Annotated in this window: 97 protein-coding genes and 2 tRNA genes (2 of these 99 cut by a window edge); 63 read left to right on the forward strand and 36 right to left on the reverse strand. The window is 44.1% G+C overall.

Annotation, left to right across the window (positions count from 1 at the left end):
* Positions 1–191, forward strand: the end of a protein-coding gene (locus E0D71_RS11170) for an aldo/keto reductase (protein WP_133003395.1). 856 nt of this gene lie to the left of the window's left edge; 191 of the gene's 1047 nt are visible here — the last part of the coding sequence; the start codon falls outside the window, past its left edge; it ends in the stop codon at positions 189–191.
* A 349-nt stretch (positions 192–540) separates the two neighbouring features.
* Here the strand turns inward: E0D71_RS11170 and E0D71_RS11175 are convergent, their stop codons facing one another.
* The 7 genes from E0D71_RS11175 to E0D71_RS11205 form a co-directional block, all read right to left on the reverse strand.
* Positions 541–1251: an HAD family phosphatase gene (locus tag E0D71_RS11175; protein ID WP_165942988.1), complete on the reverse strand. Its 711-nt coding sequence runs from the start codon at positions 1249–1251 to the stop codon at positions 541–543.
* A gap of 2 nt (positions 1252–1253) precedes the next feature.
* Complete coding sequence (locus tag E0D71_RS11180) at positions 1254–2894, reverse strand: FGGY-family carbohydrate kinase (protein WP_207923379.1); 1641 nt, start codon at positions 2892–2894, stop codon at positions 1254–1256.
* Between the two features lie 11 nt (positions 2895–2905).
* A complete protein-coding gene (locus E0D71_RS11185; protein WP_133003397.1) occupies positions 2906–3637 on the reverse strand; it encodes an SDR family oxidoreductase in 732 nt (243 codons plus the stop codon).
* Positions 3638–3659: 22 nt separating this feature from the next.
* A complete protein-coding gene (locus E0D71_RS11190) occupies positions 3660–4919 on the reverse strand; it encodes a sugar ABC transporter permease (RefSeq protein WP_165942989.1) in 1260 nt (419 codons plus the stop codon).
* The gene (locus E0D71_RS11195; RefSeq protein ID WP_133003398.1) at positions 4916–5734 is read right to left on the reverse strand and encodes an ATP-binding cassette domain-containing protein; all 819 of its coding nucleotides are present in this window, start codon (positions 5732–5734) and stop codon (positions 4916–4918) included. The genes E0D71_RS11190 and E0D71_RS11195 overlap by 4 nt, the downstream gene beginning before the upstream one ends.
* Before the next feature lie 82 nt (positions 5735–5816).
* Entirely contained in the window at positions 5817–6872 is a 1056-nt protein-coding gene (locus E0D71_RS11200; protein ID WP_133003399.1) for a sugar ABC transporter substrate-binding protein, read from the reverse strand.
* 326 nt (positions 6873–7198) lie between these two features.
* Complete coding sequence (locus tag E0D71_RS11205) at positions 7199–8206, reverse strand: LacI family DNA-binding transcriptional regulator (protein WP_133003400.1); 1008 nt, start codon at positions 8204–8206, stop codon at positions 7199–7201.
* A gap of 1615 nt (positions 8207–9821) precedes the next feature.
* Here E0D71_RS11205 and E0D71_RS11210 point away from each other — a divergent pair.
* Positions 9822–9898, forward strand: a tRNA-Asp gene (locus E0D71_RS11210).
* Between the two features lie 269 nt (positions 9899–10167).
* A tRNA-Val gene (locus E0D71_RS11215) sits at positions 10168–10243 on the forward strand.
* Positions 10244–10797: 554 nt separating this feature from the next.
* Here the strand turns inward: E0D71_RS11215 and E0D71_RS11220 are convergent.
* Positions 10798–12855, reverse strand: a complete 2058-nt coding sequence (locus E0D71_RS11220; RefSeq protein WP_133003401.1) for a TonB-dependent receptor — start codon at positions 12853–12855, stop codon at positions 10798–10800.
* Between the two features lie 124 nt (positions 12856–12979).
* On the opposite strand from E0D71_RS11220, the gene fes reads away from it, so the two are divergent.
* Positions 12980–14269, forward strand: a complete 1290-nt coding sequence (gene fes / locus E0D71_RS11225; RefSeq protein ID WP_243712032.1) for an enterochelin esterase — start codon at positions 12980–12982, stop codon at positions 14267–14269.
* Positions 14270–14955: 686 nt separating this feature from the next.
* On the opposite strand, the gene cfa is transcribed toward fes, so the two are convergent.
* The 5 genes from cfa to E0D71_RS11255 all read right to left on the reverse strand — a co-directional run bounded on the left by cfa (position 14956) and on the right by E0D71_RS11255 (position 20459).
* The gene (gene cfa / locus E0D71_RS11235; protein ID WP_133003403.1) at positions 14956–16110 is read right to left on the reverse strand and encodes a cyclopropane fatty acyl phospholipid synthase; all 1155 of its coding nucleotides are present in this window, start codon (positions 16108–16110) and stop codon (positions 14956–14958) included.
* A gap of 266 nt (positions 16111–16376) precedes the next feature.
* Positions 16377–17528, reverse strand: a complete 1152-nt coding sequence (gene metK / locus E0D71_RS11240) for a methionine adenosyltransferase (RefSeq protein WP_133003404.1) — start codon at positions 17526–17528, stop codon at positions 16377–16379.
* A 68-nt stretch (positions 17529–17596) separates the two neighbouring features.
* On the reverse strand, positions 17597–17884 hold the full coding sequence (locus E0D71_RS11245) for a putative quinol monooxygenase (RefSeq protein WP_133003405.1): 288 nt from the start codon (positions 17882–17884) through the stop codon (positions 17597–17599).
* A gap of 148 nt (positions 17885–18032) precedes the next feature.
* Positions 18033–18725 (reverse strand): SDR family oxidoreductase, encoded by a 693-nt coding sequence (locus tag E0D71_RS11250; RefSeq protein ID WP_133003406.1) that lies wholly within the window; start codon positions 18723–18725, stop codon positions 18033–18035.
* Positions 18726–19274: 549 nt separating this feature from the next.
* Positions 19275–20459, reverse strand: a complete 1185-nt coding sequence (locus tag E0D71_RS11255) for an MFS transporter (RefSeq protein WP_133003407.1) — start codon at positions 20457–20459, stop codon at positions 19275–19277.
* A gap of 153 nt (positions 20460–20612) precedes the next feature.
* On the opposite strand from E0D71_RS11255, the gene E0D71_RS11260 reads away from it, so the two are divergent.
* Entirely contained in the window at positions 20613–21497 is an 885-nt protein-coding gene (locus E0D71_RS11260; RefSeq protein WP_133003408.1) for a LysR family transcriptional regulator, read from the forward strand.
* Between the two features lie 285 nt (positions 21498–21782).
* Here E0D71_RS11260 and E0D71_RS11265 read toward each other — a convergent pair whose 3' ends face one another.
* Together E0D71_RS11265 and E0D71_RS11270 are read right to left on the reverse strand one after the other, a co-directional pair.
* Positions 21783–22688, reverse strand: coding sequence for a TIGR03571 family LLM class oxidoreductase (locus tag E0D71_RS11265; protein WP_133003409.1), 906 nt, complete (start codon positions 22686–22688; stop codon positions 21783–21785).
* Between the two features lie 133 nt (positions 22689–22821).
* On the reverse strand, positions 22822–23817 hold the full coding sequence (locus tag E0D71_RS11270; protein ID WP_207923380.1) for a LysR family transcriptional regulator: 996 nt from the start codon (positions 23815–23817) through the stop codon (positions 22822–22824).
* Positions 23818–23845: 28 nt separating this feature from the next.
* On the opposite strand from E0D71_RS11270, the gene dkgB reads away from it, so the two are divergent.
* On the forward strand, positions 23846–24646 hold the full coding sequence (gene dkgB / locus E0D71_RS11275; protein WP_133003410.1) for a 2,5-didehydrogluconate reductase DkgB: 801 nt from the start codon (positions 23846–23848) through the stop codon (positions 24644–24646).
* Between the two features lie 548 nt (positions 24647–25194).
* On the forward strand, positions 25195–26136 hold the full coding sequence (locus tag E0D71_RS11280) for a zinc-binding dehydrogenase (RefSeq protein ID WP_133003411.1): 942 nt from the start codon (positions 25195–25197) through the stop codon (positions 26134–26136).
* A gap of 190 nt (positions 26137–26326) precedes the next feature.
* Here E0D71_RS11280 and E0D71_RS11285 read toward each other — a convergent pair whose 3' ends face one another.
* The 6 genes from E0D71_RS11285 to E0D71_RS11310 all read right to left on the reverse strand — a co-directional run bounded on the left by E0D71_RS11285 (position 26327) and on the right by E0D71_RS11310 (position 33777).
* Entirely contained in the window at positions 26327–27298 is a 972-nt protein-coding gene (locus E0D71_RS11285; RefSeq protein ID WP_207923381.1) for a substrate-binding domain-containing protein, read from the reverse strand.
* A gap of 104 nt (positions 27299–27402) precedes the next feature.
* Complete coding sequence (locus tag E0D71_RS11290) at positions 27403–28377, reverse strand: ABC transporter permease (protein WP_133003412.1); 975 nt, start codon at positions 28375–28377, stop codon at positions 27403–27405.
* A gap of 71 nt (positions 28378–28448) precedes the next feature.
* A complete protein-coding gene (locus E0D71_RS11295; RefSeq protein WP_133003413.1) occupies positions 28449–29951 on the reverse strand; it encodes a sugar ABC transporter ATP-binding protein in 1503 nt (500 codons plus the stop codon).
* A gap of 3 nt (positions 29952–29954) precedes the next feature.
* Positions 29955–31139 (reverse strand): Gfo/Idh/MocA family oxidoreductase, encoded by a 1185-nt coding sequence (locus E0D71_RS11300; protein WP_133003414.1) that lies wholly within the window; start codon positions 31137–31139, stop codon positions 29955–29957.
* Positions 31140–31151: 12 nt separating this feature from the next.
* Positions 31152–32207 (reverse strand): sugar phosphate isomerase/epimerase, encoded by a 1056-nt coding sequence (locus E0D71_RS11305; protein ID WP_133003415.1) that lies wholly within the window; start codon positions 32205–32207, stop codon positions 31152–31154.
* Between the two features lie 547 nt (positions 32208–32754).
* A complete protein-coding gene (locus E0D71_RS11310) occupies positions 32755–33777 on the reverse strand; it encodes an ester cyclase (RefSeq protein ID WP_133003416.1) in 1023 nt (340 codons plus the stop codon).
* A 200-nt stretch (positions 33778–33977) separates the two neighbouring features.
* Here E0D71_RS11310 and ugpC point away from each other — a divergent pair, with 200 nt between their 5' ends.
* From ugpC to E0D71_RS11375, 13 genes are all read left to right on the forward strand, one after another.
* Positions 33978–35036, forward strand: coding sequence for a sn-glycerol-3-phosphate ABC transporter ATP-binding protein UgpC (gene ugpC / locus E0D71_RS11315; RefSeq protein WP_133003417.1), 1059 nt, complete (start codon positions 33978–33980; stop codon positions 35034–35036).
* Positions 35037–35083: 47 nt separating this feature from the next.
* Positions 35084–36292: an extracellular solute-binding protein gene (locus E0D71_RS11320; RefSeq protein WP_133003418.1), complete on the forward strand. Its 1209-nt coding sequence runs from the start codon at positions 35084–35086 to the stop codon at positions 36290–36292.
* A gap of 67 nt (positions 36293–36359) precedes the next feature.
* Complete coding sequence (locus E0D71_RS11325; protein ID WP_133003419.1) at positions 36360–37382, forward strand: sugar ABC transporter permease; 1023 nt, start codon at positions 36360–36362, stop codon at positions 37380–37382.
* A 4-nt stretch (positions 37383–37386) separates the two neighbouring features.
* On the forward strand, positions 37387–38604 hold the full coding sequence (locus E0D71_RS11330; RefSeq protein WP_133003420.1) for a carbohydrate ABC transporter permease: 1218 nt from the start codon (positions 37387–37389) through the stop codon (positions 38602–38604).
* 54 nt (positions 38605–38658) lie between these two features.
* Positions 38659–39192 (forward strand): ester cyclase, encoded by a 534-nt coding sequence (locus tag E0D71_RS11335; protein ID WP_133003421.1) that lies wholly within the window; start codon positions 38659–38661, stop codon positions 39190–39192.
* Positions 39193–39298: 106 nt separating this feature from the next.
* Positions 39299–40267 (forward strand): nuclear transport factor 2 family protein, encoded by a 969-nt coding sequence (locus E0D71_RS11340; RefSeq protein ID WP_133003422.1) that lies wholly within the window; start codon positions 39299–39301, stop codon positions 40265–40267.
* Between the two features lie 63 nt (positions 40268–40330).
* Positions 40331–41347, forward strand: a complete 1017-nt coding sequence (locus tag E0D71_RS11345; RefSeq protein WP_133003423.1) for a nuclear transport factor 2 family protein — start codon at positions 40331–40333, stop codon at positions 41345–41347.
* An 89-nt stretch (positions 41348–41436) separates the two neighbouring features.
* Entirely contained in the window at positions 41437–42471 is a 1035-nt protein-coding gene (locus E0D71_RS11350; RefSeq protein WP_133003424.1) for a LacI family DNA-binding transcriptional regulator, read from the forward strand.
* Positions 42472–42660: 189 nt separating this feature from the next.
* Complete coding sequence (gene hisD, locus E0D71_RS11355; protein ID WP_133003425.1) at positions 42661–43974, forward strand: histidinol dehydrogenase; 1314 nt, start codon at positions 42661–42663, stop codon at positions 43972–43974.
* Positions 43975–43976: 2 nt separating this feature from the next.
* Positions 43977–44744 carry an SDR family oxidoreductase gene (locus tag E0D71_RS11360; protein WP_133003426.1) on the forward strand — a complete coding sequence of 256 codons (768 nt, stop codon included), beginning with the start codon at positions 43977–43979 and terminating at the stop codon, positions 44742–44744.
* Between the two features lie 21 nt (positions 44745–44765).
* Positions 44766–45734 carry a cupin domain-containing protein gene (locus E0D71_RS11365; protein ID WP_207923382.1) on the forward strand — a complete coding sequence of 323 codons (969 nt, stop codon included), beginning with the start codon at positions 44766–44768 and terminating at the stop codon, positions 45732–45734.
* Positions 45727–46440, forward strand: a complete 714-nt coding sequence (locus E0D71_RS11370) for an alpha/beta hydrolase (RefSeq protein WP_207923383.1) — start codon at positions 45727–45729, stop codon at positions 46438–46440. The genes E0D71_RS11365 and E0D71_RS11370 overlap by 8 nt, the downstream gene beginning before the upstream one ends.
* Complete coding sequence (locus E0D71_RS11375; protein ID WP_133003428.1) at positions 46437–47141, forward strand: RraA family protein; 705 nt, start codon at positions 46437–46439, stop codon at positions 47139–47141. Before E0D71_RS11370 ends, E0D71_RS11375 begins: the two co-directional genes overlap by 4 nt.
* A gap of 101 nt (positions 47142–47242) precedes the next feature.
* Here E0D71_RS11375 and E0D71_RS11380 read toward each other — a convergent pair whose 3' ends face one another.
* Entirely contained in the window at positions 47243–48103 is an 861-nt protein-coding gene (locus tag E0D71_RS11380; RefSeq protein ID WP_133003429.1) for an NAD(P)-dependent oxidoreductase, read from the reverse strand.
* A gap of 90 nt (positions 48104–48193) precedes the next feature.
* Between E0D71_RS11380 and E0D71_RS17405 the strand changes: the two genes are divergently transcribed.
* The 19 genes from E0D71_RS17405 to E0D71_RS11470 all read left to right on the forward strand — a co-directional run bounded on the left by E0D71_RS17405 (position 48194) and on the right by E0D71_RS11470 (position 69761).
* A complete protein-coding gene (locus E0D71_RS17405; RefSeq protein ID WP_165942990.1) occupies positions 48194–48340 on the forward strand; it encodes a hypothetical protein in 147 nt (48 codons plus the stop codon).
* 220 nt (positions 48341–48560) lie between these two features.
* Positions 48561–50942, forward strand: a complete 2382-nt coding sequence (locus E0D71_RS11385; protein ID WP_133003430.1) for a phosphoketolase family protein — start codon at positions 48561–48563, stop codon at positions 50940–50942.
* A 147-nt stretch (positions 50943–51089) separates the two neighbouring features.
* Positions 51090–52532, forward strand: coding sequence for a F0F1 ATP synthase subunit beta (atpD, locus tag E0D71_RS11390; RefSeq protein ID WP_133003431.1), 1443 nt, complete (start codon positions 51090–51092; stop codon positions 52530–52532).
* On the forward strand, positions 52507–52923 hold the full coding sequence (locus E0D71_RS11395) for a F0F1 ATP synthase subunit epsilon (RefSeq protein ID WP_133003432.1): 417 nt from the start codon (positions 52507–52509) through the stop codon (positions 52921–52923). The genes atpD and E0D71_RS11395 overlap by 26 nt, the downstream gene beginning before the upstream one ends.
* Positions 52920–53321, forward strand: coding sequence for an AtpZ/AtpI family protein (locus tag E0D71_RS11400; protein ID WP_133003433.1), 402 nt, complete (start codon positions 52920–52922; stop codon positions 53319–53321). Before E0D71_RS11395 ends, E0D71_RS11400 begins: the two co-directional genes overlap by 4 nt.
* Entirely contained in the window at positions 53314–53664 is a 351-nt protein-coding gene (locus tag E0D71_RS11405; protein WP_133003434.1) for an ATP synthase subunit I, read from the forward strand. Before E0D71_RS11400 ends, E0D71_RS11405 begins: the two co-directional genes overlap by 8 nt.
* Positions 53664–54359 (forward strand): F0F1 ATP synthase subunit A, encoded by a 696-nt coding sequence (locus E0D71_RS11410; RefSeq protein ID WP_133003435.1) that lies wholly within the window; start codon positions 53664–53666, stop codon positions 54357–54359. The genes E0D71_RS11405 and E0D71_RS11410 overlap by 1 nt, the downstream gene beginning before the upstream one ends.
* Before the next feature lie 37 nt (positions 54360–54396).
* Positions 54397–54678, forward strand: a complete 282-nt coding sequence (locus tag E0D71_RS11415) for a F0F1 ATP synthase subunit C (RefSeq protein ID WP_133003436.1) — start codon at positions 54397–54399, stop codon at positions 54676–54678.
* 3 nt (positions 54679–54681) lie between these two features.
* Positions 54682–55482 carry a F0F1 ATP synthase subunit delta gene (locus E0D71_RS11420; RefSeq protein WP_133003437.1) on the forward strand — a complete coding sequence of 267 codons (801 nt, stop codon included), beginning with the start codon at positions 54682–54684 and terminating at the stop codon, positions 55480–55482.
* Positions 55466–57028, forward strand: coding sequence for an alternate F1F0 ATPase, F1 subunit alpha (locus E0D71_RS11425; RefSeq protein WP_133003438.1), 1563 nt, complete (start codon positions 55466–55468; stop codon positions 57026–57028). The genes E0D71_RS11420 and E0D71_RS11425 overlap by 17 nt, the downstream gene beginning before the upstream one ends.
* Positions 57025–57942 (forward strand): F0F1 ATP synthase subunit gamma, encoded by a 918-nt coding sequence (locus tag E0D71_RS11430; RefSeq protein ID WP_133003439.1) that lies wholly within the window; start codon positions 57025–57027, stop codon positions 57940–57942. Before E0D71_RS11425 ends, E0D71_RS11430 begins: the two co-directional genes overlap by 4 nt.
* A 631-nt stretch (positions 57943–58573) precedes the next feature.
* Positions 58574–59329, forward strand: coding sequence for a Crp/Fnr family transcriptional regulator (locus tag E0D71_RS11435; protein ID WP_133003440.1), 756 nt, complete (start codon positions 58574–58576; stop codon positions 59327–59329).
* Positions 59330–59958: 629 nt separating this feature from the next.
* Complete coding sequence (locus E0D71_RS11440) at positions 59959–61365, forward strand: YfcC family protein (RefSeq protein WP_133003441.1); 1407 nt, start codon at positions 59959–59961, stop codon at positions 61363–61365.
* Positions 61366–61458: 93 nt separating this feature from the next.
* Entirely contained in the window at positions 61459–62700 is a 1242-nt protein-coding gene (locus tag E0D71_RS11445; protein ID WP_133003442.1) for an arginine deiminase, read from the forward strand.
* 173 nt (positions 62701–62873) lie between these two features.
* Positions 62874–63875 (forward strand): ornithine carbamoyltransferase, encoded by a 1002-nt coding sequence (gene argF, locus E0D71_RS11450; protein WP_133003443.1) that lies wholly within the window; start codon positions 62874–62876, stop codon positions 63873–63875.
* A gap of 10 nt (positions 63876–63885) precedes the next feature.
* Positions 63886–64815 (forward strand): carbamate kinase, encoded by a 930-nt coding sequence (gene arcC / locus E0D71_RS11455; RefSeq protein ID WP_133003444.1) that lies wholly within the window; start codon positions 63886–63888, stop codon positions 64813–64815.
* A 97-nt stretch (positions 64816–64912) separates the two neighbouring features.
* On the forward strand, positions 64913–65905 hold the full coding sequence (locus E0D71_RS11460; RefSeq protein WP_133003445.1) for an HlyD family efflux transporter periplasmic adaptor subunit: 993 nt from the start codon (positions 64913–64915) through the stop codon (positions 65903–65905).
* On the forward strand, positions 65905–68634 hold the full coding sequence (rbbA, locus tag E0D71_RS11465) for a ribosome-associated ATPase/putative transporter RbbA (protein ID WP_133003446.1): 2730 nt from the start codon (positions 65905–65907) through the stop codon (positions 68632–68634). Before E0D71_RS11460 ends, rbbA begins: the two co-directional genes overlap by 1 nt.
* Positions 68631–69761, forward strand: a complete 1131-nt coding sequence (locus E0D71_RS11470; RefSeq protein WP_133003447.1) for an ABC transporter permease — start codon at positions 68631–68633, stop codon at positions 69759–69761. Before rbbA ends, E0D71_RS11470 begins: the two co-directional genes overlap by 4 nt.
* A gap of 74 nt (positions 69762–69835) precedes the next feature.
* On the opposite strand, the gene E0D71_RS11475 is transcribed toward E0D71_RS11470, so the two are convergent.
* From E0D71_RS11475 to E0D71_RS11505, 7 genes are all read right to left on the reverse strand, one after another.
* Positions 69836–71281, reverse strand: a complete 1446-nt coding sequence (locus E0D71_RS11475; protein WP_133003448.1) for an aldehyde dehydrogenase — start codon at positions 71279–71281, stop codon at positions 69836–69838.
* A gap of 87 nt (positions 71282–71368) precedes the next feature.
* Positions 71369–72382: a branched-chain amino acid ABC transporter permease gene (locus E0D71_RS11480; RefSeq protein WP_133003449.1), complete on the reverse strand. Its 1014-nt coding sequence runs from the start codon at positions 72380–72382 to the stop codon at positions 71369–71371.
* Complete coding sequence (locus E0D71_RS11485) at positions 72379–73275, reverse strand: branched-chain amino acid ABC transporter permease (RefSeq protein ID WP_133003450.1); 897 nt, start codon at positions 73273–73275, stop codon at positions 72379–72381. Before E0D71_RS11485 ends, E0D71_RS11480 begins: the two co-directional genes overlap by 4 nt.
* Before the next feature lie 2 nt (positions 73276–73277).
* Complete coding sequence (locus E0D71_RS11490) at positions 73278–74003, reverse strand: ABC transporter ATP-binding protein (RefSeq protein ID WP_133003451.1); 726 nt, start codon at positions 74001–74003, stop codon at positions 73278–73280.
* Entirely contained in the window at positions 74000–74740 is a 741-nt protein-coding gene (locus E0D71_RS11495) for an ABC transporter ATP-binding protein (protein WP_133003452.1), read from the reverse strand. Before E0D71_RS11495 ends, E0D71_RS11490 begins: the two co-directional genes overlap by 4 nt.
* Before the next feature lie 15 nt (positions 74741–74755).
* Positions 74756–76054 carry an ABC transporter substrate-binding protein gene (locus E0D71_RS11500; RefSeq protein ID WP_133003453.1) on the reverse strand — a complete coding sequence of 433 codons (1299 nt, stop codon included), beginning with the start codon at positions 76052–76054 and terminating at the stop codon, positions 74756–74758.
* Between the two features lie 78 nt (positions 76055–76132).
* Positions 76133–77554, reverse strand: a complete 1422-nt coding sequence (locus E0D71_RS11505; RefSeq protein ID WP_133003454.1) for an aldehyde dehydrogenase — start codon at positions 77552–77554, stop codon at positions 76133–76135.
* A 206-nt stretch (positions 77555–77760) separates the two neighbouring features.
* Here E0D71_RS11505 and E0D71_RS11510 point away from each other — a divergent pair, with 206 nt between their 5' ends.
* Complete coding sequence (locus E0D71_RS11510) at positions 77761–78663, forward strand: AraC family transcriptional regulator (protein WP_133003455.1); 903 nt, start codon at positions 77761–77763, stop codon at positions 78661–78663.
* A 424-nt stretch (positions 78664–79087) separates the two neighbouring features.
* A complete protein-coding gene (locus tag E0D71_RS11515) occupies positions 79088–80401 on the forward strand; it encodes an outer membrane protein transport protein (protein ID WP_243712026.1) in 1314 nt (437 codons plus the stop codon).
* Positions 80402–80789: 388 nt separating this feature from the next.
* On the opposite strand, the gene E0D71_RS11520 is transcribed toward E0D71_RS11515, so the two are convergent.
* Complete coding sequence (locus E0D71_RS11520) at positions 80790–83075, reverse strand: bifunctional diguanylate cyclase/phosphodiesterase (protein ID WP_133003457.1); 2286 nt, start codon at positions 83073–83075, stop codon at positions 80790–80792.
* A gap of 272 nt (positions 83076–83347) precedes the next feature.
* On the reverse strand, positions 83348–83938 hold the full coding sequence (locus tag E0D71_RS11525; protein WP_133003458.1) for a hypothetical protein: 591 nt from the start codon (positions 83936–83938) through the stop codon (positions 83348–83350).
* Positions 83939–84282: 344 nt separating this feature from the next.
* On the opposite strand from E0D71_RS11525, the gene E0D71_RS11530 reads away from it, so the two are divergent.
* Positions 84283–85461: an NAD(P)/FAD-dependent oxidoreductase gene (locus E0D71_RS11530; protein ID WP_133003459.1), complete on the forward strand. Its 1179-nt coding sequence runs from the start codon at positions 84283–84285 to the stop codon at positions 85459–85461.
* 121 nt (positions 85462–85582) lie between these two features.
* Here E0D71_RS11530 and E0D71_RS11535 read toward each other — a convergent pair whose 3' ends face one another.
* Positions 85583–86776, reverse strand: coding sequence for a MalY/PatB family protein (locus E0D71_RS11535; protein WP_133003460.1), 1194 nt, complete (start codon positions 86774–86776; stop codon positions 85583–85585).
* 524 nt (positions 86777–87300) lie between these two features.
* Between E0D71_RS11535 and E0D71_RS11540 the strand changes: the two genes are divergently transcribed.
* From E0D71_RS11540 to E0D71_RS11580, 9 genes are all read left to right on the forward strand, one after another.
* Positions 87301–88320, forward strand: coding sequence for an ABC transporter substrate-binding protein (locus E0D71_RS11540; RefSeq protein ID WP_133003461.1), 1020 nt, complete (start codon positions 87301–87303; stop codon positions 88318–88320).
* A gap of 9 nt (positions 88321–88329) precedes the next feature.
* Positions 88330–89112 (forward strand): ABC transporter permease, encoded by a 783-nt coding sequence (locus E0D71_RS11545; protein ID WP_207923384.1) that lies wholly within the window; start codon positions 88330–88332, stop codon positions 89110–89112.
* Positions 89097–89828, forward strand: a complete 732-nt coding sequence (locus tag E0D71_RS11550) for an ABC transporter ATP-binding protein (RefSeq protein ID WP_133003462.1) — start codon at positions 89097–89099, stop codon at positions 89826–89828. Before E0D71_RS11545 ends, E0D71_RS11550 begins: the two co-directional genes overlap by 16 nt.
* Before the next feature lie 19 nt (positions 89829–89847).
* Entirely contained in the window at positions 89848–90150 is a 303-nt protein-coding gene (locus E0D71_RS11555; RefSeq protein ID WP_133003463.1) for a hypothetical protein, read from the forward strand.
* 372 nt (positions 90151–90522) lie between these two features.
* Complete coding sequence (locus E0D71_RS11560; RefSeq protein ID WP_133003464.1) at positions 90523–91437, forward strand: LysR family transcriptional regulator; 915 nt, start codon at positions 90523–90525, stop codon at positions 91435–91437.
* Between the two features lie 228 nt (positions 91438–91665).
* Entirely contained in the window at positions 91666–92700 is a 1035-nt protein-coding gene (dctP, locus tag E0D71_RS11565; protein ID WP_133003465.1) for a TRAP transporter substrate-binding protein DctP, read from the forward strand.
* A 43-nt stretch (positions 92701–92743) separates the two neighbouring features.
* Positions 92744–93232 (forward strand): TRAP transporter small permease, encoded by a 489-nt coding sequence (locus tag E0D71_RS11570; RefSeq protein WP_133003466.1) that lies wholly within the window; start codon positions 92744–92746, stop codon positions 93230–93232.
* On the forward strand, positions 93226–94503 hold the full coding sequence (locus E0D71_RS11575; RefSeq protein WP_133003467.1) for a TRAP transporter large permease: 1278 nt from the start codon (positions 93226–93228) through the stop codon (positions 94501–94503). The genes E0D71_RS11570 and E0D71_RS11575 overlap by 7 nt, the downstream gene beginning before the upstream one ends.
* A 1-nt stretch (position 94504) precedes the next feature.
* Positions 94505–95257 carry a M15 family metallopeptidase gene (locus tag E0D71_RS11580; RefSeq protein WP_133003468.1) on the forward strand — a complete coding sequence of 251 codons (753 nt, stop codon included), beginning with the start codon at positions 94505–94507 and terminating at the stop codon, positions 95255–95257.
* 76 nt (positions 95258–95333) lie between these two features.
* Here the strand turns inward: E0D71_RS11580 and E0D71_RS11585 are convergent, their stop codons facing one another.
* Entirely contained in the window at positions 95334–95936 is a 603-nt protein-coding gene (locus tag E0D71_RS11585) for a nitroreductase family protein (protein ID WP_133003469.1), read from the reverse strand.
* Positions 95937–96132: 196 nt separating this feature from the next.
* On the opposite strand from E0D71_RS11585, the gene E0D71_RS11590 reads away from it, so the two are divergent.
* The 6 genes from E0D71_RS11590 (at position 96133) to E0D71_RS11615 (ending at position 102345) form a co-directional block, all read left to right on the forward strand.
* A complete protein-coding gene (locus E0D71_RS11590; RefSeq protein WP_133003470.1) occupies positions 96133–97041 on the forward strand; it encodes a LysR family transcriptional regulator in 909 nt (302 codons plus the stop codon).
* Between the two features lie 204 nt (positions 97042–97245).
* On the forward strand, positions 97246–97545 hold the full coding sequence (locus E0D71_RS11595) for a DUF2607 family protein (protein WP_133003471.1): 300 nt from the start codon (positions 97246–97248) through the stop codon (positions 97543–97545).
* Positions 97546–97637: 92 nt separating this feature from the next.
* Entirely contained in the window at positions 97638–99239 is a 1602-nt protein-coding gene (locus E0D71_RS11600) for an ABC transporter substrate-binding protein (protein WP_133003472.1), read from the forward strand.
* A complete protein-coding gene (locus E0D71_RS11605) occupies positions 99223–100155 on the forward strand; it encodes an ABC transporter permease (RefSeq protein ID WP_133003473.1) in 933 nt (310 codons plus the stop codon). The genes E0D71_RS11600 and E0D71_RS11605 overlap by 17 nt, the downstream gene beginning before the upstream one ends.
* Positions 100152–100952 (forward strand): ABC transporter permease, encoded by an 801-nt coding sequence (locus tag E0D71_RS11610; RefSeq protein ID WP_133003474.1) that lies wholly within the window; start codon positions 100152–100154, stop codon positions 100950–100952. The genes E0D71_RS11605 and E0D71_RS11610 overlap by 4 nt, the downstream gene beginning before the upstream one ends.
* Positions 100936–102345: an ATP-binding cassette domain-containing protein gene (locus E0D71_RS11615; protein ID WP_133003475.1), complete on the forward strand. Its 1410-nt coding sequence runs from the start codon at positions 100936–100938 to the stop codon at positions 102343–102345. Before E0D71_RS11610 ends, E0D71_RS11615 begins: the two co-directional genes overlap by 17 nt.
* Before the next feature lie 201 nt (positions 102346–102546).
* Here the strand turns inward: E0D71_RS11615 and E0D71_RS11620 are convergent, their stop codons facing one another.
* Complete coding sequence (locus E0D71_RS11620; RefSeq protein WP_133003476.1) at positions 102547–102795, reverse strand: hypothetical protein; 249 nt, start codon at positions 102793–102795, stop codon at positions 102547–102549.
* A 223-nt stretch (positions 102796–103018) separates the two neighbouring features.
* Between E0D71_RS11620 and E0D71_RS11625 the strand changes: the two genes are divergently transcribed.
* From E0D71_RS11625 to E0D71_RS11650, 6 genes are all read left to right on the forward strand, one after another.
* Complete coding sequence (locus E0D71_RS11625) at positions 103019–103846, forward strand: polyphosphate kinase (protein WP_133003477.1); 828 nt, start codon at positions 103019–103021, stop codon at positions 103844–103846.
* 254 nt (positions 103847–104100) lie between these two features.
* Positions 104101–104703 (forward strand): class I SAM-dependent methyltransferase, encoded by a 603-nt coding sequence (locus tag E0D71_RS11630; protein ID WP_207923385.1) that lies wholly within the window; start codon positions 104101–104103, stop codon positions 104701–104703.
* An 8-nt stretch (positions 104704–104711) separates the two neighbouring features.
* A complete protein-coding gene (locus E0D71_RS11635) occupies positions 104712–105821 on the forward strand; it encodes an HNH endonuclease (protein WP_207923386.1) in 1110 nt (369 codons plus the stop codon).
* A gap of 530 nt (positions 105822–106351) precedes the next feature.
* Positions 106352–107464, forward strand: coding sequence for a hypothetical protein (locus tag E0D71_RS11640; protein WP_133003478.1), 1113 nt, complete (start codon positions 106352–106354; stop codon positions 107462–107464).
* Positions 107461–107937: a three component ABC system middle component gene (locus E0D71_RS11645; RefSeq protein ID WP_133003479.1), complete on the forward strand. Its 477-nt coding sequence runs from the start codon at positions 107461–107463 to the stop codon at positions 107935–107937. Before E0D71_RS11640 ends, E0D71_RS11645 begins: the two co-directional genes overlap by 4 nt.
* Positions 107934–109886, forward strand: coding sequence for a DUF3732 domain-containing protein (locus E0D71_RS11650; RefSeq protein WP_133003480.1), 1953 nt, complete (start codon positions 107934–107936; stop codon positions 109884–109886). Before E0D71_RS11645 ends, E0D71_RS11650 begins: the two co-directional genes overlap by 4 nt.
* 483 nt (positions 109887–110369) lie before the next feature.
* Here E0D71_RS11650 and E0D71_RS11655 read toward each other — a convergent pair whose 3' ends face one another.
* Both E0D71_RS11655 and E0D71_RS11660 read right to left on the reverse strand, forming a co-directional pair.
* Positions 110370–113537 (reverse strand): DEAD/DEAH box helicase, encoded by a 3168-nt coding sequence (locus tag E0D71_RS11655; RefSeq protein WP_133003481.1) that lies wholly within the window; start codon positions 113535–113537, stop codon positions 110370–110372.
* A 267-nt stretch (positions 113538–113804) separates the two neighbouring features.
* Positions 113805–115343: the 3' portion of a TrkA C-terminal domain-containing protein gene (locus E0D71_RS11660; RefSeq protein WP_243712027.1), read on the reverse strand. The gene runs 219 nt beyond the window's last position; 1539 of the gene's 1758 nt are visible here — the last part of the coding sequence; the start codon falls outside the window, past its right edge — the gene reads right to left on this strand; its stop codon occupies positions 113805–113807.

The following is a 115343-nucleotide window of genomic DNA, read 5'->3' on the forward strand; positions in this document are numbered from 1 at the left end:
TTGTTGGTGGTACTTCGGTGAAGCAATTCGAGAACAATTTTCGAGCTTTAGATTTACATTTAAGTACGGAAGACTTAATGCGTCTTGATGAAGTTAGTCGCCCACCACAAATTTATCCACTTTGGCATCAATCGCAATTCGCGACTTCGCGATTTGGAATGCCTGACCTCGCAGGAGCAGGAGCTTTCTGATTATCCTATCTGTGAGTATGACAGACACTCTGGCGTATTTTCTAATGAGGAGAGTTTCGTTAAGTAATTTGAGAACAAGTTAAACTATTCGGTTTAAAAAACTGAATAGTTTATTTTCAATAAACAACTTGATCGATTTGAATGAGATTGGACTACTTGATATTGTCTTTAGCTAAACTTTTATAGATTGTCTTCCAGCCACTCAAGTGACTTTTAACAGATACTCTTCTTTTTTCAGATACTCACTTTTGATTGGATCGATTTATCAAGAGTGAGTTGAAAAAGATGGACTAATCTTAACCCATTTCTCAGTCTCGCCTATTAATAATAGAATTCATATATTAGTGTCCTAATAGCTTGCCATTTCATTTATGAACTTCAAGACTCCTTCATAGCTATCGACTACACAGTCTGCTCCGGCATCGATCAGTTTCTGTTTGTGACTAGGGTGTTGGGCGTGGGCTCCTGCGATAAGGCCAATACTTAGCATGCCAGCCCGTTTTGCAGCTTGAATACCCGCTGGACTATCTTCAATTACAAGGGTTGTATTGGCTGGAACCCCCATTTTCTGTGCAGCTAGCAAGAATAGATCTGGAGCTGGTTTGCCATTTTTTACCATGGTTGATGAAAATACCTTACCAGAAAAATAGGTGTTCAAACGAGTGGCTGTAAGGCTAACATTGATTCGCTCTGGATGAGAAGAAGATGCTACACAGTAGGGCAAGGAGAGGTGTTCGATAAAATCTTCAATACCTGGGATGGGCTGAAGTTCTTGATAAAATTGAGCGAATAAGTCTTTGTTCATTGCGTTTAGTGCTGCTGGGGTCAACTCCACACCCTGCGAGGCAAACAATTCCTCTCTAGCTGACTTCATGCTTCGTCCCTGAAACTGAACAATCACTTCGTCTTTAGTAAGCTTGCCTCCTTCGGAGAGGATTAAGCGATGCAAGGCATCAATGGATAGCACTTCGCTATCCACTAATACTCCATCACAATCAAAAATAATCAATTCTAAAGCGGTTTGTTGCTTAGATACTGGATGCCCTGCTTGTTCCAACACACTTATAACTCCCTTGCCATAGTTTGTAATTTGGTAAAGGCAAGAAATCGGGATTCATGCCGTTGTACAATGTTTGCTGAAGTCGCGGGTAAATAGCTACCTCCAAACGATGACATTGACTGCATTGCGAGGTTTAAATCTGCATATGCCCCTGCGGCAACGGCCGCCAGCATAGCTGTGCCTAATAGGACAGGTTCATCAGTATGGGGTGCAATTACTTCTTTGCCAGTGGCATCAGCTATAAGTTGTCTTATCAAGGGGTCTTGGCCGGCCCCACCACTAATAACTATTCGATGAATATTCAGACCTTCTGCGGCTTGTACTTCTATGATCTGTCGTAATCCATAGGCGATACCGCAAATGCCTGCAATATAAAAGGTGATCAAACTGTCGATGGATTTCTCCATACTTAAGCCCGCAATAATAGCTCGGGCATTGGGATCAGCAAATGGTGCACGGTTCCCTAGAAATTCAGGTACTACATGGACGTTTTGGGCCAAATTGACCGCATCGCTAAGATTGGTAATTTGGCTTTTAGTCTGTTTGGATAGCCAGGCAGTTAATGGTGTAGCAGCATCTTTTGCCAATAGGGTCGCTTCTGCAGACGCTGGATGCATTAACACTAAATGGTCTATGGCAGCTCCTGCCGCGGACTGTCCAGCTTCGTTAAGCCACATGCCGGGTATCATAGCGGAAAAATACGGCCCCCAAACACCGGGAACGGTCACCGCATTGCTAGAAGTTGTTAATGTACAAGCGGAGGTGCCAAAAACGTAAGCCAAACAATCTTCCGGGGTTGATGTGCCTGTTTTAGTCAAAGCACCCACAGACCCTACGCCACCAGCATGCGCATCAATTAAACCAGCAGCGACAGCAATACCTGTGTTTAAGCCAAGTTCTTTGGCCGCAGAAGCAGTTAGGCCTTGGCCTAAGGCGGTACCTGGGGCGACGACTTTTTTGCCAATTTTGGCAAATTGATCTGCTGCTAATTCCCCTAAACCAATTGCTTCAAAGTAAGAGTTATCCCAGCGTTTTTCATGTGCTAGATAAGTCCATTTGCACACTAGGGTGCAAATGGATCTAGCCTGAGAGCCAGAAGCACGAAACGTAAGGTAATCTGTCAAATCAAAAAAATGGTGGGCGTTATGATAAGTTTCAGGTAAATGCGCTTTTAACCAGAGTAATTTTGGTGTTTCCATTTCTGGTGAAATGCGGTTACCTACATAATTTAGAACTGTATGTCCTAGCTCATTGATAGCTTGCGCTTGCTCTATTGCTCTTTGATCCATCCAAACAATCACATTACGATCGGCAATGCCATGCTCACCCACAGACAAAGGCTGATGGTTTTCTCCTAGAACTACTAAGGAGCAGGTCGCATCGAAAGATAACCCGATGATGGATTCCAAGGGCAAGCCTGACATCGAGACGACGTTTTGCACACATGTACAAACTGCTTGCCATATGTTGTCTGAAGACTGTTCATATCGAGCATCCCTGTCTTGGTAGGTCACAATATTTTGTTTTGAAGTATGTAGCAAGGTTCCTTGCAAATCAAACAAGCCAGCACGAACGCTGCCCGTACCAACGTCAACGCCAACTAAATAACAGGAAGCTGTGTTATGAATTTGTTTACTCATCATTTTATCTTCCCTTATAAATCAACACTGTTAGGTAAAATAACTAGATCGCGAATGGTGACATTAGCAGGTCGTGTCAGCATGAAAACAACAGAATCCGCAACTACTTCTGGCTGCATTAGGCTACCATTTTCCAATGCTTCCTCCATTTTTTCGGCAGGCCAATCGTCTAATAAAGAAGTAACAACTGGGCCAGGCGCTACTGCGCCAACTCGAATAGAATGAACACTTAGCTGACGGCGTAAAGTATGAACAAATGCTTGGATCGCATGTTTTGATGCCGTATAAATTGGCTCCCATACAACAGGCACTAAGCCCGCAATAGAGCTGGTAACGATGATGTCACCGCCTTTTTGAGCAATCATATGTGGTAGTACGGAGTGTATAGATCGAAACACCGAATTGATGTTTAGGTTCAGCATACGATCCCATTCATTTGGATTGCCATCGACGAAAACACCGCCGACATAACTGCCAGCATTGGCATGAAAGACGTGTAAACGTCCTTCGGTTAATGCCAAAATTCGTTCTAATAGAAAGTCCACTTCATCTGTTTCCATTAAGTCAATGACCAAGGGAATGGCTTTGCTGCCTAATTCCGTACAAACACTTTCCAATGCACTTGCTGAGCGGTCAATCAATACAACGTTGGCACCTTCGGCAATAAAAGCCTTCGCGCAGGATAAACCAATGCCTGATGCTGCCCCTGTTATTGCGATGAATTTGCCCTGTAAATTGCTATTCATATAATACTCCTTAACGATAATGTTATGCTTTACCGTGAGAAACACGGCTTTGACGGGCTAAGCTGTCAACAATGACGGCAATGGCTAGCACTGCACCTGTGATCATGTAGCGGTGAGAGGATGATAAATTTAGCAAGGTTAAGCCGTTGGCAATTGATTGAATAACAATAATCCCTAGTAAGGCAGACCATGCAGAGCCTCGACCGCCGAACAAGCTAGTGCCACCGATGACTGCGGCAGCAATGGCGTTCAAATTAACATCTCCAGTTCCTGCTTGTTGGCTTGCTGAGGCTAAACGTGATGCTGCCAAAACGCCTCCCAGAGCGGCTAAAGATGAGCATAAAACAAATGCACTAATGTAAATCGCTTTAACATTAATGCCTGCGCGGCGGGCTGCTTCAGCGTTGCCGCCAACTGCAAACATATACCGCCCCCATTTCGTTCGTGTAAGGGCATAATTCATCAGAATAACCAAAAGAATAAATAGGCCAAACATCCAAGGCACACCACGGGATTGATTTAAGTAGAATGCTACCGCTTGTAGTGCGAAAGTAACCAATAAGGCTTTGACAATTATGCTAGTGAGGCTTTTAGCTGAAAGGTTAGCTGATTGACGCTTGTCACGAATTCGCGCACCCATGACTACGATCACGACACCTGGGATTAACGCAAAGAAATGAGCTGCCCAAGCTGGCATGATCATCAATTGACCAAAATCTACCATGGATGAGCCGTATGGTAAGTTTATAGAGCCGGTAGAACCTAGAAGAAAAAGTTGAAAACCAAGTAGTGCTAATAAGCCTGCTAAGGTAGATACAAAGCTAGGCATACCAAATTTGGTACGCAAAAAAGCATAAGCGAAGCCCATCATAGCACCAACACACAAACTTGCCCCAATGGCTAAGGCCAGTGGCCATCCTTGATTAACCCACAGAACGCCCAGTAAGGCTGACCCCACACCACTCATAGAGCCAACGGAAAGGTCTATTTCCCCTAACATTAAGACACATACAATACCTAGTGCGATAATGCCAACGGTTGAACAGTCAAACAATAGGTTCACAAGATTATTTGGGGACAAGAATATTGGATTAATTACGGTAAAAATCCCCCAAATTAACACTAGGCCAATTATCACGGGCAAGGACCCAAGGTCACCTGATTTAACCCTGTTGATCGACGCTTTTAGGCTGTCTGCAATACTGTTAGAGTGGGTGACGCGTATATCACTGCGATCTAGTAGTGCATTGCTATCATTGGGTTTATGCATTGAATCACTCATGCTTGTTCCTCGGTTTTAGTCTCTGCTTCTGCTAAGCGTTTTGCTCTTCTTGATACCGCATTGTCTGTAGCGCCTGTAATGGCGCCGATTAAGGCTTCGTTTGATGCACTTACATCAAATACTCCATTGTTCTTTCCTAGGCGTAAGACCACAATACGATCAGCTATCGCTCGAACGTCTTGCATGTTATGAGAAATCATAATGACGCCTAGGCCTTTCGCTTTTACTCGCTCCACTAAATTCAGAACCTCAGCTGTTTGAGCGACACCCAATGCCGCAGTGGGCTCATCCAGCATTATTATTTTAGGGTTTGATAGCAGTGATCGTGCAATTGCAACGGTTTGTCGCTGTCCCCCCGACAGTGATGCCACCACATCGCGTACACTAGGAATACGAGCGGCTAACTCGTTTAGTAATGTCCACGAGGTGACTTCCATGGTGGTTTCATCTAAGTGCAATGCGCTCTTTTCTTGACCCAAAAAGATATTGGCTACTACATCTAAGTTTTCACAGAGGGCAAGGTCTTGGAAAACGGTTGCAATTCCCAGGTCTAGTGCGTCGCTTGGTCCATTCATAGAGACTTCTTTTCCTTCAAAAAGGATCGACCCAGAGGTGGGTGAGTGGGCACCAGCTAAGGTTTTAATAAGGGTTGATTTGCCAGCGCCGTTATCTCCAACTAGGGCTACCACTTCACCTGGAAAAACATCCAAATCTATGTCGGTGAGGGCTGCAACTGCTCCAAAGTTTTTAGACACTTTACGCAGACTCAAGATAGGCTGAGGCCCTTCTGAGCGTGCAGAAGTATTGGAAGACATGATCTTCTCCACTAAATATTAGTTAGGAAAGATGCCACTCACAGAATGGTGAGTGGCAGGTTATTAAAATAATCAGTGCGACTTAGCGCAAGATACCAAGTTCTTTACAGCCGGCGATATAGCGCCCAGTGCACACATCGTCTGCGGAAGTGACACCACTATCAAAGATAATTTCTTTGATATTTTCACGAGTCACTACTTCAGGAACAAATAATTCAGAAGGTGTGTTGTACAGCGTTGTTTTGGCTACAGGTTTAACACCATTTAACATCTGTACTACCACATTAGCTGCAGCGGCAGCGACGATTTCAGAGGGCTTAGAAATGGTATTGTATTGATCGCCAGCAATAATCAATTGCAGTGCAGCTATAGTGGCATCATTCCCAGTAACTGGAGGAAGTGGGTCAACACCAGCTGCTTTTAGGGCGGCGATCGCGCCACCAGCCGTGCCATCATTAGCAGCAACAATACCTATAATATCAGAGCCGAAACGCGCAATTTGACCATTCGCCCAGGTTTGTGCTTTTGGTGGCGCCCAGTCTGGAGTGTCATATTCTGCGATGGTGGAATAGCCACTGTTATCTAAGCCATCATCTATTCCATCACGGATTAATCCTGCAGCTGCATCAGTAGGAGAGCCATTAATTTGTAGAACCCCACCTTTATCTTTTGGAATCCCTTCTTTTTCCAGGTGTTGAATTAAACTCTCGGCAATGGCCTTACCAATTCCTTTGTTATCAAAAGAAACATAAAAATCAGCGGCTTTATCTGGAATAGGGCGATCATAGGCAATAACTTTTACACCCTGGCTTTGAGCCAGGTTTACCAAGGAGGCTGCAGCACTGGAATCAACAGGATCCAGCACAATAACCTTGGCTCCTTGTGTGATTACTGAGTTGAATTGCTGTTGCTGTAACGATACATCACCATTAGCATTTTGATATATTAGTGTACAGTCTGTACAAAGTTTGTTCATAGTGGTTTTGAAACCGGGGAAATCATGTTCTTCATATCGAGTTGACGCCTGGTCAGGCATCAAAAAGGCGACAGTTGAGTTAGCTTGAGTTTGTGCTGCAAACAGCCCAGCTGTGGCGACAAGCGTAGTAAAACCGATTGTTTTTATAGCTATAGATTTCATTACTGACACTCCGATTTAAAAATTAGGGTAAAATTACCCTTTACAATCCATAATAGATTGATGCTTTCTGGCCTCACCTTGGGGTTATTGGTTATAAAGCTTGGATGTAATACACTAGTGTTGTCTCTATTGTTGCTGTAACAGCAATAAAGGCGGTTAGACATCTTAATTGAGCTTTAACCTATGCTAAGGTGTTGGGTTAATATATTGGTATAACTTATTTTTATAATTCTCTATTAACTCTACATCTTGGCCTCCTAATTTAATGGCACGTTGTCAAAAATAGGATTTCCTTTGAAAATCCTGCTTACGAGCGTGTTTGTATATCAAATACTTTTCACTGAATGACGTTGAACTAAGCAGGTATTCAGTACCGTAGCTTGTGGGTCGGCGTTTTGACGCTCAGACTCGATACGCTCTAATAGTTTTGACCAAGCGCTGGCAGCCACTAACTCTACTGGCTGACGAATAGCGGTTAAACTGGTGCTGCGCGCGGACATCCAAGCGTAATCATCGAATGCCACTAATGAAATATCTTCCCCAACTTTGATATTGAGTTCTGCAAGTGCAGTGAGAGTGCTAAGTGTCGTGACGTTGGTTAAAGCAAAAATGGCTGTTGGCTTGGGGTGAGTAATTAGCCACTGAGTTATTTTTGACGAACCGAGCCCTAGTTCTGAACCTAGTTCAATTACATGAGGGTGTCCTAACTGAGATTGTTTTAGAACGTTATAGGTACCTTCAACACGCTCACGAATAGGGGGGAAAGATAAATTAGATGCTGCAATAAGAATGTTTTTATGGCCTGCATCTACAAGATGTTGACAGGCTAGTTCACCTGCGGCGTGGTTGTCGATGGTGACAGTATCAAAAGGTGTTGAATGAATAGATACACGGTCAATTAGCACAGTAGGGCAGCGATTCTTTAGTGTTAGAAGAGCTTCGGATAATTGGCCTGCGCATGGAATGGCGATCATGCCAGCAGGGCGCCAACTCATTAAAGCTTTGATGCGTGAAGACTCTACATCTTCACGGTCATGGGAACTGGCTACAATCACATCATATCCATGTTCAAAAGCAAGGTTTTCAAGATGGGAAACAATGGTGGCAAAGAATGTATCGGTAATATTAGGCACCAATACAGTAATCACCTTATTACGTTGAGAGCGTAGTTGAGAGGCAGCACGGTCCATTTGATAACCGAGTTGGTCTGCTGCAAATTGAACTCGTGTCTTAAGTGCATCATTAACTGGTTTCTTACCTGAAAAGACATTTGAAACAGTCGCGGTGGAAACTTCAGCCAACTTAGCTACGTCACGAATAGACGGCTTTCTCATTGTTAACGTACCTTTTATATTTATAGTTAAACGTTTAACTTGAGATTAGGCTAACAGATCATATAGCGTCCATTCAAGTCTTTGTTAAACGTTTAACAGTAGATATTTGAGAGAGCTGATTTTTACAAAACATTTCAATTACCTTTACGGATCGCTTTTACCTTTGTTTTAAAAGGTCTTTAGGTGAGGTGATCTATAAAAAAGTAGTAGTCTTTTGTGTACAGATTTTTTATCCAGATCATAAAGAAAAATACATATAGGACTTAAGGGCACATGTTTTAGGCGTTGATTTCTTCAATCTTTTTAATAAGAGTTTCTGTAAACGACAGACTGAAATTGAAGAGTTGACTGAAAGGGGTCATCAATTAGGAAGTGTTTGGTGTTAATGGAAAATGGAAGTCCTGGATCATAAAAACTGCACTGGTTTTAGACGGTTAATCACCAGAATCAATTATGCATACTAAGGAAAGGATAAAGAGAGTAGTTGATTTTTTGTGGTAAACAATCACGTTTTGTATTCTAAATAAGCCTATTTGTTATCTGTTATCTGTTAGGTGGGGTTGGTGCTCTCTCGCAATTTTATTCGGATGAGAAGCTCTGCTCACTGTGTGAATTTATAATAAAAGTTTCTCTAACTAGAAGTGATTGCTTAGCATCACATATGGACGAGTTACACCTCCTTTAAACTTTCGTTCTTAATACTCAATTTTAAACGAGCACACACTAAGAGTGTCACCATCATAAGTGTAGCCATGAGCTGCAAGAGTTAGCAGAACGTACATTGTCTATAGGTCAGTCTTTTATATTCTATCGGCGTCAATGGGTTTGAAATTCGCTAGTGGTCCAGACCTTTTTTCTATAAGAGTGATCATATTCACTATGCCACTACATATAGATGTTCTGTAATAGCTCTGTCAAACGAGGGGGGGTAAGGTCATACAGTAAGTCTTTAGCTTAAAATCCTTTCAAGGGAATGATTTTTCCATAAATCGTTTCATTTAAATAGTTTATTTGTTGTTTTCTACTGTGGGCCTAATTTTCTTTTCTAGCAACATAGCAACATAGCAACATAGCAACATAGCAACATAGCAACATAGCAACATAGCAACATAGCAACATAGCAACATAGCAACATAGCAACATAGCAACATAGCAACATAGCAACATAGCAAGATGTTGCTAGTTGAACAGTCTATAGACTATCTGACATGGGGTTGAATGTAGGGTGTAATTTAGACAGATTATTTTTTTCAAAAAAGATTAGACAATACTTTCTGTTGATGTATTATACGCACCGTCTTGAAGCGAAGGTCATCCAGCGATTTTTTTGATGGGTAGATTTAGTAGAAAGTATGTGACCAATTTTTTATGATTTTTTCAGGTTTTTACCTTATCCATTCTAGATTAACGTAATGAAATGAAGAAAAATAAAAAATTATTGTTGATTTATAAGGGTTTTATTGTATATCATCACTTAAGGTCATTTGGTGTTGGATGAAATATCTTAACTTTTTCGCCCTTACAAGGCGAATGTCGGGAGTTCGAACCTCTCCACACCCACCACTTACTAAACAGTGGGCTTATTGAAAGATAAGCAAGAGTTTTAGATTGTGTTGGAGTGGTAGTTCAGTTGGTTAGAATACCTGCCTGTCACGCAGGGGGTCGCGGGTTCGAGTCCCGTCCATTCCGCCAATTACTTTTGATAGGGTAAGTTGGTAAAGAAATACCATCATTATGATGGGTGTGTAGCTCAGTTGGGAGATTCGTTTCCTAGCAAGGCGCAAGACACCGGGAGTTCAAAACTCCACATCTACGACGATGTAAAACTACTTTGCTTTTTAAGTAAAGCGGGTGTGTAGCTCAGTTGGGAGATTCGTTTCCTAGCAAGGCGCAAAACACCGGGAGTTCAAAACTCCACATCTACGACGATGTAAAACTACTTTGCTTTTTTTAAGTAAAGCGGGTGTGTAGCTCAGTTGGGAGAGCGTCGCCCTTACAAGGCGAATGTCGGGAGTTCGAACCTCTCCACACCCACCATTTATTCTTCGTTCCGTCTTTCAATCTCCTTGTTTATATAGCTTCTCGTAATTTCTATTTTTATAACTTTATAAATCTTATCTTTCCTGATATTCCATAAATACTCACTAATATTTTAAAAAAAATTTCCATATGGCTAATTATTAACCACATCTGTAGCCAATCTATCTTCATGTATCTAAATTGTATTTTTCTTTATCTGCATAACTTCAAGCTTATTTGGATGAGTTGATGCTTAGTCGTGCCTTGTTCTTATTGTCGTTACATCAACACCTAACGCCTAGCTAATGTCACGGTAAGAGCACGGTTTACGCATTGAAAAGCACAATGACTTCCTTTGCTCACCTTTTCTGGCACAGGCAAGACAAAGTGCTCGAGAGGTGGTGGCGGGTGACTAGTAGAGCCCTGGTCGTTTAGATACTTCGTTTTAAGTTGTTAAAAAACACTCTTTAATCGTGTAATCCCAGCTGGATAATAAAAAACTGTGGCCATTTTGAATGGCTCACAGTTTTCTATCTTTATCACACTTCTAATGCTTTATGAGGTGTTGTTGCTTACATCCTGTAAGTGGCGCTTATTCCAATAGTTCTAGATTGTCCAATCGAAGAAGTTGTGCTTCTGCTCAGGTACACAATGTCCTCATTGGTAATGTTTTTGATATAAGCATCTATAGTGAGATTATCTAGTTCATATTTTATGCGGGTATTGGTAACAATATAGTCGCCAGCGGTATACTCTTCGTCATTATCAAGATCGGAGTAATACTCGCTCACGTAGGTTGCGTCTGCTCCAAATGACCAATGCTCACCCACAAACTGGGTAAAGCCTAAGCCAAGGTTTAGATCTGGTGCGTAAGTTACTTCATTACCATCCCAGTCAGATGTATCGCTGCTGGTTTCGTTAATTTTCGTTTTTAGCGTGCCTATAGAGCCATTTATCTCAAGGTCTGGATTGATTTGCGCAACGACTTCTAATTCTGCGCCATAGGTATATACACCTTCCAGGTTGTAAATATGACCATTTTCAGCCGCTTGATAACCTGAATAATCGTTATAAAAAACACTGGCGTTTACAGATATGTTATTGAACCTGCTTTTGCTGCTAAGTTCGTAAGCCGTTACTTCTTCTTTATCGTATGTGAAATAATTATTGCTGAAGTCGAGTCCCGTGCCACCTGAATTGTATCCGCGACGGACGGAAGCCCCTAAGGTCGTTGTTTTCGATATATCGTAAGTGGTGCTCAAGCTTGGAAGAAATTCCGTTTCCGTCGTATCTTGGTCTAGGTCCGTCTCAACGCCGATGCCATTAGTTTTTACCAATGCTCTATCTTGCGTTTCATTATGAATACGACCACCAGCGGTGACGGTGAGTTTATCACTGATGTCGTAAGAGGTTTCTCCAAAAAGAGCGACTGTCTTAGTGGTTCCATCACCAAGGTATGCATGCGTTGCCCAGCTTGTTTCTACATCCAAAGTGGTATCAGTTTGCGCGGCATAGAAGCCGAGTAAACTTGTTATTTTAGAATTTGAGGGAGTGAACAGAACTCTGTTTTCCAGCGCCATGGTTTCTTCGGTTCTTTTTACATTTGTGACGCTTGAATATTGTTCAAAATAGGAATCTTGCTTGCTATAACTGACTTGTAAAATGTTTTTCACGGTATCCGAGATTTGATAGTCAATATCAAAAGAGACCGTATCAACCGTGGAGTCTTGTATGCGTGTGTTATCGCCGTCTAGATCCAGTGTTTGGGTTGAGGTGTCGCTCGCCCAAGAGAGGTATTCGCCTTCATTTTCTCTATGGCTGATATTTAATTTTGCAGTCAAACCCTTTATGTTTGAAGGGGTCCAAAGTAATTTACCTTGAAAGCTAGTTGATTCTGAATCATTTAAATCTGGTGCATCAGTAACTGATGAAGTGTCGTAATTCATCCAGCCTTCACCTTTTGTACCGCTAAAAGTTATCCGGTACGCAAGCTCATCATCAATTAGTGCCCCAGAATTCATGCCGGCCAGGTTGTATTTTAGGTTATCGTTATCGTATTGCTCTAGACCTAGACGTACGGCGCTTTCTGGCGTGAAGCTTGGGTCATTAGTTTTAATGACAACGGCACCACCAATCGCATTGGTTCCTTGAGAGGTTGATTGTGGGCCGCGAAGCACTTCAACAGATTGCACGTCCCAAAGTCCTGCTGGAGTATAATTGTATCCCCCCCAAGCTTCTGTTACGCCATCAACAGTCGTTGCTATGCGTGGTTTGCTTCCTGTGGCGTATGCTTCAGCTCCAGTCGCGGCACCAGCACCATTAATGCCTCGGATGTTGATGGTGCCGAACCCGGCAGAGGTGACATTGGGGGCTTGTACTGCAATCTCATTTACTTCTTTCACCTCACCACTTTCATAGTTTTCTTCGCTAAAAACGGTGACGGCTGTTGTAGTGTCCTTGATATCTTTATCAACCTTTTCACCGCTTACAATTAAGTTTGGTAAAGTCTTTGAGTCTTCAGCTAACAGGTTTGGCGAAATAATCGCTGCATTGACACTGATCACAGCAATAGCGATGCGACTTAAGTCACTTGGAAGGGCTTTTGAAAATGACTTTTTTGAGTGGTGCATATGGATCCTTTATTTGTGAATTGCTTTACAGTTATAGTAATAATGGCAATAATAAGAATCATTATCAATAAAGATTGTTGTTTTAATGCAATTTCTTTAAGAATAGGGTCAAATATTGAAAATAATGACATTATTGCGCCAGCTTAATGGCGAGGAGCGCTTGATTGGAAGCCCGCTTTGGTGGGAGAAGATTGCCTCACAACATCTACCCTTGATCACTTATGTGAATGATCAATTCTGTTCGGTAATTTTTCTTTGGCAAGACCCTGAGGGGGATGAGAACCACTCTAATACAGCAAATGTTTTGTTGAATGTTAACTCTGTGACAAACCACCATAGCTGGGAGCCTAAGTGTCTAGAAAGGATAGCGGGAACCGACGTGTGGGTGGGGCAATTAGAGATTAACGCCACATGGCGAGGTGGCTATTCTTTTATCCCTCTTGCGATTGATCAGCTTCCTGAGGGAGTCAAGGCCGCTGGGAATGGCTCAAGGGAGTCGCAGCGTAACTGGTGGATTGATGTTGTTCAAGGTCAAGTTCACGATCCACTGAATCTTTTGCCAGTACAGTTTAGCGGTTGGGGGATGAGTTCGTCTCTTCACTTACCAAATGCGCCTATTGAGTTAGGTTGGTCAGAGTGGGAGAAAGGGCAACTAAGGTCAATTGAGCAGAGTCAAATTACTTTGATCGATTGGCAGTCACAGGCACTGTCTAACCAAAGGCCGTGTGGTGTTTTTTCAACATCTTCAGCAAAGGCGCCATTGGTTGTTCTATTGGATGGCCAAAAGTGGGGGGCAAAAAGCGGAACGTTATCTGTGCTTCAATATTTAACGGATACGAAGATGATTGCTCCGGCGCATTATCTTTTGGTCCCCTCTGTGGATAGCCAAACACGCTGGAAAGAGCTGAGCTGTCATCGGCCTTTTTGGCAAGCTTTAATTAATGAGCTTCTTCCTAGTGTGAAAAAAAGTTTGCAAGCAGTTGATCGAGGAGTGACAGAATATGTTGTTGCGGGCCAAAGCTTAGGAGGGCTCTCTGCACTCTATGCAGGTCTCTACTTTGCTGATTATTTCTCCAAAGTCATCAGTCTTTCAGGTTCTTTTTGGTGGCCAGAGCAGAACAGAATACGTATACCGAAAGAAAGCTCTGGAGAGTGTGAAGTGCTTAACCAGCCACCAGTAAATAGTTTGGCCGATTTGATTTTAAAGGGTCATCTTGATGTTACTAACTTGCAGTTGTTTCAAACCGTTGGTTTAGGAGAAAAAGACATGTGTTTGTACAATGACCAAACTTTTCAAGCAATAAAAGATAAGGGAGGCCGGGTGTCTTATGAAAAAGTATCTGGTGGCCATGATTGGCTGTCTTGGCGATCTGGGCTGATGAATGGGCTTATATATTTGATTCCTAGTGAGTAAAAAGAAGGGTGAAACCAAAAACATAAAAAGAGGCAAATTAATAGCCAGGAATAGCGCTTATTGTTGTTGCTCATGCTACTTTGCAATGGCTGACCATTGGCGCATAAAACCCTGCTCTGAAGCGATGCTTGTGTTTGGCATAGTGGCACCAGGAACCACTAAAGGGGCATTGATCGCCAGCAGTGTGTCAGAAAGAATCGGCTAAATGGCCAGATAAAGGGAGCAGTGAGCAAAAAAACGGTGATGGTCTACGAGACCTTTTGCTTGGAAAAAGATTTGAGCCGATTATTCAGTATTTTTTATTTCATAATCCCCTTACTTTCTTTGTTGTTTTTTATTCGGTCTTTCTGTTTTAATTTCTCTAAATTAACTAAAGAGATCACAAGCTATGATTAACACTTGGTTAGAAAGAAAACTTGAAGAAAGCTTCCTTTGTTTACTGTTATTGTCTCTTCCTGCTGCTTTCGCGGTTGGCTACTTTCTTTTCTAAGAAATCATGTATTGGCTTCCGTGATCTCTGTGTCCCAGTACTTCGTCTTTAGCTTTACGCTACCAAATAAGCCCTAAATTATAAAATTTGAGCATAAGAAAGTTTATGGCTAATAAATTTAGTTCATAATAAAATCTGACAGATACTAAGTGCAAAGGCAGTAACTGTCAGATTAACTTTGTATTAGTGCTGATTATCAGACGGCACGTACATATTCTGGTTTTTGGGTTCCAACTTTAGTCAAACTGAATTGCCAAAGATTTAAGTTTCTGCTCCGGAATGCAGCTGCGCAGCTCAATAGGTAGTAGCGCCACATACGATAAAATCTCTCATCGTATGTTGAATTCAAAAACTCCCAATTCTTTTCAAAGTTCTCATGCCAAGAGCATAAGGTTTTATCGTAGTCTGGCCCAATGTTGTGTAAATCTTCTATATTGTATAATCCATTGATACCATTACCAATTTGAGAAATAGAAGGGATAACCCCATTTGGGAAGATATATTTATCAATCCAAGGGTCTGTCTTGTTTGATGAAGTTGGACTACCTATAGTGTGAACTAAGAATACGCCGTTATCGGCAAGCATATCGTATGATTTTTCAAAATATTCTCTGTAATTATCTGGGCCTACATGCTCTAACATTCCAACTGATACAATGCGGTCATATTTTAATTCTGGGACATACTCTCTATAGTCCTCTAAAATAAAGTTAATAGGGAGTTCTTGATTCTTAATTAATTCTTTTCCATAATTTGCCTGTTCCTGGGACAAAGTCAAACCATCGCAAATAACACCATAGTTCTGTGCAGCGTAGACCATAAAGCTCCCCCATCCACAGCCTATATCCAAGACTCTCATGCCTTTTTTTAGACCAAGTTTGCGGCATAATAGGTCAAGTTTGGCTTCTTGCGCGTCATCAAGGTTATCACTGTCTTTCCAATATGCACATGTATATGTCATGCGTTTATCTAACATATAAGAATACAACTCGTTACCAATGTCGTAATGATAGCTTACGTCTCTTTTTGCTCTCTCAATGCTCTGTAAATTAAATGCTTTCTTTAGCTTTCCTGCTCCAACTTTCAGCCCTAAAGAAATCTTTTGTAAAGAACCTAACATTGATTCCACGTCAGATGAAAGTAAACGAGAAATCATTTCGGCGATGTCTTCGCATTCCCATAAACCATCCATGTAGGCTTCACCAAAAGCAAGTGATCCGCCTGTTAATATTTTTTCGTAAATAGATTCATCATTAATAATTAAATCCCAACTTCTATTGCCATTGAGCTTTATGTCTGCTGAAGAAAGAATACTTTCGAATAAGCTGTGGTTACTCATAACTTTTGACATTACTACATTCCTTTAACTAATATAATTAGTTAGATTGATTTTTAAACTAATTGATCAGGGTGGTGCATTGTTTAATAAATACACATGCGTAGATTAAAAGATGTGTTTTATGGTTAAATCACCTGATTTTAAAGTGTTTTTAAATAAAATTATTTGAAATGTTCCAATCTAAATTTTTGGGTTTATTGGAAGTTATATTCATAAGAGTGTAATATTGTTTTCTTTTTATTTTTTTGATAATGTGTACCAGTGTGTTTTTATACACACTATAATTTAGCAAACTCTCTAATTAAGGAGGCTTTGTCTGTTTTCTCCCATGAAAAATCTTCTCGACCAAAATGACCATATACAGCAGTCTTTTTGTAGATAGGTTTTAATAAGCCCAACATCACTTGAATTCCAAATGGTCGTAAATCGAAGAATTGACGAATAGCGCCGATGATGACCTTATGCGGTACTTTTTCTGTACCAAAAGTTTCAACCATAATGGATGTTGGCTCAGAAACGCCAATAGCATATGAAAGCTGTACTTCACAGCGTTCGGCTAGGCCTGCAGCGACGATATTTTTAGCGACATATCGGGCAGCATAAGCTGCCGAGCGATCGACTTTTGAAGGGTCTTTGCCAGAAAAAGCGCCCCCGCCATGGCGTGCGGAACCACCATATGTGTCAACAATGATCTTTCGTCCGGTCAAGCCACAATCTCCCATAGGCCCTCCTATAACGAATCGACCAGTAGGATTTATAAAAAATTTAGTTTCATTATTCATCCACATACTAGGTAAAACGGGGGTGATTATTTCATCCATAACGGCTTCACGTAGAGATTCCGTTGATATTTCATTACTATGTTGAGTGGATATTACTACAGTATCAATACCGATGATCTTTCCATGTTCATACTGAAAAGTAACTTGAGATTTAGCATCAGGGCGTAACCATGGTAATGAACCATTCTTTCTAACTTCAGCCTGACGCTCCATCAATTTATGCGCATATGTTATTGGGGCGGGCATCATTACATCGGTCTCATTAGTAGCATAACCAAACATTATGCCTTGATCCCCAGCCCCTTGCTCTTGTTGGTATTCTTTGTCAACTCCTTGATTAATGTCTGGAGATTGTTGACCAATCGTGTTTAATACCGCACAGGTATTTGCATCAAACCCCATCTCTGAATGTACATAACCTATATTTCTAATTGTTTCGCGAGTGATGCTTTCGATATCAACCCATGCGGAGGTGGAGATTTCCCCTCCAACCATTACCATGCCCGTTTTAATGTAAGTCTCACAAGCTACACGAGCCTTTAGATCTTGTTTTAGAATAGCGTCTAATATCGCATCCGATATTTGATCTGCAATTTTATCAGGATGACCTTCTGAAACAGATTCAGAAGTGAAGAGGTGTTTGGTCATATTTTTTCTCATATTGATTATAAGATGGAAATAATTAAAATAAATTGATCTTGTGTATTTATGTTGAGTTATCTGTATGTGTTTATTTTAACTGACTCTACAATGTTTTTAATTTTCTCTTGTAATACAGTAAAGTGTTTACTTTTATTGTGTAAATCTAAGGCGTTTTGATCTAACCATTTTTCTACAATCATAATTGTCAATGGTTTAAGGTTGTTTAAAAGGATATCGTACCTTAAACAACCTTGTTCTATTTTGCTGTGTTCTTCGCATTCACGAAGTGCAGAAAGCACAAGGTCAAATGAATTGTCCTTGCAGTTTATATCAACTAAAAGAAGTATATTTTCTGTCACCATGGTATCCCGAATTTCAAGTTAATGAGTTATAGTTCGTTTTTATCATCATCGTCCCATTCCCAGCTTATATTTAAGTCGCCAATATCTATAAAAATAGAACGTATGTAGAAGAATATAATAATGATGAAGACAACACCTAATATATAAATTACCAAGGTAACCTCGTACCGTCATATAGCAAGAAGGAACCGGAATCAGCGTCCGTACAATTATTTATCAGTGCTATCATTGACTTAACACTTTCTTCAGGAGTGATTTTGGCATTTATTCCTCCCATATCTGTTTGAACCCAGCCTGGATGAATGGCTAATGCTTTAATTTTTTCCTCTGATAAGTCGACGGACAGAGTTCTAATAACTTGATTCAGTGCTGCTTTGGATGCTCGGTAACTATATCTACCTCCGGACTGGTTATCATCAATACTTGCCATGATCGAAGTCATACCTACAATAGTTTTATGCTTGCCAATTTTCAGGTTATCAATTAAAGCTTGGGTGACAAGCAAAGGTGAAATAGTATTAGTGACCATTACATCAACCCAATCTGACATATCCATTGTTCCAAAATCTTCACACTTATTGCCATCAATTCCAGCATTATGAATTAGAACATCAAATTTTTCTTCGAAAAAATAATCAGATAATTTATTAATTTCTTTTTCGTTTGTTATATCAAGTTTATACGGGGTTAAATTGTTAGTTTCTTCGGAAATACGAATTAAATCTGTTGAATTTTCTTGATTTCTGTAACATGCAATCACCTTCCAGCCTAAAGTTGAATACTGCTTTGAAAATTCTAATCCCAGTCCTCTATTGGCACCGGTAATAAATACTGTAGGCATAAAAATATCCTGTTGTTTAATAATTTAAGTAGAGTTATAGCTCCTTTTAACTCGACGACTGTTTAGGGATTTCGTGAGTTATGTTCTGCGTGATACTTCAATGTGTTTTTATGGTTTTTATTTTATCTATGTTGAAGTGTTAGTAAAATAGTGTTTATGACAAAAGTAATTATCGATACTGGCAATAATATATATTGAAAGTTTATTTTTATTGTGGGGGTGTGGTGGTTTTTGATATAGGTTTTTGTAGGAGGGAGAGGTGCTTTTAATTATTTTTGTTTCTGTTTTTTTTATGAGGTGAATTGGATTTTGGTTTTAAAAAAGATTTGCTATGATTGTTTCAACTCATAGAATAATTTTAATTCTAGTAATAGTTTTTATCTTGTTTCTGGAGGATGTTTTGTTTTTGATGTTTTGTAAGATAATTTGTTTATCTATAGTTAGATGGATTTTTTATTAAAATTGAGGGGTGACTTTTTCAGTTAGTAATGAAAAACCCAGTCTTTGACTGGGTTTTAAAGGACGAGCTCTATGTATTTTGCTAGATTGTTATTTGTAAGCCGCTGCGTATTTTTCGCTATTTTTATCCAAACTTCCACTGAATCGCGTAAGTAATAGGGCAACGAATACAACCACAGCTCCAATCCATGGTGTGTGCATTAGTCCAGCATTGGAAACTACCAGACCGCCGCCCCATGACCCAAGTGCGATACCCACGTTGAATGCAGCTATATTTAGACCTGAAGCAACATCAACTGCATCGGGAGTGTATTTTTCGGCCAGTTTAACTACGTACACTTGAAGACCAGGAACATTCCCGAAAGCAAACGCACCCCATACTAGAATGGTAATAACAGCTGCAGTTTGGTTTGTTGCTGCGACATTAAATACAAGAAGAACAACGATCAAACCAATGAAAATTGCAGTTAATGCTTTGATTGGCCCCATCTTGTCGGCCATTTTCCCGCCCCAAATATTACCGATTGCTACAGATATACCATAAACCAGCATAATTAGACTGATTGCATTCGATCCAAAACCTGATACCTCTTGAAGGATTGGGGCTAAGAACGTAAATGCTGTGAAAGTGCCACCATAACCTAATGCAGTAATCGCATAAACCAATAACAGTCTAGGTTGAGTCAATACTTTCAGTTGTGATGACAGTTTAGCTGCTGCTGGTTGCTTAAGATTACTAGGTACCAAAATGGCGCTGCCAATCAGAGCAATTAGACCGAGAATCGCAACAATTAAGAATGTTGATTGCCAGCCAAATGTTTGACCGATCCAGGTACCAAGTGGAACGCCAGTAACTAATGCAACGGTAAGACCTGTGAACATAATAGCAATGGCACTAGCTGCCTTTTCTTTAGCAACCAAACCAGTTGCAATTGTGGAACCAATTGAAAAGAACACGCCGTGCGCTAAGCCCGTTAAAATTCGAGCTGTGATCAGCGTGTTATACCCCGGTGCTTTCCAAGCTAATAGGTTGCCAAGTACGAACAGGGTCATTACAGCCATCAATACATATTTTCGTTTCCAGTTACCTGTCAGTGCAGTTAATACGGGAGCACCGATCGCAACGCCAAGTGCATATAGGCTAACTAAAAGACCCGCTGAAGGTAACGATACGTTTAAGTCTGTTGCCATCGTGGGGATCAGCCCGACAATAACAAACTCTGTGGTTCCAATAGCAAAGGCGCTAAGCGTCAATGCTAATAATGCTAAAGGCATAATAATTCTCTCTTAATCAGTGGACGTTAATATCCGAAACAGCTTCAGCGTTTCAGTGGCGGCAATTATTGACTGGATTCCAATTGTAAAAAATAGTGTTTATTGCAAAATACTTTTGCTACATTTGATGTAAATGATTAAAAAGGATAAAGCATGTTAACTAGATCAGATGAGCTTGAGATTCTTATCACTGTTGTTGATAGTGGAGGGTTTTCTTCTGCAGCAAACTCACTCGGAATTCAGGTGGCAAGGGTTTCTCGGGCTGTCAGCAAAATAGAATCTCAACTAGGTGTCACGCTTCTAAATAGGACAACCCGAAGGGTGGAAGTAACAGAGGAAGGCCTGCAGTTTGTCGAGTCTGTTCGTATAGGTTTACGCCAAATTCAAGAAGCTGAGGAAGATATAATCACAAGGGGCGAGCTGCCTAAAGGACGCCTCAGAGTCGATGCGGCTAGTCCGTTTGTTTTACATCAATTGGTCCCATTGATTCAGTCATTTAAAAAGGTATATCCAGATATACAACTAGATTTAACCTCTAATGAGGGGTTTGTTGACTTGCTGGAAATGAGAACTGACGTTGCCATTCGGATTGGGAAGTTAGCGGATTCCACATTGCATGCAAAACCGCTTGGTACTAGCCCATTATTTATTGTTGCGTCGCCAGACTATTTGGCAAAGAAAGGCTTTCCAAAATCAGCGAATGACTTGAAACAGCATAGTTTGATTGGCTTTTCAGGGCCTAAGGTTTTAAACGAATGGCCTCTTCGGGGATTTGATATTGGAACTCCAGATCTAATTTCTAGTAGTGGTGAAACCATAAGAAAACTAGTGCTTGAAGGGAATGGGATTGCTTGTCTCTCAGGATTTATGGTGAAGCAAGACTTAGATTCGGGTCAACTTGTAGCATTACTTGAGTCAGAAAAAACGGTCAACACAGGGAGAGAGCAGGTAAACGCGGTATACTACAAATCATCTTCTTTATCTAAGCGAATCACTGCATTTATAGATTTTATTCAGCCTAGACTTACATTGCGCTAAGTCTATTTTTGTTAAAATGACAAAACAGTTTTTCTTTTGTTGATTTTTATTTGATGTGTATTGTGTTTAATAGGAGTGAAAATTAACAGACTACTTTCTCATTTGATTGGTTAAATCAATCTTTATTCCGAAGCCTAATAAGGTTTTTAAGGTGGGTGGAAAAAGCGCTTCAAGTACTGAATTTAGTGGTATCAAAGGAGTGTTTGTCAATTTGATATTTGAAGTCTCTTTATGGTTAAAACAATGTGCCGTAGCTACTTTAGTCGGCACATTGTATCAATTCGTTTATTGGAAGTGCGGGAGGACTTCGTTAGCAATTGTTTTTAGAGCATTTTCAATAGGCTGCTGGTTCCTTCGGAACTGTAAACCTATGTGGTTTACTCCCACGTTTTTCATAGATTCTAGTTCGGTGATTAACCCTTTGACACCGGTTTGTACGCCAAAATGATGTCTAATAATGGGAGCATCAGGATCATCAACTAAGTCTAGGTGAATGAAACTGACATAAGGTTTATCTCCAGCAACCTGACGCCAAAGCTTAACTCGATATTCATGGTTTTGCGGTGTACCTGGGTATGCAAGCCAACCATCTAAATTTTCGCCTATCCATTCTGGACTTTGTTGAGCTAATCCTGCGGCATAGATAGGAATATCCTTAAACTCAGGGATCAATTGAAGTCCGTTTTTGAGCTTAGCGTTGTTTGTGTCTCTTAGTATGTCCAGGCTGTTACGAAATACTTCACTACGGTTGTTAAAGTCAACATCAAATACTGGATACTCGCTCGGGCGATCTCCACTCGCAACACCAAGAATCAAACGATTGTTGCTTAATTCATTAATGGTTGCAGCGGCTTTTTTAACAAGCCAAGGCTCTCGCAACGGTAGAACAATAGCAGCGGTAGCTAATAAGATGTTATTAGTACATGCTGATAGATAACCTAGATAACTGAACGCTTCAAAAACTTGGGCTGCATCACCAAAATTTGGATCATAAAGTGGGACATCTCTAATCCAAGCGGCTTTGAAGCCAAGTTCATCTGCCAACATGATCCGTTCTTTATGTTCGGTCATATCAGGAACGCCAAGGGGTTTATTTTGAAGTAAACGTTTTGTTTGACCTTCTCGGGTCCAATCGTTATCTAAGGGTAGCTCGACTCCAATAGAAAAAGATGTGTTTAGATTTTTATGCACAATAATGCCTACCTAACAATGTTAATGTCGCTTAATGATGGAATTTTGATCTTATTCAATGAAATTATTTCATCTTCAAAGTAAAAAAAAAGAGCTGAAACGACAAAACAGTTTTGTATAAATAGGTTACACACTAAAGAAAATTAAAATTTTCGACCAATAGCTCTCCCTTTATAAAGTTAATAAACGAACTTATTCTTCTCGAGGTTCCTGCATTTTTGTAATAAACGGCGTGAATCGGTTGTTTTACCTCATGCGAGTACTCGCTTAGTACCTCAACTAAGTTGCCACATTTTCTATCGGAATGTGTCATGAAGTCTGATAAGCATCCGATGCCAGCCCCTTGAAGCACGAGGCATCGAATGGTCTCACCATTGTCAGACCTAAGGCTGCTGTTAATTCGCAGCAATTTGTTGTTCTTATCCATCATTGGCCATTCCTTTAATGATTCGGGTTGGCTAAATCCAATCAGTTTATGATTCAGTAATTGTTCTACTGAAGTTGGCGTTCCATAGTTACTGAGGTACTCAGGACTAGCGACCATTCTAATTCGACTATTTCCTAGGAATGTCGCTCGCAAGGTCGAATCTTGTAATTCACCTATACGAAATGCTACGTCAGTTTTTGTGCCCAAAAGGTCGATATTGCTTTCATTGGAATTTAGTTCAAGGTCTACATCAGGGTACAGAGATTGATACTTTGCAATATGTGGAGTCAGTACATGTAACAAAAATGGAGTGGCGGCATTTATTCTTAGTAAACCAGAAGGGTTAGATTTTTGATTTTGAAGTTGAGCTTCAGCACGTTCCACTGCATCTACGATCTCTCTTACTTTATCAAGATAGATTGCTCCTTCATTCGTCACATCTAGCTTACGAGTAGTCCTATTTAGTAATGTTGTTTCCAGCTTATTTTCGAGTCTTGATACCGTGCGACTGACAGCCGAAACGGTCATTGACATTAGCTTAGCTGCTGCACTCACTGAACCGGTATCAACCACGGTTATAAAGGTTTTCATTTCATCTAAAGTTGCTTTCATTGTTGATATTTTTTCAATATAGATTTGATTATTATTAACTTTACGGAAATGTTGCAAACCCGTAAAGTCAATTTGATATATAACGTTCAAATTTTATCAATGACTTTAGGAGAGTTGTATGAAAGTACCATCATTTGGGGTAGGAACATTTCGTCTAGAAGGGGACGTGGTAAAAGATTCTATTAAGAATGCATTAGAAGTTGGCTATCGAGTAATTGATACTGCTCAGATTTACAACAATGAGAAAGAAGTGGGAGAAGTGATCACGCAATCTAATTTAGAGCGGGATGAATTATTCATCACAACTAAGATTTGGGTTGATAATATGAACTCTGAACGACTTATCTCTAGTTTGAAGGAAAGCTTAGAGAAGCTTAACACGGATTATGTGGATTTAACTTTGATTCATTGGCCGGGTAGCAATAATGATATAAAAGAATATATGACGTCATTGCTTGAAGCAAAAAAAATGGGGTTGACCCGCGAAATAGGTGTATCAAACTTCAACATAGACTTGTTACAGCAAGCTATGGATGTTGTTGGTAAAGAAAATATTGTTACAAACCAGATCGAACTTAGCCCATATTTACAAAACCATAAATTAGTTAAATTTATGCGTGATAATAATATACAAGTCACTTCTTACATGACACTGGCTTACGGTAAAGTTTTAGGAGATCCGGTTATTGGCGAAATTGCAGAAGAGGTTTCGGCTACACCCGCTCAGGTGGTTCTCGCATGGGCGCTATCTAAAGGCTACGCCGTCATTCCTTCCTCAACTAAGCGCCATAATTTGGCCAGCAATCTTGAAGCATTAAAAATTAAACTTAGCGATGAAGCAATATCCAAAATTGACTCACTGGAAAGAAATGGGCGTGAAGTAAACCCTGAAGGACTGGCACCGGTATGGAATGACTAAGGTAAAGAATATAGGTAAAAATCCTAAATTCTTAGGTCGATCTTATCTTGTCGGGTATGAAGGATTACCTGTGATTAACACCTATAACTCTAACGCTTTTGCTGTTAAGTATAAAATCATCAATGATGTACTTAAATGGACGAGTGGGCAGTAGCCTATCAATGGAATGACCTAGAAAAAGGCTTTTATTCGGTGTTATGACAGGAAGAGAATAGCGCGAAAGTTGTTTGCCTAGACAATTTAACTAGCGATCAGACTTTATCTTTTTTATATCTAGTTATCTTGGGGTTTATCAATCAGAAGATTTATTAAGTAAAAAAGCGAGATTTTAACTGTATTAATAATATAAGCTCGCTTACTTTTAGTATTGCGAGCTTTTCTAATTTTAGGCTGTCTAAAATTGCCAGAGTTTGATGGTAATGCAAGGTTAACCTTATACAGTAGTGAGGAAGAGGCTACATCGATTAAAAAACTTATCAGACCTAATATACTCGGCATCAATACTAATTCCTTGATACCTTATTTTTTATTAAGCGAACGGAAATAAGATGGAACAATATAAAGTTTGGCAATATCAAATGAAGACACAGAGTCTTATTCTAGCTATGACAGAAAGACCGTCATTAGCTGACAATGAAATTTTAGTGCAAAACAAAGCCATTGGCATTAACCCTGTAGATTGGAAGTTTATCAAAACAAACCCTTTGGGTTGGCCAAATGGTCATGTCCCAGGTGTTGATGGTGCAGGTGTTATTGTGCAAGTCGGTGCAAAGGTTGATACGAGAATAATAGGCCGTCGAGTGGCATATCATAGCTCACTAAAACAACATGGCAGCTTTGCTGAGTATACGGCTTTGAATGTTGAACGAGTGATGATGTTGCCCGAGAACCTCTCATTTAAACTTGCAGCGGCGCTACCTTGCCCGATGCTTACTGCTTGGCAAGCATTTGAAAAAATTCCGTTAACCCGACAAAGAGAAGTGCTTATCGTTGGTTTTGGGGCGGTTAATAATTTGCTATCTCAGATCCTTGTTAATGCAGGTTATGTCGTTGATGTTGTTTCAGCTAGTCTGAGCGAAAAGCGTGCAATAAAGCTAGGTATTCGCCGAGTTTATAGAGAGCAACCTCAAGTTGACATGAAATACTTCGCTGTTTTCGATGCGGTCAGTGGGGAAAATGCCGCCGATTTAGTGCCACTGTTAAGAGCTAATGGGCATATTGTCTGCATTCAAGACCGTATACCTGAACCGATTGATCCTCCATTTACCCGCACTATTTCCTACCACGAAATAGCACTTGGAGCGTTACATGATTTTGGCGATGTAAATGATTGGAATGCGCTGATGCAAAATGGAGAAGCGCTACTTGAACGAATTGACAAAGGTAATTTTAAAGTTAATGCTCCAATCACTTTTGACTTTGAGCAAATGTCTGAAGCCTTGGAGCATAGCGAATTAACAAAATTAAAAACGGTTATTACATTGATCTAAATTGGACTATTCATTCTTTTTTGATAATTCTATAACTAGGCTCCCTATAAACTTGCATGGATAGCTGATCATATAACTGATGATGGGCCCCTTTGATAGGGGCTGGGTTAAGGAAGTCAGCTTGGCTAGTTAGAAGAGCTGTCGGTATCTGCTTCAGTAATTACTGAAGCAGATACCGTTGCTGTGGGATTTAGTAAGGGGAGTTTTCGAAATAAAACTCAGCGGCGTTTTCGTCGGTGACCAATTGCGCGCCTAAAATAATGCGCGATGGTTCATTATAGAGATCACCCAGTTTTTCATGTTTGACGCCATGAACGGCCAATGCAATGCCTGACGCTATCATGGAAGGTGGGTAGGTCACCGTAGCGCGAACCATTTTATTGCTGTCCGACTTGATCATTTTAATGATGTCTTTGGAGCCAGCGCCGCCCAATACGGTTTTAATGTCAGTACGACCTGATTCTTCAATGGCTTTTAATACCCCTTTTAGCATGTCATCGTCTTGGCACCATACCGCATCAATTTTAGGGTACTTCTGTAGGAAGTTTTCCATCACAGCTAAGGCTTTTTGCGTAGACCAATCACCGGGTTGAGAGTCGAGGATTTTGATGTTTGGGTAATCGGCCATTACTTCGTTGAACGCATCCACACGTTGCTTGTTGATTGGAATTTGCAGACCTTCAATGGAGACAATGTTGCCTTTGCCAGACATTTCTTTGGCGAGCCATTGAGCGCCAACACGACCGAGTCCTGAATTATCTCCGGCAATGAAAATATTCTGTGCGGGATGAGCCAGTTCGCGGTCAACAACCACAGTATAGATGCCCTCGCCATAGGCTTCTTCGATCACTTTTTGTAGCGTGGCCGGGTTACTCGGCAAGATAACCAGCGCATCGATGCCTTTGACCATGAGATCCTCCACGTCGCCAACTTGCTTTGAGCCAGAGCTGGACGCTACCACGTAGAAGTCGATGTCTTTTTCTTTCATTTTGAAGTCGGCGGCGGCTTTATTGGCCCACCAAAGTAACCCTGCTGTCCAACCATGATCGGCGGATGGCACGCTGACTCCTATTTTATATTTTGCCGCATAGCTTGTACCAACAAAGGTGAAAATCAGCATAAACGCGACGACCGTTCTCATGATGTTATTTTTATATTTCATGAATACTCTCTCCAGTGATATTAATGTTTAACGAGTAGAACGAAAGGTTTTACTCGCATCATTTCCTTCTTTTTATGGCGAATACTCGTTGCGGTAATCGCACTTTAGCGATCGCCTTTAAACTGCACTAAGACCGCTATCAAGATGACGAGCCCCTTCACCATGCCTTGTAAGTAAGGCGAAATCCCCATTAAATTCAGCATGTTATTAATGATGCCTAAAATGATAATCCCGATGACGGTTCCCCAAATGGTGCCTTTTCCCCCGGACAAAGCCGTGCCGCCAATGACGACCGCAGCAATCGCATCCAATTCATAAAAAATGCCCGCATCACTTGGGCTGATGGAATTTAGCCGAGAGGCCAATAAAACAGCAGAAATACCCACAGACGCGCCAGCAATAACAAAAGTCATAAAATAGACCCAGCGAACTTTGATGGCCGAATAAGACGCGACTTTTGCATTGGAGCCGACGGCACAAACATGGCGTCCAAAGGCGCTGTGCTTGAGCAGAACATGGAAAATAATGGCCAGCAGCAAAAATACCCAAACAGGATAGGGGATGCCCCATAAATAGCCGCCGCCAATGTCTGAAAAATGACTGTTTTCAGACACCATTTCGCCAGCGTCACTGGTGTATAAGGCCATGGATCGAAAGATCGACATGGTGGCGAGGGTGGCAATAAAAGAGGCGACCTTACCACGGGTAACAATAAGCCCATTCAAAGCACCAAAAACGCCACCCAAAGCAATCGCCGAAGAGATCGCCATGGCCACCGCCCACCAACCATCGCCAGCCCCATTGATGATCATAATAGTCAGCACACCCACCACGGCCACCATGGAGCCTACAGACAGATCAATACCGCCAGCTATGATCACAAAAGTCATGCCCAGAGCAATGATGCCAGTGTAGGAAACTTGTCTTAGTACGTTGGTAATATTACGCGGCATTAAAAAACTTTCGCTCGCAATAGACGAAAAAAGAATCAACAAAAGTAACGCGATAAAGGGCGCGTAAGCCGCCATATTGAGTTGTTTTAGGCGGGTGATCATGGGAGCGGGTTCGAACATGGCCATAATGAATCCTTGTTTATTTTTATTGTTATCTGCGGTACGAGTGATCAGGGCGAACGGTTTGATTGCTAGGGTTATGCCTCCTGCTTCATGGTTTTTAATCCTGCTGCGTAATACATAATTTCCTTCTCATTGATGGCGTCGCCTGAGAGTTCGCCCATGATTTCTCCAGAGCGCATCACAATGACCCGATGGGATAAGCCAATGACTTCTTCTAGTTCAGACGAAATCATAATGATGGAGACACCTTGCTCGGTTAGTGAGCGGATAAAGTGATAGATTTCTTTTTTGGTATTAACGTCTATACCACGGGTCGGTTCATCGAGAATGAGAATATTTGGGTGTGTGTCCATCCATTTGGATAAATAGACTTTCTGCTGGTTTCCGCCGCTTAAGTTAATCAGGTTTGAGTTCAGAGACGCGGCTTTTATATCAAATCGTTTGACGTATTCTTGGGCAACGGCGCGCTCTTTTTTGTGCTGAATAAGCCCTCTAACATAAGCGGCCAACGAAATGAGCGTGATGTTTTTGGGAATATCAAAGTTCATTATTAAGCCTTTGCCTTGCCGATCTTCTGACAAGTAGGCTAAGTGGTGAGAAACCGCGTCTGCGATGGTGTGGATGGTGACTGCTTGGCCATTGATCTCGATGTCTCCAGTGTCCTTTTTACGCAGCCCCATCACCGCTTCTGCGGTTTCGGTGCGGCCAGCTCCAATTAAGCCTGCAAAACCAAGAACTTCTCCTTTTTTTAACGCGAAGTTGATGTCCTTTAATACTCCCTTGATAGACAAATGATGCACCTTAAGAACCGTCTCATCGCTAGGTTCATTGCGATGCGGATAAATTTGATTCAATTCACGGCCCACCATTTTTCTGGCCATGTCTTTTTCATTTATCTGCGATACATCGTCTAGGCTAACTAAGTGTCCATCGCGCAGAATGGCTAAGCGATCACACAGTAATTTTACTTCTTTGAGTTTGTGGGAAATAAAAATAATGGTGACGCCGCGCTGTTTGAGAGTGTCGACCAGCGTAAAAAAGATTTCTACCTCATGGTCGGTTAACACCGTGGTTGGCTCATCCATAATCAGAATGCGTGAGTCATTAACCAGCGCTTTGGCGATCTCCACCATTTGCTTTTCGGCCACACTGAGCGTTTCTACTAAAGCGTCTGGGCTTAAGTCGGTCGCTAATTCCGTCAAGAGCGTATGGGCTTTATGGCGCATCATGGGTTTATTAAGCAAGATGCCTTTTTTTATTTCATTACCAAGAAAAATATTCTCAAACACATTAAGGCTGCTGATCAGATTAAACTCTTGGGGGATCATCGCAATCCCTAACCGTTTTGCATCCGATGTGGAGCGGATAGAAACCTGGTTGCCATCTAGCGTAATGTGGCCTGAAGTTTGGGTGTAAATACCACTGATGATTTTCAGTAAGGTCGATTTTCCTGCGCCATTTTCCCCTAAGACGCCTAGTACTTCGCCAGGCAAAATGTCCAAGCTGACATTGTGCAATACACGCACGCCAGCGAACTCTTTGACGATGTCGTAAATCTGCATAATGGGTTGCGTCATGAGCTAGTCCTCGCGTGACGAATCAGTAGAAACGCTGGCTGCAAGAGGGCGCCATGCACTGTTATGAGCCGAGGAGGCAAGTACAGCGCTGATGAATTTCATGCCTTCCACACCATCATTAATGCTTGGAATAAAACCTTGAACGGATTGCACATCCGCGCCTGCGTCAATAGCGTGAATCGCAGCAGCGATGTCTACATATAGGTTTGCAAACCCTTCCAAATAGCCTTCAGGGTGCCCAGCCGGTATACGAGAAAGACGATTGGCTTCTGCCCCCGCACCAGGACCTGCACGGGTAATTCTTTGGCTGGGTTCGCCGAGTACAGAAAGCCACAACTCGTTCGGCGATTCCTGCGCCCACTCAAGCCCCGCCTTGTCTCCATAAAGGCGAATTCTCAGGCCATTTTCGTTGCCTGGCGCTACTTGGCTGGACCACAGCATGCCTTTGGCGCCACCATCAAAACGCAGCATAGTATGCACGTTATCGTCCACTCGACGACCACTGACAAAGGCGGTTAAATCCGCAGAGACTTGTTTTACTTTTTGTCCAGAAATGAAACAAGCCAAATTGAACGCGTGTGTTCCTATGTCTCCTAAACAGCCTGCTAAGCCGGATTTCTCCGGATCTGTACGCCATTTTGCCTGTTTGTTGTCGGTGTTTTCGGCGTTTTCTGTTAGCCAGTCTTGGGCGTATTCCACTTGAATAACACGCAAATCACCTAATACACCGGTATCTACCAAGTGTTTGGCGTGTCTCACCAAGGGGTAGCCTGTGTAATTATGAGTCAGAGCAAAAAATGCTCCAGACTGCATAACAAGTGCTTTTAACGCTAAGGCTTCGTCTAAGTCTTTTGTCACCGGTTTGTCACAGATAACATGAATACCTTGCTCTAAAAATGCCTTGGCGACTGGATAGTGCATGTGATTTGGCGTGACAATAATGACGGCTTGAATGCCATCTTCTCGCTGTTTTTCTTGCTCCGCCATGGTCGTAAATGAAGAATAAGAGCGCGCTTGACTGATGCCAATACGAAGCGCGGAAGCCAAGGCTCTGTCTGGGTCAGAGGAGAGGGCGCCAGCCACCAGTTCAAACCCATCGTCTAAGCGGGTCGCAATACGGTGAACCGCGCCAATGAAAGCCCCATCACCACCGCCAACCATACCGATGCGAATACGTTTATGTTCCATTTTATCTGCCTCCTACTTCAAGCCAAGAATACGACGGTTAGCAGCGTCGTCTATGCCGCTGCTGGCAAAGTCATCAAAGGCCCGCTCGGTCACTTGAATTAAGTGATCGTTGACAAATTTCACGCCTTCTTGCGCACCCGCTTCAGGGTGTTTCATGCAGCATTCCCATTCAATGACAGCCCAGCCACCAAAATCGTATTGGGTGAGTTTGGAAAAGATGCTTTTAAAGTCGACTTGACCATCGCCCAGCGAGCGAAAACGCCCCGCACGATCAATCCAATTTTGATAGCCACCATAAACACCTTGTCGCCCTGTTGGGTTAAATTCGGCGTCTTTGACGTGAAACATCTTGATGCGCTCATGGTAAATATCGATGAACTGCAAATAATCGAGCTGCTGCAAAACAAAGTGAGATGGGTCGAACAAAATATTGGCTCGTGGATGCTGGTTCGTCGCTGCTAGAAACATGTCAAAGGTCACGCCATCGTGTAAATCTTCACCTGGGTGAATCTCATAGCAGACGTTTACCCCACAGCGGTCGAACTCATCAAGGATGGGCAACCAGCGGTTGGCCAACTCTGTAAAGCCTGCTTCGACTAACCCAGCGGGTCGTTGCGGCCAAGGGTAAAGGTAAGGCCATAATAGGGCACCGGAGAAAGTAACATGATTGCTCAGACCGAGGTTTTTAGACGCGTGTGCGGATTTAAGCAGTTGCTCGACGGCCCATTTTTGGCGTGCATCAGGGTTGCCTTTTAGATGGTCTGGCGCAAAGCCATCAAAGACCTCATCGTAAGCGGAATGCACCGCGACCAATTGACCTTGCAAATGCGTGGACAGCTCAGTGACTTCCATACCATGTTGAGCGAGTGTTTGCTGAATGTACTGACAATAGTCTAGATCCGTCGCGGCGCGATCCAAATCAAATATCCGCGCGTCCCAGGTGGGAATTTGCACGCCTTTAAAGCCGAGGCTGGCCGCCCATGCCACAATGTTCTCAAAAGTGTTAAAGGGTGCTTCATCGCTAACAAACTGCGCAAGAAAGAGAGCTGGACCTTTTAAAGCTTGCATAATAGTCACCTCCATTTTTATTTTTATTGGTTTGTGTCTTCTACAATGCTTTACATTTAATAGCATAAAGAAGGTTTTTCCAATGTTTCCCCGAGGCGCTTAATGCCTTATCGGCCGCGCGAAGTCCTGCTGAAAAATACGATTTTTTAAGACAGAGTGATAGCGAGATAAAATGAACAAATGAACGAAGGGATGGGCTTTATTAAAAGCATTATAAAATTGATTTTTTAATTTTCTATATAAAACAATGGATTATGTTTTTATTGAAGAGGGTTTCTGTGTTTTTTAATTTGTTTTTCCTTGAAGCTTCTTATGCTTTTCAGCATTTAAATAGAATTAACGGATGATGTTTTAACGCTATATAAAGGCGAGATTGAGGGCGGTTTTCTATGAAAAAACGCTATCTAAAAACAAAAAAAGATAATGAGTTGATAGCGTTGTGTTATGTGGGGTAAGGAGGGCATTATAAGAGGGCGTCGATAGAAAACCTAAGAGACAGTACTGATAAATTAAATCTTCCCTTATTTATCAGTACTAGAGAAGACTGTCAGTCTTCGAATATCCCTAGTCGAGCTTTATTAAGTTCTCTCATTCGTCCTAGCACATCAACACCTATTTGGTTGTAGACATCTAATAAGTCGATCAAAACCCAATTCTCTCTAATTAAGCCATTCTCGATACGCCAAAAGTCTAGGCTCCTCATGGTGATTTCTTGATTAGAAGGAGCAATGCCTAGCCATCCGTCTTGGCTTATTGCCATTGACATACCGGGCCAAGCAGTAAAACCTACGTAGTCAGCTTCTGCAAACAGGTAGCCTTTGTTTGTATCTCCTATGCGATTCGGTAGGGCCTTCAAAAAAGGAATCTGATGCCAATTTCTGAATCCTTTGATGCCTCTTGCCGTGCCAATTCCAGATGGGCCGTACCAGCTACAGTTAGGGTGCCAGTATTTTTCTAATTCCATAGCCTCAACACCACCATGCGCAAAGTTCCCTAACGATCTGCACATATCTGAGACTATATCTAAGCTTTTCTTAGTTATTACGTCATTGTGCTCAGATGTTAGGATGCCATCTTGAGTGGCAGGCCCTGGAACATGCCATTCTCGCCCTAAGCTAGGAGATAACGGCCAAGCACCAGCTTGCATCATGACTTCTGGAATATCCCAAACGGCTTGTATTTCAACAATTAGCCCGTCTTCAATACGAAAGAATTCATGAAAGCGCATACTTACTTGATGGCCTGTGGGTAGAATATCCAACCATGGCTTTTCGAAAGACCCCGTATAATATCCACAGCAGCCTACCCACTGGCTATTGTTATTTGAATTGCCTGACATGACGATAGTATCTCGACGCTCTAATCCAACGAATGCCTTAGCAAGTGGATTAAAAATACGACTAAGTAATTCTTGTTTTGACTCTAATGTCTCAAAGGGGAAAGAAAATTGTAATATGGCGTTATTAGCAATAACGCATTCTATTGTTTTCGCCAAATCTACTTCAGAATAGTCGTATAAACATTTTCTAAGCTTATTCACTATCTCTTTGTTTCTGTTATGAATCACCATGATTTCCACCTTTTTTTAAAAATGCTTTTGTATTTTTCTAATGTTTTCTTTACTTGGTAATTTCTTCATTTCGCTTCTTGCTTAAAGCTCTAAGGTTTTGTCTGTTTACGACAAAAAATGAAAAAAATATTGCAAGAAATGATGGAGTATGATTATTTATTGCATACGTATTCAAAAAAATCAACTAGATGAGTAAGAGTATGGCTAAGATACAACTGAAAAATATTTGTAAGCGTTGGGGCTCTACAGTTGGGGTTAGGGACTTCAGTTTAGATATTGAAGATAAAGAGTTTATTGTATTTTTAGGCCCATCTGGTTGTGGGAAAACGACGACAATGCGAATGATCGCAGGCCTTGAAGACCCAACGGAAGGTGAAATATTTATCGGGGATCGTTGTGTTAATGGCCTAGATCCTAAAGACAGAGACATTGCTATGGTGTTTCAAAGCTATGGTCTTTATCCAAATCTAACGGTATACGAAAACATTCGTTTCCCATTAAAAATACGCAAAGTGGACCCTGCAACGCATGATGCTAGGGTCAACAAAGCGTCCGATATGGTGGAGTTAGGTAATCTACTAGAAAGGTATCCTCGAGAGCTTTCTGGCGGACAGCGTCAAAGGGTTGCCTTGGGTAGGGCGATCGTTCGTGAACCGAATGTATTTTTGATGGATGAGCCTTTATCCAACTTAGATGCAAAGCTCAGAGTCTCTACTCGAGCTCAGATAAAGCATCTACAGCACACCTTACAAACAACCACTATTTATGTAACGCATGATCAAATTGAAGCGATGACGCTTGCGGATCGTGTTGTGGTTATGAGCATGGGGGAGTTGCAGCAACTGGGCACTCCGACAGAGATTTATGATAAACCAGCCAATACGTTTGTTGCTAGTTTCATTGGATCACCGGCGATGAATCTATTACCGGGCAGCGCCAGTGATGGGGAATTTATGGCTGATCATACTCGCATGAAAGAGGTTCCTTCAGTGCTCGCAGGTGAAGTCATCATTGGGTTCAGAGCAGAAGATATTTCTGTGACAACTGAGTCAGAAGGGGATATTACGGCGCCCGTTTATAGTGTGGAATTACTTGGAGATTCAACACTGATTTCCATAAAAATTGGAGATAACTTATTGATTGCGAAAGCAGATAAGACATTTAGAGTGAACATAGGCCAGACGGTAAGCTTCATTATTCCTCCAGAATCAAGGCATTGGTTTAATAAAGAAAACGGTGCTCGTATCGATTTTTCATAAGAAAAAACCATAATTAAAAAACACAAAAGTCTCAAAGGAACCTAATAATGAAGAAATCAACGCTATCAACTCTTATTGTTTTAAGTACATTAAGCTCTCTTTCCTATGCCAGTTGTGATTTTAAGAACACTCAAGAGGTTAAGACTATTTCCGCAAGCTTTGCTGCGTGGAAAGCCGTCACCAACGCTATGGCCGAGTGTGGTCATGTTAGCTCGACTCTTGATTCAGAGTTCAAAACTAAAATTGGTTCTGCACTCGCCGCGAACCCCTCATTATATGAGGTGGCAGGTGTTGCAAATGGGACATTCGTACCGTTATTAAACGGTGGTCTTATTCGCCCTCTAGACAGCCTGGTTAAAAAATATGGTCAAAATTTAAACCCAAATCAACTTATTAAAGTGGATGGGAAAATCATGGCCATTGCCATGATGGTTAATACTCAAAACTTCATGTATCGAAAAGACATTTTTGAAAAATTAAATTTAAAAGTACCCACCACCTGGGATGAGGTTCTTGTTGATGCAGAAAAAATAAAAAAGGCCAACCTTGTTGAATATCCACTAGGTGGGGCGTATGAATCTGGTTGGAATCTCGGTCTCGAATTCATCAATATATACTTAAGTTATAACGCTAATCTTTTTGATGGAAACCAACCCAGTATTAATAATGCTGCAGGCATTAAAACATTAGAGATGATGAAAAAGTTATCCGCTTACATGGATCCAGAGTATTTGATTGCTGATCCCACCTTCGTTCAAAAGCAGCTTCAGCACGGTAAAATTGCAATGGCCAACCTTTGGGCGAGTCGTGCTACTGCATTTGACAATAAAGAAGAATCTCAAGTAGTGGGTAAGGTTTATATGTCCGCCACGCCTAAATCAATTGCCGATGGTCATCCGGCAAGTACTATGTGGTGGGATGGTATTACTATTGCGAAAAACATTACAGATGAGCAGGCTGATAATGCTTTTAGAGTCGCTATGCAAGGCTTAAACCAAGATATGGTTAAGAAGAACATGGATGATGCAATCTGGTTAGTCAAAGGCTATAAACCTTCTCGTTTGAGCGATGGTGCTATTCAAAATGCAATTAATAGAACGCCAAGCTATCCTCTCAATTCAAAAATCGGTCTTATGCACTCAGCATTAGGAAAAGATGTATCTGATTACCTAACGGGTCAGAAAACAGCCGAAGAAACATTGAAAGAGGTTGAATATAACTATATTACAGCAGCAAAAGAGTCGGGTCTGTTGTAACTGGTTTTTTCATAGTGATCCAATATATTGTTGGCTTCATTTTTGCTAATTGAATTCGGTGATTAGAATGAAAAACAAAACTTTCTTTGCCTTTGTTTCTCCTTCGGTCATTATAATGATTTTGTTTATAGCCATTCCTTTGGTTACGGTTTTTTTGCAAAGTTTTTATGTGACTCAAACTGTTTATCAGACAGTTAAGGTAGAAACATGTACGCCAAGTTTTCCTACTTCTATTTGTACGACCACGGAAAAATCCGTTCCAGTGTTAGATGAGAATAATCATCCGGTCACGGAGACAGTATATGTTGGGTTAGACACCTATAAATCTGTTTTAGAAACAGATAAAGTTTCTAAATTAATTGACTCTGGCCGTTTTTTTGATGTTTTTACTAATATAGATTTTTATAAGGCTTTGTCGTTTACCTTGCTTTTTACGTTGATTACGCTTCCTTTGGTATTGGGTGTAGGTCTGGCTATTGCGTTGGCGGTAAATAATGTATCAAAACGAATGAAAGGCCCGGTTATTTTTGTTTCGTTACTGCCTTTTATTATAACGCCGATTATCGGTGCCCTTTCTATTAAATGGTTATTTGTGAGTAACGGTCTACTTACAAGAGTGTTAGAAAAAATCACAGGGCATGAAATATCGGTGTTTGCTAATAGCTGGTCGATCGAGCTACTAATGGTTTTCTACCGTGTTTGGCATGTTGCCCCTTTTGCCTTTGTGCTTTTCTATGCGGGTTTGCAGTCAGTAAATAAGGACACATTGGAGTCTGCCATTATTGATGGAGCTTCTAGGTTTGAGCGTATTAGATATGTTGTCATCCCTCATTTAATGCCATTAATTTACTTTGTTACATTGATCCATCTGATGGATACCTATCGTGTATTTGAAGAAATTATAGGCTTTGCAAGCCAAGCACATGTTATTTCTCTGCAGTGGCTAACCTATGACTTCTTAGAGCCCGATGACACAGGAAACCGTGCGATATCAAGTGCTTCAGCGTCATCCATGTTGACCATGGTTGGTATTATTATTTTGCTCGCCCCAGTGCTAAAACGCACGCTTCGAGATCAGAAAAAAGGATAATAGGATGGAAGACGATACTCCTAAAGCATTAAGACAAACGCCGTTACTTAAGATCGGTAGTTATGGTTTTTTGGCCTTATGGGCACTGATTGCAGCCTTCCCGTTGGCTTGGATCTTTGTTATGAGCTTTAAACTACCTATTGATGCCTTTGCGCAGAATCCGCTAGAGGTCATATTTGGGCCAAATACCGCTCAAAAAGACAGTGCCTTCAGTATTATTGATATTCTATTAGGCGGTGCTTTTGCCTATTACGCATATCAAATACCCATGCGCTTTTATCGAACAACGTTAGATTATTTTGTGCCTGTTCAAAATAAGAGTATGGGGGCTTTCGCACTTGGTTTATCATATATATTTATTTTGGTAGGCTTTGCGTTTTATGTTTTACCCGTTGTGAGTCATGTGTTGAACGGAATATTTCATTCTATTTCAGCGTTGTCCTTACTGGCTAAACCTTTAATTGGCTATACGTTACAGCACTATTATTCTGTATGGGTTGAAAATCAATTTTACATTCAGTTTAAAAACTCTCTTATTATTACTTTTGGTGTGGTTACTATTTCCCTTACCGTAGGGACATTAGCAGCCTATGCGCTTTCAAGAACAGCTTCTAATCTTGCGATCTGGTTGCTTATTATTGCTCTTGTTTTTAGAGCGCTTCCTCATTCCGTATTGGTAACAGGGTATTTGCCTTTCTTTATTAACTCTAAAGAGATATTAGAGCCTCTATGGAGCATGCCTGTTATTGGTTGGCTTCTTAGCTTGTTTTCTGAAACGCCACCAACCTTATACGGACAGCCGCTTGCCGTTATTGCGGTGTTAGTCGCAATAAACCAACCCTTTACGATATGGATGTTACGATCATTTTTTATGAATATACCTAAAGAGTTGGATGAAGCGGCAAGGGTAGATGGCTGCACTCACTTTCAAGCCTTTAGAAAAGTAATTTTACCCGTTATGTGGCCTGGGCTGATTACGACAGGGTTGTTTTCTTTCTTGCTGGCTTACAACGATTACTTAGTTACTTCACTGTTATTGGATAATCAGAACCAAACTATGGTTCCTGCCATATCTGCGTATTTTAATCGAGAAACGACAGCAACCGATCAAGTAAATGCTATTGCCGCTGCTGCCTCGATCACGGCCCCATTGTTTATTCTTGTGGTTTTCTTCCAGAAACAAATTGTTTCAGGTTTGACTGCAGGGGCGGTGAAAGGCTAATCAGCGATCACTGATAAAACATAATCAACAACAATTCTATTTTGGAGTTTTGAAATGAATAAATCTGAGGTTAAACAAGCCCCTTTTACATTAGACAATGATTTAACTAAAACGGAAGCAACAAGAGCGGTTGTTGATGCGATGGTTAATGGTCTTAACGATCATGATATAGAAGGTATGGGGCGCTTCTTTGATGAGCGTTTTCGCTGGATAGGTAATACCGGCTGTGGCTTTAAAGATGGTCTACAAGAGTTTCAGGAAAACTGGCAACGACCATTTCAAGCAGCGTTTAGTGAAAAGGTGTGTACGGATGAAGTGCGCATTGCTGAGGGTGAATGGATGGCTGCTTTTGGTCGTCAGAATGCAAAGCATACTGGAGAATTCATGGGGATCGCACCCACAGGGAAAGATGTTGAAATTCGTTATATGGATTTTTGGAAAGTAGTGGACGGTAAAATTGTAGATAATTGGGTAATGGTTGATTTCCCCTATGTTTTAAAACAATTAGGACGTGATGTTTTTGATGGAGAAGGCTGGGAGAAAAACGATTCAAAAGAGGTTCAGCACCCAGTAACACCTTTGAAATAAGTTGACGAATGCAAAATGCAATACAAATGATTTTTAATTTGTATTGCATGAGTATTTATTATGCTCGTTTTCAACATGATTCATTTTCTATTTTGAGTATTTTATAATGAAAAATTTCGATCCTGATTTTCTCGATTTGCCTGATTATATTATTAAAATTACCAAAGAAATTTGGGAGGATCGTGGCCTTAGCACACTTCATAAATATTATGGTAAGGACATAGTGGTACGGGTTCCTGCTGGAATTACCGTAGGCAATGCCAATGTTATTTCGGCAACCATGGCAACCTTAAGTGAGTTCCCAGACAGGACCTTATTAGGTGAAGATGTTATTTGGTCAGGAAATGATGAGGCAGGATATCTTTCTTCACACCGGATTTATTCTCAAGCAACACATCTCAAAGACGGTGTTTTTGGTAAGGCGACAGGTAAAAAATTAGGCTTTCGGATTATCGCTGACTGTTATTGTATTGATAATCAAATTACTGATGAATGGATGATTCGAGACCAGGGCGCTGTGGTGACTCAATTAGGGCTGGATCCTAAAACCTACGCTTATAACCAAATTCAAGAAGAGGGTGGTATTGATAAAGCGACTAAGCCATTTAATCCATCCATGGATATTGTTGGGCCATACACAGGGAAAGGCAATGATCACCCTATGGGTCAAGCTTATGCAGAAACTCTGCAACGCCTGATGAATGCTGATTTTAATGCTGTCTTTGCGCTTTTTGATCGAGCTGTGCAAACAGAATACCCTAATGGTGTTTCAGATCATGGGTATAGTAGTGTGGATTCATTTTGGTTGGGGCTAAGGTCTTCTTTTCCAAATGCGACCTTTACTATTCATCATGTTATTGGACGTGATGATAAAGGCATGGCAGACAGAGCGGCTATTCGCTGGTCTCTTCATGGTAAGCATGAAGGCTGGGGGCGTTATGGGCAGCCAACCAATGCGGATGTTTATGTGATGGGGATTAGCCATGTAGAATTTGGCCCTCGGGGTATTGTTCGAGAATACGTCGCCATTGACGATACGGCTATTTGGAAGCAAATCTTATTGCATACAGGTTGAGTCGTTGATTAATTTGGCCAACAGTTTTTGACGAAAATCATACTTTATTTTGAGAGCCTGAAGATGAGTAAATTTCAAGAAAGTAAATGCTTGGTACGAGCCTATTTTGATGCTTTAGAAGAAGCGACAATAGATACTATTGATGATGTAGTATCTCCTTATATTGCTTCTGAGTATTCATGGCGAGGAGTATACCCTTGGAGAGAAATAGATAGTCTGAAAGACGTTGTCGGAAAATTCTGGAAGCCTTTGTTAACGTCTATTAAGCATATGCAGCGCCGTCAAGATATTTTTATTGCTGGTCAGAATGAGTTCGATCAAGAGCAATGGGTTATGAGTATGGGTAATTTTACGGGCTTGTTTGATGAGGATTTTTTAGGCATTAAAGCAACTCGTAGAATTGTTAATATCCGTTATGCAGAATTTAATTGTGTTAATAATGGAAAAATCACGAAAACGGGTTTATTTATTGACCTGATAGGATTGATGGATCAAGCCGGAGCGTATCCTTTACCGCCTTCTACGGGGGTATATTATAACTACCCTGGTCCTAGGCATCATAATGGATTGCAGTTTCAAGCTGTGTCAGAAGAAGAGGGAAAAAAGACGCTTGATTTAGTGCATGAAATGGTAAATGAGCTAGATGCGCTTAATAAAAGTGGCTCTATGACATGCACCCCTGAATTGTTAGAAAAAACCTGGTCTTCCAAAATGACATGGTATGGCCCGGCAGGAATTGGTGCTTCTTATACTATTCCTCGTTATCAAGAGCAGCATCAGCTTCCTTTTAGAGCAGGCCTTGCTGATAAGAAGTTTTGTGGACATGTTTGTCGGTTTGCAGAAGGTAACTTTGCTTGTTTTTTCGGATGGCCTAATTTATCAAATACGCCAATAGGCGGATGGCTTGGTTTGCCGGGAGGAAATATCAATGCCGAGATGCAAGTTGTTGATATTTATTGCCGTGAAGGGGATAAACTTAGTGAAAACTGGGTGCTTATCGATATCCCTTACTGGCTTAAACAACAGGGGCTGGATATTTTAAAGCGTACGCAAGATGTGTTGAATCCGATAATCGATTAAAAATCGACCAGGTTTTTTATTGATTACAAAGTCTTACAATATTAGTGGTTGATACTACAGCTATTTTTATATAATTCCCTGATTAAACTATGGCAAATGATATAAATATGAAAATAAAACCTAGCTCTGTTGACGTTGCTAAAGCGGCTGGTGTTAGCCAATCTATGGTGAGTAGGGCCTTTACTCCTGGCTCTTCGATTAATCCAGATAAAAGAGCTTTCATTATTGCGAAAGCGAAGGAGCTTGGTTATCGGCCTAATATCATGGCACGTTCCATGATCACTAAAAAAAGTAAGATCATAGGTTTTGTGTTTGGTTATTTAGAAAACCATTATTACCCTCTTGCACTGGAGCAGTTATCTCGCGAATTTCAGGCTAAGGGTTATCATAGTTTGATGTTTTTCTCGGATAACCAAAGCTCCGCTGATGACATAGTTCAAGAATTTCTCCAATATCAGATTGATGCTGTGGTTTTGGCATCCGTTTCTTTGTCTCCTGATTGGATTGAGGCTTGTAATTCACTGTCGGTCCCAGTAGTGCTATTTAACCGTGCGATTAAAACAGATGATGTTACGTCAGTGACGTCTGCCAACTATGAAGGCGGGAAAACGGTAGCCCGTTATTTAGTGGAAACAGGGCATAAAAGAATAAGTTATATTTCAGGTTTTGTAGAATCTTCAACGAACAAAGATAGGGAACGTGGTTTGAATGACGGTCTAGAGGATCACGGGATGACCTTATTCTCTGTTGAAAGTGGTAATTATGATCAAGAGCAAGCAAGACTCGCGACATTAAATATGTTTTCTGTGGATAAAGCAGAGACCCCAGATGCACTTTTTGTTGCAAGTGATCACATGGCATTTTCCGTTCTTGAAACCTTAAGATATGAACTTGGCTTAAGGGTTCCTGAAGATGTTTCTGTCATAGGGTACGATAACGTTCCTCTAGGTGCTGCGCCTTCTTATAATCTAACCACTATGAGTCAGCCTGTTGATGACATGGTTTCTCATACTGTTAACGCTGTTATGAGTCGTATAGGGCAACCTAACCTTAAGCCAGAAAGAATAGAAATTCCTAGTCATTTAATTCTACGTAAAACAGTCAAAAACCGTCTTATTTCTTAATTAAATAAAATATGTTTTTTTATGGCTGTTTTTTTAAAATCGATTTGCATACGTATTCAAATTAATTCAGTATATAAAAGTTAATCTTATATCTGAAAATAAAAAGGTGTTGATTAGGATGTTTGGATCACGCTTCTTAATTAACTAGGTAATGTCAATCATATAACAATTAAAACTAATGAGGTCATCATGGCTATTTATTTAAAAACAGGTAAAGAAGAAAGCGTTGTTGCTGAAATGAACGCTAAAGTTCGAGCGATTGTGGAAGCATCTATTCTTGATGTAGAAGCTCGTGGAGATCAGGCAATTCGAGAAATGTCGAATAAATTCGATAATTGGGACCGAGAAAGTTACCAATTAACGCAACAAGAGATTCAAGCCTGCTTAGACAGCTTAAGTGACCAAGAACTGAAAGACATCGAGTTTGCTCAAACGCAAGTGCGTCGTTTCGCAGAGCACCAGAAAGCGGCACTTCGCGATGTAGAAGTTGAGACGCTACCAGGTGTGATCTTGGGACATAAAAATATCCCAATGAACTCTGTGGGTTGTTATGTGCCTGGTGGTAAATACCCAATGGTCGCCTCTGCTCACATGTCTGTTTTAACGGCCAATGTGGCTGGTGTGAAACGCATTGTCTCTTGTGCTCCACCATACAAGGGTAAACCCGCAGCGGCCATTGTTGCTGCGCAACATCTTGCAGGCGCCAATGAAATTTACGCTTTAGGTGGTATTCAAGCGGTCGCCGCGATGGCCATTGGTACTCAAACGATAAAACCTGTTGATATGCTAGTCGGCCCAGGTAATGCCTTTGTGGCTGAAGCGAAACGCCAGTTATTTGGTCGTGTCGGGATTGATCTTTTTGCTGGACCAACGGAAACCCTAGTTATTGCGGATGAGACGGTAGACGGTGAATTATGTGCTGTCGATTTATTGGGCCAAGCTGAGCATGGTGTTAACTCTCCCGCTGTTTTGTTGACCAATTCTGAAAAATTGGCAAGAGACACCATGGCGGAAGTAGAGCGTCAATTAACCGTTCTGCCAACGGCCGATGCCGCTCGTCAAAGCTGGCAAGAGTACGGACAAGTGATTGTGGCAGAGAGCTACGATGAAATGTTGGCCATTGCGGATGACCTCGCCTTTGAGCACGTGCAAATAATGACAGATCGTGATGACTGGTTTAAAGACAACTTAACCAATTATGGTGCGCTTTTCTTAGGTCCTCGTACGAACGTCGCCTACGGCGACAAATGCATCGGGACTAACCACACACTGCCGACGAAAAAAGCAGGTCGTTTCACCGGAGGTTTATGGGTCGGTAAATTCATTAAAACCTGTACATATCAAAAAGTGCTAACAGATGAAGCGTCTGCTTTTGTCGGTGAACATTGTTCACGCCTTTGTGCTTTGGAAGGTTTTGCTGGCCATGGTGAGCAAGCGAATATTCGTGTTCGTCGTTACGGTAAGCGTATCGTAGAGCCATACAGCGCAGTCCAACCTGAGTAATTATGATGAATTTACCTAAAACACCGTCTTTTAATCTCCAGGGCAAGCGTGCCTTGGTAACCGGTGCGGGCAGAGGCATTGGTTTGGCATCAGCGGTCGCATTAGCGGAAGCTGGTGCAAATGTCACCCTTACTGCACGTAGTCAACATGAAATAGAGAAGGCCGCTTTGGCGATTAGAGAGAAAGGTTGGCTGGCAGAATTTAAAACACTGGATGTGACTGATTTTAAGGCTGTTGCCGCCTTTGTTCAGCAATCCGATCCCTTTGATATTTTAGTCTCAAGTGCCGGTGGGGCAAGGCATAAGCCTGCTTTGGATGTGACAGAAGAAGATTTTGATTTCACCTTATCTTTGAATACAAAATCTGCATTTTTTGTTGCTCAGAGTGTTGCTAAAAAACTGGTAGAGCACAACTTACCTGGGAGCTTAATTACGATATCCAGTCAAATGGGGCATGTTGGTGGTCCTGATAGAGCAACGTATTGCGCCAGCAAACATGCCATTGAAGGATTCACGAAGTCGATGTCGAAAGAGTTAGGCGCTCATAATATTCGTATTAATACGCTCTGTCCTACGTTTATAAGAACGCCGTTAACAGAACCTGCCCTACAAGATGCCAATTTTAAAGCCTACGTGGAAAATATGATTGCTTTACAACGCGTGGGTGAGATTGAAGACATTATGGGGCCTATTGTTTTCTTAGCTTCTGATGCCAGCGCACTGATTACAGGCAGTGCCTTAATGGTTGATGGTGGTTGGACAGCGTATTAACAAATATTTATGGTGAGCAAATTGACAAAACAAACTTTAGAAAGTCGTGTTGTACGTTATGGTGAGTTAGTACCTTGCAAAACTGCATTTATTGATACTCATACACCAGGATCGGATCAAAAAGAAAATTTTACCATTATTGGGGCTGGTGTCTCAGAAAGCCCAGATCAGCATGTCCATATCCGCGACACACCGGGATTTAATATTGGGGCTGCTGGCCAGCCACCAAAGTGTACTAATTCGCTACACACACACCGAACTGCCGAAGTGTTTTTTGTCCAGAAAGGAACATGGCGTTTTTTTTGGGGAATAGATGGCACAGATGGTGAGTTTATTGCCAAAGAGGGAGACTTATTCAATATTCCCACTGGCATTTTTCGCGGCTTTGAAAACGTCGGAGAAGAATACGGCATGATCATGGCTGTATTAGGTGGGAATGATGCGGGAGGCGGTGTGATTTGGGCTCCTCAGGTCATCCAAACGGCTAAACAGCACGGTTTGATTCTTGCTGAAACAGGCCGTCTATATGACACTAAAAAAGGCGAGTCCTTGCCTGTTGGTGTGAACCCAATGCCGATATTAACAAACGAGGAGCTCGCCGCGTTTCCGGTTGTGAATGAGCGAGATGTGATTCCTCATTATGTTGCCCGTTATCTAGACATAAAAGCCATGGGCAATAAAGAAACGGTTCAAGTACTTGGCGCACACGGCATTCTTAAGGATCGTCCCGGCTTTGAAATTGACTTTCTTCAAGCAGGGCAAAAAGGTCTAGGTGAACGTTATCGCAGTGACCAGCACGAGGTGTTTATGGTGCATGAAGGTCATTGGAAAATATGGGTGGATGATGAGTCTGCTATTTTAGCGCCGGGGGATACATGCGCCGTACCGCCAAACGTAGAGCGTAGTATTCAACCTAATGTCAGTGGCAGCACAGGACTCTTTTTGATACGCAGTACGAATGATGAAGCAGGCTACACCCAAAGTGTCTAATTCTACACTTCCTTTAGTGCTGGTCCCCGGCATGATGTGTGATCATCGCTTATACACCCATCAAGCTGTTGCATTAGGGAAAAAGAGACAGGTTCTTGTTGTGCATGTTGAGCATGGGCGCTCTATGGAAGCCATAGCCTGTGATGTTTTCTCGCAGATTCCTTGGTCACGGTTTGCACTTGGCGGACTTTCTATGGGGGGCATTATTGCAATGGAAATGGTGCGTCAGAAACCGGAACGGATTGCGGGTCTGGCGTTAATGGATACCAATCCATGGGCAGAGAGTCCTGACGTTAAAGCGCTACGGCAGCCACAAATTGACATGGCGAAGCAGGGGCGCTTTCTTGATGTTATTGAGCAGCAAATGGCGCCAAAGTATGGCGGATCTGCCGCAGAGCAAGAGAGTCAACTAGCGATAGTTTTGGACATGGCAAAGTCGCTTGGGAAAGAAGCCTTCATTAACCAATCAATCGCTCTGCGAGATAGGCCAGACCAAACAGACACCCTGAGAAACTTTGTCGGACCTAGTATTGCATTATGTGGTGAGCATGATCAGTTGTGTCCATTAGATCGTCATCAGGCTATTTGTCAACTTATGCCAAATTGTCAGCTTCATATTGTCCCTAATTCGGGGCATTTAATCACCTTACAAATGCCATTAGCAACGAATTCACACCTTGCTGATTGGTTGGAGACACTTATATGATATTTGATAAAGCGTATTTTGATGCCTTACGTTCTGTTGATACACCGACCATAGCAAATGCTATTGAAGTCGTATTAGGAAAACGCCAAGGCGATGGTTTTACACGCAGAACAGTCCTAGCCGCGGACCAATCGTTGCCTCCGATCTGTGGTTATGCTCGCACCGCTAAAATCAAAGCGGCAGTGCCCACAACGGAAGAGCCAGACGTCATTGCAGCACGAAGAATGGCTTATTATGAATACATGGCTGAGTCACCGGAGCACAGCATCGCCGTACTAGAAGACCTAGATTACCCTGATTGCGTTGGCGCCTATTGGGGTGAAATTAACACAAGTGTGCATAAGGGGTTTGGGTTAGGAGGAACATTAACCAATGGCGTTATGCGTGACCTAGATGCCATGGCAGAAGGTTATCAAGTCATAGCCGGCTCAATTGGGCCTTCACACGCGTATGTTCGTATTAAAGAAATTGATACGGCGGTCACCTTGTTTGATTTGACGATTCAGCCTGGAGATATGATTCACGCAGACAAACATGGTGCGGTTGTTATTCCTAAAGCCGCGCAAGCGGGTATGGTTGATGCCATTAAGAAGATGATTGAGCGAGAAAAAATCGTCCTAGATGCGGCCAATAAACCTGGTTTTAATTTTGCTGCTTTTAAGCAAGCTTGGACAGAATTTGAAGCAAAAAGAGAAAAGTAGTAGATAGGCTATGCCGTTTAAAAAGCCTTATTCATCAGACTATGAATAAGGCTTTTTATTGGCCAAAAACAGCCAGTATAACAGCGATTATTACCGCTAATTTACTGAACGGTTTTATACACGGCAGCAATGTCTTCGTCGCTAAAGCCAGCTTTTTTAGCCTGTTTGAACGCTTCGTTAGCGGTAGCGGCCGTTGGTAGAGACAGGTTTAGCTTATCGCCGAGTGCAACGGCGAGGCGCATGTCTTTTTGCATGTGTTTAAGCGGAAAGCTTACGGTGTAGTCTTCAGCCAGTAGCATGGCCCCTTTGCCTTTAAACATTGGGTTGGCGATGGCGCCAGCGGCAATAACTTCCAGAATTTTCTCACCGTCTAGCCCGGCTTTTTGACCAAGTGACATACCCTCACTAAAGATGCTTAACATGCCCCCCATCATCATATTGACGACCAGCTTCATGCTCGCACCTTGACCAACTTCGCCTAAAAAGGGCGACATTTTCCCCATGACATCAAACGCAGGAAGCGCCTCGTCATAAAGGGTTTTATCGCCAGCCGCTAAGATGATTAAAGTGCCGTCTTCGGCGGGTTTTTTGGTACCAGAAACCGGCGCTTCTAAAAAGCGGCCACCCGCGTTGGTAATGGCATCGGCAATCATTTGAGATGTGCTGTCGTCCACCGTCGACATATCAATGTAACCGCGGCCTTCACCTATGCCGGCCGCGACACCTTCAGGGCCTTGGCAAATCGCCAACGCCGCCGCAGGGTCGGAAACCATAGCAAAGGTAATATCACAGTGTGCGGCAACGCTTTTTGGGCTTGTGCCTTGTTTGGCGCCTAAGACAACGAGCTCGGTTGTCTTTTCGGCATTACGGTTCCAAACGGTGACATCGAAGCCTGCTTTAATGAGATTTTCTGCCATGGCTTTGCCCATGATGCCTAGTCCTAAAAAACCTACGCGAGTCATAATTTTCTCTCTATGTATCTAATGAGTTACGGATGACGACACTTTATCATGGCGACGTCTTTTGGGTCGATCTGAGCGCTAGCAAGCAATGTGACAATTTACGTCGCTGTTGTCAGCCATTGTTGTCAGCCATTAGCCAATGCCGTTTGGCGTGGTATTGAGGTCGCCTTGACGCGTGCCCAGACGCCTGATACGAAAGCGCCGGATGAAAGGGAGTGCGCACAAGATAAGGCCTAACTGCGAGTGCACTGATCTATGCCAAGGTTCTGTTGGAAGAAGTGTGTGCTAGCGCACAGAGTGGGTGTGCTCTTTGGCGATACAGTGCTAGGTGTCTTTTATATTCAGTACTGATCCACCCATTCAGTCTACGGATGCCATCAGTAAGGCGAAGATCAAGCTATCAAGCTGCGTGAATATTCATAATCCATCATGAACAACAAGCTGGGAGTAATAGGTTATGCAAATGGTACCGTTAGCATCACACCAACTGGCGTTAATGGATAAATATTGGCGAGCCAGTAATTATTTATCAGTTGGTCAGATTTACCTGCATAACAACCCTCTGTTAACTCGTCCTTTAGCCCTCGATGACGTTAAGCGTATCTTGCTGGGCCATTGGGGCACCACGCCCGGCCAAAATTTCATATACGTGCACCTTAATCGAATTATTAAGCAATACGACCTCAGTATGATTTTTATCTCAGGCCCCGGACATGGCGGTCCTGCGGTGGTGTCTCAAACGTATTTGGAAGGAAGTTACCGCGAAATTTACCCAGAGATCAGCCAAGACGCGGCAGGGTTACAAAAGCTGTTTAAGCAATTTTCCTTCCCTGGAGGGATTCCCAGCCATGCTTCGCCAGAGTGCCCAGGGTCGATTCACGAAGGGGGCGAACTGGGGTATTCACTGAGTCACGCATTTGGGGCTGTGTTCGACAATCCAGAACTTATTGCAGCGTGTGTAATAGGAGACGGTGAAGCGGAAACAGGCCCTTTAGCCACGGCGTGGCATTCGAATAAGTTTCTGAACCCAGTGAGTGATGGTGTGGTGTTGCCGATTCTTCATTTAAATGGTTACAAAATCGCCAATCCGACCATTCTGGCTCGCATTGGTGGTGAGGAGTTAGAGCAATTGCTGCGAGGCTATGGTTGGCAGCCGATTTTTGTGGCAGGCAGTGACCCAAAAAGTATGCATGAAGCCATGGCGCTGGCGCTGGATCAGGCGGTTCATGAGATCAAAGACATTAAGGCGAAGGCCGCTCAACAAGGGGCGTTTGAACGACCACGTTGGCCAATGATAGTGCTGAAATCTCCCAAAGGCTGGACAGGGCCAAAAACCGTGGATGGTGTGCCAATTGAAGGGACCTTTCATTCTCATCAAGTGCCCATTTCGAGCCCTGCTGCACGCCCAGAGCATTTGCCATTGCTTGAGGAATGGCTGCGTAGTTATCGGCCTGAAGAATTGTTTGATGAAAATGGGCGTTTATTAGACGCGTTGGCTGAGTTAGCGCCAAAGGGTAACCGTCGGATGGGGGCCAACCCTCATGCTAACGGTGGACTCTTGCTCAAGCCATTGGCGATGCCAGATTTCAAAGAGTTTGCCTGTGATGTACCAAATCATGGGGTGATGGGCATAGGCGATACCCATGTTCTAGGGCCTTTTCTACGGGATGTGGTAGCGCTTAACCCTGATAATTTTCGAGTCTTTGGCCCAGATGAAACCATTTCTAATGGCTTGGTGGCGTTATTCGACACCACTCAACGTCAATGGATGGGAGCAAATGACAGCAATGATGAACACCTAGGGCCACGCGGCCGAGTGATGGAAATGCTCAGTGAGCACCAGTGTCAGGGGTGGTTAGAAGGCTATTTATTAACTGGTCGACATGGTTTGTTCAATTGTTATGAGGCCTTTATACACATTATTGATTCGATGTTTAACCAGCACGCAAAATGGCTAAAAGTCGCTGGGCAGTTACCATGGCGCCCCAAAATTGCGTCGTTAAATTATCTCTTAGCGTCCCATGTATGGCGCCAAGATCACAATGGATTTTCCCATCAAGACCCAGGCTTTATTGATCATGTGGTGAATAAAAAATCGTCCATTGCCCGAGTCTATTTACCACCCGATGCCAATTGCTTGTTGTCGGTGATGGATCACTGTTTGCGCAGTCGACATTACGTCAATGTGGTGATAGCAGGCAAACACGCGGCGCCACAATGGTTAGACAAAGAGGCCGCCGCCGAACACTGTGCAGCGGGTATTGGTATCTGGTCATGGGCCAGTAACCTAGACCAAGCGCAAGGCGCAGATGTGGTAATGGCGTGTTGTGGTGATGTGCCAACGTTAGAAACCTTGGCGGCCGTGTCTATTTTACGAGAGGCGTTGCCAACGCTGAAAATTCAAGTGGTCAACGTCGTCGATTTAATGAAGCTGCAGGCGGAATCTGAGCATCCGCATGGTCTTAGTGATCACGCTTTTGATGCGCTCTTTACCACAGACAAACCGGTGATTTTTGCCTTTCACGCTTACCCGTCGTTGATCCACAAATTGACTTATCAGCGCACCAATCATAGCAACATTCATGTTCATGGTTATCAGGAAGAAGGCACGATTACGACGGCATTTGATATGACCGTATTAAATAAGATCGACCGTTTTCATTTGGTGATGGACGCGATTGATCGATTGCCTCAAACCGGCGAAAAGGGACGAGCGTTAAAACAAGAGCTCACTGACAAACTGGCTGAGCATCGCCTTTATATTAATGAATTCGGAGAAGACATGCCGGAGATTCGCGAGTGGCGCTGGTCTTGTGATAACGCAGAGCAAGAAGGGTAGGGTGAGCCTGCTCAAATAGCGCTCTTTGTGCGATGGCGCACAGAGAGTGTGAGCACGAGTCATTATGATGAAACCCCCGCTATCACTTAACGATAAAGTGCAGTGTGCTTGGTCGAGTAACGGTTATTTTCAGGAGCGATATAGACGATGGAATCCGCAGCTAGGTCTGACAATATTGGCAATGTGGTTGCGATACGAGGCAGTGTCGTAGACATAGTGTTTAAACAGCATTTACCGCCAATTCGCTCGTTATTACGCACCGGCACGGACGATCAAATTTACATCGAAGTGTTTTCTCAACTGGACGCCCAGCGAGTGCGAGGCATTGCCTTAACGCCGACGCAAGGGTTGGCTCGTGGCACGCTGGTGAAAGACACAGGCGGGCCTTTACAAACCCCCGTAGGTAACGGGATTTTATCGCGCATGTTTGACGTCTTTGGCAACACGATGGACAAACAAGCCGCCCCTAAAGACGTGCAATGGCGCTCGGTACACAGTGAGCCACCCAGCTTAGAAAAGCGCTCTACCAAAACACAGGTGTTCGAAACGGGCATTAAGGTCATCGACGTCTTAATGCCACTTGAACGTGGCGGCAAAGCGGGGTTATTTGGCGGCGCTGGGGTGGGCAAAACCGTATTGTTAACCGAAATGATCCATAACATGGTCGGACAGCATGCGGGGGTCAGTATTTTTTGTGGCATTGGTGAGCGCTGTCGTGAAGGGGAAGAGCTCTATCGAGATATGAAAGCGGCGGGTGTTTTGGACAACATGGTGATGATGTTTGGGCAAATGAATGAACCTCCAGGGGCTCGTTTTCGTGTGGGTCATGCGGCATTGACCATGGCGGAATACTTTCGGGACGACGAACACCGTGATGTTTTATTGTTGATCGACAATGTCTTTCGTTTTATTCAAGCGGGCATGGAAGTGTCTGGGTTAATGGGGCAAATGCCTGCGCGCTTGGGGTATCAACCGACCATGGGCACAGAGTTATCGCAACTTGAAGAGCGCATAGCGAACACTGGAAGTGGCGCGATTACCTCGATTCAAGCGGTTTACGTACCTGCCGACGATTTTACCGACCCGGCTGCCGTGCACACATTCTCCCACCTTTCTGCGTCCATTGTATTGTCTCGTAAGCGTGCCAGTGAAGGGCTTTATCCCGCGATCGACCCTTTGCAGTCCAGTTCAAAAATGGCGACTCCCAGTGTTATTGGCCAACGCCATTACGATTTAGCACAGGATATTCGTCGTACGTTGGCGCAATACGCAGAGCTCAAAGACATCATTGCCATGCTGGGTATGGAGCAGCTATCGCCAGAAGACCATAAAGTGGTGGGTCGGGCTCGTCGATTGGAGCGCTTTTTGACGCAACCTTTTTTTACCACCGAACAATTTACTGGCATGGCAGGCAAGTTGGTCAGTCTTGATGATGCATTGGATGGGTGTGAGCGGATCTTAAAGGATGAGTTTGAAGAGTACTCAGAGAACGCCCTGTATATGATCGGAGCGGTTGACGAAGCGCACGATAAGAACAAGGCAGCGGCCGTGAAGGAGAGTCAAGATGGCAACAGCCTACATGACGCTTAAAATTTTACTGCCTTACAAGGTGTTTGCGGAAGAACAAAACGTTCGCCGCATTGTCGCGATGACACCACAAGGCGCGTTTGGCCTTTTGCCACATCGCTTGGATTGTGTGGCGACGTTATCCGCTGGCATATTGGTCTTCGAAACGGAAGGGGCAGAAGAGTCTTATGTGGCGGTGGACGAGGGTGTTCTAGTAAAAACCGGACAGGAGGTGCGGGTGTCAGTGCGCAATGCCATGGCAGGAATGGGGTTGGAGCAACTGCGCGAAGCGGTGGAAAAAGAGTTTATGCAACTCAACGAGCAAGAGCAAAAGCTGCGCGCTGTGTTGGCGAAGATGGAGAACAACTTTATCCAGCACTTGGTTGCGTTTAAGCAGGACACCAACTCGCTATGAAAAACGGCCCAGAAAAAGACATCAAGCCGGCCTCTACACAGAGCGATCCGCCACGGTCAGCGGATCCATTAAGCGGCGATCAGCAAGACGATCACCAGAAACGTTATAGCCAACAAGTCGGCAAGATTGCGAAACGCAAACTCAATGCCCAGCGTCACATCACCAAAACAGTATGGTCGGGGTTGGGCATGATGGGGTTAGTGGGCTGGTCCGTGGCCATTCCTACGTTACTCGGTGCGGCACTTGGTATGTGGCTCGACGGTCGATACCCAGACACACACTCATGGACATTGGCCTTGTTGATCGCAGGGCTGTGTCTTGGTTGTTTTAATGCATGGCATTGGGTTGATAAAGAAGACAAAAACATTCATCGAAATGAGGAAGACGAGGATGATTGATTTCGGAAGTAACTTATGGGCCAGCAGTACGTTTTCGTTGTTCATCGGTGTGCTGCTGGGGGCTTTTTATTTTGCAGGACTGTGGTGGACAGTACGCCAACTAGGCCGCAGCCAATATACCGCTGGTTTGTTTTTATTGAGTCTGTTGGTGCGAACCTGCGTTGTCGTGATGACCTTTTATGTGTTTTTAGGGCATGACTGGCGGCAGTTATTGTTGGGTTTACTTGGCTTTTTTGTGATGCGTTTATTCACGACACACTGTATTCAGCTGAAGAATACTCAAGCGTTAGCGCCGGCCACATTGAGCGCTAAAGAAGCCGCTTCCCAGCAGAGGAAACCCTAATGCACCTTAGTCCAGATCAAATTGTGTATTGGCAAATGGGCTTTCTAAAACTGAATGCCACTATCGTTTTTACCTGGTTGGTGATCTTGCTATTGGTGGTGATGTCTGTGTTGGTAACGCGACATTTATCGACCAATTTGCAGCGATCACGCTGGCAAAATTTATTGGAAGTGGTGGTCATCACCATCAATAAGCAGATCGAGGAAGTCGGCTTAAGTCAGCCCCATAAATACCTTGGCTTTTTAGGCTCATTGTTTTTGTTTATTGCGGTTTGTGCGTTGGGCACCATGATACCCGGTTTTGAGCCACCGACTGGCTCACTGTCGACCACCGCGGCGTTAGCATTGTGTGTGCTGGTCGCTGTGCCCTTGTTTGGCATTCAAGAACAAGGCTTAGCTCGGTATCTGTCTACGTACGCCAAACCGACCATTATCATGTTGCCATTTAATATTATTAGCGAAGTGTCTCGTACCCTAGCTCTCGCTGTACGGCTCTTTGGCAACATGATGAGTGGTGCCATGATCTTGGCGATTTTGCTGACGATCACGCCGTTTTTATTCCCGATTGTGATGACCTTACTTGGGTTGCTGACGGGCATAGTGCAGGCGTATATCTTTTTTATTTTGGCGACTGTGTACATCGCAGCGGCGACGCGAACGCAAGAGTTTTCAGCACGCGATATTGCTCAACCCTAATCCCCTTTTTAATGTGATTAACCTAGACGGAGTAACTATGGACAGTATGACAATTATTGCAGTGGTATCGATTATTACCGCAGGGCTAACCATTGCCATCGGAGTGATCGGCCCTTCACTAGGGGAAGGTAAAGCGGTGGCCGTTGCTTTGTCCTCTTTGGCTCAGCAGCCAGATGCGTCGGCGACGATTACTCGAACCTTGTTTGTCGGTTTGGCGATGATTGAATCCACGGCTATTTATTGTTTTGTGGTGTCGATGATTTTGCTGTTTGCCAACCCTTTCTGGAACTATGGTGTTGCTCAAGTGACAGGGCAATAAATTATGTTAATTGATTGGTTTACTGTGATCGCACAGCTGGTTAATTTTCTGCTTTTAGTATGGTTACTGAAGCGCTTCTTATATCAGCCTATTTTGAGCACCATAGACGCTCGAGAAAAACGCATTGCCGATGAGTTTGCTGACGCCGATGCGAAAAGAACACAAGCTGAGCAGCAAGGTGAATTGTATCGCCATAAGAACCAAGTGTTTGATCAGCAGCGTATGGAAAAAATGAACAAGGTAAGCGCAGAAAGCAGTGCGGAGAAAGCGCGCTTGTTGGCGGCGGTTCGCGAGGAAGCAAATGCACTGCGCACCAAATTACTGCAAGCCTTACAAGACGAACAGCGTAGTTTGCAAGTGACCTTGCGTGATCGGGCACAGCAAGAAATTTTCGAAATAGCGCGAAAAACCCTCAAAGACCTTGCCGATGCGCCCCTTGAAACCAGTATGGTGGCGGTGTTTATTCGTCGCTTAAGAGAGCTAACAGGGCCAGAGAAGGCCCATTTTCAGGCCGGATTCAAAGACATTGAATCACCGGTGATAGTACGCAGCGCCTTTGATCTCTCAGAGCAACAAAGAGGGCTTATTAGCGAGGCGATCACAGCGCTTATTAACCCTAGCGTAAAGATTCAGTTTGAGACCGCGCCTGAGCTGATTAGTGGCATTGAAATGAATGCCAACGGACAGAAAGTGGCCTGGAGCATTGCGGATTATTTGACAACACTGACCCAGCGCGTGAATCAAGTGATGCAATCCCGAGATGAGCAAAACACAGAGCAGGGTAGCCATGACAAACACCTTTGATGAACTCTTCTCAAGCTTAGAGATCGCTCGAAACACCACGAACGCTGAGTTGAACCCCAGAGAAATTGGCATTATTACCAGTGTGGCAACTGGGGTTGCCAAGGTGTCTGGCTTGCCCAGTGTTGGGTTTGAAGAGTTGCTGAAATTTCCAGGCGATGTTTATGGCATTGCATTCAATGTGGATGAAGACGATATAGGCGTCGTGTTGCTGGGGGATTATTGGCATTTGCAAGCGGGGGACGAGGTCGAACGCTGTGGTCATGTGGTTGATGTTCCTGTGGGAAACAGCTTGATCGGGCGCATCATTACCCCGCTAGGCAAGCCGTTAGACGGTAATGGCGTTTTAGCCGCCACTCAGCGTTTACCGGTTGAGCGAGCGTCACCTGCGATCATGGATCGTGCCGCGGTGAGTGTGCCCTTGCAAACAGGCATTAAGGTCGTTGATGCCTTGATCCCCGTGGGCCGAGGTCAGCGAGAATTGATTTTGGGCGATCGCCAGACCGGAAAAACCGCCATTGCCCTCGATACTATTTTGAATCAGCGCGGCAAAGATGTTTTGTGTGTGTATTGCGCCATTGGTCAACGAGCCTCTGGGGTTGCGAAAGTCATCGCCAAGCTGCGTGAAGAAGGCGCCTTGGAATACACAGTGGTGGTCGTGACAGAAGGCAACGATCCACCAGGGCTTGCGTATTTGGCGCCTTATGCTGCCACCAGCATCGCTGAATATTTTATGGAGCAAGGTCGTGATGTGCTGATTGTGTATGATGATCTGACGCATCATGCGCGAGCGTACCGTGAACTCTCACTGTTACTGCGTCGTCCTCCTGGTCGAGAAGCGTTCCCCGGGGACATTTTTTACATTCACTCTCGGTTATTAGAGCGTGCTACCCATTTAAGCGATGAACTTGGTGGCGGCTCATTGACGGCCTTGCCGATTATTGAAACAGAAGCGCAGGACATGTCTGCCTATATTCCGACTAATCTGATTTCGATTACCGATGGCCAAATCTACCTTTCTCCTGAGTTATTTGAGTTGGGCGTATTGCCCGCGGTAGACGTGGGTAAATCTGTGTCTCGTGTGGGCGGTAAAGCGCAACGGGCGGCGTATCGTAGCGTTACCGTTGACCTCAAATTAGCGTATGCCCAGTTTGAAGAATTGGAAACTTTTGCTCGTTTTGGTGCTCGATTAGACGAGCAGACGTTAGCCATGATTGAGCATGGTCGACGCATTCGGGCGTGTTTGATGCAGTCTGAATTTGCGCCTGTGTCGATGGCTGAGCAAATCATTGTGTTGATCGCTTTGACTGGCGCTTTGTTCGACCCTGTCCCTTTAGCGAAAATGCCAGCGGCAGAGCAAGCGGTAAGGCAAGCCGCGGCCAATCTGTCCGACGACATGCTGGCACGTTTGGCCAGCACAGAAAAACTCAGTCACCAAGACAAAGCGGGCTTGTTGCAGTTGGCAGAGCAGGCGATGAAGGGATTTTTAGCCAAGGCTGAGCCAACCTCAGAAGCGCCCACGTCGACTGATGTAAGTGAGCCCTCATGAGAGACAGTATTGCCAGTCTGCGCCATAAAATCCGCAGTGCTCAAGATCTAAAGTCGGTCGTGCGCAGTATGAAAGCGATTGCGTCATCCAGTATTGGTCAATACGAAAGCGCGGTGCATTCACTGGACGATTACTATTACACGGTGAAATTAGGCTTGGCCGCGAGTTTAGGCTCAACGACTCAATACGCGGCTTCCCATGGAACACCTAGGTCGCAAGACATGGCGCCACAACAAGGTCTCCCATCGTCATCGCGTGTTCCTGCTGTAGGGGTGATCGTATTTGGTTCAGATCAAGGCTTGGTGGGGCAATTTAATGAATCCATGGTCGAATTTGTGGTGGCGTCCTTGGGCAATATCCCAGGAAAAAAACACCTTTGGGCCGTTGGAGAGCGTGTTCAATCCCGTTTGCAAGAGACGGATTTAGCAACAGAAGTGTGTTTCGCGTTACCTAATTCCATTCATGGAATTACGGATTTGGTTGGGAAAATCTTGATTTCATTGGAAGCCCAAAGAGAGCAGGGGGTGATTAATCAGGTGTATATTTTTCATCATCGGCCAGAATCGAATGCCATCTATCGGCCTGTGAATCAGCAATTGTTGCCCCTAGACGATGTTTGGCAGCGTCAGCTTATGGACATAGAGTGGCCGAGCAATAACTTGCCCGAAGTGATGCCAAACCAAGATCAAACACGCCGTGCGTTTGTGCGAGAATATTTATTTGTTAGCTTGTTTAGGGCGTGTGCGGAATCACTGGCCAGTGAAAATGCCAGCCGTTTGTCGGCGATGCAACGGGCTGAAAAGAACATTGATGAATTGCAGGAAAGCCTCAATCAAACATATCATCGACTACGTCAAAGTGGCATTGACGAAGAGTTGTTCGATGTTATCTCTGGCTTTGAAGCCCTGAGCTAACAGATTAACCAACCCACAAGAAATAGTTCATTGTGCCTCCTTCGCTTAAGTGGCCGGGGTCAAATCTCTTTAAACGCACCCCATTGAGTAACGGCTAGTCCAGTAGGATTTTAAAGGGAAATGACCCCTTAGTCCGAAAGCGGCATTTAGATTTCCTTAGGTGGATCTTGGTTCTTGAAGCGATAGATTCGTTCATTCGATGCAACGAAGTTGCGCGACTTGATGACATATCAACATTTAAACACGCTCTAAACACCTTCCTTAAATAATCGACGTATTGCCGCTGTCATGTACAACGGAAATCATACGCTAAAGGTCTTAAAGAGACTTTTTGGTTACTTTTTTATCAATTGAAAAAAGTTACACGCTCAGCAGAGCGGAATAAAGGTCGGGAATACAAAGCGTTGGAATGAAAGCGACACATTCAGATGTTCAGATTTCGAGGTATTTGGCCACTCTCTTTTTCAAGTATTCCAACCCACAAGAGCAAAAACTACGGTGGATGATATCTGATCGATTGTAAAAGTGTGTCCTAGATCAAGAAACAGACAAATGAGGCAGTCTTATTCTAAGCGATTGTTCAAAATACACCCTATGATGGAAGAACGAATTCTTAAGAGTGGACAATATTATGCTCGAAGCCATTAACCCAGCCCTGTCACCGCTTAAAAATCAACTGCTCGCGTCTTTAACGCCGGAGGAGCAAGGTCGCCTGTTTCCTTACCTTGAATTGGTTATGTTGCCACTTAAGCAGGTGTTGTACGGAATAGACGATAAAGTCGCGACGCTTTACTTTCCTATTGATGCCATAGTGTCATTGCTGCACGTAATGGAAAATGGCGCCTCGGCGGAGACGGCGATGGTGGGCAAAGAGGGGCTGGTGGGTTTCGCTTTGTTTATGGGGGGAGAAAGTTCGTCGAGCCGAGCGATTGTTCAAAGTGCAGGCTATGCCTACCGTTTAAAAGGGTCTGTGTTTATCAGCGAATTTCAGCGTCACGGCAAATTGCTTGATTTGGTATTGCGTTATACGCAGTCACTGATGTCCCAAAAAGCGCAGACGGCAGTGTGCAATCGCCATCATTCGATTGATCAGCAATTGTGTCGCTGGTTATTGTTGTCCATTGACCGTTTGCCAGACAACCATTTGGCGGTCACCCATGAATTAATTGCCAATATGCTGGGCGTGCGTCGCGAAGGCATTACAGAGGCAGCGGGTAAATTACAAAAATTAGGTGTCATTGAGCATCATCGTGGGCATATAACCGTATTGGATAGGCAAGCGCTCGAAGCATTGAGTTGTGAGTGTTATGCGGTGGTGAAAAAAGAAACCGATCGCTTGCTGCCGTTCCCATGTCGCAATCACCATACCCATCTTAAAATCAGCTAATTTCTTCATCTAAGCGGCTTCTGATATTAGCTGTTCTCAAGTCTTTCAGGTGTTTTTAGCCTGCGTGCTTGTGTACGAAAGTCTTTTTTAGAGCCTCCCTTTTTAAAACTTTTAGGGTATTACCCTTCGCTACCTTGTGTGAATCTACCCATTTGATGATTAAACTCTTTTAAATTTAAAGTCTTTTAAAAGTTTAAATAAAAAGTAATCGTCTCAATACACAAATCGGTATTTTAATTAATAATGTTTGTCTGTGCGCTATCGCACATAAGCAACACTGGTTTTAATGTAAATAAAAAATAACCTTAAAGGTTGGCTTTTATTAGACTCATGATTGATAGTCTTGTTTTTAAATGGGTTTGTTTGACGGTTTGTCTGTTTTATATTTTTTGTTTGGTGTTTTTTTTATTTTTATAAATGGTTTTTTAGTTGGCCTTTTAATGATTTGACGCAATGAAATTGTGCGTCATCTTGCCTCATAATATGTCGTGTTTTGAATTCTGATTGATCTGGTGTGGTGATTTTTAATTTGAATGATATTCCTCTCTTTGTTTTATGCAGTGAGAGTGAATAGATGTTTTTAGAATGGAAAATCAAAATGAATTATTTGATTGGAAAGGATAATAATAATGACATTTCGATTCCCAACCGCTTATACAATTCTATTTATGTTGATTGTATTGGTTGCAGCAGGCACTTGGATTGTACCTGCTGGTAACTATGAACGCGTACAAAGTGCGCTCTTAGGAAAAGAAGTGCCTGTACCAGGCACTTACCATTCTGTTGAGGCCAACCCTCAAGGGGTGGTTGATGTGTTTTTGGCGCCTATCGCTGGTTTTTACAACCCTGATAGTTATGAAGCCGCCGCCATTGATGTGGCTTTATTCGTGCTGATCCTAGGTGGTTTCTTAGGGGTTGTTGCGCAAACTGGCGCCATTGATACGGGCATCGGTCGTGCGATGGTGAAGTTAAAAGGCCATGAGAAATGGATGATTCCTATTCTTATGGCGTTGTTTGCTTTAGGTGGTAGTACCTACGGTATGGCGGAAGAGTCGCTCGCCTTCTACGCCTTGTTAATTCCTGTCATGCTCGCGGCTGGGTATGACGCTGTGGTTGCCGTTGCGGTGATTCTTTTAGGCGCAGGCATTGGCTGCTTAGGGTCGACCATTAATCCTTTTGCAACCGTCATTGCAGCGAACGCCGCCGATATTCCCTTCACACAAGGGATAGGCTTGCGCTGTTTTATCTTGGTGAGTGGCTGGCTAGCGTGCGTTGTTTATGTGATGCGATACGCTGCCAAAGTGAAAAAAGACCCTTCTTTGTCGATAGTCGCGGACCACAGTGCAGAAATTGAAGCGCAGTTTCGCAAAGACGCCCATAACGACAGTGATTCCATTTTGAGTCTTTCGCAAAAAATTGTGCTGATTATCTTTGCTTTGACATTTGTCGTGATGATTTGGGGTGTTTCTAGCCAGGGTTGGTGGATGGCCAAAATGGGCGCGCTCTTTATTGCTTCTTCTATTTTGATCGGTTTGATCACCAGAATGGGCGAAAAACATTTTACCGAGGTGTTTATCAATGGCGCTCGTGACCTGCTTGGGGTGGCCATTATTATTGGTATCGCACGGGGTATTGTCGTTGTTATGGATGCAGGGCACATGACCGATACGATTCTGCACCTTGGTGAACAAACACTCAGTGGACTACCGGCGGTGGTCTTTATCAATGCTATGTATGGCATTGAACTTCTCATGTCATTTTTCGTTCCTTCTTCGTCTGGTTTGGCGGTCTTAAGCATGCCGATCATGGCGCCTCTTGCTGATTTTTCCGGGGTGGGGCGTGAGCTGGTGGTGACGGCTTTTCAATCCGCGAATGGCTTGGTGAACCTGTTTAATCCAACATTTGCCGTGGTAATGGGGGCGTTGGCCATTGGCAAAGTGCCTTACGAACGATGGTTGCGTTTTATTTGGCCGCTGTTGCTGATACTCAGCGCCATCATTATGGGGTCGTTAAGTGTGGTCGCGTTAAGCGCTTAAGGCGTTGCGTGTTCACTTCTTTAATGGGCCTGCATGGATTTCTTTGTGGTGATCGTGGGTAGGCCTTTTTAGACAGTTTAAAAGGACAAGAAAATGATCGAGTTTGGTGTTCATTCTGAAATAGGTAAATTACGAAAAGTCATTGTTTGTCGACCAGGCCTTGCCCATTCTCGCCTGACGCCTGCCAATGCGGCTGAATTATTGTATGACGATGTGTTATGGGTTCAGCAAGCACGCACGGACCATATGGATTTTTGCATGAAAATGGAAAGTCGCGGCGTACAAGTATTGGAATTTGGTCAATTATTAAAAGAAACCATCCGCAATAAAAAGGCTCGGGCATGGATTCTGGACCGTCGTATTGATGAGAATCAAGTGGGCGTGGGCATGCTCAATGAACTGCGCAGTTGGCTTGATGGCATGTCTGATGATCAGCTGGCTGTTTTTTTAATCGGTGGTATTTCAGTGCATGACTTGCCATTCAAACCGCACGGTATGTTTGGTAATTATCTGGGTGAAGATGGCTTTGTGATTCCACCATTACCGAACACCCAATTTACGCGGGATAACAGTAGCTGGATTTACAACGGCGTCACTGTAAATCCTATGTATTGGCCTGCCCGCCGTCCTGAAACATTATTGATTACCGCTATTTACCAGTTTCATCCGGCTTTTGCTCCAGCGTTTAATCGTGGTGATTTTAAAATCTGGTGGGGAAATCCAGATGAAGATCATGGTCCGGCGACCGCAGAAGGTGGAGATGTGATGCCTTTAGGTAATGGCAGTGTGCTCATCGGTATGGGAGAGCGGACATCGCCTCAAGCGGTTGGGCAAATTGCACAACAACTCTTTGAACAAGGCACTGCCACTCGCGTGGTGGCTTGCCAAATGCCTCGTTCACGTTCGGCAATGCATTTAGACACAGTATTTAGCCATTGTGACCGTGAGGTAGCAACGGCATTTGTCGATGTGTGTGACGAGATCCAATGTTATAGCCTTCGCCCTGGCGACAATGCCAAAAATATTGATTTTAGAAAAGAAGAGAAGCACTTATTTGATGTTGCAGCAGAGTGCATAGGGATTAAAGCATTAAACATAGTACAAACCGGTGGTGATAATTATCAAAAAGAGCGCGAGCAGTGGGATGACGGTAATAACGTGGTGGCATTAGAACCTGGCGTGGTGGTGGCTTATGACCGGAATACTTACACCAATACTTTATTGCGCAAAGCCGGAGTGGAAGTAATTACGATTAGCAGCGCAGAATTGGGAAGAGGGCGTGGTGGTGGCCATTGTATGACCTGTCCTGTTTGGCGCGACCCTGTTGACTATTAATAAGCGGTTCTACTAACGCACAACTTATTAATAGTCGGTTATAACAGACCATTGTGTTAGAGGGTCTGTTGACTAAGCCAGTAGCGAATTATTGATAAAACATCGGTTTATGCTTCTTTAATAAGTGGCCGATGTTATCTGCTGTTGCAGACCATTAGCAAAGGAACTCACAGATGTCATTTAACATACGTAATAAAAATTTTCTCAAATTATTGGATTTTAATCAGAGAGAAGTCAGTTTTTTATTGGATTTGGCTCGAGACCTAAAACGCGCCAAATATTCAGGCATGGAGCAGAAGGGACTACTAGGTAAAAACATCTGCCTTATTTTTGAAAAGTCCTCAACACGAACATTTTGCGCGTTTGAAGTTGCAGCTTTTGATCAAGGCGCACAGGTTACGTATTTAGGCCCAACGGGTTCTCAAATTGGTAAAAAAGAATCGATGAAAGACACCGCCCGAGTATTGGGTCGGATGTACGATGCGATTGAATATCGCGGCTATGGTCAGAAGGTTGTTGATGAGCTTGCTCGCTATGCGGGGGTGCCTGTTTTTAATGGTTTAACCGATGAGTTTCACCCAACACAGATGTTGGCTGATTTATTAACCATGCAAGAAAATAGCCGTAAGCCATTGAGCGATATCAGTTATGCCTTTGTGGGAGATGCGCATTCTAACATGGGGCATTCGTTGATGATTGCGGGCTGCTTAATGGGCATGGACGTACGCATTGCCGCCCCTAAATCACTTTGGCCAAGTGCCGAGTATTTAACACCGGCGAAAGAGCTCGCGGAGCGCTACGGCGCCAGACTCACGATCACCGAAGACCCAAAAGAAGCGGTCAAGGGATGTGACTTTATTCATACCGATGTCTGGGTGTCTATGGGTGAACCTGACGAGGTTTGGAAAGAAAGAATTGAGCTACTCACACCGTATCGGGTGGACAGTGAATTGATGAAAGCCACCGGTGTCAGCAACACCAAGTTTATGCATTGTTTGCCGGCTTTTCATAATCGCGAGACTGTGATCGGGGAGGAGATGTTCCAAAAGTTCGGTATTTCTGAAATGGAAGTGTCTGATGAGGTATTTGAATCGGTTGCTGGTATTCAGTTTGAACAAGCAGAGAACCGATTGCACACGATCAAAGCCATGCTAGTGGCGACATTAGGCAACTGAGGAAGGGTTTATGCGAATTGTAGTTGCACTCGGTGGTAATGCCTTATTGAAACGCGGCGAGCCACTGACCGCTCAAGCGCAGCGCGCAAACATTAAAATTGCGGCCAGCGCATTGGCGAAAATTGCAGTGGGAAATGAGCTTATTATTACCCACGGTAATGGGCCGCAAGTTGGTTTGCTTGCGTTACAAGGCAATGCGTATAAACCCAAAGAACTTTACCCGTTGGATGTGTTGGGGGCAGAAACAGAGGGCATGATCGGCTACATGATCGAGCAAGAGATGGGCAATTTAGTCCCTACTGAACGTCCATTAGTGACCTTGTTGACCATGGTGGAAGTGGATTCGCAAGATCCAGCGTTTTCTAATCCTACGAAATTCATTGGCCCGGTTTATGACGAAGCGGAAGCAAAACAAGTCGGTCAAGATAACGCTTGGACGATGAGGCCGGATGGCGACAAGTGGCGTCGTGTGGTGCCATCGCCGTTACCAAAGCGGATTTTTGAAATTCGTCCCATCCGTTGGTTATTGGAGAAAAACACCATAGTGATTGCCAGTGGTGGCGGTGGCATTCCAACGCTGTTTGATAAAGACCATCGTCTACAGGGCGTGGAAGCGGTGATCGATAAAGATTTATCCAGCGAATTATTGGCGCGCGACTTGGATGCGGATTTGTACATCATGGCCACGGACGCCCCCGCGGTGTTTCTGGATTGGAATAGCCCGAAACAAAAAGGCATAAAAGCCGTCAATCCCACCGATCTTGCTCAGTATGAATTTGCCGCTGGGTCGATGGGGCCCAAGGTTAACGCGGCTTGCCAATTCGCAGAAAGAACCGGTAAACGTGCCGCCATTGGGGCATTAGACGCATTAGAAGAGATAGTCGCAGGCACCGCAGGTACGCACGTTAGTCAGCAGACGCCAACCATGACGTGCTATTGATTGCTTAGGGTTTGGCTGTCTAGTGCTTAATAAATAATGTAACGAATCACTTAATGAATCACGCAGCGATCTGTTTGCTGTAATGGAGATATTTAACATGGCGAGTAAACACTTTTCAATCAAGCTATTGATCGGCGTATTAGTGTGCGCCTTGCTCGCTCTAGGGGGCTGGTTTTACTACCAAAGTCACCTAGAGTCCGCCATGCCGGATTATGTTGCTTCTGGGAACGGGCGTATTGAAGCGGTTGAGTATGATATTGCCACCAAATACGCAGGACGTTTAGAGGCGGTATCAGTCAATGAAGGGGATATGGTCGCAGCAGGCCAACGCCTGGCCACCATGAACACAGACGCAATCGAAGCGCAATTACGCGAAGCACAGGCGGCTTGGCGCGAGGCCCAGAGCAGTCGTGATTATGTGCAAGCAATGGTTGAGGTGCGAAAAAGTGAGTTAATTTACGCGCAAAGAGAGCAAGAACGCGCGGCAAAATTGGCCAGCTCGGGTCATATTTCACAAGAAAAACTGGATCAGGCAAATACAAAATACGTCACGGCAAAAGCCATGCTCAAAGCGGTGAATATTCAAGTCACGCAAGCGGAGTCCGGCATTGAAGCGACGCAAGCCGCCATTGCTAGGCTGCAAGTGACGTTAGACGAATCTTATCTTACTACGCCAATCCAAGGGCGTGTTTTGTACAAATTGGCGCAGCCTGGCGAAGTACTTGGTTCAGGAGGAAATGTCTTTACGGTTCTGGATCTGACGGATGTTTCCATGTCCATTTTTGTGCCTACGGAACAAGCCGGCAAAATACAGGTTGGCAGTGACGCACGCATTATCCTTGATGCTATTCCGCAGTATGTTATTCCAGCAAAGGTGTCATTTGTCGCCGCTAGAACGCAATTTACCCCGAAAGCAGTAGAGACTCGATCAGAACGTGACAAGCTGATGTTTAGAGTGAAAGTTACAATAGACCCAGCGCTATTAAAAGCGCATTTAAACGCAGTGAAAACCGGTGTACCAGGCAGTGCCTATGTGTTGCTCGACCAGCAGCAAGACTGGCCTGAAAATCTAGACGTTAAGTTGCCATAATGAGTACCACTAAGCCAAGCGTTGTTCGTCTTTCTGGAGTCTGTCATCGGTATGGTGATCTTGATGCGCTAAGTCAGATAGATTTGGACATTCCTGCTGGCTGCATGGTGGGGTTGATTGGGCCAGACGGTGTGGGTAAATCCACCTTGTTGGCCTTAATTGCTGGCGCGAGGGAAATACAAGAGGGCTCTATTCAAGTCTTTGGTGGAAATATTTCGAGCGCAAAATACCGCGACAATATTGCTCCGCGCATTGCTTTTATGCCGCAAGGGTTGGGTAAAAATCTGTACGCGACTTTATCGGTGTTTGAAAACATTGATTTTTTTGGTCGCTTGTTTGGCATTCCAACCCCACAACGGCATAAGCAGATTGATGAGCTGTTATTGGCTACCGGATTAGCGGCGTTTCGTCATCGACCGGCTGGCAAGCTTTCTGGCGGTATGAAGCAGAAACTTGGCCTTTGCTGCGCGTTAATTCACGCCCCAGATTTATTGATATTGGACGAGCCAACGACAGGCGTTGATCCGTTATCGAGGCGCCAATTTTGGCAATTAATTGAACGTATTCGGCGACGCCGGACTGGCATGAGTGTCATTGTGGCCACCGCGTATATGGATGAGGCGGAATTATTCGATTGGATTATCCCCATCAACATGGGCAAGGTGTTGGACACAGGGACGGTTGCACAGATCAAGCAGCGTACCAATAGCGATACTTTAGAAGCGGCTTTTATTCATTTGTTGCCGGATGACGTAAGCCGCGCGCACCACGAATTAGTCATTCCCCCTTTGAATAGTAACAAGGCCGCCATTGCCATTAGTGCGCGTGGATTGACGAAAACATTTGGTGATTTTACCGCGGTAGACAACATAAATTTAGACATTACTCAGGGCGAAATATTTGGTTTTCTAGGCTCAAACGGCTGTGGTAAAAGCACCACCATGAAGATGCTAACAGGGCTATTGCCGGTGAGTCGTGGAGAAGGCTTGTTATTTGGCAGCCCAGTTGAATCGAACTCAATGGCGATTCGTCATCGAGTCGGCTACATGTCTCAAGGTTTTTCGCTGTATGGTGAACTCACCGTGCTGCAAAATTTAGCCTTGCACGCCAAGCTGTTTCATATGCCAGCAGAAGAAGCCGAACAACGGATTAACCGTTTATTAGACCGCTTTACCTTACGCTCCTATCAACATATGAACGCCATGGCGTTGCCTTTGGGGATTCGGCAGCGGCTGTCACTGGCGGTCGCTGTGGTGCACGATCCAGAACTGCTGATTTTGGATGAACCAACGTCAGGTGTGGACCCAGTCGCGCGTGATGATTTTTGGGCTTTATTGATCGATTTGTCACGTAATCACGGTGTGACCATCTTTATTTCAACCCACTTTATGAACGAAGCCATGCGCTGCGATCGTATTTCATTGATGCACGCAGGCAAGGTGTTGGTGACGGACACCCCAGAGGCGATCAGTGCCTCGCGCCATGCCAACACATTAGAAGAAGCCTTTATCGGCTATCTTGAAGACGCACAAGAACACAAAGAAGCGCCTCCTGTCGAGCCGGAAATCAATGAAAAAGAATACCCAATAACCGTTAATCGAGCGTTCAGTTTGCGGCGTTTATTTGGCTTTGGTTATCGAGAGTCTTTGGAAGTGTTGCGCGACCCCATTCGTTTGGCGTTTGCGTTATTGGGCTCCGCGCTCCTGATGCTGGTACTGGGCTACGGTATTTCTTTGGATGTTGATGACCTAACGTTTGCCGTATTAGACCAAGATCAAACGCCGCAAAGCCGCCAATATATTGAGACTCTCTCAGGCTCACGCTATTTTATCGAGCGCCCGGCGTTAAGCTCGAGCAGTGAGCTTGATCGGCGTATGCAAGATGGCGAACTGAGTTTTAGCCTGATTATTCCACCCAGTTTCGGGGTGGATCTAAAACGCGGCCGCTCGCCAGAAGTGACTGTGTGGGTGGATGGTTCTATGCCATTTCGGGCAGAAACGATTGGCAGCTATATGCAAGGCGTGCACAGTGCGTACTTAACAGACTTGACGTTAAAGTCCCTCGGCTATGTGCCCAATACTTTGCCCGCCAGCATGGCATCACGCTATCGCTTTAACCAAGATTTTAAGAGCATTTATGCGTTGGCCCCGAGTGTTATTCCCCTGTTATTGATGTTTATTCCTGCCATATTGACGGCGTTGTCGGTCGTTCGTGAAAAAGAAATGGGCTCCATTGTTAATCTCTATGTAAGTCCGGCCACCAGACTGGAGTTTTTATTAGGCAAGCAGATTCCTTATATTCTGATTAGCATGGTGAGCTTTATGATCCTGCTTTTTGTGACCGTGTTTATTTTCCAAGTGCCCATCAAGGGGGATCTTTACGCGCTCTACAGCGCGGCATTGATTTACATAGTGGCCACCACGGGAATTGGTTTGTTAATGTCGACCTTTACACAGACTCAAATAGCGGCTTTGGCTGGAACGGCGATAGTGACGTTACTGGTTACGGTGAGTTTTTCCGGCTTAACCAGTCCGGTTTCGTCGTTGGAAGGCATTGGACGCTTGATGGGGGAGAGTTGGCCTGCGACCTATTTCATTATCATTATTCGCGGCATCATCACAAAAGGCCTTGGCTTCGCGGAGTTAGCGTCATCTTTTCAGTATTTGCTGCTGTTTGCACCTCTTTTTACGTTACTTAGCGTGTTGTTATTGAGGAAGCAAGGCCGATGAAATTTCGCATATTAGACACCAATATAGTGCAGTTAAGCATTAAAGAACTGCGCAGTTTATGGAACGATAAAGTCTTATTAATATTAATCGTGTGGGCGTTCAGTGGCGGTATTTATGTGGCGTCAACCGCGTCGTCTCAAGAGCTGAATAATGCTCCCATCGCCATTGTTGATGAAGACAATTCGCCCTTGTCCAAAACGATTGGCAATGCTTTTACGCAACCTTATTTTAATACCCCCGCTTACATTGAATACAGTGCTGTTGAGCCGGTGTTAAATGCGGGGCTCTACACCTTTGTCATTATCATACCGGCGGGCTTTCAAAGTGATGTCATGGCGGCAAAACAACCCACGCTTCAAATCAATATTGATGCAACGCAAATGTCTCAAGCTGGCATTGGTGATGGGTATATTCAAAACATTGTGAGTGGGGAAATTAAGAAGTTCGTAACCGGTAAGTTGGAGGCCTTTACGTTATCCGCCACCTTGATTGTTCGTAATAAATATAACCCGAATCTGACGAGCAGTTGGTTTGGGAGCATTATGGAAATCATCAATAATGTCACCATGTTGTCGATTATTTTGGCCGGGGCTGCGGTGATCAGGGAACGAGAACATGGCACATTAGAGCATTTACTGGTAATGCCTGTTAAACCGTTAGAAATTGTCCTTTCTAAGGTGTTGGCGAATGGTCTCATGGTGCTGGCGGCCGCGACACTGTCCCTTATTGTCATGGTGCAATATGTATTGCAGGTGCCGATTCGAGGCTCTGTTGGGCTGTTCGTTTTAGGTGTGGCACTGCATCTGTTCGCGACCACTTCAATTGGCATTTTCTTAGGAACCGTTGCGCGCACCATGCCGCAATTAGGCTTGTTGTTTATCTTAACGGTGCTGCCTTTGGAAATGTTATCAGGTGGGATCACCCCTTACGAAAGTATGCCGCAAATCATACAAAATATTATGCAAATTGCACCGACAACGCATTTTGTTAATTTGTCACAAACGATTCTGTATCGTGGCGGTGGTTTCAGCATTATCTGGAGTCAGTTATTAATACTGCTGTTGATTGGTAGTGTTTTCCTCGTGGGGGCCGTGGGTCGGTTCAGAGCGTCGGTTGCGAATGCGTAAAAGGCGTGCCCCGTGCTGAGTGCAACGAGCACGCATTAAAAACGCTTTTTAGTTTTGGTATGTTGAGTCCGCGGTTAAAATGGATAGTGCTGTTTGGGGTCTTCAATGGTGATCCAGCGCAAATCGGTAAACTCAGCAATCGATGAGGTGCCACCAAAACGCCCATAACCACTGTCTTTCATGCCCCCAAATGGCATTTGAGGCTCATCGCCTAGGGTTGGACCATTAATATGGCAAATGCCAGATTCAATGTGATTTGCGACCTGCAGGGCACGCTGAATATCGCGAGTAAAAACCGCCGCCGATAAACCATATTCGGTGTCATTGGCCACATGGATGGCTTCTTCAACGCTTTTGACTCGAATAATCGATTTCACCGGGCCAAACGATTCTTCTTGGTAGATGCGCATCTTTGAGGTGACATTATCGAGTAGTGTGGCTTCCACCATAGTGCCTTTAATGCCACCACCGGCGGTAAGGTTCGCCCCTTTGGCAAGCGCATCTTGAATCAATTGGTTCATCTTTTCTGCGGCATCAAGAGACACGAGGGACCCAAGAAGCACCTCGTTTCTTGGGTCTCCTGTGGTCAATAACGCTGCTCTAGCCGAGAGTTTTTGGCTGAACTCATCCGCCACGTCCTTATGTACTATCAGTCGCTCAGTCGACATACAGATTTGCCCTTGGTTCATGAAAGCACCAAACAGAGCGGCATTCACGGCACCGTCTATGTCCGCATCTTGCAACACAATAAGCGGTGCTTTTCCGCCTAATTCAAGTAATGCAGGCTTAAGGTTTTCAGCCGCTAAGCGCCCGACAATACGACCTATTTTTGTGGATCCAGTAAAATTGATGTGCTTCACCAATGGGTGTTCAATAAGCGTTTTGACTATTTCTGGTGCGTCCTCAGGGGCATTGGATAAAACGTTTAAAACCCCCGCAGGAAAGCCAGCTTCGGTAAAAATTTGGCCAATAAGAGATTGAGTGGCAGGGCATATTTCAGAGACTTTCAAAATAACCGTATTGCCGCAAGCAATGGCCATGGCAACGGCGCGCGTGGCGAGAATAACAGGCGCATTCCAAGGGGCAATGCCAACACAAACGCCTTTGGGTTTATGGACACTCATGGATAAGGTGCCCAGCTTATTCGAGGGAATAACTTCACCACCGACTTGCGTGGTAATGGCCGCAGCCTCTCTTAATAAGCCCGCAGACAGCATTGTGTTGAAGCCAGACCACATGGTTGTCGAGCCTGTTTCCGTCAACATAAGCTGAGCAAACTCAGCGCTTTTGCTTTCCATAATGTCGGCGGCTTTTAGCAGTCGCTGACGGCGCTCATTCGGGGTTGTTTTTGACCAGGTTTTAAACGCGTCGTGTGCCGACGAAACAGCGCGGTTAACATCGTCAATGGTGGCGGCCGCAGCAGTGCTTGCTACATTGCCGGTGACTGGGTCGATACGTTCAAATGTGGCACCATTTGATGCTTTGACATTTTCTGAGCCGATTAGTAATTCAACATTCATGTGATGACTACTCCTAAAAAAGCACAAACGGTTTTTAGATTGATGCGCATAGGCCGCTTAATTTGGCTATTAAGCGGCCATAGAAGGTTATTGTTTCTCTTTTTTGGGGTCTTCAACGCGATAGCCAACGGGCAAAAAGCGCCAATTAAAGCGACGTTCTAATTCTCCCCAAATGCCTTTTGGTAAAAAGAGTGAGAAAGCAATGGCGATCGCGCCTAGGCTCACGAGATACCAAACACCGGTGCTACTAAACCAAGTCTCAACAAGGAAAAAGATAATGGCACCAAGAATGGCGCCTTCAAATTTACCGATACCACCCACCAGCACCATAAAGATCATATAAGCCGACCATTGCACGCTAAAGTAAGTTTTCGGCAAAAACGTCGTCGCGCTGGTTAACCAAAGCGCCCCCGCCGCACCTATGCCAAACGCTGCAATAACAAACAGCAAACGTTTGGTTTTCTCTGGTTTAACGCCAATCGATGTGGCGGCTTCCTCGTCATCTCGAATGGCTTGAATCGCGGAGCCTGTTTTGCTGCGTAAGACAAAAAACAACAAAGTCAGCAAGCCAGCCATTGAGCCAAGCGTTAGCAGGTAAATAATGGTGAGACGTGACCCTGAGTCGTAGTGATTCAGGCTGACAAGAGAAATGCCTGTTTCTCCTTGAATCAAGCCATCGAGGTTCACCATCAAATGCAAAATGGACGCAATAACCCACATACCAATGGCAAACTCACCGCCTTTTAAACGCAGCATAATCAGGGAAATAGGGTAGGAGATTACGCCGACGATCACTGCAGACAAGCCAACAGAAATAAACGGGTCTAAACCAACGTTGGCAAGGCGAATAGTGAAATACGCGCCGAGTCCAAAAAAGGCTTGTTGGCCCACAGAAATTAATCCCCCATAGCCTGCCAATGCATTCCACATGGCGGCCAAAATGACGTAAATAAACAGCGCGGTAAGTCTGTCTAGCATCCCGTTAGAAGCAAACAAGGGTGCCAGCGCTAAAACAAGCAGAACCACTCCAGCGACCATGACGGCACGACGGGAGGAGGGGGTCCAACGTTGGATGGATACATTTTTTGCCCACTGACTCATTTTGACACCCCTAAAGCGAATTTAAGACGATGGCCTACCCCACCTTTGGCGAGGATTAAGCGGATTAAAAGAATGATAATGAAGAGGATGTGTCCACCTAAGAGAAAACCTTGAGGGTGAATGTTGGCGCCGATGGTCTGGGCAAATGCCAAAATAATACCGCCAATCAGAGTTCCCCAAAGAGAACCCACCCCACCAATAATGGTGGCTTCAAAGGCGAACAACAGCTGAGGGCCACCGGAGTAGGCATCGAATACGCCTCTGACGCCGAGCGCTAAGCCAGAAACCGCCACAGTGCTCATGGCCAACGCCGTGGCAATGGCACTGGCTCTTTTCGGATTAATCCCCACAATACCTGCGGTATCTGGGTCGTGGGCGGTGGCTCTAATTTGTCTTCCCAATGCGGTTTTTTTCATGAAAAGCTGTAAGCTGCCCAAAATGACGATGGCCGCTATTAAGATATAGACGGAGGTTTTGCCGACATAAAAGCCGCTAAACAACTCCCATGATTCCCACGAAAGGTCGCCAATATAAGGGGCCAGAGAACGGGTGTTTGCACCGAAATGCTCAAACAATAGATTCTCAATGACAATGGCCAAACCAAAGGTGGTGAGTATCGGGAGTAATTCTCCGCCACGGGCGCTTTTTTCCAATAAAAAAGCCTGTAATGCCCAGCCGATCAACATCATCACAGGGATGACAATGAGCAAGCCTACGAAAGGCGAAATATGGTAATGCTCTGCAAAAAACCAGAGCAAATAACCAGCGAAAACAAGCAGGCTACCATGGGCTAAGTTGATGATTTTCATAACAGAAAACATAAACGACAGCCCGCATGCTATGAGCGCATAATAGCCACCTAAGAGGATGGCCTGAATAATTTGATTGGTCACTTTTACTCTCCACTATTTGTTTTTATTTTATGAAGGCCGAAGTAAGCATCGGTTATCTCATCACGGGTTATGTCTGCCATTGGCTTATCGAGAACAATTTCGCCTTCTAGCATGCACACCGCGCGACTGGCGACTTTCATCGCACGGGATAAGTCCTGCTCTACTAAAATGATGGTGGTGTCTGTTGCTAACAATTTTTCTAAATTCTGATACACCTGATCGACGACCAAGGGGGAGAGTCCTAATGACACTTCATCAAGGATGAGAATGTCTGGGTTACTCATTAACGCTCGACCAATGGCGGTGGCCTGTTGTTCACCACCGGACATGGTGCCGGTTTTGGTATGACGCCTTTTGATTAGATTTGGAAACACCTCAAAGATCTTTTCGACATTCCATTCTCCTTTACGGGCAGAGGTGGCGCCCAACAGCAGATTTTCTTCTGTCGTCATATTGGTGAAGAGTTTTCGACCTTCTGGCACTAAGGCCAACCCGGCATTAACACGTTGATGGGAAGGCCGTTGTGTGATGTCGTTATCGTTTAAATAAATTCGTCCTGCGGTGAGAGTATGGGCACCACTAATGGCGCGTAAAAACGTGGTTTTACCGGCGCCATTCGCCCCAATAAGCGCAATGACTTCGCCTTTTTCAATGCTTAGGCTAACGTTACGGACGGCTTTTAATTGGCCGTGGCGAACGTCCATATTTTCTATTTTTAAACTGCTCATTCGACGCCACCTCCAAGGTATGCTTTTACCACTTGAGGGTCACTTAAGACGGTTTTTGGGTCTCCGTCGGCAATGATTTCTCCGGAATCCATGCAAATAAGTCGCTCCGCAACCTGCAAAAGCACATGCACTATATGTTCTATCCAAAGGATGCCAATGCCACGACGACGTAGCTCTTTGATGGTGTCGACCAATTGGATTGATTCGGCTTCTGTTAAGCCGCCGGCGATTTCATCTAGCAATAAAAATTTGGGTTGAGTGGCCAATGCTCGTGCAAGCTCTAGACGTTTGCGGTCTAGTAGTCCCAGAGAGTCCGCTTGGCGATTCGCAACATGCTCCATGCCACTTAGCTGAATCGCATCAAGGGCAAACTGATAGGCGCTTTCTTTTGTGGAGTCGACGCCGTATGAGGAGGCGACTAACACATTTTCAAATACCGTCATGCCACCAAAGGGTTTGGGGATTTGGTGGGTTCTTACGACGCCTAGGCTGCATCGCTCGGAAGCCGATTTATCAGTCACTTCTTGATTATTTAAAAAAATCGAACCTTCGTCCAAGCTAAACGCCCCCGCAAGGGCGCTTAGCAGGGTGGTTTTGCCTGCGCCATTGGGACCTACGATCCCAACGGCTTCGTCTGTTTTCATAGAAAAATCGACGTTTTTCAAAACGGATACACTGCCAAAGTGTTTAACAATGCCATTGGCCAGCAAGCCGTCTGATGTGGTGTGTGTCATCATTGTGTTCTCGCTGTTTTAGGCGTTGTATGGGGTCAATTTATGGGTGACAGGCACATTTCTGTCGGTGGCATTTTCCGTGATCAAATAATCAAATTGGAACGGGCCTTTTTTCGATTTGACCCATTGAGTGCCTATGATTGGCGCGGATGCAACGTTTGGCACTGGACCGCTGGTAAAGTCAACTTGACCTGCAATGGTACTGACATTCAATTTTCGCATTGCCATGGCAACATTGACTTTATTTTTAGGGTCAATGGAGGTTTTTAAGGTTTCCATCGCGGCATCAAATAATGACAAGCACGCTCCGATTTGCTGAGTCCATTGTTTGCTCGTTTGCGCTTCATAAAGGTCACACAGTTGGGTGCCTGTTTGGCCTGTTAATGGTGAACGATATGGGAAGTCTTTGTGCCAATAACACGCGCTAGCAAGGTTGTTACCAAGTCCACCGAGCGCTTCGATATCGGAAGGGAACAAGCCTGTTCTGGCGATTTGAGCGATTTTAATTTGGCGTGTTAACCCTTGCTGAGCCGCTTGACGCCATAACGCCGCAAAGTCAGATGGGATGGGAAAAGCATTAAATATTTCGATGCCTTCTCGTTTAAAGAGAGCGATTTGTGACGAGAAGTCAGAGGTGCCGGTTTCATAAGCACCAGGGTCGACAATTGTGTAGCCAGCGGCTTCGAGCTTAGGTTTTAAAAAGGTTCGAATGGCATTACCATCGGCGTCGTTAGGGTACATAACGCCGACTTTTTTGTTGGTTTTAATGAGGCTCCATTGAGAAATGTAGGTTTTGTAGAACTCATCCACACCAAAACTAAAATGATACGTCCACTTAAAAGGAGACGGTTGACCTGGTTTTGCACCGCGACCAAAATACCAGGCTTCCCACGGCATCACCGCAGACAAACAGGGAATGCCAGCGGCTTCACAAGCATCGGAGACTGGGTTGATTGTCTCTGGCGCTACGGTTGCTAGCATAAAATCAATATTTTCATTATTGATTAGATCTTTTGCCAATTGCCCCGCACGAGAAGGGTCCGATTGGCTGTCACGATCGAGGATTTCAATGTCATAGTTTACATTGTTGATGGTTAACCCATTTGCTAAGGCTTGGCGTACTTGGGATAAGACAAAAGGGTCCGTTTCGCCAAAAGCCCCCAGATGGCCAGTACGAGGAGAGATAAATCCAAGTCGTAGTTTTTTATCTGACTTTGCCGCCGCAAGTGTCGGGTTCATCGCCACAACAGCGCCCCCCACTAGAGCGGAAAGAGTGAATTGACGTCTTGATATGCCTGTTTTATTTATTTTTTTCATATTAAAACTCCAGAGTGTCCAGCTGCTAAATCGAGCTAGGGTTAAGTAAACAGTGTCATTGGTAAATCGTCTTAGATGTTAAAGTTGTGGTAAGGGGTTATCGTCATTGGCAATTGTGATCCAGCGTAGTTCGGTAAACTCGTTAATCGAACTGCTGCCTCCGAAACGCCCATGTCCACTGGATTTCATACCACCAAAAGGGGCTCTAGCGTCGTCTGCTATCGTGGTTGAATTAATGTGACAAATACCGGATTCGATGCGCTTTGCGATCTTCATCGCCCGGTAAGTGTCTTGACTAAACACCGCAGCAGCCAGGCCAAACTCACTGTCATTCGCGATGGTGAGAGCGTCATCGTCTGAGCGACAGCGAACGATATGGACTAATGGCCCAAAGCATTCTTCATAGTAAATACGCATTGACGGTGTCACGTTATCGATGACAGTGGCGTCCAAAAAGAAGCCGTTTACCTTGCCGCCGCAAAGCACGGTTGCGCCTTTTTCTACGGCATCGTCAATCAAGGCTTGCAATCGCTTCCCCGACTTAATATTGATGAGAGTCCCAAGTGGGTGAGACGAATCATTGATTAAACCACTGGTTAATGTTTTGGCTTTTTCAACAAAGCGCTGAATAAATTGGTCGGCAATAGGGTCTTGTAAAATGATGCGTTCGGTGGAAATGCAAAGCTGTCCTTGATTCATAAAAGAGCCATACGAAGCGGCTTCTACGGCTCGCTCTATGTTGGCGTCATCAAGCACGATAAAGGGGGCTTTGCCACTGAGCTCTAATAAACAGCGTTTAAGGTGTTTGGCGGCTAGTTCTGCAATCAAACGACCAACACGAGTAGAACCAGTAAAGTTAATGTGTCGAACGGCAGGGTGAGAAATGAGAGCGTCAACGACGTCGCTTGCCTCATCTGGGCGATTAGTAATGATGTTAATGACATTTTCTGGAAAGCCAGAGTCATTAATGATTTCAATCACCCGTTGGTGTGTTTTAGGGCAAAGTTCTGATGCTTTCAAAATGACGGTGTTGCCACAGGCAAGCGGCATTGCGATTGCGCGCACAGATAACAATATAGGGACATTCCACGGCGGAATGCCAAGACAAACTCCAATGGGTTGCTTAACGGCAAGAGACAAGGAATGCGCCGAGTCATTGGGCAATACATCGCTGGTGATTTGCGACGTTAAACTGGCGGCTTCTTGTAAGAATTCGACAGCGATGTCGATATTCATGTCTAGAAAATTATCGGCCGACCCGACTTCTTCTGCGGCCAATTGCTTTAATTCTGCGCTGTGCTTTCTAATGTTGGCAGCCGCGTCCAACAATAATTTTCTTTTTTCTTCAGGTTTAACATCAGACCATTTAGGGAACGCTCGGGCTGCCTTATCAACAATAGCAACGGCCTCGCAAGCGGCTTTTTTGTAGTCCGCGTGCGCAAAAGGCGAATTCGATAAAGGTTTTATTTGATGATGTCGTATCAAATGCTCTGTGGTCATAATTTGTTACCTATCCTGACTCAGCTTATTGTTGTTATTGCAGCACTCAGTCTTTGCATTAGGCTTTTAAAAAGCGTTATTTTGTTTTTATTTTGCTTATGCGTAGATTATTAATTAGGCTGCAGTGAACGTAAATGTTGTTTTTTGGTCTATAGTTGTTGATATTTGGTTTTCAGTATAATGTTTTTTTGCTGGGTTTACGTATTATGAATCAATCAGTTTCCGTTAATATCCATGTTCATGCCCGTTGTGAAATTCATGAAACGACCTTGTTTCATAAGAAAATAGAACCTAAACGAGGCCTATACGAAGGGTTTGCTCATGTGTTTTTTTTAACGTCTGGCAATGCTTGGTTAAACGCGGCAGGGCAGAAAATGGAAATGCACACGGATTCTATTGCCTATATTCCTGTGTCGGGCTCTTTTTCAGTGTCTATTGAAGCGGGCAGCACGGGATACCTGTTGGGAGTTTCTCAATATTTGCTTATCGAATTATTGGGTTCGAGTGCTGAGTCTGTGTTACTTCGAGAGTTTTCCGAGCGACATACCTACCTTGATGCTCCCGATGGTCATTTTGTTGAAGAATTTCATAATCTCGCTCAAGGCTTTTTGAATGAATTGAATGATGATAAACGCGGTTCCAGAATGGCCATTTCTTCTTATTTTAGCCTGATATTGATGGGGCTATGGCGGGTGTCTGGCAGCCAAGAGTCCGCCGATCAGGCGATGGGGGAAATCAAAACATTGCTGCAAAGTTTTCGCCATCTGGTGGAAATACATTATCGGGAACGCTGGACCATTCAGCAATACGCTGCGGCTTTATTGGTGAGTCATGATCGGCTTCATTCCATCTGCACTCGGACCTTGTCTAAAACTCCGAGCCAGTTGGTGCAAGAAAGGGTGATTTTTGAAGCTAAGTTGCGGTTAGAAAGGTCGGGGAGCAGCATTCAACAATTGGCGCATGATTTGGGGTTTTCTGACGCCACTACCTTTAGTCATTACTTTAAGCGTTACTCAGGTACGACTCCAGCAGCTTTTAGGCGAATGATTAAAAAACCGCATTTAGTCCCCGCGGATTCGTTGTCGTTTGGGCACGCTGATTGGCCATAACGCCGCGTGCAGTATTGGCTCTTGCTCAGCAGATAAAAAGTAGCGAGTAGCTTTTGAGCCTATGTATTCTTATGTAACCTTTTGAAAAAGTGACTGGGTATTTGTGAGTGTTATCGTGTCATCAAATAGCCGTCGCTTTCTTTTCCCTGTATTCTTCATCTTCATAATCTCTAAGGATTTTCTTCATTTTTCTGTGTTCTCTTACGTATTCTTTATGCTTTTTGGAAAATATTTACCCTATTGATATTTGAAATAATTATAAAGAATAAAAGGAATATGATGAAATACGCTATGGTAATATCACCAAAGGCACTACTATAATGAAGACGTTTTAGATAAAGCAGGTATGCTTCTTCTAATGATGACAAAAATAAAAATAAGAATGGAGTGACTCATGACTATCTCTTCAAGATGCTCATCTACAATGTTCAAAGTAAGCCTTGTTACCTTATCCGTAGCGGCGGCATCGTCTGCGTATTCCGCAGGCTTCTCTCTTGGTGACCAAAGCGCCACCGCGTCGGGGTCAGCACTTTCTACTGCGGCGGCGTCCAGCGAAGACATTTCTTTTAGCTATTGGAACCCAGCGCTTTTCCTTAATGCGAAGAAAAATACTTTCTATGTCTCTGGGGCTTACATCATGCCCAAGATGGACGTGAGTAATATTGAGGCGACAGATGCAACTCCGACAGCTGGTGGTTTTCCTGGCCCACAAGACATTTCGGGGTCATCAACTAATGCCGATTCTGTAAACAACACCATAGTACCATCCTTGTATTATGCCATGCCGTTATCTGATGATACGGTCGCGGGCTTTTCTATTAACGCCCCGTTTGGACTTTCTGGGGATTATGGGGACGATTGGGCAGGTAAATTCCATGCGACAGAAACGGGCTTGCAAGATATAGCTTTAAGCTTCTCTCTTGCCCATCGTGTCAATGATTGGTTCTCAGCGGGTGCCAGTGTGCAGGTGCATAAAGCAGAGGTGACACTCAACTCCCAAGTTGGTTTTACTGCTGGTGCTGGTGCTTATGAAGGTAGTGGTGAAATTGAAGCGGATGATATTGGCTATGGCTACAGCTTAGGTGTGTTGTTTACACCGCTGAAAGGGACTCGTGTTGGTGTAGGCTACCGTAGCAAAATCGATTTTGATTTTGAAGGCGATGTCAAATATAAAGATGTAGCTTCATTAAATCAAGTTTTGCAAGCTAATAATTATACATTAGTTAACACTGGTGTCAGTGATTCATTGACCTTCCCGGATGTGTTAACTATCAGCTTAGAGCAAGCATTAACGCCTAAATTGAAACTGGGCTTGAGTGTCATCCGCACTGGCTGGAGCTCTATGGATGATGGTTTAAACATCGACTTCGACAGTAACCAACCAAATTCAAAACTCACTTTTGGCTTTGAAGACCAATGGATGTATTCTGCAGGCTTAACTTACGATTACTCTAAAAAGCTAACATTGCGTACCGGTATCGCTCGTGATAATTCGCCTGTGACCGATGAATACCGCTCTGCGAGAACCCCAGATGGGGATCGTACCTGGTATTCAATGGGTGGTACTTACCACTTCAGTGAAACTTCATCAGCGACCTTTGCCTACACTTATGTAGACATTGAAGATGTGTCGGTTGATCGTACTGATTTAGATGAAGACAGCGCTCGAGGCACTTACAGCGCAGATTATTCTTCTTCCGCCAGCGTTATCTCGCTTGCCTATAACATGTCTTTTTAATCACATGCCTTTTTGATCAAATAAGACTTGTAGAGCGAAAATTCTTAAACCTTGTACTGAAAAGCCAGATCCCAATAGGGTCTGGCTTTTTGCTGTTTAGGGGGTAGGCATTACTATCAAGGCATTTCTATGAAAGTATGTTTAGTCATCATGGTTCTGCTGATTTCTTGCTAAATATGTATTTCTCTGTCGGTTCAACAGTCAGTTCAACAGTTGGCTAACAGTCATTTCAATCGTGATTTAATGGCGAGTAGAGTGTGGCGTGAATTTAATAGAATAGAAAATGAATAGGTCAGAGAGCGTGTAGCAAGTGTGATGAAGAATAGAGTAGGGAGTCATTGGCTTCAGCTCTATCACTCTAGACGCAGCGACAAGCTAAGAAAGACGTTTAGTAAACCATGCGCAGTTCTTTGGCTTTCTCATGGTTGTTGTTGGTCCAATCTGTCATAGGCGCTGGTTTTGCGTAGTAATAGCCCTGTAAGGTGTGACAGCCCAGTGCGATGAGCAAATTCGCTTGCTCTCTGGTTTCAATCCCTTCTGCAATCACTTTCATATTAAGAGAGAGCGCGAGCTGAATGGTGGATTTAACAATGTCTAGGTGACGTTGATCATCAGGCAGTGGCGCAACAAACCGACGATCTATTTTCAGTACCGTCGCAGGAATATCGATCAGCTGCCCCATGGTGGCTTGTCCAGTCCCAAAGTCATCAATTGCGATTACAAAACCATATTGGTGCAAGGCTTTTAATCGTTTGTGGATCAAAGGGTTTGTCATGACAGGGCTGGTTTCTGTGATTTCTAGCTCAAGCATGTCACTCAACCAAGGGTGATCTGCGGCAAGCGACATTAACAACGCAAAGAAGGCATCGTTCATCAGCTCTTGACCGGCTAAGTTAAACGCAACAGGCGTGTGGATGTGCTCGTCATGCCATTCGCTTAGCGTAGGAATCAATGAGCGAAGTAGATTCTCGGCTAGCACGGGCAATAAGCCTAGTTTTTCCGCGATATTAATAAACACAAATGGAGAGACAAAATTACCGTCTTCTTTTTGCCAGCGAGCAAGGGCTTCAAAAGAGCAAATTTGACCATTGGGTGCAACCTGAGGCTGTAACCACAAAACAATGTCATTGCGTTTTATTGCTGCACCGAGCTGCAGACCGAGCTGGTGCTCTTCCACCAACTTACGTTCAAGTTGGTGATCATAATAAGAGTATTTATCCGCACTGTTTGAGTACTCTAGTGCCATTTCACAATGCTCAAGTAGCTCTTCAGCGCTCTGACCGTTGTTTTGGTAGTACGCAATGCCAACTTGATAATCAATATTGAGTGCGTTGCCATCCATTCTTATTTGTTCAGGAAGTACGGATTTGATCAGTGCGGACAAATTACGTTGAATCAAATAGGCCTGCCCTAGTGGGAGGAAACAGGCAAATTTCACACCTCGTAAGCGACTGATAATAGTTTGATCCGATAGTCTACTTTGCAGTGTTTTTGAGAAGTTGAGAATGATGCGGTTAGCGTTGTCCTTCCCATATTGTTTGTTTAACAGCTTGAATTGACTGATACGAATAATAAACATCGCGCCAGTATAATGTGTTTTTTCTTGTTTTATTCTTTGATTTACCTGACTGCAAAAGTAATGAAAGTTTGGCAAGCGGGTAAGGGCATCAAAATGGACTAAGCGGCTATTGGTTTCTTGTGAATCTTCTAGCTCTTGTTTAAGGGCTTTTAAGTGACTGATGTTCTGCAAGTGCAGCATATAGTGGCCATGGTTTGTCAGTGTTGCCCGATGGACCTCAATATAAACATTAGCGTCTTTCTTTAATGTGCACTCAACAGCATTGGATTGCCAAAAATACCGTTCTGTTTTTTGGTTCAACGGCACCAACCAAGATTGGATTTTGCTGTTCTCAATTTTGTCTTGCTGGGAAAGTGAGAGCAGTTTACGTGCAGGCTGGTTCACCTTTAGTACTTTCCCGTATTTATTACACAGTAATGTAGGTGTGCCAGTGTGCTCAAAAATTTCTTCGTAAAGAGAGTGGTTTCTATTTAACCGGCGGTAGAGAGATTCAAGATGGGTGGCATTTTGCTCCAGGGTAAACATGATCCTAGAGACCGCAAAAGGCAAAGCGAAGTTCAAAGTGACAAAAGTCAGTACTTGGAAATAGAAAGAGGCAAAGGCGGGTACCACACCAACAGAGCCTGTGAACTCTAAGCTGCGAGAATCCGTCACAATCAAATAGAAGGAACCTAAATTTGCAACACTGAGTAAAAAAGAAAGGCGGAAACCAAACAGTAATCGTGCCATTAAGGGCAATGAGTACAATGAGATCAAACCGTATTTAGCCGCATGAGAATCATTTGAAAGAGTCACAAGCAGCAAACCAATGATGGCAAGGGTGCCAAGGAATAGAAGGGAGCTGGCTTGGGTGTATTTTTTACAGAAAAACAGCAGCGCAAATAATAAGGTTAAGCAAAGGCTATTAACAATCAGGAAAAGTTCGCTGTCTTTATCGGTCGCAATGAACAGGCTATTTAACTCAACGCCAAGGAAAACGAGCAGAGTTAAGGTGATTAAGATTCGCAGCGCACTTTGCTGAAAGGTGTTCTTGTTGTACCGGTTAAGTTGGGCACGATCAACTAAGAAAAATGCTTTTAAAAAGTCAATTAACATCGATTAACTTCACCAGCCGATAGAAAAACCTGATTCATTTCAGGGGATTACTAGAGGCTACCGAAAAATAACGATGATGACTATCCTGTTTTTGACTATAAACAAATAAAATCGAAAAGAAATCGTCAAGACGGTGCTTTTTGTTGGTTTATCTTGCTATCTTCTGGCTATTTTATGAACATTTTTTCCTTTTTGTTAGAGTAATCTCAAAGTAACGCTGAACGACAGATCCAAACGCATTCTGTTTTGGTGAGCGCTTAGAGACTTAAAGATTAGCTCTTACATTGGTAATGGAAATTATTGACCGCTGCCGTTTTTAAATCATATTCACAGGCATTTTCTCTCATCAGGTTATTGCCTTCCCAAGAGACGCTCATTACCTCTGGCGCTTTTTTTCCATAGCTTGGAATAAAGCGGTAAGCAGCAATGACATCAATACTGCTGTTTGCGCCTAGTTGAACACTTTGGCCAATTAGGCGCTGATGAGTCTCGATGTTATACAGGGTGTAATCGGTTGTGTATTCACGGCTGCCATTGCTGTGTTCAAAATTGAGCCAGATTTTACGGTAGGTCTGAGGACTGGAAGTTGGATTGGTTAAGCGCAAGCGAGTGTAAATGATTTGGGCTTGTGCAAAACTTGGTTGCGGGCGCTGTGACACCTTTATATAAGCACTGCTGTCTTTTTGCCATGCGGTTTTGGCTCCAAAAGACGCATCTACAATTTCAATGGTTTGTTTTTCAAAATGCGAACTTAGGTACTGAGTGGCATCTTTTATGGGCGCATAAAGCGCAAGAGCAGCAAGCGCGCCAATAATAAACTTATTCAGATTTAGACTTTGTCTTCTAATGCATAAACTAATCATATCCACAGCCTCGGCAGTTATTATCACTGTTTGTTTATACAGTACTGTATATAAAAACAGTAAAGCTGTATAGATGTTTTTGTAAGATTGTGTGATTTTTGTGCTTCTTTTATGATTAAGCCTGATAAATCAACAGAATAAAGAAATCTAAAAATAATGTTTGATTTTATCTAATTGATTGAAATATAAGGATATATCGATGATTCCCACAGCCTTCTTCACGGTTTTTGTGGACAAAAAAATCCGTCCCTATTTTTTAAACATTTCAGCTATTTTTGGGGATTTAATGGCAATCTAAGAGTCAATCTCTATAATGCAGCCAACTTAAAATACAGAGGTTTAATGTGGAAAAAGTGGATGTGGTGATTATTGGCGCGGGCGCATCAGGTTTGATGTGTGCAGCAACCGCAGCGTACCGTGGCAAGCGAGTTGTTGTGCTCGATCACGCAAATAAAGCAGGCAAAAAAATTCTAATGTCAGGCGGTGGTCGTTGTAACTTTACTAACATGGACGCTGCGCCAAAACATTTTTTGTCTGATAACCCGTATTTTTGTATTTCTGCGTTGCGTCGTTACTCGCCTCAGGATTTTGTTGATCTCGTAGATCGTCATGGTTTGGATTATGTTGAGAAAACGCCGGGGCAATTATTTTGCGAGCATTCAGCGAAGGATTTACTGGACATTCTCTTAACGGAAATGGAATGGTCGGGTGCCGAGCTTAAACTCAATACCAAAATCTATAACGTCGATTATCAGAATGAGCAAACGATCATCAAGACCAATCAAGGTGACTTTGCGTGTGAATCTTTGGTTATTGCCACCGGAGGCTTGTCTATCCCCACCATGGGCGCCAGTGGTTTTGGGTATGATATGGCAAAGCAAGTAGGGCACGATATTTTGCCAACCAGAGCGAGCTTGGTACCCATTACGGTACAGCCTGATCGAAAGGCTCAACTGGCAGAACTCTCAGGCATAGCGTGCGACATAGAAGCGAGTGCAAATGGCACCGCATTCCAAGAGCCAATGCTGTTTACCCATCGCGGAGTCAGTGGCCCTGCGATTTTACAAATCACCAATTTTTGGCAGCCAGGTGAAGCGCTTCATATCAACATAGCGCCTAATTTGACATTAGAAAGTCTACAAGCGGTTCGTCAAAATACACCAAAGAAAAGCTTTGAAGGCGTCTTGTCTAATTACTTGCCAAAGCGCCTAGTGGAATTGATCAAAGGGCAATTCTCTTGGTTGAATGAGCGCAGTGCGCAAACATCGAATGAGCAGATCGAAAGCTTATTTCACTACCTTGCCAATTTTGACATCGCCCCTAATGGTACAGAAGGGTATCGTACCGCAGAGGTTACTTTGGGTGGTGTGAATACCAACGAAGTGTCTTCTAAAACCTTCGAGTCCAGCAAGCAAAAAGGCCTGTATTTCATTGGCGAAGTCCTTGATGTGACAGGTTGGTTAGGCGGTTACAACTTTCAGTGGGCATGGGCCAGTGGCTTCTGCGCTGGTCAGCATGTGTGACACGTCTGCCCCATAAGGTATGTCATTCTAGTGGGTTGTTTTAATAGATGATATTAGGGGGCTTAAAGCTCATTAAACAGGGAGTTAAATGAGCTTTAAGCAATGTGTATTTTAATCGAGGCTATATAGCCGAGAGCAAACGCTGTACCGCTTCTTCAACCGTGGAGCGTGGGCAGCCTAAGTTTATCCTCATGTAACCATGACCTTCTAGGCCAAACTTCTGTCCCTTATCTAACCAAAGGCGCGCTTTTGTGAGCATGAAATGCTCTAGCTCTGGAGCGCTCATTCCCATTCCTCGACAGTCCATCCAGCTTAAATACAAAGAATCTGCCGGCAAGACTTTAATTTTGTCCGTCGCACTGTTAATGGCGTCAGCAAAGTAACTATGATTGCCTCGTAAATACTCAAGCAGCTCTTCCAGCCAAGGCTCACCATGAGTGTACGCGGCTTCCGCAGCCACCATGCCAAGAGTGTTGACTAATGGAAACATATTGCGCTCGTACTGGCGTATGAACTCGGCTCGCAAACGAGGGTTTGGGATCATTACATTGGCGCTTTGCAAACCCGGTAAATTAAACGTTTTACTTGGTGCCGTACAAGTAATGCTATTGCGCGCATAACCTTCTCCTAAAGAGGCAAAGGGAATGTGTTTTTTCAGCGGATTCATAATCAAATCTTGGTGTATTTCATCGGCAATCACCAAGACGCCATGGCGTTCACAGATATCACCCATAGTACGAAGCTCAGCCTCAGTCCAAACATTACCCGTTGGATTATGAGGGTTACTCATAATAAAGAGTTTGGTATTGGGTTGAATGGCTTGCTCGAAAATATCTGGATCAAAACCGTAACCCGTTTCTGTTCGTGTCAGCGGTGCAAGGGCCAAACGTCGGCCATTCATCAACATATCATCGTGAAAGTGTGCGTAAACTGGTGGCTGTATGAGTATGGAATCGCCCGGTGCTGAAAATGTCTGAGCGATTACTTTTAGGCTGGTAATGATACCTGGTGTATGCACGAGCCAATCTGCTTCTACTTTCCAATTAAAGCGTTTTGCCTGCCAGTTAATAACGGCCTTTTGGTAGCTTTCTGTCGCGCCGCCAGGGTAGCCAAATATGCCTTCTTCCACCGCGCCATGCAGCGCCTCAATAACAGCTTGTGGTGCGCGAAAGTCCATATCCGCGACCCACATTGGTAACGGGTTAGCCTTGGCTTCGCTTGCTTGTAATAGCTGATCAGCATGAGCCCATTTCATAGAATTTGTTTTAGAGCGATTGATTACTTCGTCAAAAATAGACTTAACAGGTAAGCTCATCTGTACTCCTAGTGATTTGATTGGTTGGCATTGTTTTCCGCCTAGGCTGGTAGTACTCCATGTTGTAAGAGCATAAAAACTGATTTATTTGTACCACGGCTTATTAAACTGAATGACCTTCTTTCTTTTCATTAACCTATGATTAAAAGTCATTTTGCCTCTCCTAGAAGTGGCACTATTTTTGATAAGACAATGTCTATTGTTTCGCTCACTCAGGGAAGCACAGTATGCTCATTGCTATTATTCCCCCGCAGCCCTCTGTCGCGCCTTAAAATAGGGCGTAAAGGCCAGTATGATTTGTGTTAAAAAACCATTCAGATGCAGGCGATAGATTCTTCTTTTAGAGCATAATTAAGCAGCAAACGAGTCATATCTTATTGATATTAAGCAGGATTCTTCGACTTGTATTTTTCTATTGAGATTGTTTTGTTCTGTTTAGTTCGAAATGATCTTTATTTGGGTTTTAATATTCCTTTAGTTTATATATGATTTGCACTCAAATCTTAATTATCTGGAGTGCTCTCATGCGTCGTCTCGTGACTCTGATGGCTTTGGTGTTGTGTGGCTGGAGTAGTTTGGTGGCCGCTGCCGATAAGTCCCTTGAAATTGGCTATATGCCCATTATTCCTGTTTCCCAAGCGTTTATTGTCTTGGAAAATAATACATTAGAGAACGCGGGCATTAGCGATCCTAAGTTGTTCAAGTTTCAAAATGGCCCTGCGATTGTACAGGCCTTGTTGGCCGGTCAGTTAGATGTTGCTTATCTTGGCATTGGGCCCGCTATGGTAGCGCGAGCGAAAGGCGCTGACATCAAAGTGGTTGCTTCTAACATTGTTGAGCAAATCAGCATGGTAGCGTTAGGTGGGTTGTCGCCTTATTTTGACAACGGCGATGCAAAAACAGCGTTTGCCCGCTTTAAAGCAGATAAAGGTCGTAAAGCCGTTATCTCCACTTTCCCTAGAGGTTCTGTACCAGAAACCGTATTGCAGTACTGGTTGCAAACGCAATTGGGCATGAGCCAAGATGAGATCAAGCAAAACATCGACATTATTTACCAAGGTGCGGCTCAGGTTCAGCAATCACTAATGACAGAAGCCGTTGATGGCGCTGCAATTCTAGAGCCTGTCGTCAGCATAGTTACGGATCGTAAGTCCGATGCGAAAGTCGTCGCGTCTGGTTCTGGTATGTTTCCACATCAGCCGGGTGCGGTGCTGGCCGTGCGTGAATCCTTGATTAATGAGCACCCTGAATGGGTAAAAGCCTTGGTGAAAGCCCATATAGCGGCAACGGACGAACTGCGTAATGATCCAGAAAAAGCGGTGAAATCGGTGGGTAAATACGTCGGTGGCGGTCGTTTACCTGCAAAAATTGTCTTAAATGCGCTAAAGAACTCACGCGATCAGTTTCAAGCAGACCCAAATGCCATCATCGATGGCACTCGTACCATGCGTGATTTTCAAGCAAGTCAGGGCACACTCAAAGCGAGTGTCGACCTTAACGCCTTGTTTGATGTGCGCTTCTATAATGAGTTAATTAAGGAGTAATTCCCCGTCATGGCATTACAAGCTCATCCTTTGACACGCTCTCGATCGGGGCGTGCCTTACTGGGAATGATAGGTGTGGCGGCGTTTGTCATGCTCTGGAAATACGCTCAATCGGCAGGCTGGGCGGCAGCAGGAACTATCCCAGACCCATTTAGATTGCCACAAGCATTGGCCGATGAGTGGACCTCAGGACGTTTGATACCGGCGGTTCTTTCCAGCTTGGTTCACTACATCTGGGGCTTAGCCATTGGTACTTTTCTTGGTTTCTTGATTGGTACATTGGCAGCGTCTTCATCCTTGTTAGACGCATTGCACGCTTGGCTAGCACGGATTCTACGACCGATTCCTCCGTTGGCCTGGGTCGTTTTTGCTATTGCTTGGTTTAAAGTAAGTCATGCCGGAGCCGCGTTCGTGATTGCGATTGGCGTGTTTTGGGTAAACTACTTTGCGACCTATTCTGCGGTTCGTAATGTGGATTCTCGCTTTTATGAACTGGCGCGTGCTTTTGGTCAAAATGGGCATTTGCGTCAGGCGCTTCAAGTGACCTTGCCTGGGGCAGCGACGGGTATTTTTTCCGGCATTCGAACCGGTATCGGACAAGCTTGGATGACGTTAATCGCCGCCGAATTGTTGGGTGTTCCAGGTATGGGGCAGGAAATGAATTCGGCCGCTGGCGTAGGAGCTTACGAAGTGGTTGTGGTTTACATGCTGATTATCTCTCTGGTTTACACCTTGAGCGATACCCTGTTTGGTTTTATTGAGAAGCGAGTGTTGACATGGCGCCCATCCTAAATATTGAAGGCCTGAGCTATCACTATGGTGAAAGCCCAGAGCCTGTTTTTGCTAACTTGGATCTTCGTATTGAAGACGGTGAGTTTATCGCAGTCGTGGGTGGCTCTGGCGTTGGCAAATCGACCTTGTTACGCTGTGTTGCTGGTCTTGCTACGGCGAGTCATGGCAGCATCTCACTGCAAGTTGAGGAAGACAATACTCGCCGCTCTCGTGGCGTTGTGTTCCAAGACGGCCGCCTAATGCCTTGGCGTCGTTTGCGCAGTAATGTGGCTTACGGTCTTAAAGGTCTTAAGCTCACCGCGCAAGAAAAAGCCAATCGTGTTGACGAAGTGCTAAAGCTCGCTCGACTTGATGAGCTGGCTGACCGTTGGCCCCATCAATTGTCAGGTGGGCAAATACAGCGTGGTGGTATCGCCAGAGCATTGGCGGTTAAGCCTCACTTATTGTTGATGGACGAGCCGTTCAGCGCGGTGGACGCTATCACGCGTCAGCATTTGCAAGATCAGTTATTAGCGATCTGGGAACAGACACGCAAAGCGGTGATGTTTATTACCCACGATATTGAAGAAGCCATTTATTTGGCGGATCGAGTGGTGGTGCTGTCCGGTTCACCGGCGAACGTCGTGTTAGACCAAGCTATTGACCTGCCACGTCCTCGTCGCCGTGGCTCCGATGCTCTGCAAACATTGGCTCAAGACATCGCCAACGCACTTTAATTTTTAGAAGGAAACCGTCATGGCTGTTACTCAGTTATTGATTCATGCACCCACAGTGGATGCTCTGAAGCGAGCTCAGAATAATGCTCGCAACTTGCTTAAATTGGAATCCGACGCCCAAGTGGAAATCGTCGTAAATGGCCCAGCTGCCGCATTGGCGGTTACCCTGACTGACGAAGATATTTTAAGCCGCTTGGTGCTTTGTCGTAATAGCCTTCAAGCGCAATCACTTTCTGCTCAAGAAGGCGTTAAGCAAGTCGATGCAGCGGTTCAGTACCTTGCTCATCAGCAAGCGAAGGGGTGGGCTTACCTCCGCGCTTAAGCCAGTTAACAAAGCGATGCTCATCGAGAAAGTTGTGCCTAACATCACCGACTCGGTGAGCTTTCTATCGCGGGCCTCATGTTAATCCCCATTCTATCTTGATCTTTATAGTGACCGAGATATAAATGGTCACAATTGAATAGCCAAATAAAGCCAGTTGACTCTTACAATAAAACAACCAAAATGACGTTTGATATAGATAGGAAGTAATAAGAGGGTGTTGCAAAAAGGAACGGGTATTTATGATTTCTTTTGTGAAATAACACTCGATATTTTTTTTGTGTCTTACTTTAATCGACAAGTCATTGTTTACTAAAAATAATGACGGTGTATGCTCATCCCACGCTTAATTCTATGATCTAGTGGTGACTAATGCATAAACTACCTCCGCGTGCACTCGAATATTTAAATGCCATCGCTCGTTATAAAACCTTACGTAAAGCCGCCAGTCGTTTAAATGTAGACCCTTCGGCGGTGAGCCGTTTGTTGTCTCAGTTAGAGGACAACTTGCAGCTGCCGATTTGGGATAGAACCAATAATCGCAATCCGATAACCCCCGCTGGGGATGAATTACTGCAATATTATCGAAAAATGTGCGCCAGTGAGCAGGCCACGTTATCAAGGCTGGACGATTTACTGAACCTGCGCACAGGGGAGGTACGTATTGCCGTTGCAGAAGGCATTATTAGTGATCTCATTTCATCGCCCTTGCAGTCGTTTCTAAAAAAACACAAAGACATTCAGCTGACAGTCGAAATGGCGGGCGCACAAGACGCGGTGAATTTACTGCAAGAAGAGCATATTGATTTTGCTTTAACCTATGCATCGGTTAACCACCCTAAGTTGCATTGCCACCTAGAAACCGACCACCCATTAGAGCTTATCGTGCCACCAGGGCATGAGCTGACACAGCGAAAGACACCAGTAACCTTTGCCTCGGTTGCGGACTATCCCATTGCGCTGATTGATAAATCAACTGGTATGGGAAGGCTTGTTACCCTTGCAGAAGAAGTAAACCATCTGAAATTATCACCCAGCTTACGAACCAACTCAGTCGCCGCCTTGAAAAGTTTTGTCATGTCAGGCTTGGGCATTACTTTTATGCCAAGAATGACGGTGTCAGAAGAAATTAAACAGGGGCGTATTGTGGTGGTTCCCATAGTGAATAGCATTTTTCCTCAAGCAAAGGTTCGCGTGCTAAGTGTCGAAGGCCGAGAGCTAACGCTGGCGGCGCAGGCATTATTGGATCACCTGTCTGAAACCATGACCTTTCTAGCGCACCGCTGACGTTTTGGCAAACGAGCGCGGTAAAACAGGCTTACTAAACAACGAACACCGACAATAGTCACACTAGGAAATGGCAATTTGGTGTCTTTATTTTTACCCTGTTGACTTAATATCAACGCTTTGTCACTTGTGATGTCAACAAGTCAAGTTTAGTTTGTTGGATGTAGAAACAAGATAATAAAAAATGTAAAAAGGCTCTGAAATCATAAAACTATAAAGGAACGTAACATGAACATTATGAACAAAATGTTGGGTAACAATCGTTTAGTGAAAACATTGGCGTTAGGCGCCGCGCTAACGACGCTATCCTTCTCTGTGAGTGCTCAAACCATCAACCTAAGTTACAACGGCGCGCCAGATGCTGATAAAAATGCCGTGCATTTATTCGCGACCAACCTACAAAAGTTCGTTGCTGAGAAAACCAATGGCGACCTTAAAATTAAACTTTACCCAAACAGTATGCTGGGCGACGAAGATGAACGCATGGAGCAGGTGCTGAATACACCAAGTTTAAACATTGCGTCCTTTGGTGGTATTTCCCCTTTGTTCCCAGAGATTTTTGTCAGCGCGACGCCTTTCTTGTTTGATGACTTTGCTCAAGCACACACGTTTTTTGACCAAGGTGAATATTGGAAAGCCGTGCAAAAAAGCTTCTATGAGCGCACCAATGGTCATTTGATGGCGGTTGTGGAAGAGGGGGGGTTCCTTGCATTTACAAACAATCAGCGTCCGATCAAATCGCCTGCCGACTTCGACGGTTTGCGCTTTCGAGCAATGGACAAAAGTCAGGTTGCCCTTTACAACGCCTTTGGCGCCTCAGGCACCCCAATCCCGTGGACAGAAGTGTATCTAGCGCTGAAAACAGGCGTTGCCGATGGTCAAATGAACCCGCCTATGTACATCATTTTGGGCAGTTTGTTTGAAGTTCAAAAGTACATGACGCTGGCGAACATTCAATATTCGGATCAATTCCTAGTTGGTAACGATGAGCTTCTAAAAAGCCTATCGAAAAAAGACAAAGAAGCCTTGTTAGCGGCGGTAAAAGAAGCCAACGACATCAACCGAGTCTCGGTTGAAAGTAAGGTAGACGAGCGTATTGCTTACCTGAAAGAAAAAGGTGTTCAGGTGTATCAGCCAACCGCGGAAGAGTTAGAAGCGTTCCGTAAAGTCGGCCAACCTTCTTACTTCAAATGGTTGGAAGAAGAAGGGATTGACCAAAAATGGGTGGATCTAGCGCTGAAAGATGCTGGTTTTGAAAAGTAATCTTGTTTAATTTGGCGCCTTCGGGCGCCTCTTTGAGGCTCTTATGACACTACAACGTATTCGAATGACCCTATACAAAGCGATGTTGTTGCTCTCAGCCAGTATTCTCGCTTTCAACGTGTTGCTGATCTTGTATAGCGTGTTTACCCGTTACATTTTAAATCATTCTCCCATTTGGTCCGATGAACTTTCCCGCTACGCCATCATCGCTAGCGTCCTCTTAGCCATGTCGTGCGCCTATATGGATTCGCGCCATATGAAGGTCGCCTTTTTAGAGCAGACGGTTAACTCAAAATTGCGCTCCGTCATTCAGATGTACCAATGGTTGGTCATTCTGGGCGTGTCCTGTTTCTTTGTTTATGTTAGCGCACGTTACTCCCTTTCTTTAGGCAAATTCTCCACCATGGGGCTGGGCATAAGCAAAACCATTCCCTTGTTGTCCGTGCCTATTGGCTTTACCGCTTTGTTCGTCATGGTGTTGATTAAAGGGCCTTTTCCTGAGAAAGGTTCATTAAGGAAAGAAGTATGTTAGCTGCAATCATTGGCACTTTTTTAGTAAATATTCTGCTCGGTGTTCCCTTATTTATTTGCTTATTACTCGCCGCGTTAATCGGTTTTGTTTTTGTGGATTTTTCATTGGCTTATCGAATGATCCCACAACAGTTTTTTGGTGGAATTGACTCATTTGCATTAATGGCCATCCCGCTGTTTATTTTTGCCGGTAACCTGATGAACACCTCGGGGCTAACCTCACAATTGATTCGTCTAGCCAACTCTTTGGTAGGGCATTTACGAGGGGGCTTGGGTTATGTAAACGTCATCTCCAGTGTGTTCTTTGCAGGGGTGAATGGTTCAGCGGTGGCAGATACGTCGGCGTTAGGCTCATTGCTTGTCCCGGCGATGAAAAAAGAAGGCTATGCCACGAACTATGCCGCAGGGTTAACTGCCGCCAGTTCCTTGATCGGGCCGATTATTCCGCCCAGCATCTTTATGATTTTGTACGCTTCTTTAACCAATACATCGGTTGGTGATTTGTTTCTTGCAGGGGTGATCCCAGGCTTGTTACTGGGCAGTGCGTTTTTAGTGATGAACTATTTATACGTGCGCAAAGTCGGCATACAGAGTCAGCATGAGCGTGCCACTTTTAAAGGCATTATCCAAGCTTTTTGGTATTCGGCACCGGCCTTGATTGCGCCTTTTATTATTGTCTCCAGTATTGTCTTTGGCTTTGTAACACCGACAGAATCAGGCGCCTTAATCGTGGCTTATGCGATCATTTTAGGGGTGCTAAACCGCACGCTTAATTGGCGCAAACTGTTTGATTCCCTAGCGGATACGGCCATTTTGACTGGCACCATTTTTGTCATTATCGCGGCGTCTTCTGTGATCAGTTGGTTGCTTGCTTATGCCCAGCTGCCCGCGCAATTGGCGGAATACTTAGAACCGTTTAAAAACAACCCAACGGCCGTTTTACTGATCCTGAGCTTGCTCACCTTCTTTATTGGCATGCTGATGGAAGAAGTGTCTGCCTTGATGTTGTTGACGCCGGTCTTTTTTCCGGTGGCCATCGCGTCAGGCGTCGACCCAATACACCTTGGCGTAGTGATCACCATCAATATAACGATTGCTCTGATTACCCCACCCATGGGCGCGTGCGTCTTTGTCGCAGCGGCGGTGAGTAAAATAGACATTACTGAAATGTTTAAGAGTATCTGGCCGTTTGTGTTGGTGGCTATTTGCGCTCAAGTTCTCGTGATTTGCTTTCCAGACTTAACTTTATTTTTACCTGGTGTTTTTAAATAATATGAAGAGCCTTCAGCAATTACCCATCTCTAAGTGCGGTGAATTCTCTTGGAGTGAATACAAAGCCATTGAGATTGTTGACAATGGCGAGGCATTAATTCCATTAAGCACATCGAGTCAATTAGTGACTTACCCCTTTTACGCCAAAATGGGCATAGCAAACGCCATGTCTGAGTGCTTTGTTAGGGAGAGTGTGTTTGAAAAGCTTCATCAAGTCGTCAAGCTGATCCCCGAAGGGAAGAGGCTGGTGGTGCTTGATGGCTGGCGACCTTTCTCGGTTCAGCAGCACCTTTTTGATACGCTCATTAATATCCTTAAAAAGTCGTTTCCGGATCATTCAGAGCCGTATTTGCATGAGAAGGCAAAGCGTCTTGTGTCGCCGCCGAGCAGTGATATAAAGGCGCCAAGCCCGCATATTACGGGCGGCTCTGTCGACGTCACCCTATGTGATGACATGGGGCGTTTTTTAGACATGGGGACACACTTCGACGAGGCCAATACCTTGTCATGGACCGATGCGCTAGAGAATGAGGATTATACGAACCGTGAGGCGCAAGAAAATCGTCGTATTCTCTACCATGCAATGAGCGAAGTGGGCTTTACCAACCTGCCGAGCGAGTGGTGGCATTATGATTTCGGCAATCAACTGTGGGCGTATCGAACCAAGGCTTCGCACGCTCAGTATGGCGTGACACGCCCAAGAGACATCATCAAACAATGGGAAAGTGAGATTTTAGACAACAAGTTTATCTAGTCGCAAAAAAGCAATAGAGTCGATCTGTGACTCTATTGCTGACTTTCCATATTTTTAATCTCTTTTGGTAACGAGATTAAAAATGGTTTTCAGATAACACCTCTTCCAGTAATAGTTGACCGCCGCGCGGGTAGGCGGCTTTTTCTGCTTTGCCGATGGCAATCATCATGGCGATGACGTACCCCTTGGGTAAGCGAATTAAGCGCGCTACTTCTTCTCTATCAAAGCCAACCATTGGGCAACTGTCGTAATCCAATCCTTTGGCCGCTAGCATGATGGTTTGAGCAACAATGCCACATGAACGCATGGCTTCATCGCGTTGAATTTGCTCTTTTCCAGCATAAAAAGCGTGCATCATGGGCAGCAATATATCTTGACTTTCTTGTGGGCTATTAGCGACATAACGTTCTGGTCTGTCGCTCCAAGCATTAACATCGGCACATAAAACGATCAATTCAGCCGCGTCCGCTACTTGTGCTTGCCCCCAGGCTGCGTCTTTCATTTTATGTCTGTGCAGTTGGTCTGTGACTCGAATAAAGCGCCAGTGTTGAATATTGTAAGAGGTAGGAGAGAGTATGGCTGCCGACATTATTTTATCGAAATCTTCTGCTGGCATTTTGCTCTCTTTTTGATAGTGCTTAACCGCTCTACGTTGCTCAATAGCCTGAAAAACCTTCATAATTTCCCCTTAATTTTGATCTGTTGTTTGCTTGATAGATGACTAATAGATGACTAATAGATTGCTTGATAAATTGTTTGCTTGGCTGTCAGCGAGGCCGTGCTTTACGAACGTGACTGTAAAGGCTTTCTGGTTGACTGATAAGTGGGGATGTCGGAAACTCATTGTTGAGTTTTAGTTGACAGTGGTGAGTGGAATGGAAACTTTTTCGGCAATACCTGTGTTTGTGGCCGTGGTGGAACATGGCAGCTTTTCTCAGGCGGCGATACGGCTAGGAACTAGCAAGTCTGCTGTGAGCAAGCGGATACGAGAGTTAGAAACTAAACTCGGCGTGCAATTAATACACAGAACCACAAGACGATTGAGTTTGACCGAAGCAGGGGAGCGTTATGCGGAATACGCTTTTAAAGCCTTTAGCGCTGCCAGCGAGGGGATTGATTCCGTCACTCAGTTGCAAGGAAAGCCAAAAGGCTTACTTAAGATCAATACGCCAATGTCATTTGGCCGCTTACACATCGCGCCTTTGGTCGCAGACTTTCTTGCCCTGTACCCAGACATTGAGCTCAACATGGTCATGGACGACAAGGTGTTTGATTTGGTAGAAGGCGGTTTTGACTTGGCTATCCGAGCGGGAAACTTACAAGATTCCAGCCTAATCGCCAGGCGTTTGGCGCCCTGTCGCAGTGTGATTTGTGCGTCTCCTGACTACTTAGCAAAGAACCCGCTTCCGCTGACACCTGACGATTTACTCAAACATAATTGCATCCATTATTCGTATTTTAGCGGTGGCAGTGAATGGACATTACTGGGTGAATCCGAGCCTGTTAAAGTCAAAATCCGTGGTAACTACCAGGTTAATAACAGCGAAGCCTTGCAGCAAGCCGTGTTAGCAGGACTAGGCGTCGCTAAGATCCCGACCTTCATTGTGGGTAAAGACATTGCGTCAGGGAAGTTAGTCCCCTTGCTGACGGATTATGATCTACCGCTGCAAACATTGTATGCGGTTTTCCCTGAACGCCGTTATTTGCCGACTAAGGTTCGTGTGTTTCTTGATTTTATTGTCGATAGACTGGGCGGAGATCACCCCTATTGGGATAAGCAATAACAAAGCGTCGACTGTGCTTTGAGCGCAGCAAAAGTCGCTATGAGGTGGCTTTGCTCTGGCGATGTGTATTTCTTTAAATGTCCAGTTATGTTATAAAGTAACAAATTGTTTTTGGGGTCGACTTTTCTTGTTTGGCATCGCCATAAACACTTTAAAAACAATCACTTTTGACGAACTTTATTGATACGGTCTCCAAGCTAACGCATGCCACAAAAGCAACCTACATTGAGTCAGATTATCTGCTGCGTTTTATTGGTGCTTGCGCTTGGTTTTATATCGAGCGCACACGATACGGACCCAGATGAGGTTCATCACCAGCACCATCAATGTGAGTTGTTTCATTTTTCTCAACAGTGGCTGCCTGCTACTGAATTTGTCTGGCCTGTGGTGTATCCATCTCCCCAGCGCAGTATTCCTCTGTTTGTTTCCTTCTTTACTTTTGTTGCCCTAACGTCTCGCGCTCGGGCCCCGCCGCTATTTCGTTCTTTTCCTAACCTTTATTAACAAGAAAATTGACCATGCTGAAATTGGCTCTTATGGGGGCCATGATCAGGATGCGTCTGTCTATTTGATGATTACTTTAGAAGAGAAACCGAATGACAGAATTGTCTTACGCTGCAATTCGCCGTCGAAAAACGCGGATAAAAGCCGCATTAACAGGCGGTGTGGGTCTTGTTTTGTGCCTGATGTTTGTTTTATTTGGTCAAGCGACCAGCAACAACCAAACGCGCTCCAATACCTTGGCGATCAGCGGCCCATGGGAGTTCACCAGCCTTGAGCCCTCTAAGCAAGGGTATATTTATACGCGTATGAATATATTGGAAACCTTGCTAAACGTAGACACGAAAGGCGCGCTTATTCCGGGCCTTGCGCGGACTTGGCAAAGCAGCGCCGATGAAAAAACCTGGACCCTAACGCTACAGCCAAATGTGCTATTTCAAGATGGTTCGCCACTGAATGCCAGCGCCGTTGTCAGTGCATTACGCATTGCTCAGGGCAAACATGGTGTGCTGAAGAAAGCGCCGATCAAAGCAATACGCGTGAAAAACCCACAACAAGTCGAGATGGTATTAAGCCAGCCGCACACCGTATTGCCTGCGTTATTGGCCCATTACTCCACGGCGATTCTGGCACCAAGTGCCTACAACCAAGAAGGCGTTGTCAGCCGTTTAATTGGCTCAGGCGCCTATCAACTGGATACCTTTGCGCCGCCGCACAAGCTGACGGTAAAAGCCAACCCAACTTACTGGGGAGTGAAGCCAAGCATTGAGTATGCTCAGTATCTGACGGGGCACCGTGCTGAAAGCCGTATTTTGCAAGCCAAATCTGGCGAAGCGGACATAGTGTATACCCTAGACGCCGCCATGCTTGAGCAATTAAGCCGCGCCGATAACGTGGTGGTCCATTCCGACGCAATTCCAAGAACCTTGTTGCTAAAACTGAATGCAGGTCATCCATTTTTAGGTTCTGTAGAAGCGCGCCAAGCCTTGAGTTTGGCGATCAATCGTCCTGCCATTGCTGAGCAAGTTTTGCATGTGGCGGAAGCGGCCAGCGATCAGATCTTTGCGTCTTCTATGGGCGCTTGGTACTTAGATCAGCCACAGGAAAACTACAGCCTAGAAAAAGCGGCCAGTTTATTGGCTGGATTAGGTTGGCAAAAAGACGACCAAGGTTGGCTGGTCCGAGACGGCAAGCGTTTTCAATTAACCTTGACCACCTACGCGGATCGACCAGAACTGACGACGGTTTCTACCGCATTGCAAGACCAATGGAAGCGCCTTGGGGTGGATCTAAAAGTCGATGTCACCAACTCCAGTATGATTCCATCACGCCATGCGGACAACACCCTAGAAGTGGCGTTAATCGCTCGAAACTTAGGCGTTATTGCTGACCCTGTGTCCTTGATCGCCAACGAATACACCCAAGGTGGTGGCGATTGGGGGGCGATGAACTGGCACAGCACACAAGTGGATCAAGCGCTAGAGCGGCTTACTACCCAAAGCGACCCTGTGCAAGCTAAGCGCGATGCACAGCTTGTGGCCACCGCGATCTATCAGGAAAAGCCGGTGATTTCTGTGGCCAATTACCAACAGCATAACGCGGTCAATACGCGGATAAAGGGCTATCAATTTGACCCTTTCCTACGTGATTACTTTATTAACAAGATGGAGCTGGTCGACCATGTGGACGCTCATTAAACACCGAATTTTTCAATTGATATTGGTTGTCTGGGGTGTCGGCACATTGACCTTTGTGTTGATGCGCAGCCTGCCAGGGGACATGGCCTATCGCATCGCCGCGAGCCGCTACGGTCAAGACAGTGTGGATTCTGACGCCGCCGAACTGGTGCGCCAAGAGTTAGGACTGGACGCCAGCTGGTGGCAAAGTTACCTCCATTGGCTTGTGGATTTAATGCAATTTAACCTAGGGGCCTCCTTGGTCAGTGGCTTGCCGGTGATCGAAACCGTCCAACACCAATTGGGTCATTCTGTGTTGTTGGCCTTTACCAGTGTGCTGCTTGCGTCCTTGATCGCGATTCTCGTCGGTGTGTTGTCGGCGTTTCGCCAAGGCACGCTAGACCACAGCTTTTTGTGGTTATCGACCTTGCTGCGCTCCATGCCAGTGTTTGTCATCGGCCTTATGCTGATTTTGGTCTTCGCAGTGGCTTGGCCGATCTTGCCCGTCGCAGGCTTTGGTACTTGGCAACATTTGGTGCTGCCGACCGTGGCGCTGGCCTTGAGCCTTGCCGCTGTGTCTAACCGAGTGGTGCGCAACAACACACTAAAAGTCATTCGCGCGCCGTTTTATCAATTTGCTGCGATCAAAGGCTTGTCACCGTCACAAACCTTTGTTCAGCATGGCATTCGTAATATTTCTGTCCCTGTCATTGTCTTTATCGGCATTCAATTGGTGACGGTTATTGAAGGCATTGTGATGATCGAATCTTTGTTTTCGTGGCCGGGTATTGGCCATGGTTTGGCGCACGCCATCTTTGCCCGTGATATTCCTGTGATCCAAGGTTGTGCCCTGATGATGGGAGTCTTGTTTGTGTTGCTCAATACCTGTGTGGATTTACTTTGTCACTGGATTGACCCAAGAGGAGCCCAAGCATGATGGCACAACTTAACATCAACCAAAAAATAGGGGTGGGCTTGTTACTTGGCTTGTTATTGGTCGCAAGCGGCATTGTGCAATGGTCTCCTTACCACATTGCCGATCAAGACTTATCGGGCCGATTATTAGCCCCCAGTGCCGAGCATTGGTTAGGCACGGACCACTTTGGTCGTGACATGCTAACGCGCATCGCCAGTGCGATTCAGTTGTCGTTTGTATTGAGCTTTTTCTGCGTGCTGACCTCGGCCACATTAGGCGTGTCTTTGGGTGTGATCACCGCATGGAAGGGCGGTCGTTTGGCGCAAGGTATGGACGTGATCGTAAATATCTTGTTGGCATTGCCAGGCTTGGTCTTGGTGCTGCTGTTTGCCGCTATCGTGCCAGGCTCTTTGCTGGTGCTGTATTTGGCGATCACCTTAACCCAGTGGGTTGAGTACTTTCGTGTGTCGCGGGCGATTACCCATACCATTATCAACAGCCCAGCACGTCAGCTTTCTGAGATGATGGGCTTTGGTCCTTGGTATCAGTTCCGCCGTCATATTTGGCCAGAGCTGACCCATTCTATTTTGACCCTTGCCTCGTTTGGCGGCGCCAATGCGATCTTAACCATGGCGTCACTTGGCTTTGTTTATGTGGGCATTCAGCCGCCGTTGGCAGAGCTGGGTCTGATGAGTGTCGAGCTGTTTCCCTATTATGCTCAAGCACCGTGGATTCTCGTGCAGCCATTGCTCGCGATTGCGACCTTGGTTTTTGGCTTTCACCTTCTAGCAGGAAATAAACATGACAGCGCTCATTAAGGTCCAAGAGTTAACCATCCATTACCAAGAAAAATGCTTGGTCAATAAGGTGTCTTTTAGCGTTGAAAAAGGCCGTCCGTTAACCATTCTTGGGCAAACCGGCTCAGGCAAAACCTTGGTCGCCAAGGCCATCATGGGTCTATTGCCTAAGGGGCTAGACGCCAGCGGTGTGGTGGAGGTGTTTGGTAAACCCGTGGTGGCTCAGTCTCGCTCTAGCTTGTGGGGCAAAAGCATCACCATGTTGCCCCAAGAGCCCTGGCATTCCCTTGACCCGCTGATGGCAAATTACCAGCAAGTATCAGAAGTGTACGAGTCAGTGAAGGGCGAAGATGGCGAGACGGCGTTTCATCACGCCATCGCCGATTTAGATCATCTCGGCCTAAAAGACAGTGCTTTGAAGCGCCCGACCGAATTGTCTGGTGGCATGGCTCAGCGTTTGGCGATTGCCAGTGCCACCGCTGGGGGCGCTAATTTGCTGATTGCCGACGAGCCAACCAAAGGGCTAGACAGCAGTCGTCGCGATGACATCATCCAATTGCTGAAAAAAAGCGCCCAAGGGGGCAGCTTGCTGACCATTACCCATGACATCGATGTGGCGGAACAATTGGGTGGCGACATCTTGGTGATTAAAGATGGCGACATGATAGAAGCGGGCAGCGCCGAGTCTGTGTTAACCAATCCACAGGCTGAGTACACCAAGGAGCTGATCTATGCAGCGCCAGAATATTGGCAGCTAGAACCTGCTCCTGTGGCCGAGCGCAGCGCCATTTTGCAAGTGTCGGATTTGACCATAGGGCGTGGCAAAAATGTCTTGTCGTCTGGCTTGAATTTAACTTGTCATGGCGGTGAAATTATAGGTGTTGTGGGCGACAGTGGCTGTGGTAAAAGCACCTTTGGTGACACGCTCTTAGGCTTGTTGCCACCGCTGAAAGGCGCGATAACCCCCTTGCTAGAGGGCACCAAGCCGCACCAGTGGTTGAAGTTGTTTCAAGATCCACCATCGAGCTTAAGCGCCCATGTGACGCTGCAAACCTTGTTGAACGACTTGGTGAAACTGCACAAGCTGGATACCAAGAAAATAGCGCCGTTAATGAAAAAGCTAAATCTGCCTGAGTCTATCTTACAGCGCTCTGCCAAAGACGTGTCTGGCGGTGAATTGCAGCGATTTTCGATCTTACGGGCTTTATTGTTGGAGCCGGTGTTTTTGTTTGCTGACGAGCCAACCTCACGCTTGGACCCCTTTATCGCCAAAGAAATCACCGAGTTGCTTATTGCGCTCGCAAGGGAGCAGGGCTGTGCCTTATTGATCGTCAGCCATGACCCAGCGCTGATCGACAAATGTTGCGACACAGTGATCCGGTTGGATCAGCAAAAGCAAACGAATGTTGCTTAGTCGCTGAGTTAAAAACGCGCATAACAAGCACGCGTGAGGTTAACGAACGAGGCTAACGAAAGAGGTTAGTGAAAGGGGGGCTAAAAGCAGAATGACCGTGGTGAATCTTGGTTCATCACGGTCATTGTATAGTGCAAGGCAACAAAGGCAGAAGCGTAATCGGTCACGTTAACCGTATGCAGCTGCGCAATAAAAGGCGGATTAGTGCTTAAGGCGAGTGCCGTAGCGCACCAAGTCTTTACCGGTTTCAAAGACTTCAACGCTGATCCAGCGGGCCAAAAGCAATTTTTGCTGCTCATCAAAGACAGCAACAAAGTGGCGGCCGTCTGAATTATTGGTGGCCATGCCTACCCCAGCAACGCCTTCCAAACCAAGGGCGCCGGTTTCTACACTCAGTAGAAAACGCTCAAGTTCGACTAAATTGGTGATTACTTCCTGATCGTCATTCATGTTAAAACTCTTTGTCTTTGTGCTTCGCAACGAAGCAACGAGGTTACAGATAGAATGCCGCTATTTTATAGAGAGTGACCGAAAACATAAACCTCCCAAACGAACTAATCAGGCGGCAACAAGGGCGTGAGGCAGACGGCACTGGGCCTATTTGATTTGTGTTTTGGAAATCAATGGGGGACTCTAGTGGTTCTATTCAGGCGTTATTTAATAGGGCAGTACGATGTTTACACCATCCAAAATTCGATTAGAGCCAACACCGCCTAGCCTTAGCGAGGTGGATCTCTCGCAATGCTTTGTCAGCAAAAAGCACTATAAAAAGGCACTCAAGCATTTGCAAAAACGCATGCTCGCCGTGCAACAAGCTTATTATCACCAAGGCTTGAGGGCGATTATTTGTGTCGAAGGCTGGGACGCAAGCGGAAAAGGCGGTGCCATTAGGCGCTTAACCGAGCGGCTTGACCCTCGTGGTTACACTGTGTTTCCGATTGCTGCACCGACCGCGTCTGAGCAGGGTAAGCACTACTTGTATCGCTTTCAATCGCGCTTGCCGGCGCCTGGCAACATCGCCATTTTCGATCGCTCCTATTATGGGCGAGTGCTGGTGGAGCGCATCGAACAATTCGCCACCGAACAAGAATGGCAAAGAGCCTACCAAGAAATAAACGAATTTGAGCGAATGCTAAGCGACGACGGTGTAAGGATCATCAAGCTGTTTGTCCACATCGATAAACAAGAGCAACTCACACGCTTTGCGGCACGATTAAGTAACCCGAAAAAACGCTGGAAACTCACCGACGAAGACATTCGTAATCGGGAAAAATGGTCAGAGTACGAAGTCGCCATCAACGACATGTTTGCTTACACCTCAGAGGTGGATCGCCCGTGGACGCTAATTGCTGGGAATTATAAATGGTTCGCACGGGTGCAGTTTTTAACCGCCGTGGTAGAAGGGTTGGAAAAAGACGTGGATTTAACCTTACCGCCCATCGACCCAGCGTTGGTTAAACTGGTGAATGAAGAATTGAATAAAACAGGCGAAAAGCCCTAACGTCTCTGAATAGGCTTTGTTTTGTTTGCATCGGTAGACAAGAGTCGCCAACGTCGAAACAGGCAGTTTTACTTATTTTGTGACATTTTTTAGGCTATTTCCTGTCTACAACAAAGCATTGATATGCGATAGTAACAAACACGATATTGCGACAAGGAAGACGTTGATTCACAAGACAATGCTGTGATGATGACGGTTTAAGTGAAATAGGGCCTAAATGCTGGCCTAGAAAAGTGAACCAAGGAGCGGTCAGTTTGCAGTCGAATACTACCCTTACGTTTTACAATCAAAATGCACAAGACTTCACCGACTCAACCATACGCGTTGATATGTCGGCCTTGTATCGTGAATTTTTGCCGACGATTACCCCAAACGGCCACATCTTAGACGCTGGTTGTGGCTCCGCCCGTGATGCCGCCTATTTCAAGCAACAAGGTTTTACCGTGAGCGCCTTTGACGCCAGCGAAGAGCTGGCGGCCTTAGCCAGCCAATATCTGCAACAAACCGTCGAAGTAAGCACTTTTCAACAACTGAACAGAGTCAATCAATACGATGGCATCTGGTGTTGCGCCAGCTTACTCCACGTACCGAAAAACGAACTCCCTAACGTCTTTATCAGACTGCAAAACGCCTTAAAGCCAAATGGCGTCTTATATGTGTCGTTTAAATACGGAACGACAGAGCGTGTCGATAATGGCCGCGAATTTACTGATTTAAACGAAACTGCTTTAACCAGTTTGATCGATGCGTGCCCGCAGCTAAACCTAATAAAGCATTGGCAAAGTGCCGATCAGCGCCCTGGTCGAGAAAGCGAATCTTGGTTAAATGCCTTGATCAAAGCGGTGCCAGAACGATGATGGGCGCCATGCAGCAGCAACTCGACTTTATCGCTTATATACAGCGCATGCTGGTGGAAGGGGATTTTAGTGCGACGTACAAGTTTGCTCTGTTGCACGCCATTGCTGATGTTTGCGTAGAACAAACGTCGTTATCGACGCCATCGCCCTTCATAGAGCAAGGCAAGCTCGCCATTAGCTTACCGACATTGGCGGATAAACTCCTCACTCTGTATTGGCATCACGCCATGCCGTTTTCAGCGGAGCATACAGGGGAGAGCGCATTGCTAAAACAGAACACAGGCGCGCAATCCAAAGTGATTAGCGTGTTGTTTGAGTGCCAACAAAACAACATACGCACCATGCGACAGCTCAAGCAAAGCCCGCACTATAAAGCCGCTTTTAGCGCGGCAATGAGCACACTAAAAACAGGCCCGCTGTGGCGTTTGCAAATACTCGCCAGACAAGAAGAATGCTTTTTATACCCTCATGAACTTTTTGGTGTGGGCAAAGAGCCGAAAAGCATCGTTTTGAATACTGGCATTGCCCAGTGCTTTCGTCGCTTTTACGATCTTGTTGTCTATCTTGCGAGAAACGCATGGTTGCAAAAAATCCAAAGTATTAAACACAACCAAGTGTTAATCGGCCGCCAAAGCCAGCTACAAGAGTTTCTATTTGGCGTGGATCGTAACGCTCTAACGAAAGCCAAACCTGTATTGATCGATCTGCAAGCCAATCAATGCTTTTACTGCCGAAAACCAATGAAAAGCGACGTAGAAGTGGATCACTTTATTCCTTTTTCCCGCTACGCCAACGACCTTGGTCACAACTTTGTTGCCGCTCATCGTACCTGCAATAACAACAAGCGTGACTTTCTTGCTGCGCCAATGCACCGCACCCGTTGGCAAGAACAGAACCTAGTGACTCATAACCAAATCATCAGCAATGAACTTAGTGACTATTTTCATTGCGATGTAGACACCTCACTCGCCGTTAGCAACTGGGCGTATCAGGTCGCGGAATCCAGTAACGCCAAACTCTGGCTTGGAATAAATGAATTTGAAGAAGCAGTGGCAGTGCAACAAGAACGTGAGCTGGTTGGATTAGTGGCAGAAGAACCTGCTGGGTATGAGGTTTAGGTCATATCGTAGACGTAGATCTTGCTCACCCGAAGAGCGCAAAGTTTAATTTTTAAGTCATTCTTTAGATGTAAGTTTTTATATGGTTTTGTTTGAGATGCGAATGAATTTTTAAAAACTCTATTCGAGTTTGCTTGGCTGCTGGCGAAAACCAAGGGGCGGCTGTCGGCAGGTTGTTGCAGTTTTAGCTTTGTATTACCACGGCGCACCTGAGGATCATGTTGTGTCCTCAAATTAAAAATTGATATAAGCGTAAGCTCCGACCGTGGCGAAGTTAAGCCTTCATGCAAATGATCGCTCATTAATTTATAGTTTTTGAGTGTAATCCATTGATAATGGGATGTGTTGTTAGGTATGTTTTTCTGAATTTAGGTGGGAGTTTACCTCTCACTTTCAATTCTATATGCATAGCCTACTGAGGGCAGATTATCTAAATCTATAGTTTTTATATGTTTATTGTTAGTGGATTTATAGTAAAATAAATTTTATTAATCTATGGTTTTTATAGACTTATTATATGGGTTTAATTTATGAAAGAGCCTTTTTCAAATCAAGCAACACCTAAGTATTTAGGATTCGTTTACCAAGTACTTATTGCTTTAGAACAATGCTTTATTGCAAAAAAAAATCAAACTATATGGCTCGAATGTTTTGGCGATATTTATGATGGAACCAAGTCGATAGAAGTAAAACATCATTTTCCAGACGGTAACCTTACGAGTAACTCAGTTGATTTTTGGAAAACCCTAAAAAACATAGTTATTGAAGATACTAGTGATATGGGTGAGTTCATTCTTCATACAACACAAAAGATTCCAATAGATAGTATCTTTTATAATTGGAATTCATTAACTCCAGCAAAAAAGTATGCGTTACTGAAAAATCATAAGCCATCAGATGGCACCTTAACTTATTACTCAGAAATCATGACAGAAAAAAAGGAAGATTTACTTTCCATACTTGAGGTATTTGTAATCAATAGCTCTCAAACAAAAGTTGAAGACTTTTGGGGCGAGCTGTCTAGTCATCGCTACCTTCAGTCTATCCATCCAGACTATCGAGAGGATGCTGTTAAATGGCTACATGGATATATCAACTTAAAAGCTGTTGGGAACCCATATTGTTGGCATATAAATATAAATGACTTTGATGATGATTTTCGAATATATTGTGAAAAATTCAAGATGAATAAAATACCATTTCCAAATAAGAATACAGAAAGTATCAATAAAGGTGCTGCTGATTCATTTAGTTTTTTATCTGAGTTAAAAGATATCGGTGTGAAGAGTCGAGCAAGGTCAGTAGCTGTTTCAGACTATCTAAGAGCAATATCCAGTGAACTCGAGTTATTACAGAAAAGACCGGCTCTGATGAAAGCTGCGATGACAAAGTTTGAAGAAGACGTAAAAAGACAGTGTTATCAACATAAAGATGCAGAAGTAGGGAGTTTAGGGGAGAACGACCTTGGCAATGAATCGGCGAACCTATCTTCACTTAATGCTTATAATTCATTTCAGAAGAGTAGTGTAATTAATATAGAGCATGTGGCTGATACTGAGCATTATTTTATGACAGGAAAAGCAAGTCATAGTATCGAAATGGAACTTTTTACATGGAAATATACGAAGGAAGACGTTGAATGATAAATACCAGTAAACTAACAAACCTACTTTATTCCCCTGAATTTGTTGCTCGTTTACTGCACCGATTTATTTCAGGTTCTCAAGCTGTCAATAATAATGGGATAAAATACGAGTTAATCTACCTTTTGCTGCCAGTTATTATGAATGATACGTTGAGGAAGTCCCTAGAAAAAGCTAGTAAAGCAAGTACTTTTGATAATTTAATTCTGAGTGAATCAAATAAATTTGAAATACATTACTTGGATGAATTTGTTGAAAATATGCGAGACTTTACTAATGGTGGATTAATTTTTCTCTCCTCTTATGCAAATATAAATATAGGATCTTACCTAAAGACGGATGAGTTAGTAGATTTTAAATCTGAAGATAAAATACTAAAAGAATTCTATCGGGCAGCTTACTATCTAGGGTTGTTGTTATCGAAAGAAACGCACTTGAACGTGTTTTTGAAGACAAAGGTTAAGTACATATGAAAGCAATAATAAGTGACATTGTTCTATTCTCTGAATCAGGTGAAAAAAGGCATCTCACCTTTGATAATGGGCTTAATATCATAACAGGTGACTCAAAAACAGGTAAAAGTGCTTTAATAGAGATTGTTGATTTTTGTTTGTTCTCAAAGAGATCCACTATCCCTGTAGGAAAAGTAACTGACTGGACAAATATATTTTCTGTTGTTTATAAAATAGGGGGCAAACAGCTAATTATTGCTCGTCCAATTAAAGATTTAAACAAATGTTACTTTTCAGTCGAGACTAACTTCGATATAGAAAATAAATTCAATTTGGATTACCTCAATTCGCTTACAATCAAAGATATTAAGCAAGCACAACTTAACTTTGAACAACACTTAGGTTTATCAGTTACAACTACAAGGGAAACTGATGAACAACGTCGCCAAACAGGTTCAAAAGCCACCATTCGTGATGCGGCATCGATTATGTTTCAACATCAAAATTTAGTGGCAAATAAACACAGTATATTCTATCGTTTTGACGATTTCTATAAACGAGCTAAGGCTGTATCAGATTTTCCAATACATTTAGGTTGGGCTGACGGTGAATATTTCGCATTAAAAAGAGAGCAAGATCGACTTTTAAAAGTACTTAAAAAAAATAAAAAACAGAGCGTCAGCTTAAAAATTGATAAAGAGAATAAAGTTCAGAAATTAGAAAGGCCAATTAAGCTTTATTTTAATTCTTTAGGTATGCAACTTGAAGAAACTAATATTAAGTTGTCAAAGCTAATGAAAATAGCGAATAACTTACCCGAAGTCCCAGAAAATGCCTATGAAAATAGTGATTTAGGAAGGCAGCTAGCCAAACTTAAAGTTGAACAAAAAAATTATAGAAAAAAATTGTATGATACTAATGAATTAATTGCCAAGGTTGGTGAAAATTCAGGAGATGCACAAGAATATAGTAATTCTATACAGAAACTTCTGGAACTCTCAAATATTGAAAACCAACCTGCAGAGGTGATTTCTTGTCCTTTGTGTAATACCGATTCCTTAGAGATAAACGCGATAGTTAAGGAAGTTCAATTATCTAGAAACACATTAATAGATGAACTTTCAAAAGTAGGGGTGTTCAAACAAGATAATTCAGAGCTTTTATCAGACTTAATGAAACAACGTGATGAATTTAAAAAAGAAATAAGACTATTGACTAGACAGATTAATGATATTAAAAAGTCAATTGGTATAAGTGATGATGACTCATTGAAGGCAAGATTATATACTTTAAAAGGACGAATTGAAGCAAGCTTAGAACAGATCTTAGAAGAAGAAACTCCAAAGAAAGAGAACAAACCAACAGACGACATCACAGCTAGGCTATCTGAAGTTGAAGATTTGATAGCTGGCTATGATTTAAAAAGTAAAATTGAAGAAGCAAATGTATTTATTAATAAGACAATGAATACGTTAAAAGGAAAACTCGACTTCGAAGAGGAGTTAAAACAAGGTGAGATGAAGTTTGATCTTGCAACGTTCAACTTTTACTACCTTCATAAAAGCAAGAAAATACATTTATCAGAGATGGGCAGTGGGGCCAATTGGCTAGCTTGTCATTTATGTTTGTTTTTAGCGTTACTTAAACTCACTGTTCGAGAAAATTCCTCAATTCCTGCGATTCTCTTTTTGGATCAACCTAGTCAAGTCTATTTTCCAAAAGTTCGAAGAGTCTTTTCGTCTTCAAATAAAGAAGAGCTACTTACTGATAATGATGCAGGTAAGGTTGATGAAAATATTATTCAAGTCATTAATATTTTTACTGTGATTAATGGATTCTTGAATGAGTTAACTAATGATGAAAATATCAATTTTAAACCGCAAGTAATAGTTCTTGAACATGCGGATGAGCCTGAACTGGATAGATTTATTCGTGAGCGATGGACTACGAAGGGAAAAAAACTAATCTAATGGATTGTGATAAAAATATGTGGTTTTAATGTGTTGGGTGTAGATTTAAGTTGTTGTGGAGTTTTTTTCAATAACTTAAATTTATTTTATTATGAAGAGTATGTTGTAAAATTTTAAATTTTCTAATGGTTATTTTTATAGTTTTTAAGAGATTTTAACTTATTATATTTATGTGTTGATAAATTCTCTTTAATTGATTTTAAGATGTATTTTATATTGAACTAATTAAATATTTATTGTTGTTAAAGTATAAGTTTGTTAGCCGCATTTCTTGTCCAAAAATGATAGCGTAATTCTGGCTGATCATAGAGTTTATAATTTTCAGTGACTTCACTGTAGTTTTATACTTCATTTGTGAAATAATTCTTTCGAATATTGTATAAATGGGTTGGCCAATCTTAATTAAATAAGACTTAGTTTTGACTTTTCTAGGCATGGGTTAATTTCATATTAAATTCCTTTTAACGAATTAAACACAAATTATCACCCAACTGCTAATTTCCCTGCCTCATGCCACATTTCGCTTGGCATGGGACTGGTGAGTTGCCACGTTATGTTCATTGGCTGGCTGCCGTTGTGGCTTTGATATTTCACCTCGCCGTAGTTTACAAATCCCATGGTTCGGCCGTTTTCGTCTTTGCCTTGTTCTCGTACAAATAACAGTATCGTTTTGCCTGTTTGGCGGTGCTGAATGTAGCTTAGACCTCGGCCGTGTTCTGGGCGGGCGCTGTTTTGTGTCTGCCAGTGGAACAGTTCTGGGCTGATGGCATAGTCGTGATAAAGGGTCGTGGGCGAATAGGTTTTTTCACACTTATTGAGTGTTACAAATAACAGCTCTAGGTTCTGGTCTTTAAATTCTAAAACCCCTTCGCGGGCAGTCGATTTTCTATTAAAGGTGTGTGCGCCAAACGCTGCGAGGATTTGTTGGCGCGTGTAGCGGCTGTGTAATTTGATCGCGTGATGTGGCAAACAGGCAAGGTTGCTTTCTTGCTGATGAATTCGCTGAATGAGCAAGCTGATAACTTGTTCCAATTCCTGTTGGAGCGCTGGGTGGATGAGTGCTTGTAAGCTTTTCTCAAGGCTGTCGAACCCCAGTGACTTTCCTGTGTTGTCCCAGAAATTGTAATGCGCCATTAAGGCAAACTGTCGGTTTTGAGAAGAATGAACAAAGCGGAAATCGTTCCGACATAGATCAAGTAGAAACTGCAAATAGCTCAAGGAGTCACAGCCTAGTAGTTGCGTGTTGATGGCTCGGTAATACGCCGCATAAATGTCGGCTTGCTCAGTGGGAATATCGTCGCCTTTTAACCAATGCCAGCCGCCGAGTTTTTGTGCTTTGGGTTTGTAAATGTCCTCAAGGCTAACGTGCGGGTTGATGCGCAAAAAATTGGTTAGCGTTAACGTTTCGTTAGTGTGCTGTGGGTAAGCTTGAATAAGTTGTTGTAAGCGTCTCTTGCTGTTAATGGCCTGTTGAATATTACGCAAAATGGTCTTTTGGGTTTGCGCTTGCAGCTCGATTCGACAACCCAGCGGTAGGTGAGGGAAGTTGTGCTCGATCTCGGTTTTTATCGATTGGTTGCTTTTGCCGATAAGAGCGCGAAACTTGCTGGCAAAATCGTACTCAGCACGGGCATTGCCAACAAAATCGAGTACCGTGCAGCACTGCTTTGAATTCTCTGACCTGTTGACGTTTTCTGGCAAGCGAAGGCCACGGCCTAATTGCTGCAAAAAGAGCGTTAAGCTTTCTGTTGGTCGCAAGAACAATAGGGTATCCACTTCAGGGATATCGACCCCTTCGTTAAAAATATCCACCACGCAGAGTATTTGTATTTTACCTTGGCGTAACGCTTGCTGCTTTTGTACGCGGTCATTGGTATTTTTACTGGTGAGTACGTCGGCATGAATGCCTGCAAGATTAAACTTGGCAGCCATGAACTCGGCGTGTTTTTGGCTGACACAAAACGCCAGTGATTTAATGCGCTGAACATTGGTGACTGTATCGATCAGGCTGGTGATGATTTTTGTCGCGCGATGATTTTCCCCCGTATAAAGATTACTCAGTTCCGCAATGTCGTAGCGGCCATTGCGCCATGATACTTGGCTTAAATCTGTGTCGTCATCCAGCCCGAAATATTGGAATGGGCATAAATGGCGCTGATTAATGGCTTCTGGTAAGCGGATTTCTGCGGCGATCACACCACAAAAATCATCGAGGATATTCGCGCCGTCTTGGCGCTCTGGTGTAGCGGTTAAGCCGAGTAATATCTTAGGGGTAAAGTGCGACAAAACATCGCGATAGCTGCTCGCTGCGACGTGGTGTACTTCGTCGATGACGATGTAGTCGTAGTAATCGCTACTGAGCTTGAGTGAGGTGAGTTGTGTGTTTAGTGTCTGAATGGACGCAAACAGTTGGTTGTATCTTTGAGGTTGGTAGTTGCCGACCCATAATTCACCAAAGTCATTGTTTTTGAGTACGCCACGATAAGCGCTTTGTGCTTGTTTGAGGATTTCTTCACGATGGGCGATGAACAAAAAATTTGCATTGGGCTTGGTGTCGTACACGCGTTTAAAGTCGAACGCCGAGATGATGGTTTTTCCTGTGCCTGTGGCAGCAACCACAAGGTTTCTGAACCGCTTGTGTACATTTCGCTCGGCGCTGAGTTTTTCTAAGATAGCCAATTGATGGTTTTTGGGCGTGATATCAAAATAAAACTGGCTGCTTGATTGGCCAATCCCACGCTGTTCATTAAGCGAGTTTCTGAGTTTTTCTTTGCTCTCTGCTTCACCCGTGAAAAGCTCAAAATCGGGTGATTGCCAATAGGTTTCAAAGGTGCTTTTTGTTTTGGCAATGATGTGCGGGATTTCTTGTGCGGTGATTTTTAGGTTCCACTCAAGCCCACTGGTCAGTGCCGAATGGGATAAGTTAGACGACCCAATATAACCAGTATGAAACCCAGTGTTACGCATAAATAGATACGATTTTGCGTGTAGCCGTTCTTGCTGATTATTGTAGCTCAGCTTTACTTCTGTATTGGGTAGGCTGGCAAGAAACTCAACCGCTTTGGTGTCAGTAGCCCCCATGTATGAGGTGGTAATGACTTTGAGCTTATTGCCGCTTTTTGTAAACGCTTCAAGCTCATTTTTAAAGATGCGCAGCCCCGTCCATTTGATAAAGGAAACAAGCCAGTAAATCGTATCCGACGATTTGATTTCGCGCTTCAGTTCGGTTTCGAGGGAAATGCCGGCATTCGCGCCGCTAAATAATTCGCTTTGAGTTAACCCTGTGAGCGGGAAAATATCGCTGGAGTAGTCTTTAAGGTTGGCGGCAATAGGGTTTTCGGTATTAAACAGGGCGGTGAGTATGCGGCCTTGGCTGTCGATGAGGTTTTCACTGATCAGTTCATCGTCTTTTATGTGATCTTTAAGCCAAAGAACCAAGCCGTTGGCGAGGCTTATTTGCTCTTGTAATCGTTCGTTTGAATTGGGGATGGCGTCGATCGCATGGGCAACGAGTTTTCCTAAAAAGCGAGAAAGCCAAGTGGCGGCTTCAGCGGATTCTAATGCGCGCTCGCCCACGTAGAATTGCTCTCGATTTAGATTCTGCTCAATGACTTGCGTAATTAACTGTTCGTAAATGCCAACTTGTTCCATGAAACCGCTCCCTGTTTGAACGGTTAGTGTACTGAAAAGGCTATTGCAAACAAGTACTAATGGGAATGTGCCAATCCGCTTTGCGCATAGATATCGAGGTGGCTGTGTGGTTAACGTGGCGGTGCGCAGGATTCCCGTACAACGATTTCAATGTCCAGTGGTGAGCTTACATTATCAAACCGAGCAATTAGTAGGGATGAATACCAACATAGCGATCATTCTATGTTGGTATTTTTTATTATCTGAATAAGGTGACAGTTTGTTGAGTCACGATAGAATCATTGATAAATAGCCTCCAATCAGCGCAAGAACCGTTGTCAAAGCATAACTGACTGGATAAGGGACGGCGGCTACGGAGCTTTTTGATTCTTCGATGATAGCATTCAAACCTGGTGTGCTGTTTCTAGCTCCTGTTGTTGCACCATCTGCGATCACTGAATTTAATCCAAATAGTTTAATTGCAACCCAGAAGGCAATGAACGGCGGTATGAGTGCACCCGCGAGGCCAATAAGAGCAAGCCATAAAATAGTATCGCCACCTAGCGCTGAAATAACTTTAGGGCCAACATTGGCAGAGAGCACCGCGACAAATGCGTTGAGGCCAAAATCTTGTAAGAAGCTTCGTGCTCCTTCGTGAACGGGTCCACCAAATTCAGGATTGCGACTACGGAAATAGCTAACGCCAACTCCGGCCAGAATACAGCCAGCTGAAGTGCCTAACGCAAATGGAATTCCAGATACCGTAAAGGTGACTATGCCCACAAGGTAACCAACGAGCATCGCCAATGCGAGATAGAGTATTTCAGATTTCATCGTTGGTAGGATAGCGTGACCACCTAAATATTTAGCCGCTGCTTTGATTGATGCGTCTGGACCTGTAATACGTATAACGTCGCCGAAATGAAGCTCGCTTTTGGGGCCATAGGGTAGTTCATTCCCTGCGCGAAATAGCGCTTGGATGGATACCCCCCCCGTGCCATGGCTTGCAAGTTCTTTTAGTGTTTTACCAGATATTTCATGAGAGCCAATATGCACATCGGCCACTTCCATCGGGACGTTTCGTGCCAGTGGATTATCAGACTCTTCTCCGATTAATTCCCCTTCCTCAAGGATCAGGTCGTGTACATTTGCCCGTACTGTGATGATGTCACCCTTAGCAATGATCAGGTTTTCTTTTCGATCAATAACTTGGTTATCTCGAACGACTCGAAGGATGGGAACTTGTGGAAAATCCTTTGACAGTTGAGCTATTTTGCGCCCTATAAAACGGTCATGAGTAACGGTAAATGCACGTAGATCAAAAGGCGAGAATCCTATGGTTAGTGCACCTGAGGCACCAGGAACAGGATGGGTTGCACCACCGCTGTAGTCTGTCTCTGCCAGTTTTGCATCAACAACCGGATCGCGGCCAAAAATACGTGGCAGATAACGAATAAGCAAAATAATACCCACACTAGAAAGAACATAGCTAATAGCGTAAGCAGCGGCCATGTTGGCACCCACTTCTTCTATTGTTGTTCCAGTCTCTGGCACGTAGGCACCACTAGATAAGGCTCCTTGCCCTACACCGAGTATTGCTGTGATGGTATAACTACCAGAGATTAATCCCGTAGCATAACCAGGTGCTAGCCCGACAAATTTTGCGCCGAAGTAACAAATCACCCAATTTAAGGCCCAAACAATGACCCCTATTGCCACAAACGCTAACCCGCCTTTACGAAGCCCAGAAAAGAATTGAGGACCCACTTTTAGACCTAAGGCGTACATAAATAACAGCAGCATGAAGGACGATAAGATTCCCGGTAT

Origin of the sequence: Marinomonas sp. KMM3893, assembly GCF_004352855.1 — a bacterium.
GTDB classification, from domain to species: Bacteria; Pseudomonadota; Gammaproteobacteria; order Pseudomonadales; family Marinomonadaceae; genus Marinomonas; species Marinomonas arenicola.

Bases quoted from the DNA above. Each gene is read 5' to 3' on its own strand.
- E0D71_RS11180 (WP_207923379.1), bottom strand. From the start codon at position 2,894: ATGATGAGTAAACAAATTCATAACACAGCTTCCTGTTATTTAGTTGGC.
- E0D71_RS11185 (WP_133003397.1), bottom strand. From the start codon at position 3,637: ATGAATAGCAATTTACAGGGCAAATTCATCGCAATAACAGGGGCAGCA.
- E0D71_RS11190 (WP_165942989.1), bottom strand. From the start codon at position 4,919: ATGAGTGATTCAATGCATAAACCCAATGATAGCAATGCACTACTAGAT.
- E0D71_RS11195 (WP_133003398.1), bottom strand. From the start codon at position 5,734: ATGTCTTCCAATACTTCTGCACGCTCAGAAGGGCCTCAGCCTATCTTG.
- E0D71_RS11200 (WP_133003399.1), bottom strand. From the start codon at position 6,872: ATGAAATCTATAGCTATAAAAACAATCGGTTTTACTACGCTTGTCGCC.
- E0D71_RS11205 (WP_133003400.1), bottom strand. From the start codon at position 8,206: ATGAGAAAGCCGTCTATTCGTGACGTAGCTAAGTTGGCTGAAGTTTCC.
- E0D71_RS11220 (WP_133003401.1), bottom strand. From the start codon at position 12,855: ATGCACCACTCAAAAAAGTCATTTTCAAAAGCCCTTCCAAGTGACTTA.
- fes (WP_243712032.1), top strand. From the start codon at position 12,980: ATGACATTATTGCGCCAGCTTAATGGCGAGGAGCGCTTGATTGGAAGC.
- cfa (WP_133003403.1), bottom strand. From the start codon at position 16,110: ATGTCAAAAGTTATGAGTAACCACAGCTTATTCGAAAGTATTCTTTCT.
- metK (WP_133003404.1), bottom strand. From the start codon at position 17,528: ATGACCAAACACCTCTTCACTTCTGAATCTGTTTCAGAAGGTCATCCT.
- E0D71_RS11245 (WP_133003405.1), bottom strand. From the start codon at position 17,884: ATGGTGACAGAAAATATACTTCTTTTAGTTGATATAAACTGCAAGGAC.
- E0D71_RS11250 (WP_133003406.1), bottom strand. From the start codon at position 18,725: ATGCCTACAGTATTTATTACCGGTGCCAATAGAGGACTGGGATTAGAA.
- E0D71_RS11255 (WP_133003407.1), bottom strand. From the start codon at position 20,459: ATGCCTTTAGCATTATTAGCATTGACGCTTAGCGCCTTTGCTATTGGA.
- E0D71_RS11260 (WP_133003408.1), top strand. From the start codon at position 20,613: ATGTTAACTAGATCAGATGAGCTTGAGATTCTTATCACTGTTGTTGAT.
- dkgB (WP_133003410.1), top strand. From the start codon at position 23,846: ATGAAAGTACCATCATTTGGGGTAGGAACATTTCGTCTAGAAGGGGAC.
- E0D71_RS11280 (WP_133003411.1), top strand. From the start codon at position 25,195: ATGGAACAATATAAAGTTTGGCAATATCAAATGAAGACACAGAGTCTT.
- E0D71_RS11285 (WP_207923381.1), bottom strand. From the start codon at position 27,298: ATGAAATATAAAAATAACATCATGAGAACGGTCGTCGCGTTTATGCTG.
- E0D71_RS11290 (WP_133003412.1), bottom strand. From the start codon at position 28,377: ATGGCCATGTTCGAACCCGCTCCCATGATCACCCGCCTAAAACAACTC.
- E0D71_RS11295 (WP_133003413.1), bottom strand. From the start codon at position 29,951: ATGACGCAACCCATTATGCAGATTTACGACATCGTCAAAGAGTTCGCT.
- E0D71_RS11300 (WP_133003414.1), bottom strand. From the start codon at position 31,139: ATGGAACATAAACGTATTCGCATCGGTATGGTTGGCGGTGGTGATGGG.
- E0D71_RS11305 (WP_133003415.1), bottom strand. From the start codon at position 32,207: ATGCAAGCTTTAAAAGGTCCAGCTCTCTTTCTTGCGCAGTTTGTTAGC.
- E0D71_RS11310 (WP_133003416.1), bottom strand. From the start codon at position 33,777: ATGGTGATTCATAACAGAAACAAAGAGATAGTGAATAAGCTTAGAAAA.
- ugpC (WP_133003417.1), top strand. From the start codon at position 33,978: ATGGCTAAGATACAACTGAAAAATATTTGTAAGCGTTGGGGCTCTACA.
- E0D71_RS11320 (WP_133003418.1), top strand. From the start codon at position 35,084: ATGAAGAAATCAACGCTATCAACTCTTATTGTTTTAAGTACATTAAGC.
- E0D71_RS11325 (WP_133003419.1), top strand. From the start codon at position 36,360: ATGAAAAACAAAACTTTCTTTGCCTTTGTTTCTCCTTCGGTCATTATA.
- E0D71_RS11330 (WP_133003420.1), top strand. From the start codon at position 37,387: ATGGAAGACGATACTCCTAAAGCATTAAGACAAACGCCGTTACTTAAG.
- E0D71_RS11335 (WP_133003421.1), top strand. From the start codon at position 38,659: ATGAATAAATCTGAGGTTAAACAAGCCCCTTTTACATTAGACAATGAT.
- E0D71_RS11340 (WP_133003422.1), top strand. From the start codon at position 39,299: ATGAAAAATTTCGATCCTGATTTTCTCGATTTGCCTGATTATATTATT.
- E0D71_RS11345 (WP_133003423.1), top strand. From the start codon at position 40,331: ATGAGTAAATTTCAAGAAAGTAAATGCTTGGTACGAGCCTATTTTGAT.
- E0D71_RS11350 (WP_133003424.1), top strand. From the start codon at position 41,437: ATGGCAAATGATATAAATATGAAAATAAAACCTAGCTCTGTTGACGTT.
- hisD (WP_133003425.1), top strand. From the start codon at position 42,661: ATGGCTATTTATTTAAAAACAGGTAAAGAAGAAAGCGTTGTTGCTGAA.
- E0D71_RS11360 (WP_133003426.1), top strand. From the start codon at position 43,977: ATGATGAATTTACCTAAAACACCGTCTTTTAATCTCCAGGGCAAGCGT.
- E0D71_RS11375 (WP_133003428.1), top strand. From the start codon at position 46,437: ATGATATTTGATAAAGCGTATTTTGATGCCTTACGTTCTGTTGATACA.
- E0D71_RS11380 (WP_133003429.1), bottom strand. From the start codon at position 48,103: ATGACTCGCGTAGGTTTTTTAGGACTAGGCATCATGGGCAAAGCCATG.
- E0D71_RS11385 (WP_133003430.1), top strand. From the start codon at position 48,561: ATGCAAATGGTACCGTTAGCATCACACCAACTGGCGTTAATGGATAAA.
- atpD (WP_133003431.1), top strand. From the start codon at position 51,090: ATGGAATCCGCAGCTAGGTCTGACAATATTGGCAATGTGGTTGCGATA.
- E0D71_RS11395 (WP_133003432.1), top strand. From the start codon at position 52,507: ATGGCAACAGCCTACATGACGCTTAAAATTTTACTGCCTTACAAGGTG.
- E0D71_RS11400 (WP_133003433.1), top strand. From the start codon at position 52,920: ATGAAAAACGGCCCAGAAAAAGACATCAAGCCGGCCTCTACACAGAGC.
- E0D71_RS11405 (WP_133003434.1), top strand. From the start codon at position 53,314: ATGATTGATTTCGGAAGTAACTTATGGGCCAGCAGTACGTTTTCGTTG.
- E0D71_RS11410 (WP_133003435.1), top strand. From the start codon at position 53,664: ATGCACCTTAGTCCAGATCAAATTGTGTATTGGCAAATGGGCTTTCTA.
- E0D71_RS11415 (WP_133003436.1), top strand. From the start codon at position 54,397: ATGGACAGTATGACAATTATTGCAGTGGTATCGATTATTACCGCAGGG.
- E0D71_RS11420 (WP_133003437.1), top strand. From the start codon at position 54,682: ATGTTAATTGATTGGTTTACTGTGATCGCACAGCTGGTTAATTTTCTG.
- E0D71_RS11425 (WP_133003438.1), top strand. From the start codon at position 55,466: ATGACAAACACCTTTGATGAACTCTTCTCAAGCTTAGAGATCGCTCGA.
- E0D71_RS11430 (WP_133003439.1), top strand. From the start codon at position 57,025: ATGAGAGACAGTATTGCCAGTCTGCGCCATAAAATCCGCAGTGCTCAA.
- E0D71_RS11435 (WP_133003440.1), top strand. From the start codon at position 58,574: ATGCTCGAAGCCATTAACCCAGCCCTGTCACCGCTTAAAAATCAACTG.
- E0D71_RS11440 (WP_133003441.1), top strand. From the start codon at position 59,959: ATGACATTTCGATTCCCAACCGCTTATACAATTCTATTTATGTTGATT.
- E0D71_RS11445 (WP_133003442.1), top strand. From the start codon at position 61,459: ATGATCGAGTTTGGTGTTCATTCTGAAATAGGTAAATTACGAAAAGTC.
- argF (WP_133003443.1), top strand. From the start codon at position 62,874: ATGTCATTTAACATACGTAATAAAAATTTTCTCAAATTATTGGATTTT.
- arcC (WP_133003444.1), top strand. From the start codon at position 63,886: ATGCGAATTGTAGTTGCACTCGGTGGTAATGCCTTATTGAAACGCGGC.
- E0D71_RS11460 (WP_133003445.1), top strand. From the start codon at position 64,913: ATGGCGAGTAAACACTTTTCAATCAAGCTATTGATCGGCGTATTAGTG.
- rbbA (WP_133003446.1), top strand. From the start codon at position 65,905: ATGAGTACCACTAAGCCAAGCGTTGTTCGTCTTTCTGGAGTCTGTCAT.
- E0D71_RS11470 (WP_133003447.1), top strand. From the start codon at position 68,631: ATGAAATTTCGCATATTAGACACCAATATAGTGCAGTTAAGCATTAAA.
- E0D71_RS11475 (WP_133003448.1), bottom strand. From the start codon at position 71,281: ATGAATGTTGAATTACTAATCGGCTCAGAAAATGTCAAAGCATCAAAT.
- E0D71_RS11480 (WP_133003449.1), bottom strand. From the start codon at position 72,382: ATGAGTCAGTGGGCAAAAAATGTATCCATCCAACGTTGGACCCCCTCC.
- E0D71_RS11490 (WP_133003451.1), bottom strand. From the start codon at position 74,003: ATGAGCAGTTTAAAAATAGAAAATATGGACGTTCGCCACGGCCAATTA.
- E0D71_RS11495 (WP_133003452.1), bottom strand. From the start codon at position 74,740: ATGATGACACACACCACATCAGACGGCTTGCTGGCCAATGGCATTGTT.
- E0D71_RS11500 (WP_133003453.1), bottom strand. From the start codon at position 76,054: ATGAAAAAAATAAATAAAACAGGCATATCAAGACGTCAATTCACTCTT.
- E0D71_RS11505 (WP_133003454.1), bottom strand. From the start codon at position 77,554: ATGACCACAGAGCATTTGATACGACATCATCAAATAAAACCTTTATCG.
- E0D71_RS11510 (WP_133003455.1), top strand. From the start codon at position 77,761: ATGAATCAATCAGTTTCCGTTAATATCCATGTTCATGCCCGTTGTGAA.
- E0D71_RS11515 (WP_243712026.1), top strand. From the start codon at position 79,088: ATGTTCAAAGTAAGCCTTGTTACCTTATCCGTAGCGGCGGCATCGTCT.
- E0D71_RS11520 (WP_133003457.1), bottom strand. From the start codon at position 83,075: ATGTTAATTGACTTTTTAAAAGCATTTTTCTTAGTTGATCGTGCCCAA.
- E0D71_RS11525 (WP_133003458.1), bottom strand. From the start codon at position 83,938: ATGATTAGTTTATGCATTAGAAGACAAAGTCTAAATCTGAATAAGTTT.
- E0D71_RS11535 (WP_133003460.1), bottom strand. From the start codon at position 86,776: ATGAGCTTACCTGTTAAGTCTATTTTTGACGAAGTAATCAATCGCTCT.
- E0D71_RS11540 (WP_133003461.1), top strand. From the start codon at position 87,301: ATGCGTCGTCTCGTGACTCTGATGGCTTTGGTGTTGTGTGGCTGGAGT.
- E0D71_RS11545 (WP_207923384.1), top strand. From the start codon at position 88,330: ATGGCATTACAAGCTCATCCTTTGACACGCTCTCGATCGGGGCGTGCC.
- E0D71_RS11550 (WP_133003462.1), top strand. From the start codon at position 89,097: ATGGCGCCCATCCTAAATATTGAAGGCCTGAGCTATCACTATGGTGAA.
- E0D71_RS11555 (WP_133003463.1), top strand. From the start codon at position 89,848: ATGGCTGTTACTCAGTTATTGATTCATGCACCCACAGTGGATGCTCTG.
- E0D71_RS11560 (WP_133003464.1), top strand. From the start codon at position 90,523: ATGCATAAACTACCTCCGCGTGCACTCGAATATTTAAATGCCATCGCT.
- dctP (WP_133003465.1), top strand. From the start codon at position 91,666: ATGAACATTATGAACAAAATGTTGGGTAACAATCGTTTAGTGAAAACA.
- E0D71_RS11570 (WP_133003466.1), top strand. From the start codon at position 92,744: ATGACACTACAACGTATTCGAATGACCCTATACAAAGCGATGTTGTTG.
- E0D71_RS11575 (WP_133003467.1), top strand. From the start codon at position 93,226: ATGTTAGCTGCAATCATTGGCACTTTTTTAGTAAATATTCTGCTCGGT.
- E0D71_RS11580 (WP_133003468.1), top strand. From the start codon at position 94,505: ATGAAGAGCCTTCAGCAATTACCCATCTCTAAGTGCGGTGAATTCTCT.
- E0D71_RS11585 (WP_133003469.1), bottom strand. From the start codon at position 95,936: ATGAAGGTTTTTCAGGCTATTGAGCAACGTAGAGCGGTTAAGCACTAT.
- E0D71_RS11590 (WP_133003470.1), top strand. From the start codon at position 96,133: ATGGAAACTTTTTCGGCAATACCTGTGTTTGTGGCCGTGGTGGAACAT.
- E0D71_RS11595 (WP_133003471.1), top strand. From the start codon at position 97,246: ATGCCACAAAAGCAACCTACATTGAGTCAGATTATCTGCTGCGTTTTA.
- E0D71_RS11600 (WP_133003472.1), top strand. From the start codon at position 97,638: ATGACAGAATTGTCTTACGCTGCAATTCGCCGTCGAAAAACGCGGATA.
- E0D71_RS11605 (WP_133003473.1), top strand. From the start codon at position 99,223: ATGTGGACGCTCATTAAACACCGAATTTTTCAATTGATATTGGTTGTC.
- E0D71_RS11610 (WP_133003474.1), top strand. From the start codon at position 100,152: ATGATGGCACAACTTAACATCAACCAAAAAATAGGGGTGGGCTTGTTA.
- E0D71_RS11615 (WP_133003475.1), top strand. From the start codon at position 100,936: ATGACAGCGCTCATTAAGGTCCAAGAGTTAACCATCCATTACCAAGAA.
- E0D71_RS11620 (WP_133003476.1), bottom strand. From the start codon at position 102,795: ATGAATGACGATCAGGAAGTAATCACCAATTTAGTCGAACTTGAGCGT.
- E0D71_RS11625 (WP_133003477.1), top strand. From the start codon at position 103,019: ATGTTTACACCATCCAAAATTCGATTAGAGCCAACACCGCCTAGCCTT.
- E0D71_RS11635 (WP_207923386.1), top strand. From the start codon at position 104,712: ATGCAGCAGCAACTCGACTTTATCGCTTATATACAGCGCATGCTGGTG.
- E0D71_RS11640 (WP_133003478.1), top strand. From the start codon at position 106,352: ATGAAAGAGCCTTTTTCAAATCAAGCAACACCTAAGTATTTAGGATTC.
- E0D71_RS11645 (WP_133003479.1), top strand. From the start codon at position 107,461: ATGATAAATACCAGTAAACTAACAAACCTACTTTATTCCCCTGAATTT.
- E0D71_RS11650 (WP_133003480.1), top strand. From the start codon at position 107,934: ATGAAAGCAATAATAAGTGACATTGTTCTATTCTCTGAATCAGGTGAA.
- E0D71_RS11655 (WP_133003481.1), bottom strand. From the start codon at position 113,537: ATGGAACAAGTTGGCATTTACGAACAGTTAATTACGCAAGTCATTGAG.